Below are 111,205 nucleotides of genomic sequence, written 5' to 3' on the forward strand. Positions count from 1 at the left end.
ACAGATCCGATGACGAGCATTCTGGTATTGAACGGCCCCAACCTCAACCTGCTTGGCACCCGGCAGCCGGACATCTATGGCTCGGTCACCCTGGCGATGGTCGAGCAGGCTTGCGCCGATCATGCTCAGACACTCGGCGTCTCGGTCAGCTGCGTCCAGTCGAACCATGAAGGGGCGTTGATTGATGCTATTCATGCGGCCAAGGGCCAGCATCACGGGATCATCCTGAACGCCGGCGCCTATACGCACACGTCAATTGCCCTTATGGATGCCTTGATTTCCGTAGAGATTCCGGCCGTTGAAGTGCATCTCTCCAATATTCATGCACGCGAGCCGTTCCGGCACACCTCCTATATCGCCAAGGCGGCGCTGGGGCAGATTTGCGGTTTTGGCGCGCAGGGGTACCTGTTGGGGCTGGATGCTTTGAAGGCGCATCTGGATGTGGCCGCAACAGCATGAAAGTAAAGGAATACCTGAACTTCATTTGCGGCGCTCAAAGTCTGGAAGAGCTGTGGCACGGGCACGTCCGGCAAATGTCCAGGTTCGGGTTCGACCGGCTGATCTACGGTTACACCCGTTACAAAACGGAAACGTCGCTGGGGGATCCGGATGATTTTGTTATCCTGTCCAATCACGACAGCGAGTATCTGAACGGGTTTCTGCATAAGGGGCTGTATTTCCATGCGCCGATGCTTCGCTGGGCCTTGGAGAACGAAGGCGCCGGCAGCTGGCGTATTGTGCAGGACATGATTGCCGGCGGAACACTTGGGCCCGAAGCCCAGCGAGTGCATGAGTTCAATCAGAAACTCGATATGAATGCCGGTTATACCGTCAGTTTCTACTCTGCTTCTCCCCGCTACAAAGGCGCGATATCGCTGGCAGCAAAACCAGGCATGTCTCAGGATGCGGTGGATGCGCTGTGGCAGAAATCGGGTGATGACATCGTGCTGATGAATAATGTCGCCCATCTGAAGATCCTCACCCTGCCCTATACTGCGCCAAACCGAAGCCTTACCAAACGGCAGCGGGAGGTTTTACAATGGGTTGGAGATGGCAAAACCACGCAGGACATTGCACTTTTGATGGAGCTTACACCCGCGACGATTGAAAAACACCTGCGTCTTGCCAGGGAATCTCTTTCGGTCGAGACAACCGCCCAGGCTGTTTTGAAGGCCGCGCTGCACAATCAGATGTATATCATGGATGCCTAGGCCGCTGCTTGGCTGCGGATGACCAGGCCGTGCCGCCGCTGTTGCCGCGGCAATTGCAGACGTCGACCGGCCTTCTCAGACCGCTTGCAAGCGACGGAAACTTAATCGGTTTTCCGGACCGTGCCGGTCTGAACTAAGCCGTAAGAAGTATGGAATTCTATACTACCTTTATAGGTTGATTTTCTGCATGTTGCCCCTGTTCCGTGAGTGGTGGCTTTAGCCAAGGAACTAATGGGTAACGACCCTTGTGATTTCAAGGCTCTCCTACCTGGTCAGGAATAGACGCGTATTGTTCCGCGTCTATTCCGGATACAGAGGGGCCTCGCCCATCCCCATCAGTGGGGTCCCTCACAATCCCTTCCTCCGATATCAGCTGCCGGGCAGCGTATTCCGTATGCGGACGATGCGCACAAAAAAACCGGCAGGGATGTCCCTGCCGGTTCCTGAATTCAAGCGTGAGGGCTGATCAGCCCAAATCAGCCCTGTGCGGCTTTGGCGACTTCAGCTGCAAAGTCTTCTTTTTCGACTTCGATGCCTTCGCCGACTTCAACGCGGGCAAAACCGGTGATGGTTGCGCCTGCTTCCTTGGCTGCGGCTTCAACGGTCAGGTCCGGGTTCACGACGAACTGCTGGTTCAGCAGGGTCGATTCCGCGACGAATTTCTTCATCCGGCCAACGATCATCTTTTCAATCACCTGCTCCGGCTTGCCGGATTCGCGGGCGATGTCCATCTGAACCTGCTTTTCTTTCTCAACCACAGAGGCGTCCATATCGGCTTCGGACAGCGCGGCGGGGTTGGCAGCTGCAATGTGCATTGCAATCTGTTTGCCGATCGCTGCGTCGCCACCGTTCATGGCAACCAGAACGCCGATTTTGCCCATGCCTGCAGTGGCGGCATTGTGCACGTAGGACACAACGGTTTCGCCTTCCAGCGCGGCCATACGGCGGACCGACATGTTTTCGCCGATGGTGGCGATCTTGTCGGTGATGGTGTCAGCAACGGTTTTGCCGCCCATGTCAGCCGCTTTCAGCGCTTCCACGTCCGAAACACCCAGCGCAGCCTTGGCGATGCCGCCGACCATTGCCTGGAATTCAGCGTTCTTGCCAACAAAGTCGGTTTCCGAGTTCACTTCGACAGCAACGCCTTTGTTGCCTTCGACGATCACGGCGACCAGGCCCTCTGCGGCGGTACGGCCGGATTTCTTGGCAGCCTTGGCCAGGCCTTTGGTGCGCAGCCAGTCAACCGCGGCTTCCATGTCGCCGTTGTTTTCGACCAGGGCTTTCTTCGCGTCCATCATGCCTGCGCCGGTGGATTCGCGCAGTTCTTTCACCATAGCAGCAGTGATTGCCATCTTAGGCTCTCCTCAATTCAAAAACAGATTTGGGGCAGGTGATACCCTGCCCCGCATGTCAGTTCCGTGACGGGACGGATCAGGCGTCAGCAGCAGCGGCTTCTTCAGCCACGGCTTCTTCGGCCGGCGCTTCTTCCAGCGCGCCCAGGTCAACGCCTGCAGCACCCAGCTGAGCGGACATGCCGTCAAGTGCCGCGCGGGCAACCAGATCGCAGTACAGCGAGATGGCGCGCGATGCGTCGTCGTTGCCGGGGATGATGAAGTCCACGCCATCGGGGGAGCAGTTGGTGTCGACAATAGCCACAACCGGGATGCCCAGTTTCTTGGCTTCGGCGATGGCCAGCGCTTCTTTTTTGACGTCGATGACGAACAGCAGGTCCGGCACGCCGCCCATGTCACGGATACCGCCCAGAGACGCTTCGAGCTTCTCCTGGTCGCGTTCCATGCCCAGACGCTCTTTCTTGGTCAGGCCTTCGGCGCCGCCCGCCATTTTCTCGTCGATTTCCTTCAGGCGGTTGATCGACTGGGAAACGGTTTTCCAGTTGGTCAGGGTGCCGCCGAGCCAGCGGTGGTTCATGAAGTACTGAGCCGACTTTTCAGCCGCTTCGGCGATCGGGCCGGCTGCCTGGCGCTTGGTGCCGACGAACAGGACGCGGCCGCCCTTGGCAACGGTGTCACGGACAACCTGCAGCGCCTGGTCCAGCATCGGAACAGTCTGGGTCAGGTCCATGATGTGGATGCCGTTGCGCGAACCGTAAATGAACGGTGCCATACGCGGGTTCCAGCGCTGAGTCTGGTGGCCGAAGTGAACGCCAGCTTCAAGCAGCTGACGCATGGTGAACTCAGGAAGAGCCATGCTATTATATCCTTTCCGGTTTCTATCCTCGGCGGGGGTTATCTAGAGCGGATGCTCCAACCGGCGGTCCGTCAGGGATGTCTCCCCTGATCAGGCCAAACCCCGCCTGCGGGTTCGTAGGCGCGCTCATAGAGCAGAAATTGTCAGCTGACAATAGCGGATCAGGAGGAAACCGGTTTCCGCCTCATTTTTCAGCCATCCAAGGCCCGCCGGTGGCCGTCTTCTACCAGTTTCCCGGCGGTGGCGGCCAGGGCTTTGCGGTCCGGGAAGGCGGCAACCTTCAACGGCTGATGGTAAATCAGCTCCACCTGGCCTTGCCGCCGGGCTGCCAGGATCTTGAGAAGATGCGGCCCGAAATCCATATCTCCCCACCAGGCATAAAACCGTGCCGGGGCGCCATTGGGCGCGCGGTAGCGGACCGAGACAGGCTGGATATACGCATCCTCACGCAAATGATCCGAAAAGAACGCAGCAAAGAGCGTTGTTTTAAAGGGCAAAACCCGCAATCCATCGGTTGAGGTGCCTTCGGGGAAAAACAACAGCTTGTGGCCGGCCAGCAGGCGCTGTTCAAACACGTCTGCCTGCTCCCTGGCCTTCTTGGGATTGCGTTCGATGAAAACCGTACCCGTAGCCCGCGCAAGCCAGCCGATACCCGGCCATTTGGCAACCTCCGCCTTGGAGACAAAATAGATCCGCTTTCGCGCATTCAGGGCAAAAATGTCCAGCCAGGAGGCGTGATTGGCCACCACGGCCCCTTTTTGACGCATCAGCGTTCCGCGGGTTTTGAAGCTGATCCCGAGAATGCGAAAGGCATTGCGGCAGACAAACTGCGTGATGAAAGGCGTGACCGGCCGCTGCAGCGCGAATATCGGCCGTTCGATCAGCCGCAGGGCCAGCAAAATCAACAGCCCGCCAAACACCAGCACCGCCAGCGGCAGCCCGCGCAGCAGCACCAGCAGCCAGCCGAAGACACCGATCCGGACCGGATCCGGCGCCTCTTCACTTTGCCAGCTGACGCTCATTCCCGCCCCTTGCCTCCGGCATAAATCCTGCGCTGACGGTCGTTCATTTGCGCGGTGTCCAGGATCAGGCACACGTCGGTGGTGTTGAAAGCCTGATCGATATAGGCGCCGTCGCCGACGTATCCGCCCAGCCGCAGATACGCTTTGATCAGCGCAGGGGTTTCCACCATCGCACGTTTGCGGTTGAGATCACCTGCGGCTACCAAGTTCATGGATTGAAACATTTTTGATCGCACGCGAAGTTCGGGCGGCGCCATATGGTTGTGGTGCAGCATCGCCAAAGGATTGGCCAGCGCTGCAGGATCAGTGCCGTGAAAACTTGCGACCCCGAAAAGAACCTCGATACCGTGGGTCTCCACATAGTTCGCCAGCCCGGACCAAAGGTGAAACATTGCCATGCCGCCGCGGTAATCCGCATGCAGGCACGAGCGTCCCAGCTCCAGCAGCCGGCGGCCGGAAGTCTTCAGCACGGTCAGATCATATTCGTCTTCGGAATAGAACTGACCGGCTTTTGCGGCCTGATCATCGCGCAACAGCCGGTAGACACCGGCCACCCTGCCCTTGGCGACATCGATCACCAGCATGTGATCAAAGAACGGATCGAACCTGTCCCGCTCCAGCCCCGCATCATGGTCCACCAGCGCGCCGCCGCCGCCAAGCTCCCGCACAAAAACGTCATACCGCAGGGCCTGTGCGGCGCGCAGCTCTGCGTCTGTTTCTGCTATTTTGACGGAAAATTCCGGGGGGCGGTCTTGCATTTGGTCACCTTTGTGTCGATCAGGCTTGAGCGCATCCCTCTATTAAGGCAAAGAACGCGCAGCTTTTAAGGCGAATTAGATGGGGTTCGTTAACTCTTCATAAACCGTTATGGATCAAAGACGGTAATAAGGGAGACGCGCGCTCCGTCAATCACAAGCTTGCCTTGGTCGGGGAAATTCACGGTGATCTTGCCGCCCGCGTTCGACTGCACCTGTCCGACACCCCATTCAGGGTGATCCGGGTGCCGGACGAACATGCCGGGGGCTAAAATTGCGTTGAGGTCATTCATTGGCGGGTGGCCCAGTTCGGAGGAAATATAAGTTATGGGTGTAGATAACGCCAATCTGGCTGCTTTGGTAGGGTCCCGGATCTGCCATGATTTGATCAGCCCCGTCGGTGCCATCAACAACGGATTAGAGCTGCTTGAAATGGCTGGCAGCATGTCCGGCCCCGAGCTTGAACTGATCTCTGACAGTGTGGCCAATGCCAACGCCCGCATCCGTTTTTTCCGTATTGCCTTTGGCGCTGCCGGCGACCAGCAGATGGGCCGGGCCGAGGTGGTCTCGGTGCTGGAGGACATCAGCAAGGGCGGGCGCATCAAATACCAATGGTCGCCGCTGGAGGGCTGCACCCGCAGCGAGGCGCGTCTGGCCCTGCTGGCGGCGCTGTGCCTGGAGTCCGCCCTGCCCTATGGCGGAACGGTCAAGATTTTCTGTGCCGACGAAAAATGGACGGTGATGGGCGAAGGCCGCAAGCTGAGCGTGGATGACGAGCTGTGGGCGCGGATCAGCGGCGGCAATTCGACTGCCGAGATCACGCCCGCGCTGGTGCAATTTGCGCTGCTGCCCGAAGCCGCCAGGGAAGCAGAGCGCACCGTCCGGCTCGAACAGAACCTGGAAAAGATCACGCTGCAGTTCTGATCCGCACTATGATTTACAAGGAAACGCCGGGAAACTCTCCCGGCGTTTTGCATTTGTTACTGTTCAGGCCCGGGTAGCACCGTCACCGCGGACCAGGTACTTGAAGCTGGTCAGCTGGGTGGCGCCGACGGGACCGCGCGCATGCATTTTACCGGTGGCAATGCCGATTTCCGCGCCCATGCCAAATTCTCCGCCGTCGGCAAACTGGGTGGAGGCATTGTGCATCAGGATGGCGCTGTCAAGTTCAGCAAAGAATTTCTGAACTGCGGCTTCATCCTCAGTGATGATGCAATCGGTGTGCTGGGAATGATGGGTGCGGATATGCTGGATTGCTTCGTCGATGCCGGCGACCTGTTTGGCAGCAATGATGGAATCCAGATACTCCTTGCCCCAATCCTCGGCTGTGGCCGCCGCCATGCCCTCCGGCCCCGGCAGGCCCGCTTCGGCGCGGATTTCCACACCGGCAGCAGACAGGCTGTCCAGCACCGCCTTGCCCAGGGTCGGCGCGATGTCCTGATGCACCAGCAGGCATTCCGCAGCGCCGCAGATCCCGGTGCGCCGGGTCTTGGCGTTCAGCACCACGTCCAGCGCTTTTTGCGGGTCGGCGGCTTTGTCGAGGTAGATGTGCACGATGCCCTCGAGATGGGCAAAGACCGGCACCCGCGCCTCGCGCTGGACCAGCCCCACCAGACCCTTGCCGCCGCGGGGCACGATGACGTCGACATAGTCTGTCATGGTCAGCAGCTGCTGCACCGCGGCCCGGTCGCGGGTCGGCACCAGCTGCACGGCGTCTTCCGGCAGACCGGCGGATTTCAGGCCTTCGGCCAGGCAGGCATGGATCGCCTGGCTGGAGTGAAAACTCTCCGAGCCGCCGCGCAGAATGACGGCATTGCCAGACTTCAGGCACAGCGCGCCGGCATCCGCAGTCACATTCGGGCGGCTTTCATAGATCACGCCGATCACCCCCAGCGGAGTGCGGACGCGCTGGATATTCAAGCCTGTGGGCTGTTCCCACTCTTCCATGACCTCGCCAACCGGATCGCGCTGTTCTGCCACCGCGCGCAGGCCGTCAACGATGCCCTGGATGCGGGGTTCGTCCAGCATCAGCCGGTCCATCATCGCGTCGGACAGGCCTTTGTTCCGGCCGAACTCCAGGTCCTTGGCGTTCTCCGCGATGATCTCTGCCCGGCGGCTCCAAACCGCCTCGGCAGCGCCGATCAAGGCCGCATGTTTGCGCTCAGCACTGGCTGTCGCCAGGATTTGCGCCGCTTGCTTTGCACGTTTGCCAAGCTCCGCCATCACGGCGGGGATGTTTTCATTGTCTTTCATGTGTCTCGCGCCCTTGCCGGTCCCTGTTTGGCACATCGGGTGCCTGCCGGCTGGAATAAACTATCAGATGATCTGCTCAAAGCGCCATATCATCGCGGTGGATCAGCGCGGCGCGGCCGGGATAGCCCAGCGTCGCCTCGATCTCCTGCGATTGACGCCCCTGGATGGCACGGGCCTCGTCCGCTGTATAGCGTGACAGCCCCTGCCCCAGTTTACGCCCGTCTGGGCTAAGGATGGCCAGCGGATCGCCGCGGCCAAAGTCACCCTCCACATGACGGACGCCTGCGGGCAGCAGGCTTTTCCCGGACATCAGCGCGCGTGCAGCACCTTCATCGATTGTGAGAACACCGCGCGTTTTCATCGCGCTGATCCAGCGCTTGCGTGCGGCCTGCGGATCGCCTTGTCCGGTGAACCAGGTGCAAGGCGCGCCATCTTCCAGTGTTTTCAAAGGGTTCAAAGGTGAACCTTCAGTGATCGCCATGGCGCAGCCAGCCGCGGTCGCCATCTTGGCGGCCAGCAATTTGGTGATCATTCCGCCCTTCGACAGACCTGAGACGCCATCACCGGCCATCGCCTCGATCTCAGGTGTGATCTCGTCAATCCGGTCATAACGTTTGGCATCTGGGTCCAGCGCGGGATTGGCACTGTAGAACCCGTCAACATCGGACAGCAGGATCAAGGCGTCAGCGCCAACCGTCACGGCCACTTGGGCAGCCAGCCGGTCATTGTCGCCATAGCGGATCTCGTCCGTGGCGATGGTGTCGTTCTCGTTGACGATCGGCACCGCGCCCATCCCCAGAAGCGTTTCCAGGGTGGCGCGCGAATTCAGGTAGCGGCGGCGGTTTTCGCTGTCTTCCAGTGTCACCAGCACCTGCGCGGTGGTGATCCGGTGCGGCGCAAGGGCTTCTTCATAAGCGCGGGCCAGACGGATCTGGCCAACCGCCGCCGCGGCCTGCGATTGTTCCAGCGGCAGGTCCGCGCGCGGCAGGCCCAGAACGCCCCGGCCCAGAGCGATGGAGCCGGAAGAGACCAGCACCACATCGGTGCCGCCGGCCTTCAGCCAAGCAACGTCATTGGCCAGGGAATGCAGCCAGCCTGCGCGCAGCTCGCCCGTGCTGCGGTCCACCAGCAGCGCCGAGCCGATCTTGACGACAATCCGTTTTGCCGACTTCAGGGCTGCCAAGGCGCTTCCTCCTCGGCGGGTTTCATGCGGACGCGGTCATCGTCGATTTCTGCCCGTACCGCGCGGAGCACCTCGTTCAGCCCTTCGCGGCTGACGCCTGACATCATCATGACCGGACCGCCTGCTGCGGCCTCCAATGCGGCGCGTTTTTCGTCGCGTTCCTCCGGGTCGATCGCATCCACCTTGTTCAGCGCGGTGATCCGGGTTTTGGTGGCCAGAACACCGCCATAAGCTTCAAGCTCACCGATGATGGTCTTGTAGTCCTCGACCACGGTGTCGGAGGTGCCGTCCACCAGATGCAGCAGCACTGCACAGCGCTCCACATGGCCCAGGAAGCGGTCGCCGATCCCCTTGCCTTCATGGGCGCCTTCGATCAGGCCGGGGATGTCAGCCACCACAAATTCGGTGTTGTCGATGCCAACCACGCCCAGGTTCGGGTGCAGCGTGGTAAAGGGGTAATCCGCGATCTTGGGGCGCGCGTTGGAGGTCGCCGACAGGAAGGTGGACTTGCCCGCGTTGGGCAGGCCGAGCAGGCCTGCGTCGGCAATCAGCTTGAGGCGCAGCCAGATGGTGCGCTCCACGCCTTCCTGACCTGGGTTTGCCCGGCGCGGCGCCTGGTTGGTTGCTGACTTGAAATGCAGGTTGCCAAAGCCGCCGTTGCCGCCCTTGGCCAGCAAAACACGCTCGCCGACCACGGTCAGATCCGCCAGAACGGTTTCCTGATCCTCATCCATGATCTCTGTCCCCACGGGGACACGCAGAATAATGTCGTCGCCATCCTTGCCGGTACGCTGGCGGCCCATGCCGGACTGGCCGTTTTTGGCGAAGAAATGCTGCTGATAGCGGAAATCAATCAGCGTATTCAGCCCGTCGGTCACCTCGGCCCAGACCGAACCGCCCTTGCCGCCATCGCCCCCGTCCGGCCCGCCGTATTCGATATACTTTTCGCGGCGGAAGCTGACACAGCCGTTCCCGCCGGCGCCCGAGCGGATATAGACCTTTGTCAGATCGAGGAATTTCATGACAGCTCCTTAATGCGGCGGGATCGCGTGCCCGCCCGCGCAGTACAAGTGTCCCGCCAGAGCCCCAAGGTTTTGGCGGGAATGTTTCGTTTGCCTTACCGCAAAGCGCGCGCCGCGCCAATCACAGTTTTCGGCTGTAAGTCCAGGTTGGGACGGAGGCATCGCGGGCCACCGAATAGCTTTCGGCGTCACCGAGATAATCAAAGCCACAATGAATCAATACCCGCGCAGACGCCGGGTTGTCCTGAAACACCGAGGCAAACATCGCTGCGTTGCTTTGCGGATTTGCATCCACCAAGGCCTTCACCGCAGCAGAGGCAAGTCCGGTATTCCAAAACGGCGGCGCCGTCCAATAGGACACTTCTGACTGGTTGCGGTCCATCCGCTTGAGGCCGATCACGCCTTTCAACTCGGCGTCGCCTTCGGCAGTGCCATCGATCACCCAGACATCCTCGTCGCGTTCTTCGGCCATGGCACGGGCCACAAAAGCCCCGGCGGCGCCGGGCGGCAGCGGATGGGGCACCGAACGGGTCATGCGGGCAACGCGCGCATCGCTGACGTAGTGTTCAATCAGGCCGGCATCGGATTTTCGCAAGGGCCGCAGAATAAAGCGGTCCGTTTCGATTACCTGCTGGCACACAATCTGTTCCAAGTTCATGGATGTGCTCCTCCTCTGCCAAAGTTTTTCTGGCTGTAACTGCCTTTGTTGTTACGGCGGCCAGCCTCAGATGTGCATGCCCTGCCCCGGCGGCAAGGCATTGGCTGTTCAAATTGCGCAAAATTTCCTGTTGGCCGGGCGTGAGCGCCACTGTGATTTTCAACAGAAACCACGCCCTTGGTCAGTCTTGGAAAAATCATTTTCACTCGCATCCGGAAAACAGAAAAGGGGACCGGCCTTATAGCCGGTCCCCCTAAAGATTTCTTTACCCTTCGGGTCGGCTTACTCAGCGGCCTCCGCCACTGGGAGAACCGATACAAAGGTGCGGTTTTTCAGGCCCTTGCGGAAGGTGACTGCACCTTCGGCGGTGGCAAACAGAGTGTGATCCTTGCCAATGCCTACGTTTTCGCCCGGCCAGAACTTGGTGCCGCGCTGACGCACGATGATGTTGCCTGCGATGGCTGCCTGGCCACCGAAGAGTTTCACGCCAAGACGGCGGCCCGCGGAGTCGCGGCCGTTACGTGAGGAACCGCCAGCTTTTTTATGTGCCATTCTCTCTCTCCTTAGCCTTTAGCCAGCTCTTTGGCCTGTTCAACCCACTCGGGTTTCACTTTGACCGCTTCGATAGCAGCAATACCGTCTTCGGACAAGGCTGCGATCTGGGCAAAGCTGGTCAGGCCGGCTTCGTTCAGCTTCTTGGCGGCGGCAGGGCCAACACCGGTCAGCTGAGTCAGGTCGTCCGAACCGGCGGCTTCAGCGGCAGGTGCAGCTTTGGCAGCGGCTTTCGGAGCAGCCTTAGTTGCGCCCGATGCCAGGATCTCGGTGATCCGGACCAGGGTCAGCTTCTGACGGTGGCCTTTGGTGCGCTTGGAGGAGTGCTTCCGGCGGCGCTTGACGAAGTTGATCAGCTTTTCGCCTTTGATCTGGTCGATCACTTCCGCCTTGACGGCAGCGCCGTCGACCAGCGGAGCACCCACAACAGGCGCGTCGCCGCCCAGCATCAGGATTTCGTCGAACTGGATGGTGTCGCCAGCGTCTGCAGCAAGTTTTTCAACGCGGAGAATGTCGCCCGCCTGAACCTTGTACTGCTTGCCGCCGGTCTTGAGGACCGCAAACATGTGCGTCTTTCCTTTTCTACCCGCGTCCTACGGCCCCCTTGCGGGCGTTTTCGGCAAATGCCGCCTCGAACAGCGCGCCCGTGTCATGGGCGTATTACAAATAAACCCCGGCGCACGGATTCCGGGCCGGGATGCGGGCTTATGGTTCGGAACTCCAAAGGTGTCAACTGTTTTCCGCAACCTGCGCCATCAGCCTGTGCAGGTTCAGATATCCTGACCGGGTGTCAGCTCTGCCATCCGGTGCGCAAGTTCTTCAAAACGGTTGGCGGTGATCTCATACTGCACAGCGTTCAGCAGCTCATAAACCCGCTGCATCGGCGCCTCTTCCAGGGCCATGACATAGGCCTCGACCTCGGCATCGCTGAATTCCTGATAGGTATAGGCCGAGGCCGCAAGGCTGGAAGCCTGCAGGCTAAGGCGCAGCTCGCCTTCCTGCGCCTTCATCAGGGCGCGCAAGCCATCGGCGTCCAGCTCCAGCTTGATCACCCCGGCAGCCGCGGCGGCCATAAGGAAGCGGAACTGGATCTGCTGCAGCGCCTTCACGCCGGCGCCAGCGGCATCAATTGCGGTTCCCATCCGCTGGTACATTGCGACCCGTGTGCTGCCGGCTTTGACCAGGTCTGAAACGATGCGGTTGCCCGCCAATTGCTTCACCGCGTCATCTTCGACCTTATGCGAGGCGTTTTCCGCCCGCACCAGGCGCTGCCCCAGATCGCTGGCATAAAAAGCTGCCGCATGATCCAGGGTTTCGTCGTCCAGCGTGCTTTCGAGGATCTCCAGCGCCAGGCCGCGCATTGCAGCGGTATCAAAAACATCTTCGGACAGTTCGGTCCATTGGCTGCCAAAGGCGCCTGCATCCAGCCCCAGCATGTCCGGTGCGCTGGAGGCAGACAAGGCAATGCTGTCGAGCGCGACGTCAAAACCGGTCACTTCCAGAAACGCCTCAACCCGGTCCCGGTCTGCGGCCAGGCCGGTCTGCGGCATTCCCGCTACGGCGAAACACAGCAGGATCAGGAAACGCAAGAGCACAGCGGGGGTTTTGAGGGTCATCTGCATAAAGCAAATTTAGGCAAAAACCTTTGGCTGGCAACGGCAGACCGGCTTTTTTTATCAAAGCCGCATTTCCCGCTTGCGCGCACCCGGAATCAACCTTAAACGCTGCCCCACCAGACCCCCGCGGAGAGGTGCCGGAGTGGTCGAACGGGGCGGTCTCGAAAACCGTTGAGCCTTCACGGGTTCCCAGGGTTCGAATCCCTGTCTCTCCGCCATTATTTACCTTGATCACGACTGCTCCCGAACGGCGGCGCGACGTGCCTTGTGCAGCGCTCTGCGGCGGCTCACAATTCTATACACATTCCGTCAAACCACAGATGAAGCTGGTTCTAGACAGAACCAAAGAGTTTTTCTCTTTTTCCAAGCATCCTGCGTTTCCCAACCCGCATTTTCCAAATATGCCGGTTTGGCCCAATGCGGAAAAGCAGCCTGATCCATTGGCATATCCGCTTTGGCAACGCTGGTTAAACTACGCGCCTGTTGACGTCAGTCCAATCCTTCTTAGCGCGTTGACCTCTGCCAATTTGGCCTTGAGTCCTTTTATGATCGTCGATTGCGAAAACGCCGAAAATTCCTTCACCGGCTGTACGTCCATGCCTTACGCCGATGACAGCAAGGGACCGGTTCAGAGGCTTTCTTCAACATCCAATAGCGTTAACGCAGTCCGGCGGTGGCCTTCTGCATGGCGGTGATCAGGGCATCCCGTTTGGCTGAAAGCTCGGCCGGGGTTTGACCCTGTGCTTCGTCCTGCACGCCCGTGATCAGGGTTTGCGCCACGTCTTCATTCAGGTGCACCTGCCCCAGATCATCCCACCAGCCGTTGAACGTTTCGGCGAAGTGATCGCAGAATGCTGCCAGGCCGCCCTCTCCGGCGCCAAGATTGAACAGCATGGTTGGCCCCATCGCCGCCCATCTCAGGCCCGGTCCGGCCCACATTGCCTTGTCGACGTCTTCAACCGAGGCAACGCCCTGCATCACCAGGCTGATCGCCTCGCGCCAGACTGCGGCTTGCAGGCGGTTGGCAACATGACCAGCGATTTCCTTGTTAACGCGGATGGTTGTTTTGCCGGTGCTTTCATAGAAACGCTCAGCGGCCTCCACGATCCCATCTGCAGTCCTGTCGTTGCCCATCACCTCGACCAAGGGGATAAGGTGCGGCGGGTTGAAAGGGTGGCCCAGGATTATCCGTGACGGGTCTTTCCAGCCGCTTTGCATCTGTCCCAAGGTCAGGCCAGAGGCCGAGCTGGCAAGTATTGCATCCTTGTCCATTTCCCGTTCGATCTCGCCAAACAGGGCGTGTTTAACAGGCAGCCGTTCCGGAACACTTTCCTGAATGAACGCAGCACCCCGGACGGCTTCCGGTGCAGAGGCGTGGAAGGTGACCGCATCGGGATCGCCGTTTGCCGTCAATCCCAGTTCAGCCATCGCCGGCCAGGCCGTCTCGATGTAGCCGCGCACCTGTTTTTCTGCGGTTGGGGCGGGATCATATACGGCCACGGACCGTCCTGATGCCAGAAACAACGCGGTCCAGCTGGCGCCGATAACGCCGCCGCCAAGAGACGCAGTATGTGCAAATTCCATCAGAACAATCCCGGATTAAGTGGTGACGCAGCAGTCATGCCGCCGTCGACAGTGAAACATTCGCCGGTCACATAGGCAGACTGGTCCGACGCCAGCCAGGCAACCATGTTGGCAATGTCGGCTGGCTCCCCGAGCCGCCCAGCCGGATGACGCGCCAGCGCATCGGTCATGGCCTTTTCCGGATCCGTTGCCAAGGCAAAGGCATCCCCGGCCATTTCCGTCATGATCCAGCCGGGGCGGATAGCATTGCAGCGCACCTTTGGTCCGTGGTCAACGGCGATTGAACGGGTCAGCCCATGCACAAAAGCCTTGGACGCATTGTAAAGAGCCATGGACGGGTCCGCGGCCATGCCCGAGATCGAGCCGATATTGATGATGTTGCCGCCATGTACCGCCATATCCAACAGGGCCGCACGGCACATGTTGAACACGCCTTTGCAATTGACGTTCATCACCAGGTTCCAATCGTCGTCGTCGCTGTCGGCCACGGTCTTTTCGACCTGAACACCTGCACTGTTGACCAGCAGATTGACCCGCCCGAAAGCATCGTTTGCAGCTTTGATAAGGCGGGCAGCGTCGCCGGTCAGCGAGACGTCAGCCTGCACCCAGACCACAGATTCGGGCAAATCGTCCGGGCGCGGGCCGCGCCCGCAGGTCACCACATTGGCGCCGTCCGCTATCAAGCGTTCGACGATGGCCCGGCCTATGCCGCGGCTGCCGCCGGTGACGATTGCAGTTTCCTGTTTTGCCATGGTCTATCTCCTCAGTGTCTCATCTGCTGAACCTGCGCGGACAGGCCGCCATCCAGAACCCAGAGCTGACCGCTGGCATAGCGCGCCTCGTCCGAGGCCAGCCAGTTGACCAGATTTGCAATGTCATCCGGTGTGCCATAGGTGCGCATCGGATGCACGTCGCGCACCGCCTGTTGCAGGGTTTCGATATTGCCGCCGCCGCCGCCGGACCCTTCGCCGGCAAAGAAACTTTGGAGCATTGGCGTGTCGATATAGCCGGGACAGATCGCATTGACACGGATGCCCTCGGGCCCGTGGTCGCAGGCCATTGCCCGGGTCAGCGCGTGCACCGCCCCTTTAGTGGCGCAATAGGCCGCCAGACCGGGATCGGCGATGAACCCGTCATAGCTGCCAAAATTGATGATGCTGGCGCTGGTGCCGGATTTGGCTGCTTGGCGCATCAAGGGCAGTGCATGTTTGGAGGTCAGGAATGTGCCCGTGCAGTTCACCGCGAAACTTTGGTTCCATTCCTCAAGCGAGGTTTCCTCAATGGTTTTTTCGATCTCGATGCCAGCGGCATTGACCAGAATGTCCAGCTTGCCGCACGCGGTCCGGACTTGTGCCATCGCGGCCTGCACAGCAGCTTCATCTGCTACGTTCATCTGTACAAAACGGCTGCCGTCCTCGTCATGTTCTGCCAAAGAGCCCTGCGGACTGAGGTCGGCCGCGTAAACCACAGCGCCCTCGCGCAGGAACCGCGCCACAATGGCGCGGCCAATGCCGCCGCGCCCGCCCGTGACCAGCGCAATTTTTCCTTCAAGCTTCATCTCTGCCATCCTTTGAAACCGGGGGAAACCGATAGCGTCCTGCTGCCACGGTCCAATCCATGTGGTTGCGAACATATTGCTGGCCGGCATCGGAAGGCGGGTTGTAATCCCAGGTCTCACCTGCCCCCGCCGCCATCGCAGCATGCAGCGCGCGGCGGGATTTCTGTGCAGCAATGACATCGCGGCGCAGTTCCTCGCCGTTCCAGCGCTCTGCTACCTCGGCAGCGAAGGCCTTTGCCTGTCCGGCATAGGCTGGATCACGGGCGCGATTCACCTTTTCCAACGGGTCTTTTTCCAGATCAAAGAGCTGCGCCGGATCAAAGTCGCAGTGGATGTATTTCAAGGCCCCGCGCCGGATCATGAACACCGGACAGGGTGTCATTTCGGCGCAATATTCACCAATCGCTTCATCCAGAGGATCGGCTTTTCCTTTGGCCAGCGGCATCAGGCTGCGCCCGTCAACAGGCTCTCCGAAGGTTGCACTGCCACCACCGCCAATTTCGACCAGCGTTGGCAGGATATCCACCAGAGAACAGGCGTTTGATGCTGTGCCGTGCGCCACATCCGGGCCGGCCATGATCAAGGGAACCCGAGCGGAATGCTCAAAGAAGTTCATCTTGTACCACAGGCCGCGCTCGCCCAGCATGTCGCCGTGATCCGCGGTGACGATTACGATCGTGTTGTCCAGTTCACCAATGTCTTTCAGCGTTTTGACGATCTCACCGATCTTGCTGTCGAAGTAGCTGACATTGGCCAAATAGGCGCGCCGTGCCCGGCGGACCTCCTCGTCGCTAAGCGGCACATGGCTGGCCTCGATCCCGTCCATAACCCGGCGCGAGAACGGATCCTGCTCCTCGGCGGGCAGAACAAACCCGGGCATCTCAATATCTTCGCCGGAATAGAGATCCCACCATTCCGGCTTGGCGACATAGGGGTCATGGGGGTGGATAAAGCTGGCCACCATCGCAAAAGGTGCCTCGCGTCCCTGGGCGCGGTCCCTGCCCCGGTCTATCAGCCAGCGCCGCGCTGCAAATCCCACCTCATCGTCATAGTCGGTCTGTAAAGTGGCAATCGCAACACCGCTTTCCTTTACGGTCTGCATATTGTGGTACCATTTGTCGATCCGCTCATCATGGGCTTCCCAATCGGGGGTCCAGGCAAAATCTGAGGGGTAAATATCAGTGGTGACACGGTCCTCGAAACCATGTTTCTGATCCGGACCGACAAAGTGCATCTTGCCCGACAGGCAGGTAAGGTAGCCCAGCCCTCTGAGGTAGTGCGCAAATGTCGGTACTGAGGCGCGGAACTCTGAAGCATTGTCATAGGCGGCGATGCGGCTGATCAGCTGACCCGACATGAAAGCAAACCGCGAAGGCGCGCAAAGCGGCGAGTTGCAATAGGCCGCGTCAAACCGCATCCCTCGGGCTGCCAGCGCATCCAGATGCGGTGTCTTGGCAACGGCATGACCATAGGCGCCGCAATACTGCGGCGCCAATTGATCTGCCATGATGATGACGATGTTTGGACGTCCGGACACTTTACCCTCCCTGTTCAGCAGATAATTTGTGATCACCGCCCCCGTGGCGGCGGTTCAAATACCATCGGCTTGGCCTTGGCACAGGCCGCAGGGAAACAGGGTGCGCTCATCCGGCGGCCCGCTTGTAGGCATCCAGAACCAGACCATGAAAGTGATGGACTGCGTGTTCCGACATGCCCGATCCATCCGGGTCATTCACAATCCGTCCACTGTCAAACGCCGGTGTGTTCATGCCCTTTTGAACGCTCTCAACAATGTTGATATCTTCGACCTGCAGCACCTCGTCGAGATAGCGGATGGTTTCCAGCTCGGCCTCGTTCGGGGTCTTTTCTTCGAGGAAGAAATCATAGGTTTCCAGCGTCCGGTCCGGTCCAGCCGGGATGATGTTCAGAATGATCATCGAGGACCGGCCCGGATAGCGCATGATGCAGGTATTGGGCCAAAGCCACCAAACCGCATGGGTTTTCACCGTCGCGTTGGAGACATCATAGGCGCTGTTGGGCGTGTTGCCCGCATCGGCCATGTGACTGGAATAGATACCATGGGTTGTCACCTTGTAGGTGTCCATGTCGACCAGATCGCAAAAGTCCTTATGCGCTGTCGGGCAATGATAGCATTCCAGAAAATTGTCGACCACGTTTTTCCAGTTGGACTTAATGTCATAGGTCAGCCGATGGGCAAAAGTGAGATCGGCAATATCCGGTGCCCAGTGCTGGATTTCCGTTTCCAGATCGCCCGACATTTTCGGCAGGGATTGCGCCTGAGCGTCCAGATTCACATAGATAAAGCCGCAGAACTCTTCGACTTGGACCTCGTCGAGGCAGATTTCCTTGGGGTCAAAGCCCTCAAGGTTTTCGGTATGGGGCGCGCGGATCAGATTGCCGTCCAGCTTGTAGACCCAGGCGTGATAGGGGCACATGATCCGGCTCGTGATACCTTCGCCGCTTAGCAATTCATGGGCGCGGTGTTTGCAGACGTTGTAAAAGGCGCGCAAAACACCGTCTCTGTCACGCACCACGGCGATGGGCTGCCCGGCGATTTCGATCGTGGTGTAGCTGCCTGGCTCGCGGAGCTTTTCCACATGGCAGACCCATTGCCAGGTCCTGGAAATGATTTCCCTCAGGTCCACCTGATGCCAGGCCGGATCCGTATAGGCCTCTGCCCGCAAGGACCGCGAAGCGGAGGCATTCTCGCTGTAACCGTTGGCGATCTCAGTAAACTGTTTTTTTGACGGCAGTTCAGTCATGGCAAACCTTCTCCTCTGGCGTTCCCGCTGTGAACCGGGTGACTCGAGCTGGAAAAAGGATCGCTGTTCAGAACCGTCTTTTCTGTGCGCAATTGGCCGTCAAACAGACCCTTTTCGCCAAAAGGCGTTTAATCTGTCTTCCGATGCATCGGCCAGGCGCGAAACTCAAATGGCACACGTCCCTCGATCCGGTCACTGCGCGGTGCCAGACCAAATCTTTCGCGGTACGCCCGGCTGAAATGCACTTGGCTGGAGAATCCTGAGGCCACCGCCACCTCAGCCAGCGGAATCCGGGTTTGGGTCACCAGGCCCCGTGCCCTGTCCAGCCGGATGTCCCGGTAATACAACGTCGGCGTCTTCTTAACATAGGCAGTGAACTGCCGGTTCAGGTGCCGCTGTGAAATCTCAACCGCCTCACAGATCTCGGGGATCGTCAGAGGCACCTCGAGGTTTTGTTCCATGATCGCTATCGCCCGCTTGACCACGCTGGGCGCCATCTGACCGATCGGCTCGGCCAACCCAGGATTCTGCAGCGCCCCAAACGGCCGAACGCTTTGCAGAAACACATATCTTGCTGCAGCGTTTGCCACCGTATCTCCGTGTGTGCCCTGAATAATGTGCAGTGCAAAATCCGCAACTGCAACGCCCCCGCAACAGGTGATGCGGTTGCCGTCAAAGACAAACAGCTCTTCGCTGACTTCAACATCCGGGAACAGCTCGATCATTGCGTCGATATGTTCGTAGTGAACAGTGGCCTTGCGGCCCTTTAGCAATCCGGCCTCACCAAGAATGAAGGCGCCTGTATCCAGTCCGCCCAATGTGCAGCCCTGCCGCGCCCACCGCCAAAGCGCGGCGTGCAACGGTATTGTGTTATGTGCTTCCGGGGCCCAGCTGGAGGAGACGATAACGATATCTGCGTTTGTGTCCTGAACAGCTGACAAGGCAACTGTATCGATGCTCAGCCCATTGCTGGCGATACATGGTCCGCCACGTTGGGACACGATCTGCCACTGAAACCTGACGCTCCCCTCAAGATAGTTCGCCGCGCGGAATGGATCGAGAAATCCAACTGTTGCAGCCAAATTGAAGTTCGGCGTGATCAGCAAAAGGATCTTGACGGGGTTGTCTGATACCAGCTCCATTTGGCCATTTTCGTAAAGTAACCGTCCGCTGGGTGCAAGTACTCCAAGAACACAACAGACCCGGATCACGCCAGAGAAATGAAGTGCGCCGTGCAAGTTGCTGATAAAATGAAAAAGGCCGGGCATTTCTGCCCGGCCTCTTGGTTAGTCTGCCTGCACGGATCAGGCGCGGCGGCGGCGGCCGCCTGCGCGGCCGCCACGGCCACGGCCTTCTTCGCCTTCTTTGGCAGGCTCTTTGTTGAACTTGATCCACTCGCCGCCATGCGGGTCGTTGTTGGTCAGGAAGTTGGCAGCGCGGATGGCCTCCATTTCCTTACCGGCGCGCGGCTTGGTGGAGCCGAGACCGAACATTTGAACGAAAGCTTCGTCTTCCATGCCCTCGGGCAGGATGATGCCGGCGGCTTCAACTTCGGCTTTCTTCTCGGCGATTTTCTTCTGCGTGATGGGCAGCGCCACCGGGTTCATAATCGCCGAGGTCATGCCAGCGCCCATTGCCATCGGCAGGAAAGCGTTGTTGATGCCGTGACGGTTCGGCAGGCCAAAGGAGATGTTGGAGGCGCCGCAGGTGGTGTTCACGCCCAGCTCTTCGCGCAGACGGCGGACCAGCGCAAACACCTGCAGACCGGCAGTCGCCATTGCACCAACAGGCATCACCAGCGGGTCAACCACGATGTCGTGGGCAGGAATGCCGAAATCGGCGGCGCGTTCAACGATCTTCTTGGCGACGGCGAAACGCACATCGGGGTCTTCCGAGATGCCGGTGTCGTCATTGGAGATCGCCACAACCGGAACATTGTACTTTTTGACCAGCGGCAGGATCTGCTCCAGGCGTTCTTCTTCGCCGGTGACCGAGTTCAGCAGCGGACGGCCTTCGCAGATTTCCAGGCCGGCTTCGAGCGCGCCCGGCACCGAAGAGTCGATGCACAGCGGCACGTCGACCAGCCCCTGCACCAGCTCGACGATTTTCTTCATCAGCGGCGGCTCGGTTTCGTTCGGGTTCGGGTTCGAATTGTAAACCACGCCCGCATTAATATCGAGCACAGTTGCACCGGCCAGAACCTGAGCAACAGCGTCTTTTTCAACGGTGGAGAAATCGCCGGCTTCCAGCTCCGCGGCCAGTTTCTTGCGGCCGGTCGGGTTGATGCGTTCACCGATGACGCAGAACGGCTCGTCAAAGCCCAGGACCGCGGTTTTTGTTTTTGATTCTACGACTGTACGGGTCATTTTTGATCCTTAGGGTCTTAGGAGTTAACCGGCTTTGCGGAATCGCCGCCGTTGTTGATCGCCCAGGTGGCATTGGTCTTGATGCCGCCCAGCGGGAAGAAGTGAACCTTCTCAATTGCGAAATCGGGGTTGGCTGCTTTATGTGCTGCCAGACCCGCCAGAACTTCGCCCGGCTCATGCGGCAGCAGCAGCTTGGAGACGTCCTTGGCGCGTTTCTGCAGCACTTTGAGTGACGGGCCGACACCGCAGGCGATTGCGAACTTGATCATGGTCTGCAGTTTGGCCGGGCCGGCGATGCCGATATGAACCGGCAGGTTCATGCCGCGTTCGCTCAGCTCGTTCACCCAGTCGATCACCGGCTGTGCTTCGAAACAGAACTGGGTTGCCAGCGCCATATCAGCGTCGGTGCGCTTGGAGAATTCCTGTTTCCAATCGAGCGCCGCATAGGTGTTGGCACGGCCGCCTTTGGGGTCGATGTCCAGGTTCGGCTCAGGATGGCCCGCAACGTGCAGATTGGTAAAGCCCGCATCGTCGAACAGCCCGGTTTCCAGCAGCTGCATCGAGCTATCGAAATCGCCATGCGGCTTGGCAACGCCGCCGGCCAGGATCAGGCCCTGCTTCACACCGGCTTCGCCCTGGTAACGGTTGATCCAGTCGCCCAGGGTGGCCTTGTCCTTGATGATACGCGCCGGGAAGTGCGGCATCACGTCATAGCCTTCGCCTGCAATGCGCTTGGCGGTGTCGACCATGTCCTCAATCGGGGTGCCTTCGATGTGCGCGACATAGACACGGGTTCCGGCGGGCAGCAGGTCGCGGAAATCTTCGACCTTGGCCGCAGTACGCGGCATCACCTCGATGGAATAGCCTTTCAGGAAAGCTTCCATTTCGGGGGTGGCAGTCTGGCCAGCACCAGAATCGCGTTTCTTAAAGTTCAGCAAAGCCATCACGGCCTCCCATAGTGGTGTCAGGCTCACGCCCATCCGTCATTTGCAATCAGGGTCTTCAGACGGTCCTGATCGTATTCTGTTTCCAGGCGGGTTGCCTCGGCTTCGGCAACATCGGCCGCTTCGCCTTCGGCGGCATAAGGCGCGGCCTTGCGCCATTCGGCAAGATAGGCATCCGCATCCTTGGCGTTCACCTTCATAGCCGCGCGGTCGATGGCCTGCTCGAACCGTTCTTCGAGCTGCCGTTTGGCGCCGCGGCGGCCTTTGCCAACGATGACCTGCGCAGGGATATCGCGCCAGTATACGATCGTAACGTCGGGCATGCCTAATTTCCTCCTAGCCTGGATAGACCACGTTCTAGAGCGGCGGCCGCCCGCACGTTGGTCGATTTTCGACAACACGATGGGATAGAGCGACGTTTTGCTGCCGGGACACTAGCTTTGTGCACTTTCGAATGCCACAGGGGGTTCATGCCAAAATTTTCATGTGGATTATGAGATTTCCTCGAAGCAGCGGAAATCGCGCCACTTCTGCTGTCAGGCGCTTGCGCCGCTGCACCGGCGCACCTATTGTCATTGTTAACACGATAATCGGAGGGCGTGAATCATGGCGCCCAGGCGCTCGAAAGGTGCGGGCGCGTTTCCCAAAGCGGTCGAAACCCCTGCACCGGCCCGTCCCGATCCTGATGCGCTTTATGCGGCGCTGGATTTGGGAACAAATAGCTGCCGCATGCTGATCGCCCAGCCCAAGGGCAGCGGCATCCATGTGGTCGACAGTTTCTCCAAGTCGGTGCAGCTCGGCGCCGGGCTGGAGCGGACCGGACGGCTGTCGCGGTCCTCAATGGCGCGCACCATTCAGGCGCTGCGGATCTGCCAGCAAAAGCTAAAGCGGAACAGGGTCAGGCGGATGCGGCTGGTGGCAACCGAGGCCTGCCGCCGGGCAAAGAATGCCCGCGATTTCATCCGCCAGGTGAAACGGGAAACCGGCCTGACACTTGAAATCATCCAGCCGGAAGAAGAGGCGCGGCTGGCGGTGATTTCCTGCGCACCGCTGGTCTCCACCAAAACGGATCAGCTGCTGGTGGTCGATATCGGCGGCGGCTCGACCGAACTGGTGTGGATCGACATCTCTTCGGTGCCGCGGCGCGACCGCCCGTCCGCGATCATGCGGCTGCACAACGGGTTCCATACCTCCGAAAGCCCGTTTCCCGCAGCCAAGGTGGTGGATTGGATTTCAGTGCCTCTTGGGGTTGCCACATTACGGGATCAGTTCAACGATGTGGAAGATGACGCCGCCCGCTTTGCGCTGATGAGCTGGTTCTTTGAGGAAAACCTGGCAGATTTTGCGCCTTATAAGGATGAGCAGACCCGGACCGGTTTTCAGATTGTCGGCACCTCGGGCACTGTCACAACGGTTGCGGCGTCGCATTTGGGGCTGAAACGGTATGACCGGACCAAAGTGGACGGGCTAAGGATGACCAGCGATCAGATTGACAAGGTGATCCGGGGTTATCTAGAACTCGGGCCTCTGGGCCGCCGCCGCGATCCCCGCATCGGCGAGGACCGGCAGGCCCTGATCATGTCCGGTTCCGCGATCCTGCAGGCTCTGCTGCGCTGCTGGCCGACCGACCGGCTGTCGGTTGCGGACCGCGGCCTGCGCGAGGGGCTGCTTTACGCACAGATGAGCGCGGATGGCGTTCTGGAGGACGGCCCCTACTAGGCGGGGCCGGAAAAATTGGATTTTTCCGGGCCGGAATTTTTGAAAAATTCCGCACCCCGATGCAAATGGTGACGATGATGGCAAAGACGCCGACAGGTAAGAACACATCCGGACGCGGTCAGCGCGATCTGAAGGTCAAGGTGAAATCCGCGCGCGGGCGCAAGCTCAGCTCGACGCTTTGGCTGCAGCGGCAATTGAATGACCCGTATGTCAAGCGGGCCCAGGCCGAAGGCTATCGCGGACGTGCAGCCTATAAGATCATGGAACTGGACGACAAATACCGCTTTCTGGTGCCCGGTGCGCGGATTGTCGATCTGGGCTGTGCGCCTGGCGGCTGGGCGCAGGTTGCGGTGAAACGCATCAATGCTCTGGGCGAGAAACAGGGCAAGGCTGTTGGCCGTATCATCGGCGTGGACTTGCAGGAAGTTGAATCGCTGGCCGGCGCCGAGTTTCATCAGCTCGACTTCATGGACGACGGGGCTGACGACAAGGTCAAGGAATGGCTTGGCGGCAAGGCTGACGTGGTGATGTCGGATATGGCGGCGGCCAGTTCCGGCCATAAGCAGACAGATCACATGCGGATCATCTCATTGTGTGAAACCGCTGCCTTTTTTGCCTTTGACGTTCTGGAGGAAGGCGGCACCTTTGTGGCCAAGGTTCTGGCCGGCGGTGCCGAAGGAGAACTGCAGAAGCTGTTGAAGCAGAAGTTCACCAAAGTGACAAACATGAAGCCGCCCTCATCAAGGTCGGACAGCTCTGAGAAATTTGTGGTGGCAACCGGGTTCCGGGGCTGAGGCCCCGTCAGACCCGGCGGCTGTGCGGTGCGGTCAGCGACCGGGTCGCCAGATCGCGCAGCAGGATGGCCTCATCTCCCTCGCCGTCAGTCAGCCGGGACACCCGAAGCTTGCGGCTGACATGGCTGGCCATTTCACGCTGGCGCATCAGCTCAAACAGGCGCATGTGACGCAGTTTGTTTTGCAATTTTGTCATGATGGCCCCTTCTGGATCCGCTTCTTCCTGAAGATCTAAAAGGAGATTGGGCCGCAAGGCGGGCCCAAATGGGGCAGGACTGCCTTATTGTTGAAGAAACGGAAACAGTTGCCGAAAGTCCCCAGCTTTCATGACCGGCCCATCCCGTTGGCAATCTCGATCAGCGCACCGTTGAATTCGGCCCCCAGGATCAGGATAGCCGAATTCAGATAGAGGAAGATCATTGCCGCCATGGCGCCGGCAAGTCCTGCGTATGTGGCCGAGTATTGCGCAAAAGATCCGACGTAAAACGCAAAGCCGCTGCCGCAGGCCAGCCACAGCAGAAGGGTCAGAATTGCGCCCGGCAGGATCCGCCGCAAGCGGTGCACGCGGCCCGGCAGCAGAACATGAAACGCCAGCACCGCGCCAGTGGGAAGAGCCAGCGCCAGAACGCCCCTCAGGCCCTTCTCCCAGCCTTTCGGAACACTGTCGAAGGGCAGCAATTGGGCGATGTGCCTGACATAGAGCGGCAGTATCACTTCAAATACGGTAACGGCCAGAATACCAGCCCCGCCCAGAACGACCAGCCCGATGCACAGCGCTCTCGACCGCCAAAACGGTCTTGTATCTGTATCATGATAAGCCTGCACCATGGCGGTGCGGACGGCATCGACGCCATTTGATGCAAAATAAAGCGCAAACAGACCGCCCAGGGTGACAAGCTGGGTATTTGATGTCTGCAGTACCGCTTTCAGCTCGGTCAGGATCGGCCGTGCCACCGCGTCCGGCCAAACGCTGAACACTTGTTCGGTCAGGGTTTCCATGGCGACGTCCTGCGACAGCAAGCCGGCGACTGTTCCCGCCAGCGCCACCGTAAACAGAACAAACGGAAACAGCGCCAGCATCATCGACATGGCGATATGGCTGCTCATCACCCAGCCGTTTTTCCGGTTGAAACGGCGGGTGGCGTCCAGCAGGGCTGCAGGCCAGCAGCGTAATGGCGGAAGGATCGGCATAGGCGCAAGGTTCCACAACCATTGGGAAATTGCCAGCGGCAAAGATCAAACGCCTTGATTTCCGCTCGCCGCTGCCCAGCCTAGTGTAGCAGGCACCGCCATTCAGTACTAATTTGAAATCAAAGCGCTATCTTAGGACTTTCAAATGTTTTGGATCGTTGTCAGCACCGCGGCGGTTGCCGCAACCTGGACGGCTGCGGGGCTTGCTGCCCTCAGCGCGGCCCGAACGGCGCGCACGCCGCAAGGGGCGATCGGCTGGGCGGTCTTCCTGCTGGCTGCCCCGATCGCCGCCCTGCCCGCCTACATGGTTTTTGGCCACCACCGGTTCAAAGGATACTGGACGGCACGCCGCGCCGCGGAACAGGCTGTTGCTGCCATGCGGAACTATACCAGCGCCCAATCCGAGGAGGCACGTAAGCTGCCGGTAAACACCGCGCCTTTTGAAGCCATTGCAGGCCTGAACGTCTGCCACGGGAACGGGTTGGAATTGTTGATCGACGGCGAAAATACCTTTAGCATAATCTTCGAAGAGATTGATAAAGCGCAGGAATATATTCTTGTGCAATACTACATTCTGCGTGCGGACACAGTGGGCAGGCAACTTCAGAAAAAGCTGATAGAAGCCGCAGAACGCGGCGTGACGGTTTGGTTCATGACAGACAGCATCGGCAGCCGGAAGCTGCCCGGCAGCTTTTTCCGCGCGCTGGAGGAGGCAGGGGTCAACATGATTGATCCGGCGGTGCAGAGGCGGCCTTGGCACCGGCTTCGCATCAATTTCCGGAACCACCGGAAAACCGTCATTGTGGACGGCCGGACAGGCTTTACCGGCGGTCTGAATGCTGGCGAGGAATACCTGGGGCTGGACCCTGTTATGGGGCCATGGCGGGATACGCATGTTCGCCTCTCCGGTCCGGTTGTTCAGCAGTTGCAGCTCTCCTTTGCCGAGGATTGGCACTGGCGCACGCAAGAGCCGATCCTGGACCTGTTGAACTGGGACGCTGAACGGTCACCGCAAAACCGGCCCGGCCTGATCGTCTCGACAGGGCCCGGCGATACCATTGGCAACGGATCCATGCTGTATTTCTCGGCAATCACCGCGGCACAGGAAAAAGTTTGGCTGGCTTCCCCGTATCTGGTCCCGGATCAGGAGGTGCTTGCTGCCTTGAAACATGCCGCGTTGCGCGGGCTGGATGTCCGGATCCTTTTGCCGGATTCCATTGACCACCACCTGCCTTGGCTTGCGAGTTTTGCATTTTTTGATGAGCTGCGGGAGGCAGGCGTTCGTATCCTGCGCTACCGGGGCGGCTTTATGCATCAGAAATGTTTTGTTATCGACGAAAGGATTTCGGGTGTAGGCACGGTAAACCTGGACTACCGGTCATTCCGGCTGAACTTTGAAACCATGGCCTTGTTTTTTGACCCGCGCTCAGCGCGTGAAATCACCGAAATGCTGGCCAGGGATTTCCAGCGTTCTACCGAGCTTACACAGCCGCTGGACCGGCAGGCATTGCGCATTCGCTTGCTGGCTCCCGTCGTGCGCTTGCTGGCGCCTGTGCTTTAATTCTTTGCGCTATCTGCTTCTCCGTTCAGGGAGAACAGCCGCCCCATTGCGCTGACCAGAAAGGCCGTGCTGATCCCAAAGCCGAATAACCCGGTGACTGCGGCAAAGGCGGCAAATATCCGCAACGCCGGACCCAGAACGACATCGCCGTAACCAAGCGTGGTATAGGTCGCTAGAGAAAAATAGACAGATGTGTTCCAGTCGCCGATCGCGCCGACGAGGACAAAGGCAGCGGACCAAATCCAGATCTGAGCCGTATGGCTGCCCAGAATTATGAAAATCGCCACCACCAGCATAATGCCGATTTGCCAAGGCCTGAAAGGTTTGGGAAAGCCCGCCGACAGTTTGTTCAACACTGCGGAACACAAAACCAGAACAGAAATTTCGAGGATCAAGCAGACACTCAGATAGACCGAGCCCAACAGCAACTGGTTCCATAGCGTCATATTGGCTCTCCCGTCGGTGTGAAGCTGTTTCGGGGCAATTCGGCACCTTAGAAATGTACTCCGCAACGCTTAACCATAAGAATGCCGGATGGGCCAGTCTTTGTGCCGCACTGGACATCTTCCTGGCAGAGGTATTGAGTGCCGTTGCAGGCATTGAAGACCAAAGCGCAGGAGGGTGCCGCGGAATGGTTTTGAAGATCCGCAATGTTACCAAAACCTATCCGGGACAGACGCCCGAAACCGCTGTCTTGCGCGGGGTGTCTTTGGATTTGGCGGCTGGCAGCAGCCTGGCGCTGACGGGTGACAGCGGATCCGGAAAGAGCACATTGCTGCATTTAGCCGGGGCATTGGATCGTTTTGACAGCGGCGAAATTGAAATTGCGGGCACCCCGCTTTCAAACCTCGGAGACCGGCAGCGCGCGGCGTTAAGGCGGCGGGATGTTTCACTGGTATTTCAACAGTTTAATCTGATCCCTTCACTCAGTATTTGGCAAAATATCTCGTTGCATGCGCGGTTGGGCAAGCGGTGGGACGCGGACTGGGGGCAAGCGCTGGCGGGCCGTCTTGGCCTGACCGGCTTGCTTGATCGCTATCCAGAGCAGCTCTCTGGCGGGCAGCAACAGCGGGTTGCTATTGGCCGTGCTCTGGCCTTGCGCCCAAAATTGCTGCTGGCGGATGAGCCGACCGGTAATCTGGATGAGACCGCCAGTGCAGCGGTGATGGACCTGATGCTGGAGCTGGTGCGGGAAAGTGGCGCGGCCCTGTTTCTGGTCACGCATTCCGCCGCCATTGCCAGGATGCTGGACCAGCGCCTGCATTTGCAGCTTGGCCAAACCGCATGATCCGCACCGCGCTGAGCGCCCTCCTGTCGCACTGGTGCCGGCATCCTCTGCAATTGGTGACGCTCATGGCCGGGCTGGCCCTGGCAACGGGGTTATGGTCCGCAGTTCAGGCGATCAACGGTGAGGCCCGCGCCAGCTACGCCCGCGCCGCGGAACAGCTAGGCACAACAGTTGCGGACCGGCTGGCGCCGGAAGACGGCTCAATCCCGCTGCAGCAATACGCAAGCCTGCGCCGGTCGGGCTGGCAACTGACGCCTGTTCTGGAAGGAACTGTCAGATTCAAGCGGCAAAGCTTTGATATCATGGGTATTGATCTGCTGAGCCATCCTCTGGTTCCGGCCCTGGCTGAGGCGGCAGAGCAGGACAGCACACCTGCATTGGATGCGCTGCTGCCGCCGGGCCGGTTCTTTGCACACCCGGAAACTGCGCAGATGCTTTCTGCCGCGCAAAGTAAGCACCCGGTCACCCAAACGGACAGATTGCCGCGCGGGGTGCTGATCGCCGACATCAGTTTGGCCAGCCGCCTGCTGCGCCAGCCGGACAGTCTCAGCTACCTGATCATTCTGCCGGATCAAATTTCCGGCCTGCCGCCCCTGCAGCAACTTGCCCCCGGCCTGACCCGCATTTCCGCTCGGAATGCGGCGGCAGATACGGCGCGGCTTACTGACAGTTTCCACCTCAACCTGACAGCCTTTGGTTTGTTGTCCTTTGCTGTCGGGCTGTTCATTGTTCAAGGGACCATTGGCCTCAGCCTGGAGCAGCGCCGCGGCATGATCCGGACCCTGCGCGGTCTGGGTGTTCCGATGCGGGTTCTGGTTGCCCTGTTCGCAGTGGAGCTTGCGGTTGTTGCGCTGATTTCCGGTATTGCGGGGCTGGCCGGTGGTTATCTGGTCGCGGCTGCCTTGCTGCCGGATGTTCAGGCCACACTGTCCGGTCTCTACGGCGCCTCGGTGGATGGCGCCCTCAGCTTACGTCTTGAGTGGGTATTGTCCGGGCTGGCAATGTCCTGCGGCGGCACGTTCCTGGCCGGCGCGCAGGCGCTTTACGCCTTATGGCGGATGCCCCTGCTGGCTGCACCTGCAACCCAGGCCCGCGGACAACAGGCAAGCAAGTCGCACCTGGCAGCGGCGATCGCAGGTGCCCTCTGTTTGCTCGCAGGGATTTCGGTAATGTCAATTTTTCAAGGACTTATTGCAGGTTTTGTCTTTCTGTCCGGGCTTATGCTGGGGGCTGCACTGATGCTGCCGCTGCTGATCTCCACCGGTCTGCGGATCGGGGCGCGGCTATGCACACGTCCATTTGCCGAATGGCTTTGGGCCGACACTCGGGCGCAATTGCCGGGGATGACGCTTGCCCTGATGGCGCTGCTGCTGGCGTTGGCGACGAATATTGGTGTCGGAACAATGGTTTCCAGCTTCAGGCTCACCTTTACTGGTTGGCTGGACCAACGCCTGCCGGCTGAAGTTTATGTGACCACGACAAGCGATGAACAAGGAGCGAAGCTGACGCTGTGGCTGGAAGATCGGGGCATTACCGTGCTTCCGATCCGGCGCAGTGACATCCGCTACAAGGGGGCACCGCTGCGGATATACGGCGTTGCAGATGATGAGACCTACCGGCAAAATTGGCCGCTGCTGGAGGCGCTGCCGAACGTCTGGGACCGTGTCGCCGCTGGAGAGGCCCTGCTGGTCAATGAACAATTTGCCCGCCGTCATGACCTTAGCCCCGGGCGTTCCTTGGCATTGGCCCCGGATTGGGAGCTGACAATTGCTGGGATTTATTCCGACTATGGCAATCCGAATGGCCAGGTGATCACCTCCCTTGCCGCTTTGCTGGACCGCGCACCGGATATTCCCAACCGGCAGTTCGGGCTGCGGCTGCCTGCAGAAAATGTGCCTGAATTGGTCAATTCCATTCGTGAAGCGTTTGAAATACCATGGGAAAACATCGTTGATCAGGCGGGCATCAAGGCCCGCTCTCTGGGCGTCTTTGACCGGACCTTTACAGTGACCTCAGCGCTGAACCTGCTGACGCTGGGAGTGGCCGGGTTTGCCATGCTTACCAGCCTTCTTACCCTATGGAGCCAGCGTTTGCCGCAGCTTGCCCCGGTTTGGGCGATGGGTCTCAGCCGCCGCCAGCTGGCCGGTGCCGAAATCCTGCGCAGCCTGCTGCTGGCCGCGATCACCGCGGTTCTGGCCCTGCCGCTGGGGCTTGTTCTGGCCTGGGCGCTGCTGGCCGTCATCAATGTTGAAGCGTTTGGCTGGAAGCTGCCGATGCATCTGTTTCCAGGCGACTGGCTGCGGCTTATCCTGCTGGCCCTGCTGGCTGCGGTGGTGGCGGCTGCCCTGCCCGCCCGCCGTCTCAGCCGCCTGGATCCTGCGGAACTGCTCAAGGTGTTTGCCAATGAACGTTAGACCGTTATTCCCGATCCTCCTCGCAAGCTGGGCCACTGCAGCCCTGCCGCAGGGTTATGCCGGTCTTGGTACTGAGGCCGAAGGGTTTGCGGTGCCGGAGCTTGGCCGCCAGCTGTCTTTTCCTCAGGACCACGGCGCCCATCCGGATTTCCGCATTGAGTGGTGGTACTTAACAGCCAACCTGACAGATGCCGGCGGCAGAGATTACGGCATCCAGTGGACGTTGTTCCGCTCCGCTCTGGCACCGGGAGAGGCTGAGGGCTGGCAAAGCCCCCAAATCTGGATGGCCCATGCTGCAGTGACATCGCCGGACCAGCACCTGTTTGCCGAACGCATTGCCCGCGGAGGTGTAGGTCAGGCTGGGGTATCGGCTGATCCTTTCGACGCCTGGATCGGGGATTGGCAGATGCGCTCCACGGGAGAGTCATTTGAAAAGATGGAGATAGCGGCCTCAGGCCAAGAGTTTTCCTATGATTTGCGGCTCACCGCTGAAGGTCCGCTGGTGCTGCATGGAGAGGAAGGGTATTCTGTGAAATCCGACAGCGGGCAGGCGAGCTATTATTACTCTCAACCGTTTTATCAGGTTTCCGGAACGCTTGAGCTGCCTGGCGGTCCGGTTGACGTCACAGGTCATGGCTGGCTGGACCGCGAATGGTCAAGCCAGCCATTGGCGGAGGATCAAAGCGGCTGGGACTGGTTCTCGCTCAGCTTTGACAGCGGCGACAAGCTGATGGGGTTTGTGCTGCGTGGCGACAGCGGTGATTTCACGTCGGGCACCTGGATTACGGCGGAAGGCGTGGCAGAACCACTGGCCCCGGGCGCCTTCCGCGCAGAAGCGGGTGCTGAAAGCGATGTGCAAGGACGAAAGATCCCGACCAGCTGGAAAGCAACCCTGCCAGACAAAGGCGTTTCCGTTGAGGTGCAGGCACTTAACCCGCAAAGCTGGATGGGAACCTCGTTTTCTTACTGGGAGGGGCCGGTGACCGTCACGGGCAGCCATAGCGGCAAAGGCTACCTTGAGATGACCGGCTACGAATAAGGGCGCCCGCAGGCGCCCTTAGTTTCTTCAGCGAACCACAAAGACCGAACAGTCCGAATGCCGGATCACCCGGGCCGCATTGGGCCCGAGCAAATAGTCCTTGAGATCCGGCTTATGCGCGCCGATCACGATCAGCCCGCTGCCTGCGGTCTCGGCCACTTTCAGGATCTCCTGATACGCTTTGCCCGTGGCCACCAGATGGCGCACCTTTGCATTGCCATCCTTTCCCAGCACCTTGGTGCAAAGATCGCGCAGCCGCTGGGTGGTGTCCTTGACCGCTTTTTGGTGGTGGTGCTCCTCAAAGAAGCCCGACACCCAGCTTTCGCCAAAATCCGGCAGCACATTAACGACATCCAGCTGGGCACCGTCCAGATCCGCCAGCCGGGCGGCCTGGGTCAGAACTTTTTCGTCGGACGCCGGATCACTCAGTTCCAGGGCGCATAGAACAGGTTTGTTCATGCCGGGACTCCTTTTTGTTCACGCGCACGGCCGCGCTGCATCAATGCGACCAGCGCCACCAGCAGCAGTGCCGGGATAAAGATCAGCTCTTTGGGCAACTGGCTGGCCGGTGCTTGAATTGTTGCAATCTGCACCGGTGCATCGGCGTAGAAATCAAAGCTTTCCAAATTGGGCGCAGCCGGGGTGCCGAACATCGGCTCGTCCAGCTTGACCGCGCCGTCTTCCTCCAGCAGCAGCAGTCCATAGGCGTCAACCGCCTGCTGGCCGCCACTGCCATCAGCGGTCAGGATCATGGTGGTGCTTTTGATCTTAGACGTATCGAAATCAGGGCCTTCGACCGTGATCCGGAACTCCGCCCCCGCTTCGGCCTCATCCAGGGCCTGAACCAGCTGGGACGGCGGCACCTGTTCAAAGGGCGGCATCACCCGGTCCATGAAGAAGTCGGGCCGGAACAGCGCAAAGGCTGCAAAGATCAGCAGGACGCTTTCATAGATCCGGCTGCGGCTGACGAAATACCCCATGGTTCCGGCTGTGAAGACCAGGATGGCGATGGTCGCTGATATGGCGACAAGGATGCCTTGTATCCAGTTCACATCAATCAGCAAGAGATCGGTGTTGAAGATGAACACAAACGGCAGCGCCACGGTCCGCAAGCTGTAGAAGAAGGCGGTGAACCCCGTGCGGATCGCATCACCGCCCGACACCGCTGCGGCGGCGAAGCTGGCGAGCCCCACAGGCGGCGTCACATCGGCCATGATCCCGAAGTAGAACACAAACAGATGCACCGCGATCAGCGGCACAATCAGGCCGGACTGGGCGCCCAGTTCCACCACCACACCGGCCATCAGCGAGCTGACAACGATGTAGTTGGCGGTGGTCGGCAGCCCCATGCCCAGAACCAGCGACAGGATACCAACCATCACCAGCATCAGGATCAGATTGCCACCCGAGACAAACTCCACCAGTTCGGACATCACCTGCCCGACTCCGGTCAGCGTCACGGTGCCCACGATCACACCTGCAGTCGCTGTGGCCAGCGCGATGCCGATCATGTTGCGTGCGCCATCGATCAGACCGTTCCACAGGTCATGGACGCCTTCCATAAAGGAATTGGCCATATTGCTTTGACCGCGGAAGATCGCCTTGAGCGGTTTTTGCGTCAGCAGGATCATAAATAGCAGTGCAGTTGCCCAGAAGGCCGACAGCCCCGGGGATTTCTGCTCAATCATCAGGAAGTAGACCAGCACGATGATCGGCAGCAGGTAATGCAGGCCTGCCTTATAGATCTCGCCCACAACCGGCAGTTCGACCTCTTTGGCGTTGGGGTCATCCGGCACCAGGTCGTCCACGCCGGCAGCCAGCCACAACAGGGCGACATAAGCTGCGAACACCAGCGCCGACAGGGTCAGTCCGGAGGCGCCCGGCATGGTTGAGGTGATCCATTTGACCGGGTACTGCACGCCATAGCAGAGGGCTGCAAAACCGGCAAAGAACAGCGCCATGCCGCCAATTGTGCGACCCATGGAGACAACCCGGTTGCCCAGCGTCGGCATGTTCCGCTTCACTGCTTCCAGATGCACAATATAGACCAGCGCGATGTAGGAAATCGCGGCGGGCAGGAAGGCATGGGTGATCACCTCAACATAGGAGATGCCCACGTATTCCACCATCAGAAAGGCCGCAGCGCCCATCACCGGCGGCATGATCTGACCGTTCACGGAGGATGCAACCTCAACTGACCCCGCCTGCTCTGAGGTGAATCCCACACGCTTCATGAGCGGGATAGTGAAGGTGCCGGTTGTCACCACATTGGCGATGGATGAACCGGAGATCAGGCCGGTTGCGGCAGAGCCCACCACCGCGGCCTTGGCCGGGCCGCCGCGCAGGTGGCCAAGGGCGCCAAAGGCCATCTTGATGAAATAATTGCCGGCACCCGCCTTATCCAACAGCGCACCGAACAGCACGAAGAGAAAGACAAACTTGGTAGAGACGCCGAGAGCAATCCCGAACACGCCCTCGGAAGTGATCCACATATGGCTCATCGCCTTTTTCAGGCTGGCGCCCTTCCAGCGGATAACCTCAGGCACCCATTCAGAGGAGCCGAAGAACACATAGGCCAGGAAGATGGTCGCGATGATCGCCATCGCCGGGCCCAGGGCACGGCGGGCGGCTTCGAACAGCAAGATCAGACCTGCCAGCGCAAACCATTTATCCATATCATCGGCAAGCCCACCAGAGTCGACGATTTTCTGATAGAAAATATAGCCGTACATGGCAATTACGGTGCCAGCCAGCGCGAAAATCCAGTCCTGAATGGGAATGTAATTCCGCGGGCTTGACTTCAATGCGGGATAGGCGGCGTAGGCCAGAAAAATAGCAAAGGCCAAATGGATTTGCCGGGAATTGTTCACCACGCTGCCGGGCAGCAGCAGGTTGGAAACGGGTGAAGCCAGAATGACTTGGAACACCGACCAGATTACTGCGACAATAGCCAGGAACAGCCCCACACTTCCTACCGGATTGCGGGCGCCTGCGTCTGAGGACGCGACAAGTTCCTGAAGCTCTTCTTCGCTGAGCGGCCGATTTCCCTGTGCATCGGATGCCATGGATAATCTCCCCTGTGGCCGCCGTTTTTCCGGGGCCTGAAATTTAAAGCCTGGGCAGCGGCCTCAGGCAAAACGGGGCGCCAAATGCGCCCCGTTCCTTATGTTGGGTGGATTACTCGATCCAGCCTTTTTCTTTGTAGTACTTGGCCGCACCGGGATGCAGCGGTGCCGACAGACCGTCTGCAATCATCTCTTCCGGTTTCAGGTTGGCGAAGGCCGGGTGCAGCTTCTGGAAGGCTTCGAAGTTCTCAAACACCGAGCTGACAACCGCATAAACCGCATCGTCGGACACATCCGCCGCGGTCACGAAGGTTGCGCCCACACCAAAGGTGTTGGTGTCCGCATCCGACCCGCGGTACATGCCGCCGGGGATGGTCGCGGTCCGATAGAAGGAGTTGTCGCCAACCAGTTTCTCAACCGCTTCGCCGTCCACGGTGACCAGCACCGAGTCACAGGCGGTGGAGGCTTCCTGGATCGACCCCGACGGGTGGCCAACAGTATAGATCATTGCGTCAATCTGGTTGTCGCACAGTGCTGCCGACTGTTCAGCCGCCTTCAGCTCGGTTGCCAGGGCGAAATCTTCCATGCCCCAGCCCTTCGCTTCCATCAGCACTTCCATGGTGCCGCGCTGGCCGGAGCCCGGGTTGCCGATGTTGACGCGCTTGCCCTTGAGATCGTCAAAGGTTGAAATGCCGGAATCTGCGCGGGCCACAACGGTGAAAGGTTCCGGGTGCACTGAGAATACGGCGCGCAGACCTTCGAACGGGCCTGCTTCCTCGAATTTGGAGGTGCCATTGTAAGCGTGGTACTGCCAGTCAGACTGGGCCACGCCGAACTGCAGCTCGCCTTCGCGGATGGTGTTGATGTTGTAGACCGAACCGCCGGTGGATTCGACGGCGCATTTGAAGCCGTGCTCCTTGCGGCCCTTGTTCACCAGACGGCAGATGGCGCCGCCGGTCGGGTAATAAACACCGGTCACGCCGCCGGTGCCGATGGTGATGTATTCCTGAGCAAATGCTGCGGGTGCCGCAAAGGACGCCGCCACCAATGCACCGATAGCCAGCTGGGTGTGTTTCATGATCAAGTCTCTCCCACTTGTCTTATGATTTGCAGCCTGGCGCGAAGGGCAGTGAAACCGTGTTTACGGTACCTGCACGGCCACAGAATTCGGCGCGCCAGACCGGGCATGTGCGGATTATTATGCACGTGCAGAAGGGTTTCACCGGCCCCCCGCCAAGTCAAGGGTGCTATCTATTGACGCACCCTTCAAACCGTCATTTTTCTCCTAAATGACGAAGGTTAGATAATTTTCCCCGCCAGATTCCGGGTGTATTCCGCCACCTGTACACAAAGTTTTTGCTTGCAAGGAAAGTGAACCGCACAGCGATTCTTCCTGCGGGCAGCCGTGCCTCTGTGCCGCGCAACCTTGGCATCCATTCCAGGCGGATTTTTGCAGATTTGCGACAGTTTGAAAAACACCCTGGTGACAAATCATCCGGATGACGCTAATACGCACCACATAAAAATTGATCCGCGGTACTAAAAATTAACAAAGCAGACAGCATTAACGGGGAGCTAGCGGCAATGCTGCTGAGCCAAGTGATTACTGACAACCCGTCTTTGACGGATTTCTGGGCCTTGGAACGATGCGTTTCCGCTGAAGCCAGAAAGATACCCAGCGAGGCAAATGCGCCTTTGACCTGCGACGTGGAGCCCGAGTTCCGCTGCACGCCGCGGAAATGGGACCTGATCCTGTCGGCGGCCCATGATCGCGGCCTGCGAGCACGCCGCGCCTGATGACCGGCTGATCGCTGCCAGCCCTGCCGGACCTGCGGTTCTGATGGAAGAGAAAACCCCGCCAGTTGTCCTGGCGGGGTTGGCTGTTTTACTCTGCCGGCTGGGCTGCCGGTGTGCGTTTGATGCGTTCCCGCATCCCTTGCATCATGGCATACAGCACCGGCACCACTATAACGCCCACCACGGTCGCCGCCAGCATCCCGCCAAAGACGGCAATACCGATGGCACGCTGGCTGGCTGCCCCGGCTCCTGACGCAACCATCAATGGCACCACCCCCAGGAGAAAGGACAGCGCGGTCATCATCACCGCACGGAAACGCTGTTTGGCGGCCTCCTGCGCGGCATCACGGATCGAGAGCCCCGCGGCGCGCTGCTCCATCGCAAACTCGACAATCAAAATGGCGTTTTTCGACGCCAGGCCGATCAGCATGATCATCCCGATCTGCGTGTAAAGGTTGATGTCATTGCCGGCAATTGCCACCGCCGCCACCGCCCCGAACAGGGCCACGATCACCGACAGCAGGATCGCCACCGGCATTGTCCAGCTTTCGTATTGCGCGACCAGGAACAGATAGCCGAACAGAACCGCCATCGCCAGGATCACAGTGACCAGCCCCGCCGAGTCCAGCTGCTGCTGCGCCGTGCCCGTCCATTCAAAGGCATAACCCGGCGGCAGCGCCGTGGCGGCTTCCTCTTGCATCACCCGGATGGCATCGCCGGTGGACAGACCCTCAGCCGGCACAGCAGTGACAGTGGCCGAGCGGAAGATATTGTGCCGCTTCAGCAGCACCGGCCCCAAAACGTTTTCCACATCAATCAGGGTAGACAGCGGGACCATTTCACCGGACTGGGTCCGCACATACAGGCCGCCGATATCCTCGATCTTGTCGCGGTAGGTGCCCTCGGCCTGCAGCATCACCTTGTAAACGCGCCCGAACAGGTTGAAGTCGTTGACGTAATAGGACCCCAGATGCGCCTGCATGGTCTGGAAGACTTCGGAAATCGGCACATTCAGCGTCTTGGCTTTCTCGCGGTCCAGATCGACAAACACCTGCGGCACGTTGGCCCGGAAGGTTGTGTAGGACTGCGCGATTTCCGGACGCTGGTTGGCGGAATAGACCAGCGAGCCGACCGATTGCGCCAGATCCTGCGGGGTGCCGCCGGCCGTCTGCTGGATGGCCATTTCCACGCCTGCGGACATGCCCAGGCCCGAAATCGGCGGCGGGTTGAAGGCAACGATACTGGCAGCGGCTTCCCCGTTGGCAATGCCGTAGATCTGGCCGAGGATGGCATTGGGATGCAGCGCCTCGGTTTGCCGTTCATCCCAGGGGTGAAGGGAGGCGATGATCATGGCACCATTGGCCCCCGCCCCGTTCAGAAGGCTGAAACCATTCACCAGAACCGTGCCTTGAACACCGGGGATCTGCCGGATCTGCTCATCGATCCGTCCGGTTACTGTCTCCGTCCGCCCCAGCGCCGCTGCGTCAGGCAGTTGGACATCCACAAACAGATAGCCGTTGTCTTCAGCCGGCAGGAAGCCTTTCGAAGTGGCAGTGAAAATGCTGCCGGTGCCAAAGGCAACGGCCGCGATGATGGCAAGCCCGATCACTGGCAATCGCAGCAGCCGGGTGACGATGCTCAGATAGCCGCTGCGGACGCCGCCGATCATGTTCTCGAACAGTGCCAGCAAGCCTTTTGGCGGGCCGGAGCGCGCCTTGAGCACAATGGCACAAAGGGCCGGCGACAGCGTCAGCGCGTTGACCGAAGAGATCACAACCGCAACCGAAATGGTCACCGCAAACTGCGAGTACAGCTTGCCAGTGATCCCGGGCATGAAAGTCACCGGCACAAACACCGCCAGCAGCACCAAGGTTGTGGCAATCACCGGACCGGTGATCTGCCCCATCGCTTTGCGGGTGGCCTCAGCCGGGGGCAGCCCCTCCTCTGCGATGATCCGTTCGACGTTTTCCACCACCACGATGGCGTCATCCACCACGATGCCGATCGCCAGCACCAGTGCAAACAGCGAAATGGTGTTGAGCGACATGCCAAGCACCAGCAGGAAGGCAAATGTCCCGATAAGGGACACCGGGATGGCCACCGCCGGGATAATAGTCGCCCGGAAAGAGCCGAGGAAGATGAACACCACCGAGATCACCAGCGCAAAGGTCATCATTAGGGTGGAAATCACGTCATTCAGCGATTGTTCGACAAAATCCGTGGTGTTGAACGGCACGGAATAGGCAACATCGTCCGGGAAATCCCCCGACAGCCGGTCCATCTCTGCCAGCACAGCCTCGGACACCGCCAGCGCATTGGCGCCGGGAGACTGGTAGACAGCCAGGATGGTTGCCGGCACGCCGTCAAAATAGCCCGAGGAACTGTAATTGGAAGCCCCCAGTTCAACCTTGGCAATATCTCTGAGCCGGACAGTGCTGCCGCCGTCACCGGTGCGGATGACGATGTCCTCAAACTCGCTGACCTCGGTCAGACGGCCTTTGGACTTGATGGTGTATTGAAACACCTGATCGCCCGGAACCGGCGGTGCGCCCACCTGCCCGGCGGAGACTTCGATGTTCTGCTCGCGCACCGCGTTGATCACGTCACCGGGTGAAATCCCGAGGCCGGCCATCTTGTTCGGATCCAGCCAGACCCGCATGGCGTATTCGAAATTGGTCAGGATGTCTGCCTTACCCACCCCTTCGACGCGGGCCAGGGCATCCTTGATGTTGATAGCGGCATAGTTGGACAGAAACACGTTGTCATACGAGCTGTTGGGCGATGTCAGGGCCGCAACCAGCAGCATGTTGGAGGAGCTTTTCTGCGTCACCACACCGTTTGCCGTGACCTCGGACGGCAGTGCCGCTGTCGCCTGCGCCACCCGGTTCTGCACGTTGACGGATGCAATATCGGCATCAGTGCCAACTTCAAAGGTCACAGAGAGAGAGTAACTGCCGTCGTCAGCTGATGTGGAGGACATGTAGAGCATCCCGTCCACCCCGTTGACCTGCGCCTCGATCGGCGCGGCGACGCTTTTTTCAACGGTTTCGGCATTGGCACCGGGATAGCTGGCGGTGACGTTCACCACCGGCGGGGTGATTTCCGGGAACTGCGCCACCGGCAGCGCGAAATAGCCGATCACCCCCATGACCGTCAGCACCAGCGAGATAACAATCGCGAACTTCGGCCGCGAGATGAAAATAGAGGAAAACATCGCTTATTCTCCTGCCTGGGCGGCCAGCACCGGGTCCACTTCCACGCCCGGGCGGATTTTCTGCAGGCCTTCGACCACAACGGTTTCCCCATTTGTCAGCCCGTCCAGCACGATGATGCCAGTGCCCTGCACATCGCCAGTGACGATATAGCGCTGGGCCACCTGGTTCTGATCATCCACCACCAGAACAAACGGCCCCTGCTGATCGCGCTGGATCGCGGCCTGGCTGATGATGATCCGGTCGACCGCCTCCTGCGACTGCAAGCCAACGGTCAGAAAGGCGCCATCCAGAATCAGCCGGTGGTCGTTTTGAAACTGCGCCCGCACGGTCACAGCGCCGGTGGCCGGATCAACCCGGTTGCCGGCAAAGGCGATCCGTCCTTTTTCCTCCAGCTCGGCGCCATTGGGCAGGACGACAAACACTTCCGGTGCGGTATCGGTATCGGACCGTTCAATACCCTCGGCCTGCAGCTCCTGCAAAATTTCGACGAACTGCTTTTCGTTCAAAGAAAAGGAAACATAAACAGGTGCTTCGCGCACGATATTGACAAGAGCAGCACCGCTGGGGTTGACCACATCCCCGATGCTGACCTCGACACGCCCGACCCGGCCGGAAAAGGGTGCGTGAATCTCGGTATAGCTCAGGTCCAGTTCGGCCTGCTTGATGGCGGCCGCAGCGGCGCGGACCTGGGCCTCTGCCACCAATTCATTGGCGCGGGAGGTGTCCCGGTCGGCCTCGGGCACCGAGCCGCGTTCGAACAGCTCCTGCTTGCGGGCCAGATCCAGCGAGGCGAGCTCCAAATTGGCCTCCGCCTGGGCCAGTTCGGCGCGGCGGCTTTCCAGAACGGCCTCATAAGCGCTGCGTTCGATGCGGAACAGCACGTCGCCCTTTTCCACCTCAGCGCCATCTTTGACCAGCACCTCTTCGAGGTAGCCATTGACCCGGGCCATGATGTTGGCCTTGTCGATCGCTTCACCGCGGCCGATGAAGGTTGAGGTGTCCTTGATCGGCTTAACCACTGCCTGCGACACCGAAACCTTTGGCGCAGCACCCTGCTGTGCAAACGCCGCATCCGCACTGGCCAAGCCTACCGCTGCAATTGCTGCAAGCCCGGTCCAGCCGGTCAGGCCCCTGTTCCAGAAACTCTTCATCCTTGAGCCTTTCAATTTGACAGAAATAATCCGAGCGGCCGGTTTTCCGGTGCGCACTCTCGTTTTCAAAACATAACCCTATTGAATACTGCGCGGGCTGCTCTCTGCAAGCAACACACGTTCCGGCAGCCCAATTCAGTTGCGAAAACCCGCGATTTGCCTGCGGCCTTCCGCAACGAAACCTTGCGCGCAACGCGCAATTCAGGGAAACCGGAAATCAGCCTGCCGGCCAATCCGGCACCGGCAGCTGCGCCGCTACGAAAAAGAGGGAACTCCGATGAAAGTGAATGGCACCCATTACCGCTCCCTTTGGTGGGATCACGATCACGACGCGCTGCAGATCATTGACCAGCGCTGGCTGCCGCATGACTTCCGCGTCCAGCAGCTGAACACGCTGCAGGAATTCGCCGATGCAATTGTTGAGATGCGGGTGCGCGGCGCACCGCTGATCGGTGCGACGGCAGCCTATGGCATGGCCCTGGCGATGCGGCTGGATTCGTCGGATGCGGCGATGGATCAGGCCTGGAGCTTTCTCAACGCCACCCGCCCGACCGCCATCAACCTGCGCTGGGCGCTGGACCGCTGCCGCAACCACCTGCGGCCGCTGGCGGCAGGGGAACGCGCTTCAGCCGCGCTGGCACTGGCGCATGAGATCGCGGACGAAGATGTCGGGATCAACCGCAGCATTGGTGAGCACGGGCTGGAGCTGATCAAGCAAGTCGCCGCGAAAAAGCCTGCGGGCGAGCCGGTCCGCCTGCTGACCCATTGCAACGCCGGCTGGATCGCCACCGTCGATTGGGGCACCGCCACCAGCCCGATGTACCAGGCGCATGACGCAGGCATCCCGATCCATGTCTGGGTCGATGAGACCCGACCGCGTAATCAGGGCGCCCTGACCTCCTGGGAGCTGGGCAGCCACGGTATCAGCCACAGCTATATCACCGACAATGCCGGCGGCCACCTGATGCAGCATGGCCAGGTGGATCTGGTGATCACCGGCACCGATCGCACCACCCGCCGCGGCGATGTCTGCAACAAGATCGGCACCTATCTGAAGGCGCTGGCAGCCAAAGACAACGGCGTGCCTTTCTACGTCGCCCTGCCCTCGCCGACTATCGACTGGACCGTTTCGGACGGAGTTGCCGAAATTCCGATCGAAGAACGCAGCGAACGTGAAATCACCCATGTTCAAGGCAAGACCGAAGATGGCACTATCGGAGTGGTTCAAGTCACCCCGGATGGCACACCCGGCGGCAACCCGGCCTTTGACGTGACCCCGAACCGGCTGGTCACCGGCCTGATCACCGAACGCGGGATCTGCGAAGCCTCCGAAGACGGCCTGGCCAGGCTGTTTCCGGAAATGGCCGCCGCCAGATCCGCTTGAGACCGGAGGATTTTGCGTGAAGCCTCCTCATCAGGACAGCCGCGGCCTGCGGCAGGCAGTGATCGACGCCTGCCTGGAGATGAATGCCATGGGTATCAATCAGGGCACTTCCGGCAATATCTCGGTGCGTGCAGGAGATATGATGCTGATCACGCCCTCCGGTGTGCCCTATGAAAAGATGACGCCCAAGGATCTGGTGCGGATACCATTGGACGGCAGCCAGTTACCGGACGGCCAGTTGAAACCTTCCACGGAATGGCCTTTTCATCTTGCCATCCTGCAGGCTAAGCCCGCGGTTAACGCAGTGGTTCACGCGCATCCTGTCTATTGCAGCGCCTTGGCTATGAACCGTCAGGCAATCCCGGCCTGCCACTATATGGTCGCGGCCTTTGGCGGTTCAGATGTGCCGGTGGCAGAATATGCGCTGTTCGGCAGTCAGGAGCTGTCGGATAACATCACCCGCAGTTTGCAAAACCGCAGCGCCTGCCTGATGGCAAATCATGGCGCTGCGGCCACCGGTGAAAGCCTGTCGCGCGCACTCTGGCGCATGGGAGAATTGGAAGTGTTAGCAAAAGGTTATGCGACGAGCCTCACAATGGGTAAGCCGCACATCCTGTCGGAAGATGAAATGCAGGAAGTTACCGCCGCCTTCGCGGACTATGGCCTGAAGGACAGCCGCTAGCTTGCATCAATGCAAAGACAGACCAGTAGGTGACTGCGAAATCCGCCTATGCAAACTGGACATTCGAAAGAACAAAGGCCTGCAGCAAGAACGCGCTGCAGGCCTTTGTTTCTATTGGTACCCAAGGCCGGACTCGAACCGGCACGCTGTCACCAGCGGGGGATTTTGAATCCCCTGCGTCTACCATTCCGCCACTTGGGCCACGTCCTGTTCCTAGCCAAGCCAGACGCCGAGGTCCAGAGGCAAAACGGAACTTTGCCGCCAAAAATCGAGCCCCGGTAAATTCACCGGCGGCAAAGGTTGACGGAACGCTGCGCGCATGCCACCTCATCTTGCAAAACCCGTTGAGGATGCAGGGCGCAAAATGCTGAAACCGCTATACAACCGGACGATGGCCTTGGCTGACCATCCCAAGGCGCTTTGGTGTTTGGCCGCTGTCGCCTTTGTCGAAAGCTCCGTGTTCCCGATCCCGCCGGATGTGCTGATGATCCCGATGATCCTGGCCCGTCCGTCCCGCGCCTGGCTGGTTGCGCTGGTGGCCTTGGCGGCCTCGGTCGCGGGCGGCGTGCTTGGCTATGCAATCGGTGCGTTCTTTTACGAAGGCATCGGCCAGCCGGTGCTGGAGGCGATGGGCAAAGGCGATGCCATGGCAGAATTCAACACCCGCTTTAACGATTTTGGCTTTTGGGCTGTGCTTGGCGCCGGCATCACACCGTTCCCCTATAAAGTGATAACCATTATGTCGGGCTGGACCGGAATGCCGATCGGTACTTTCATTGCCACTTCTATCCTTGCACGTGCATTGCGTTTTTTCATCGTCGCTGGGCTGCTCTGGAAATTCGGATCCCCAATCCGTGACTTTATTGAACGCCGCCTGGGCCTGGTTTTTACGGCCTTCATGGTTGTTCTGTTTGGCGGCTTCCTGCTGGTAAGGTTCATCTGACTATGCACCGATTTCTGATCTTCGTCGCGGCGGGCGGCTCGGCTGCGCTGCTGTTAGGGGCGCTGGGGTTCCAGTACATTGGCGAAATGCCGCCCTGTAAACTCTGCTATTGGCAGCGCTATCCGCATGCCGCCGCCGCTGGGATCGGCGTTTTGGCGCTGATCATTCCGGGCGCGCTGCTGCCTTATCTGGGGGCGCTGGCGGCCCTGACCACAGCAGGGATAGGCGCCTTTCACACCGGGGTTGAACGAGGCTGGTGGGAAGGTCCGTCCACCTGCACGTCCGGTCCGATTGGCGGATTGTCTCCCGATCAACTAATGGACCAGATCATGGCCGCACCGCTGGTGCAATGCGATCAGGTGCCTTGGGAACTGCTGTCACTGTCCATGGCCAGCTGGAATGCCATTGCGTCCTTTGGTCTGGCACTGCTTTGGGTCGCAGCCGCCAACCATACCCGCAAGCAGGGTTAACCTTATGGAAAGTTGAGGTGCGGCAGCTAACCCATTGATTACGCCGCAGCCCCTCCAGACATCAGCTGTCCTTTTTAGTGGCCAGCAGCAGATTTGTTTCGCTGCTCACAATCCCTTCAAAGGTGCGGATCTTGGCCAAAGCCGTGTCCAGCGTTTCCAGGGTCTCGGTGCCAAGCTCCACTATCAGGTCCCAGCGCCCGTTGGTGGTGTGAATGGCCCGCACCTCTGGAAGGCCCTGCAGCTGCCGGGTGATCCGGCTGGTGCCGCGGCCTTCGATCCCGATCAGCATCAGCCCGCGGACCGGATCGCGCAGCACGTCCTCCTTCAGCACCACAGTAAATCCCAGGATGTCGCCCCGCGCCTGCAACCGCTCGATCCGGGCCCGCACTGTGGTGCGTGACAGGCTCAGCTCCAGCGCCAGATCCGACAGAGACGCCCGTGCGTTGTGCCGCAGGGCCGACACCAGCCGCTCATCCGTTTTGTCCATTGCTCACCTCAAATCGATCAATCACTGCCCTTTATGGACAAAATGCGTGCTGGAATCCATCGCATATCGGAGGTTTCTAGTATGAAATCAGATTTTTTGAGAGGCCAAAACGGTGACTTCGCAACATTGCATCCTTATTGGCGCGCCGGTGGACAGTGGAAAACGCCGGGCCGGCTGCCTGATGGGCCCCGACGCTTACCGGACTGCCGGGCTTGCCCCCGCGCTGGAAAGTCTTGGGCATACAGTTGAGGACCTCGGAAACCTGGATCCCGAACCCCATGCACCCGATGGCTACGATGGCTACGATGGCAACGATGGACTGGTTTTTGCCCGCAATGAAACAATCGGCTGGACCGCACGTTTGGCCCAGGCTGCTGAAGACGCTCTTGAGAGCGGCCTCCCCGTTTTCCTGGGCGGCGATCACTCGCTCTCGCTTGGCTCGGTCGCAGGAGCTGCGAATTATGCTGCCAAGGCAGGCAGGCCATTGTTTGTTCTGTGGCTGGACGCGCATACCGATTTCCACACACCGGAAACATCTGACAGCGGCAACCTGCATGGAACGCCGGTTGGATATTTCACTGGCCGCAATGGGTTCGAGGGCTTTCCTGAGGTCTCCAACCCGGTCCCGCAGGAGAATGTCTGCATGATTGGCCTGCGGTCTGTCGACACCCAGGAACGGCTTGCCCTGGAAGGCAGCTCCATCCGCACCCATGACATGCGCCACATCGATGAGAATGGCATTGCGGGTCCGCTGAACCGCTTCCTGGAGCACGTCGCCCAGGCCAACGGTATGCTGCATGTCTCGCTGGACGTGGACTTTTTGGACCCGTCCGTCGCCCCGGCAGTTGGCACAACTGTTCCCGGCGGCGCCACGGTGCGCGAGGCACATCTGGTTTGTGAAATCCTGCATGACTCCGGGCTGATGACCTCCTTGGATCTGGTGGAATTGAACCCGTTTCTGGATGAGCGCGGCCGCACAGCGCATTTGATGGTGGACCTCTGCGCCTCGGCCCTGGGCCGCCGCGTCTTTGACCGCCCGACACGGAGCTATCAGTGAACAGCCTGCAAGCCCCCTCTGCCGTGGTCATGATCCGGCCGCATCATTTCCGTTCAAACCCGGAAACACAGGGCGACAACGCCTTCCAAACGCTGGCAGATACCTCAACCAAAACCACCTCGGCCCAGGCACTGGCGGAGTTCGACGGCGCGGTGGAAACTCTGCGCGGCGCAGGTGTCGCTGTTCACGTGTTTGATGACACCACAACCGAGACCCCGGACAGTGTATTTCCGAACAACTGGTTTTCCACCCATGCCGGCGGGCATATCGCAATTTACCCAATGTTCGCGGGCAACCGGCGCAAGGAACGGCGCTGGGACGTGATCGAACTGCTGAAGCGGGAGTATCGGGTACAGGATGTGATCGATTATTCCGGACTGGAACAGGACGAGCTGTCTCTGGAAGGCACCGGCGCCATGGTGCTCGACCATATCGGGCGCATTGCTTACACGGTAAAATCCAACCGCGCGGACCCTGTGCTGCTGGAACGGTTTTGCACCCATTTCAACTTTGAACCCATGGTGTTCGAAGCCAAAGATGAAGCTGGCCGCGACGTTTATCACACCAATGTATTGATGGGGATCGGCACCGAATACGCGTTGATCTGCCTCGATATGATCGTTGATCCTGCGCGCCGTTCCGAAGTTGCCGCGCGGCTGGAAGAGACCGGCCGCCGTGTGATTGATCTGACCCAGGATCAGATCGTCAATTTCGCTGGAAACGCGCTGGAACTCACTGGCAAGAAACGTATTCTTGCCCTTTCTGCCAAGGCACTGGACGCCTTGCGTCCGGACCAGGTTACAGAAATTGAAAGGAGCGCAGAGCCGCTCCCCCTGACCATTCCGACCATCGAAACCGCAGGCGGGTCGGTGCGCTGCATGCTGGCAGGCATTCACCTCAGCCCCCGTGAAAGGATTTCCGCATGACACAGCCTTCGGAAAAAGCACTGGTGCCATTTGTCAGCGTCGACAATATGATGCGCCTCGTTCATCACATCGGCATCGAGCAGATTTTGCGCGATCTGGCAGGTTATGTGGAAGACGATTTCAAACGCTGGGAGCTGTTCGACAAGACCCCGCGCGTTGCCAGCCATTCGGATGTCGGCGTGATCGAGCTGATGCCGACCTCTGACGGCGAGGCCTATGGCTTCAAATATGTGAACGGCCATCCCAAGAACACATCCGAAGGCTTGCAGACTGTTACCGCCTTTGGCCTGCTGGCAGATGTCTACACCGGCTATCCGGTGCTGCTGACCGAGATGACCATGCTGACCGCTCTGCGCACCGCGGCGACGTCAGCAATGGCTGCCAAGTATCTGGCACCAAAAGGGTCAACCACGATGGCAATGATCGGAAACGGAGCCCAGTCGGAATTCCAGACACTGGCGATGAAAGCGATCATCGGCCTGAAATCTGTGCGTCTTTATGACAAAGACGCGGCTGCGACTGCAAAATGCGCCCGGAACCTTGAAGGTCTCGGGGTTGAGGTTGTGTCCTGTAAAACGCCGGAAGAGGCGATTGAAGGTGCCCAGATCCTTACAACTTGCACAGCGGACAAGCTAAACGCCACCATCCTGACCGACAACATGGTCGGCAGCGGCGTGCACATCAACGCAATCGGCGGTGACTGCCCAGGCAAGACGGAATTGGCAGCCGGCATCCTCAGCCGCTCTGACGTCTTTGTCGAATACCCGCCGCAAACCCGGATCGAAGGCGAAATCCAGCAAATGCCGGAAGACTTTGCCGTCACCGAACTGTGGGAAGTGATTTCAGGCCAGAAACAGGGCCGCACCGGTGACAGGCAAATCACGCTGTTCGACAGCGTCGGCTTTGCCATTGAGGATTTTTCTGCTCTCCGTTACATCCGCGACCGCATCAAAGGCACGGACTATTTCATCGATCTGGACATGCTCGCAGATCCGGACGATCCGCGCGATCTGTTTGGTATGCTTCAGCGCGCAAAAAGCTGATCCCATGCAAAGGCGGCCCGCTCAACTGAGGCCGCCGGCACCTCCGGCCTTTCCGTTTGACCGCCGCTTTCCGCGGCTCGTGCTGGCAGCGCTCCAGGGGATCTGAGCGTCTGTCCCCGCCAGGGACAAGCACACAGGCGGAGAGGCCGGAAACCTTATACTGCCGTCCCTTAAAGAGCTTTCTTCAAGAGGATCTTTTCTCAGGCGTCCAGTTCAGTATCCCAATAGAGGAAATCCATCCAGCTATCATGCAGATGGTTGGGCGGGAATTTACGCCCGGTATTGCGCAGCTCTTCTGCGCCTGGACGGCGCGGCGGTTTGCGCAAGGACATGCCAGCCCGGTGCAAAGACTTGGACCCTTTCTTGAGATTGCAGGGGCTGCAAGCCGCCACCACGTTCTCCCAGCTTGTCACCCCGCCGGCCGCACGCGGCACCACATGGTCAAAGGTCAGGTCGCCCTTGCTGCCGCAGTACTGGCAGTGGAATTCATCCCTCAAAAACAAATTAAAGCGCGTGAAGGCCACGCGCTTTTGAGGTTTCACATAATCTTTCAGCACCACCACTGACGGTATTCGGATCTCGGTACTGGGACTGTGCACCACTTCATCATACTCAGCCACAATCGCCACGCGGTCGAGCCAGGCCGCCTTGACCGCGTCCTGCCAGGACCACAAGGACAACGGGTAATAGGATAATGGCCGGTAGTCTGCATTCAGCACCAGCGCCGGGTGCTGTTTCAGCGCCCCTGGAGATCTGACAAACTCTGCTCTGAAATCGCCATCCATTGTGAACGTCTTCCTCGCCCTGATCTTCCGTTTTCCGGAACCAGAGCGGGGAACCCGCCCCAGCTTTCATTTGACTATATCTCGTGGTTAGCGCCTGACAAGCCCTGATGATCCACAATATCTCGGGATCAGGCTAAGCTGATTCTATGACAATGCGGTGAAAGTTATCCACAGGCCTGCCTGGCGTTCGCTCTTGCCCTGCCTGATTGGCCCGCCTATTGCCGTGCCATGACCCGTCTGATCCGCTTCAACAAACCTTATGATGTGCTGCCCCAGTTTACCGACCGCGGCAGCCAGGGCAGCCCCCGTGCGACGCTGAGCAATTTCATTGACTGCCCCGGTGTTTATGCTGCAGGCCGTCTTGACCGGGACAGCGAAGGGCTGATGCTGCTGACAGACAACGGCCGGCTGCAGTCCTGGATCACTGACCCGAAACATAAGATGGACAAAACCTATTGGGTCCAGATCGAGGGTGCACCTGACGCTGATGCTCTTAAGTTGCTTTCAGCAGGGATTGAACTCAAAGACGGAATGACTCTGCCAGCCAAAGTCCGGCTGATGGATGAGCCGCCGGGCCTTTGGGCCCGCACACCGCCTGTCCGGATGCGCAAGACCGTCCCCGACAGCTGGTTAGAACTGACAATCCGCGAGGGCCGCAACCGGCAGGTAAGGCGGATGACAGCTGCGGCCGGACACCCGACGCTGCGCCTGATCCGCTATAGCATCGGCGCTTGGACACTGGACGGGCTGGCCCAGGGTGCGTGGGACGATCTTGAAGCCCCAAGGGTCCCAGGACCGCCCAAACCCTCGCAAAAACCGCCCCGCAGGCCCAAGTCATCTGCGAACCGGAACCCGGTAAGTGACAGGCCGCGGCGGCGCTGATATTCTGTCAGCATGCCACCGCAAGCCCCTGCCCCCAAAGCCATTCTGGAAACAGCGCTCTATGTCGATGATCTGGACGCGGCGGAAGAATTCTACGGCCGGATCCTGGGGCTTGAGCGGATTCAACGGATCGGTGACAGGCACGTCTTCTTTCGCTGCGGAACTTCGGTATTGCTGATTTTCAACGCTCAGGAAACCATAAAGCCGCCTGGCAATCCGCGTTTGCCAGTGCCGCCGCATGGCAGCAGCGGCCCGGGGCACATATGCTTTGCCCAGCCGCGGGCAGACCTGCTTTTGATGCGCGGCCGTCTGGTGGCATCAGGGGTTGAAATAGAGGCTGAGTTCGACTGGCCCAGCGGAGCACGCTCCCTCTACTTCCGCGACCCCGCAGGAAACTCGATTGAAATCGCCGAGCCGCAGCTCTGGACTTTCTGAACTGGCGGCAGCGCGCCGGAAAATTTAAATTTTCCGGACAAAATTCTTGCCAGGAATTTTACGGGTCCGCAGGGGCCGACCCGGGGCGCCTCATCTTTGATGGGGCAGCACCAGGGCGGGAATCCTTTGATCCGGCCCTACAATCCCAGCTTATCGCGCATAAAGGCCAAGGCTACGCTTAAGCCATCCGGTGCGATGCCATGGCCTGTGCCCTTTTGAATATGGGCAAAGACATCCTGGAAACCGGCCTCCTGCAAAGCTTCCGCCGCTTCCGGCAAGGATTGCACCGGCACCACGTCGTCCTGATCTCCGTGCACCAGCAGGATCGGCATCTTGGATACGGCTTCGTCCTTGAGCAGCTCAGGCGCCAGCAGACGGCCGGAAAAGGCAACAATGCCAGCCACCGCGTCTTCGCGCCGCGGCGCTATTTGCAGGCTCATCATTGTGCCCTGGCTGAACCCGAACAGCACCACCTGTTCCGGCAGCACGTCCTCGTCCACCATCAGCGCATTCAGGAAGGCATTCAGATCTTCTTCGGCCGCTTGCATGCCGCGCATGCTCTCCTCTTCCGAGGAGCCGTCGATCCAGGGGATCGGAAACCACTGATACCCCATCGGGGCGCCGGCACAGGCCTCAGGCGCGTCAGGCGCGACAAACAGCGTATCCGGCAAATGTTCAGCCAAAGGGTCCGCCAGACCCAGCAGATCGGCGCCATTGGCGCCATAGCCATGCAGGAACACCACAATCGAGCGGATATCGCCGGAGACCGGTTCTTTGCGGCCGGCATTCAGTACACGAGTCATCGGATCCCTTCCCTGTCCTTCGCCACCCGGTAATAGGCCCAGAGAATGCGCGCCGCAACCGATCGCCAGGGCGACCAGTCTTCGGCCATTTGCCGCATCTCGCGGTCCTTTGGGCGGGCCGGCAGTTCGAACAGCACCCGTGCGGCCTCCTGCAGGGCCAGATCACCGTGGGCAAAGACATCGGCCCGGCCCAGCGAAAACATTGCATAAATCTCAGCCGTCCAAACACCGACCCCCGCGACCTCGACCAGACGTGCAATCACTTCCGCGTCCGGAACATCCCGCAACGCTTTGAAATCAATGCGTGCCTCTGCCAGCGCGCGGGCATAGCGGATCTTCTGGCGGCTGAGGCCCGCTGCGCGCAAATCCTCATCCGTGGCCCAAAGGATCTTACGCGGTCCGGTAAGCTTGGCTGCCTTCATCCGCACCCAGATCGCCCTAGCAGAGGCCACACTCACCTGCTGGCTCACAATTGCGCTCAACAGTTCGGCAAACCCGTCCGGCCTACGGCGCAGCGGCAATGGGCCGGTCAATTTCAACGCATCGGCAAACCGGCTGTCATGCGCCGCAAGCCATTCGGCGCCCTCACTCACGCAAGCGTCGCATTGGATAATCCGTCCCACCCCCGGCAGGAATGCCTGTCCATCTGACGCCACGTTACCTCCTGATTGGCGGTGGTTGAAAGAAACCGTGATCGCAGGGCCTGACCCGCTGGCTTGCTCCTGCACATATTCACAGCTACGCATCCCACATGACTATGAGCATGACCACCCCCAGCGACGCGGTCGCCAAGAAAAACGTTGCCATCCTGGTGCTGGCCCAGGCGATCCTCGGCGCCCAGATGCCGATGATTTTCATCGTGGGCGGCCTGGCCGGACAGTCACTGGCCTCGAACCCCTGTTTTGCAACGCTGCCGATTTCGCTGATTGTCGGTGGCTCGATGCTGGCGGCCACACCCATCTCGGCCATTATGCAGCGCTGGGGCAGGAAGGCCGGATTTTTTACCGGCGCGGCCTTTGGATCTGTTGGCGGTCTGGTCGGCGCTTACGGGCTGTACCTTGGTTCCTTTCCCATCTTTCTGCTCGGCAGCCTGCTGACCGGCGTTTACATGAGCGCACACGGATTCTACCGTTTTGCTGCCGCTGATACGGCGTCCGAGGCGTACCGCCCCAAGGCGATTTCCTATGTCATGGCCGGTGGCCTTGCCGCCGCTGTCATTGGGCCGCAGATTGTGAAGTTAACCAGCCAAGCCTTTGTTATTCCCTTTCTCGGAACCTATCTTGCGGTGATCGCAGTCAACGTCTTAGGGGCTGCACTGTTCCTGTTTCTGGACATTCCGAAGCCGCCCGCACCCAGTGAAGACAGCCCCAGGGGCCGCAGCCGCCTGGAGCTGCTGAAGACCCCGGTGATTGCGGTTGCCGTGATTTGCGCCATGGTGTCATACGCCTTGATGAACCTGGTGATGACTTCCACACCGCTGGCGGTGGTGGGCTGCGGCTTTACCGAAGGCAATGCCGCCGACGTGGTCACCTCTCACGTTCTGGCGATGTATGTGCCGTCCTTCTTTACCGGCCACCTGATCGCCCGCTTCGGTGTGGAAAAGATCGTGGCGGCAGGCCTTGTGATCCTTGCCGGTGCCGGTGCTGTTGCCCTGCAAGGTGTCGAAATCGAAAACTTCTTCATCGCACTGGTGCTTTTGGGAGTGGGCTGGAATTTTGGTTTTATCGGCGCCACCACGATGCTGGCCGGCGCCCATGAAAGCTATGAGCGCGGCCGGATGCAGGGGCTGAACGACCTTTTGGTTTTTGGCGGGGTCACCATGGCATCGCTGGCATCGGGCGGGCTGATGAACTGCTCGGGCGGCAACCCGGCCGACGGCTGGAGCGCCGTGAACATGGCGATGGCGCCCTTCCTGGTGCTGGCCGGCGGCGCGCTGATGTGGCTGGTGATGCGCCCTAAAGAAGCCTGACGTCCCATCGTAGAATCCTGACTTCCCCTCGCAATACAAAGAAAGGCGCCCAATCAGGCGCCTTTTTCTTTGATTTCTATCTACCAGCGGCCAAAGACCGCACGCCTCATCAGGCCCGTTCTTCGCCGGAATTCGCTTTGCCCCAATGCGCCCTGCGCCACCCGCTCCGGCTGTTGCTCCGCCTGTTTCAGAATGGCCTCTGCCTGCCAGCCCGCCAGCAACGCCCGCCCTGCCGGTTTCGAAACCGCGCTGCGGTCTGAACGGGCTTTATTCAGCTGCTGCAACCCTTTGCGCGCCAAAGCTTGCACACCTTCCAAAGTGCCATCCAGCAGCGGGATCCGCTTTTGCGCTTCCAGTTCCGGAATGGCGCGCAACCAATTGGCAATACCCGCGCCATAGGCAAAACCCCTTACCACGGCTTCATCCGCCTGGCCTAGTGACGCTGCCGCCATCCACATCAGCGAACCGCTGGTGCGATCAATGTAGCTATCAAATTCAGCTTCATCAGCAAAGGGATCCTTGTATATATCCCAACGCCGCGCCTCAGCCATGCCGTCGATGCAGGCAGCCAGTTCCGGCTTCAGCAGCCGTCCCAATGGCGTGGCCGCATAGTGGCGGCGGACAGCCCCCCCCTCGGCAATCTCGGTGCCTGCATCGCGCCACCATTGCACCCGCATTTCAGCAATCATACTCTCCTGGCTGGCCCAGGGTGCCCGGGCCAGTTCAATATTGAAGGCATAGAGCGCAAACAGCAACGGCCGCGCCTGAACCGGCGCAGCCATCGTGGCCAAAAACCGGTCCGGGTCGCTTTTCTGGACCAGCTCGGCGCAGGCCTTCAGATCAGCATCAAACGTCATCCGCCTGCCCGGCCCCGCCGTCATGGATCAGCTTCCAGCGGATCGCGTCAAGCAGAGCTTCAAACGACGCATCGATTATGTTCGGGCTGACGCCAACCGTGGACCACCGATGTCCCTGGCTGTCTTCGCTGTCGATAATAACCCGTGTCACCGCCTCGGTGCCGCCTTGAGTGATGCGCACCTTAAAATCGACCAGCCGCATATCTTCCAGCTGTGCAGAATAGCGCCCCAGGTCCTTGCTCAATGCCCGTGCCAGTGCGTTGACCGGACCACGGTCGCTGCCGGTGTCATCAAGGGATTCACTGACAGACAGCCGCTTTTCGCCATCGACCTTAACCACCACAACGGCCTCTGACAGGCTGACCATCCGGTTGTATTTGTTCTTGCGCCGCTCGACGGTGACCTTGTAACGCTTGACCTCAAAGAACTCAGGCAATTGCCCCAGCTCCTTGCGCGCCAGCAGCTCAAACGACGCCTGTGCAGTGTCATAAGAGTAGCCTTCCGCCTCACGCGCCTTGATCCGTTCCAGAATCCTCGCCAGCGCCGGATTGCCTGTGTCCACACTCAGCCCCGCATCGGTCAAACGCTTGCGCAGGTTCGACTGCCCGGCCTGGTTCGACATCGGTATAACCCGTGCGTTGCCAACCTTGCCCGGCTCAATGTGTTCATAAGTCGAAGGATCCTTGAGGATCGCGCTGGCGTGCAGCCCCGCCTTATGGGCAAAGGCCGAGGCTCCCACATAAGCCGCCTGCCGCATCGGAACCCGGTTCAGGATATCGTCCAGCATCCGGCTGATCCGGGTCAGGCCTTCAAGGGCATTGTGGCTGACACCAGTTTCAAACTGACTGGCATAGGGTTCTTTCAACAACAGGGTCGGGATCAGCGCGGTCAGATTGGCATTACCGCAGCGTTCACCCAAGCCATTCAGCGTGCCTTGGATCTGCCGCGCTCCGGCTTCCACCGCCGCAAGCGAGCAAGCGACGGAATTTTCCGTGTCATTATGGGTATGTATGCCCAGTTTCTCACCTGGAATTCCGGCGGCAATAACCTCTGAGACGATTTGTTTCACTTCGGATGGAAGCGCGCCGCCATTGGTGTCGCACAGCACCACCCAGCGCGTGCCGGCCTCCAGCGCAGCCCGGCAAGCATCCAGGGCATAACCGGGGTTATCCTTGTAACCGTCAAAGAAATGCTCGGCATCAAACAACGCCTCGCGCCCCTGCGCCACGATATGGGCGACCGAGGCACGGATGTTTTCCAGGTTCTCTTCCTGCGTGATCCCCAGGGCATGGGTCACATGGTAGTCATGGCTCTTGCCCACCAGACACACCGCTGGCGTGCCGGCATTCATCACCGCCGCCAGAACATCGTCGTTTTCCGCTGACCGCCCTGTCCGCTTGGTCATTCCAAACGCAGTCATTGTGGCGCGTGTATCAGGCGCCTCGTTGAAAAACGCGCTGTCGGTCGGGTTTGCGCCTGGCCATCCGCCTTCGATGTAGTCGATGCCCAGGCCGTCAAGCGCCTGGGCGATCTGCTTTTTTTCTGCGGTGGAGAATTGTACCCCCTGAGTCTGCTGCCCGTCCCGCAATGTGGTGTCGTAGAGATAGAGGCGTTCTTTTGCCATCACAGCCCCTCCAGCTTGGCCGGGTCAAAACCGGCACCTGGCACCAGTTCGACACCTGCTTTGCTCATTCTTACTTCCAAACCCGCTCCAACAAAGGCCGTCTTCAGTCGGTCAACCTCAGAAAAGTTCTTCGTTTCCATAGCCTTCTGACGCGCTTTGAACAGAGTTTCTTCATAGCCGGAGAGATCCGCTGACGGTCCGGCAGCCCACGCCCCCATCTCTGCTGTCAGCAGCCCCAGCAAATTGGCAGAGGCCAGCAGGCCGGCTGCGTCACCGGAGGCCGCCAGTTTGTGCAGCTCTGCAATGACACCAGCGGTATTAAGGTCATCCGCCAATGCCGCCATGACCGCGGCAGCAGCGCTGGACGCGGGTTCGATGCCCGCGGTCAGCGCCCGCCACTTGCGCAGCGTCGCTTCGGCCTCTTTGGCCTTCTTGTCGGTCCAGTCCATCGGCTTACGGTAATGGGTCTGCAGGAACACCAGCCGGATCACCTCGCCCGGATAGCCCTTGTCCAGAAGGTCGCGCACGGTAAAGAAGTTGCCCAGGCTCTTGGACATTTTCTTGCCCTCGACCTGCAGCATCTCGTTGTGCAGCCAGTACCGCGCAAAACTATCGTCGCCGTTGGCGCAGCAGCTTTGCGCAATTTCATTCTCGTGGTGCGGGAACATCAGGTCATTGCCGCCGCCGTGAATGTCGAAGGTCTCGCCCAGCAGTTCATACGACATTGCCGAGCATTCAATGTGCCAGCCCGGCCGGCCGCGGCCCCAGGGGCTGTCCCAGCCCGGCAGATCGTCAGTGGAGGGTTTCCACAGCACAAAATCCATCGGGTTTTTCTTGTAGGGCGCCACCTCGACCCGGGCGCCCGCGATCATGTCGTCCACCGACCGGCCCGACAGTTTGCCATACGACTCTTTCCAGCTGTCGACAGCAAACAGCACATGGCCTTCAGCTGCATAGGCGTGGCCCTTGGCGATCAAATCCTCGATCATCGCCACCATCTGCGGAATATACTGGGTCGCACGCGGCATGTGGTTGGGCTCCAGCGCGCCCAACTCCCCCATATCATCCAGAAACCACTGCGTGGTCTCGGCTGTGATATCCCCGATCTGGCGTCCGCTTTCGGCAGCGCGTGCGTTGATTTTGTCATCCACGTCGGTGAAGTTTCGGGCGTAAGTTACGCGATTCGCGCCATAAACCTCGCGCAACAGACGATAGAGCACATCAAATACCACCACTGGGCGCGCATTGCCCAGATGCGCCCGGTCATAGACCGTGGGGCCGCAAACATACATCTGCACATTGCTGGCGTCGATCGGCTCAAAGACCTCTTTCTTGCGGGTCTTCGTATTCTGCAGCTTGATCTCTATGTCCATGGTTCCCATGCCCGGTTCCTTTTCCATGCCCAGCCTGAAACGGCCGGCATCACCCGTTGCGCGCAGCGCGGGCTTAGCAACTTGTCAGAGAAATGAAAACGACAGAAACCAGCCCGCTGATATGTCAGCAGGTAATGCAGCAGATAATGGTGGTGCATTTTTGGTTCATGCAGGCTGCTTAGCACGGGACATTCAGCCCGCCAAGTCTTTTGCCGCAAACTGCAACGGCCGCCCGGTCCGTCTTGGGTCCGGACCGGGCGGCCAAGGGCGTGGCGGAACAGGAGTGCCGCGCCCGTAACTTTGGCAAGCTTAGAACTTGAAGGACGCGCGCAGCGATACCGATGTGGCATCCGCCCCCACGCCCGAGTTGCCGAACTGGTCGAACTCATGCTCCAGCACTTCGCCGCCGATTTGCCACTGGTCGGTCACCTGGTAGGCAATGCCGACACCATAGAATTCGCCGGTTTCGCTGCCCAGCGAGCTGTCAGCTTCGGCCACGCCGCCGGTCACATATGCCAATACGTTGCCGAAGTCATAGCCGGCCTTCACCTTGGCACGGGCAACCGAGTCAACAGTCGCACCGCCGCCCAGATCCAGGTCGGTTGCATCATATTCCAGTTCGCCGCCCAGTACGAAACGGCCGAAATCATGGTTGTAGCCGCCGTGGATACCATAAGCGGTATCGTCACCAGAGGCGCCGTTGCTGGCGTCCGCATCCAGCTGGCCGACCTGGCCACCCAGGTAGAAACCGGTCCAGTCGCCGCCATCGTTGGCCACCGGAACAGGCGCCGGAGCCGGAGCGGGTTCAATTACCGGGTCACTTACATTGCCGGCAAAGGCCGCACTGCCCATTACGGCGGCGATGGCTGTCATAGCTACGAAACGAGTCATTCAGACTTCTCCTTTTGCAGTCCGGCGCAAGCTGTGCGCCGTTGAACGCTACAAAAGGGTTCTGCACAGGAACTTCCAGTGCTGTGGGGATCACGCCCGCTGAACTGGCAGTGACTGGCCGAAAGTCTCCGGAAACGTGCGCCTTTCCGCCGGAATCCGATGGCAGGAAATTGCCAAGCCATTGAAAACCGGTCTCCCCGGTCCTAGAGGCAGCAGCGCTGTTGGTTGTAGAACATGCCGGGTCAGAACCGGAACGCGGCACTTACCGACAAGGTCTCCCCGCGCGGGCTGGCAGTGCCGTCCCTTGGTCCGGCTTCGTGGTGCAGAAATTCTCCGGTCACTTGCAGCGCGCGGTTCAGCGAAACCCGCATGCCCAGGCCGATCAGCGGTCCTTGCCGCGATCCGCTGGATGTTTCCGCCTGCACCCCGCCCAAGGTGATGAACCCGGTTGCCGGGCCAAAGTCATAGCCAGCGTGCAACCGCAGCTGACGGGTCTCTTCCGCTTGCACCGCTTGGGTCAAAAGGCCTGACTGCTCCATCGTGACGGTGCCGGACAGGATCATTCCACCCAGCTGCCGGCCATACGCAAACTGAAAGGACCGTGCCGCGCCTCCTCCGCCTCCAGCTTCGGCAGAAGCCTTGCCTGACGGTCCAGGCAGCATTGTGCGCCATTCTTCCGCGGCAGATGTCTGAGCAATCAGAGCCGCCGCCGCGCATACTGCGGCTAGGGAGCATCTGTGTCTGGCCTTTTTAACCATCGGCATGTGGCTGTGCCTTTTTTGAAATGCGCTGCTTCAGCGCTCCATCCCCAGGGTACCCAGTATAGCCATTAATGCTTAACATTTGGTTCCCGAAGCCACCTTGCCAACAACAGAACACTCCGTGAAGCGTTAAAACTAAAGATTACAGCATTAAAAATAGTGACATTTTAGGAAAAAGCTTGCGTCTTCTCAGACTTCACGGCGCCCTCTGCTCAAATGAAAAACATGTCGTTTTTTTCACCGGGGTCGCTATTGTGCTAGAAACGACGCAAAAGCGTGCCAAGTTGCAGGGAACTGAACAGGAGTCCGCATGCAGGGTGAACGCTGCCATGTCAGCCTTATTTGCCGCACCATAGGTGCGGCCCGGGGCCGTGCGGCAAGGGGCAGGCCGCAGTGAGTTGACGTTTCAACACTTCAACTCACCTTTCCTGAAAGGCTCACAGAATGAACGATCAAGCCTCCCCGTCCCGCGCTGCCCGTAGCGGCGGGCGCAACGCGCGGCGCGCGGCCCGCGCTGCTGCACTGCCGGAACATTTGCGCCCGGTCCGCCCCGGCATGGAATCCACTGCGCTGAAGTTGCTCAGCCAGGCAGACATGGAAAAAATCCATGAGGCGGCCCTGACCGCGCTGGAAGAAATCGGTCTCGCCGACGCGCCGCAAAGCGGCATCGATTACCTGACTTCTGCCGGCTGCGTGCTGGGCGATGACGGCCGCATCAGGTTCCCGCGCGCGCTGGTCGAAGACACCATCGCCAAGGCAAACCGCTCCGTCACCCTTTTCAGCCGTGACGGACAGACCGACCTGCAGCTGTCCGGTGGTCGGGTTCACTACGGCACCGCCGGCGCCGCGGTGAGCGTTGTAGACGTGCACGGCAAGGAATACCGCGATTCAACTGTGCAGGATCTGCACGACGCCGCACGCATCTGTGATCAGCTGGACAACATCCACTTTGTCCAACGTCCGATGGTATGCCGCGACATTCCCGACAACCTTGAGATGGACCTGAATTCCATCTACGCGACCACCGCAGGCACAACCAAACATGTCGGCGTCTCATTTTGCGAACCGGACTTCGTGAAGCCGGGATTGGAACTGCTGCACATGATTGCGGGCGGCGAAGACAAGTGGCGCGAGCGGCCTTTTGTATCAAACTCGAACTGCTTTGTGGTGCCTCCCATGAAGTTTGCGACCGAATCCTGTGAAGTGATGGAGGAATGTATCAAAGGCGGCATGCCGGTGCTGCTGCTGTCGGCAGGCATGGCCGGGGCAACCGCCCCTTCGTCCATCGCCGGAGCCATCACCCAGGCGGTTGCAGAATGTCTCGCCGGCCTGGTTTATGTTAACGCTGTAAGCCCTGGCGCACCCGCTATTTTCGGCACTTGGCCCTTTGGTCTTGATCTGCGTACCGGCGCGATGTCCGTGGGATCCGGCGAACAGGCGTTGCTGACTGCAGGCTGTGCTCAGATGCATAAATTTTACAACCTGCCGGGCGGCGCCGCGGCTGGTGCATCGGATTCCAAACTGCCGGATATGCAGGCCGGCTGGGAGCAGATGTGCTCTGCGGTTATGGCAGGGCTTTCCGGCCTCAACATGGCCTATGAAGCTGCCGGAATGCACGCGTCACTGCTGGGGTTCTGCCTTGAGTCGCTGATCTTGGACAACGATCTGCTCGGCCAGGCACAGAGATGCGTTCGCGGCATTGAAGTGAACGATGAAACCCTCGCTCTGGACCAGATGCGTGCCACTTGCATGGGCGGGCCGGGCCATTATCTGGGTACCGATCAAACCCTCAGCCGGATGCAGATCGATTATGTTTATCCGGATCTGGGCGACCGGACGTCTCCCAAGGAATGGGTGGAACTTGAAAAACCTGATCTGATTCAAAAGGCTGTCGCCAAGAAGGAGAAGATCCTGTCCCAGCGCGCATCCGCACGGTTTGATGCCGCAACCGACATGGCAATCCGAAAGGCATTCAACATCCATCTTCCGGCTTAACCGAACATTCCAGATGCGCTGACACGGGCCGGAGTTTTCCGGCCCGTTTTTTTTGGGTTGGTACAGAAGCATAGCATCTGGTTCAGGAACTTTGGGCATATTCCTGCCCCTCAGCTAACCCAGCCTGTAAGTCAAGAAAATTTTCACAAAAGGCTTCCGTCACACCTGATGAGATGATAACCTTTTATTAACACGCGATATTTTGCAGGATCTCTCCCCTAAAACGGCGTTCAACCTTCAAAAACACCCCTACGTTTGAGCAAAATGAATTTGCGAAACTGCAAGGGCGACCGCTTTTAGTCCCGCGTTTTGCGGGTTCATTTTGCAAAACTGCAAGGTAGATAGGGTTTCAATCTCGTTTGCGCGTGGTTGCATTTCTGCAAAGTGGGGGTATGGGATCACCTGATAATCCCTATAGAACGCCGGTACGATTTCGTAGAATTAACCATCAGATGAACTTCTGTCGAAATTCTTTAAGGTTCCGGCACCCAGACCGCCCGCTCAATTAGCTCTTTCGGATCCAAAACTTCTGGCGTATTTCGCACTCCACCCCTGCCAGCCTTTGCGGAACTCGCTGAGCGCAGCAGTGTTGCGAAAATGCATTTCAAAAATGCATAAATGCAGCGCGGGGGTAATGCCCCGCGCTGCTTGGCATGCTTAGAAAAACGCCTGCAATCCGGTCTGAGCGCGGCCCAGGATCAGGGCATGCACATCGTGGGTGCCCTCATAGGTGTTCACCGTCTCCAGATTGACCATGTGGCGAATGACATTGAACTCCAGGCTGATGCCATTGCCGCCGTGCATATCCCGCGCCATACGGGCGATATCCAGCGCCTTGCCGCAGTTATTGCGTTTGATGATCGAGATCATTTCCGGAGCAGCGTTGGCTGCGTCCATCAAACGGCCAACCTGCAATGACGCCTGCAAACCCAAAGTGATTTCCGTCTGCATATTTGCCAGTTTCAGCTGAAACAACTGAGTATTGGCAAGGGGACGCCCGAACTGGGTGCGATCCAATCCATATTGCCGGGCAGCATGCCAGCAAGCCTCGGCCGCGCCCATTGCGCCCCAGCTGATGCCATAACGCGCGCGGTTCAAACAGCCGAACGGCCCTTTGAGCCCCTGAACATGCGGCAAGAGCGCATCCTCGCCGACTTCAACACCGTCCATCACGATCTCACCGGTGACTGACGCCCGCAGGCTCGCCTTGTTTTCAATTTTTGGCGCGCTAAGACCCTTAAGGCCCTTGTCCAGAACAAAGCCACGGATCTTGCCCCCATGGGCCTCGGACTTGGCCCAGACCACAAAGACATCTGCAATCGGCGCGTTGGAGATCCACATCTTGGAGCCCGTAAGCCTGTACCCGCCCTCGGTTCTTTCAGCGCGGGTTTTCATGGCGGCAGGGTCGGAACCGGCATCCGGCTCGGTCAGGCCAAAGCACCCTATCCATTCGCCGGTGGCAAGCTTTGGCAGGTATTTCCGGCGCTGTTCCTCGCTTCCGTAAGCATAAATCGGATACATCACCAGCGAACTTTGCACCGACATCATTGAGCGGTAACCGCTGTCGACGCGCTCCACCTCGCGGGCAACCAGACCATAGGACACATAGCCGCCGCCCAAGCCTCCGTACTCTTCCGGGATGGTCGTGCCTAACAGGCCCATCTCGCCCATCTCGCGAAAGATCTCTGGGTCAGTTTCCTCGTTTTCATAAGCGCTTAGTACACGAGGTTGAAGTTTTTCCTGGGCATAAGCTCGGGCCGAGGCGGTGATCATCCGTTCGTCTTCGGTCAGCTGGCCCTCCAACCGCAACGGGTCTTCCCAATTGAAACGGCCCAGATCCGGGGCATCCTTGGCGCGCAGGGCGGGTTTGTCTGTCATCTTGTCACCTCAGTGGTTCGCGATTTGCCCAAACCCTAACGGGAGGTGAACGGAAAAAACAGCGAGACTTTCGCAGACAACCATGCCAAACACTCATACATGTCGGTGCCCAGAAAATTCCTGCCTTCGATCTCCTCGCTGCGCGCCCTGGAGGCACTGGACCGCCTTGGCAGCGCTTCCGCGGCTGCAGATGAATTGGCGTTGACACAAGGGGCTGTCAGCCGCCAGTTGCAGACGCTTGAAAAGCAATTGGGCATGGAGCTGGTGCAACGTGACCAGAAACGGCTGGCCTTGACCACAGAGGCGCAGGACTACGCCGCAGAAATCCGGCAAGCCCTGAACCAGATCGTTCAATCCACCCTGCGCCTGCAGGCTGCGCCGCTGGCCGGGTCACTGAATCTGGCCATTCTTCCGGCCTTCGGAATGCGTTGGCTGATGCCGCGGCTGCCGGAATTTGCCCGGCTGCACCCGGATGTGACCATCAATATGGCCACCCGGCTGGAGCCATTCAACTTTGCCACAGAACCATTTGATGCGGCGATACATTTCGGAGATGCATCCTGGCCTGGAACGCAGTCGCTTCTGCTGAAGCATGAACAATTGCTGCCAGTCTGTGCGCCTGAACTTCTCGACGGCCGAACGGTTACTGAACCCAAGGACATTCTAAAGCTGCCACTGCTTCATATCCAAACCCGCACAACCGCCTGGCATGATTGGTTTGGACAGCACGGGATCGTGGCCGGCGAAGAGCTGAGCGGCACGACATATGATCAATTCGCAACCATCACTCAGGCTGCGCTACATGGTTTGGGCATCGCCTTAATGCCAGATTACCTGGTGGAGCAGGATCTGGCGACCGGGCGCCTTCTGGCGTTGCATCCGGAACCGGTGGAGACCGAAGGCGCCTATTATCTGGTCTGGCCCGAGCGGAAAACAAACGCGCCTGCGTTACAAAAATTCCGCGGCTGGCTGGCCGGGAAAGCACAACCCGAGGACCCGCTGCCCCGGTGATGGCGTGCGGTGTACAGGAGGGTGCCATGCGCGCATCCCCTGTACACTCCTTGACGCCGGATCAGCCGAGGGCGTAGCCCGCGCCGCGCACAGTGCGCACCGGATCACTGCCGCCAAACTGGGTCAGCGCCTTGCGCAACCGGCCAATGTGGACATCAACCGTTCGGGTGTCGACATAGATGTCGCGGCCCCAGACCCGGTCCAGCAGCTGCTCACGGCTCCAGACCCGGCCCGGCTTTTCCATGAAGGTGGAGAGCAGGCGGAATTCGGTCGGTCCCAGTTTCAGCGGATGTTCGGCGCGGCTGACCTTGTGGGTTTCGGCATCCAGCACAATGTCATCATATTCCAACCGCACCCCGACAGTAGAGGGCCGCACCCGGCGCAGCTGGGTGCGCACCCGCGCCATCAGCTCAACCACCGAATAGGGTTTCACCACATAGTCATCAGCGCCGGTTTCCAGGCCGCGGACCTTATCCACTTCCTCGGACCGGGCGGAGAGCATGATAACCGGGATGTTGCGGGTTTCCGCGCGGGTCTTGAGCCGGCGGCACACTTCGATGCCGCTGAGGTTGGGCATCATCCAGTCAAGGATGATGATATCGGGCATGTCCTCGTCGACCACCAGCATCGCTTCTTCGCCGTGTTCCGCGCGCAAAACGCGAAAGCCGTCGGCCTCAAGGTTATAGGCCAGCACTTCCCGCTGGGCCATTTCGTCTTCAACAACAAGAACAGTGGGCTGTTCGGCAGCCATCGGTCAGATCTCCTGGGGCGTGGTAGACGTGGTGTCGGCTTTTTTGCGGTCATCTTCCGGCTTTTCACCGGTCACCAGATAGATCACCTGTTCGGCAATCGAGGTCACGTGATCACCCATGCGTTCGGTGTTTTTTGCGATGAAATGCAAGTGCATGCAGGCCGAAATGTTGCGCGGATCTTCCATCATATGGGTCAGGAATTCGCGGAACAGGGCATTGTACATCTGGTCAACATCCCGGTCGCGTTCAATCACGTCGCGGGCCAGCTCCACATCGCGCTGAATGTAGGAATCCAGTGCGTCCTTCAGCATCCGCTCGACCTCGCGCGCCATCCGGCGCAGGGCGGCGGCGCCTTCGCTGGTGTTCGGGCCCTGGGCCAGGACCGTTGTGCGTTTGGCCATGTTTTTTGCATAGTCGCCAATGCGTTCCAGGTTGCCGGCGATCTTCATCACCGACAGCACCAGACGCAGATCCGAGGCTGCGGGTGCGCGCAGGGCGATCAGACGGGCGGTCTCCTCATTGATCAGCTCTTCCAGCCCATCAATGGCCTTGTCGCCCTGACGGACGGTCAGTGCCAGTTCCTCGTCACGGGTTTCCAGGGCGCGGGCGGCTTCGCGGATGGCGTCCTCGACCAGGCCGCCCATTTTCATGATCCGCGCCTGAATCGCCTCCAGATCGCGGTCGAAAGCCGATGCAATATGCTGTTCTACCATGTTGATTTTCCTTGAAATCAGCCGATCCGGCCGGTGATGTAGCTTTCGGTGCGCGGATCTTCGGGGTTGGTGAAGATCTGGCCGGTGGGACCGAATTCCACCAGGTTGCCGAGGTGGAAGAATGCGGTTTTCTGGCTGACCCGTGCGGCCTGCTGCATTGAGTGGGTGACGATCACCACCGAATAGCGGCTGCGCAGCTCGTCGATCAGCTCCTCGACCTGGGCGGTGGCGATGGGATCCAGTGCAGAACAGGGTTCGTCCATCAGCAGCACTTCTGGTTCGGTGGCGACGGCGCGGGCGATGCACAGACGCTGCTGCTGACCGCCCGAAAGCCCGGTGCCGGGCGCGTCCAGGCGGTCTTTCACCTCATCCCAGATCGCACCGCGGCGCAGGGATTTCTCAACAATCTCATCCAGTTCCGCCTTGTTCCTCGCCAACCCATGGATGCGCGGACCATAGGCCACGTTGTCATAGATCGACTTGGGGAACGGGTTCGGCTTTTGAAACACCATGCCAACCTTGGCGCGCAGCTGCACCGGATCGACACGGCGGTCATAAATGTCCTCGCCGTCCAGCAGGATGTCTCCCTTCACGCGGCAGATGTCGATGGTGTCATTCATCCGGTTGAGGCAGCGCAAAAACGTCGACTTGCCGCAGCCCGAGGGGCCGATAAAGGCGGTGACGGTCTTGTCTTCGATCTCGACATTCACGTCTTTGATCGCGTGGGAGTCGCCATAGTGGACGTTGACGTCCTTGGCGGCGATTTTGATGTTTTGTGTGTCCACGGTGTTATCCATCAAGGTCATGTCGTTCATTGCACTATGCCTCCTTACCAGCGGCGTTCAAAGCGGCGGCGCAGGATCACGGCGAATGTGTTCATGGTCACCAGGAAGATGAGAAGGATGATGATGCCGCCCCAGGCGCGTTCATAAAAGGCCGGGTCGGCGCGTTTGGCCCATTCGTAGATCTGCGCGGGCATCGCTGAGTTCGGCGCCAGCAGGCCGTCGGCCAGGGTTTCCGGCGCGTTGGAGGCGATAAAGCCGACCATGCCGATGAGCAACAGCGGCGCGGTTTCACCCAGTGCCTGCGCCAGTCCGATAATGGTGCCGGTCAGGATGCCGGGCGCGGCCAGCGGCAGCACGTGGTGGAACACCGCCTGCATTTTCGACGCCCCGACACCCAGCGCAGCATCACGGATCGACGGCGGCACCGATTTCAGCGAGGCGCGGGTGGAGATGATGATGGTCGGCAGGGTCATCAGGGTCAGCACCAGGCCGCCCACCAGCGGCGCCGAGGTCGGCAGGTGCATGTAGTTGATGAATACGGCGAGGCCGAGAATGCCGAACACGATGGAGGGCACCGCGGCAAGGTTCGAGATGTTCACCTCGATCATGTCGGTGAGCCAGTTCTGCGGTGCAAACTCCTCAAGATAGATCGAGGCGGCGACGCCGATCGGCAGCGCCAGCGCCAGAACCACCAGCATCATGAACAGTGAGCCGACCATGGCGACCCCGATCCCGGCCGCCTCGGGGCGGGCGTCAGAGGCATCTGCACCGGTGATGAAATCGAGGTTAAAGGTCTTCTCCAGCACCCCGGCAGCAGCCAATGCGTCAACAAGATCAAGCTGTTCGGCTGAGATGTTCTTGTCGTTGACGATGCTGTCGCGGGTGACGCGGCCCTTCAGGTAACCGTCGACGCGGCCTGAGGCGAGGAAGCGGAACTCCACCGTCTGGCCGATCTGATCCGGGTTGGCAATCACATAGTCACGCAACTGGGCGGCGACGTCCTTGGACAGGATGCCGGCCAGCTGTTTGGATTTGAGGCTGGTTTCAATGCCCAGGTCCGCCACCGCGGCTTCCATCGCGCCTTTGATGATCGGCGCATAGCCGAAAGTGGTGACCTTCTTGATGTCGGCCAGATCTCGATTGCCCTTCTTGTCGAGCTTGGCTTCCAGAAGTTCCACATTCAGAGTCACAAAGGTCTGCTGGAACGCGCCGGTGCCTTTGCCGACGATGGTGGTCACCAGGATCACCAGCATCAGCAGGCCGGCAGCAATGGCAGCGATGCCATAGGCCTTGAACCGGGTTTCTGCTGCGTTGCGTTTTTTTGTATGCGAGGTCTGCTGCAGCAGCGAGCCGCCGTGTTTGCGCGGCTCGCCGCCTGCGGGGGATTGGCTGAGGTCGGTCATCAGTCGTACTGCTCCCGGTATTTGCGCACGATATAGAGCGCCAGGACGTTCAGGCCGAGGGTCAGGACAAACAGGGTCAGGCCCAGGGCAAAGGCTACCAGCGTTTCAGGGCTGGCAAAGTCGGTGTCGCCGGTCAGCTGGCTGACGATGCGGGTGGTGATGGTGGTCATAGACTCCAGCGGGTTGGCGGAGAACTTGGCAATCGCCCCTGCCCCCATCACGACGATCATGGTCTCGCCGATGGCGCGCGAGGCGGCCAGCAGCACAGCGCCGACAATGCCCGGCAGGGCTGCCGGCATCACCACCTGGCGCACTGTTTCCGATTTGGTGGCGCCCAGGCCCAGCGAGCCGTCGCGCATTGCCTGCGGCACCGCGTTGATGATGTCGTCCGACAGCGAGGAGACAAAAGGTATCAGCATGATGCCCATCACCAGACCGGCAGTCAGCACCGAGGTGGCGCCGGCCATCCACTCGACCCCCAGGAGGCCGCCTTTGCCAAAGAGGTCCGCCAATGCGGGCCCAACGGTCAGCAGCGCAAACAGGCCGTAAACGATGGTCGGGATACCGGCGAGGATCTCCAGCAGCGGCTTAGCAAAGGCACGCACCGCACCGCTGGCGTATTCCGACAGGTAGATGGCAGCAAACAGGCCAACCGGCACCGCCACCAAAAGAGCGATGAAGGAGATGTAGAGCGTGCCCCACAACAGCGGCAGGATTGACAGCTCGCTATCGCCGCGGAAGTTGGGCGCCCAGGTGGTGCCGAAGAAGAAGTCCGTCCAGCTGTGCAGGCCAAAGAAGTTTTTGGTTTCAAACAGCATCGACAAAACAATGCCGATGGTGGTGAGGATCGCCAGCGAGGCGGCCAGAATCAGCAGCGCCAGCACCGCGCGTTCCACCACGTTGCGGGCGCGGAAATCCTTGTGGGTGCGGCTGTAGGCCCAGGCAAAACCGCCAAGCGCCAGCAGCGCGACAACCGCTGTCATGGCTGCCCGGCCGGTGTGCGACAGGTTGCGGTAGGACTGGGCGGCCGTCAGAATCTCGGGGCGCACGTCGTCGCCGAGGGCCACACCCACCTCGCCCATCAGGGCGCGGACGTCCTGGTCTGCGCCGGCGGCGCTGCGGGCCTCGCGGGCTGTCAGAAGCCCCTGCTCCACCGCCAGGTCCAGCCCCTCGGCGACGCGGCGCACGTCGCTCATCACCAGGCCCAGGGTAGAGTTTTCCGGGACCGCTTCAGCCGGGATCATGCCGGAGACGCGGGTCTCGATGAACATCGGCTGCGCCAGAAGCCAGATGGCCAACGCCGCGATGGCCGGAACAAAGGCGGCCATCGCAACATGGCAGCCGTAATAGGACGGCAGCGAATGCAGGTCCTTCACATCACCGTTTGCTGTGGCAATTGCGCGGCGGCGGCCGCCGTAATAGCCAGCGGCAGACAGTGCGAGCAAGAGGGCAACAAGCCAGAAAGTGGGCATGAAAAGCTCCGGTTTGGCAGTGGCGTATCAGCTGCGGCAGCCCTGCCGCGGAAAGAAAGCGCCGGGGCGGATGGCTCCGCCCCGGCAAGGATCAGATCACACGCAGGGCAGCTTAGGAGCTGCCGCCCATCACGGCCTCGCTGGAAACCGATTCCTGGGTGTCCGCCAGTTCCGGGTCAGCGACCAGACCGTATTCGGCCAGCGGACCATCTTCGCCGGCAACTTCGTCCGCGACGAAGAACTCAGCGTATTCTTTCAGGCCGGGGATCACGCCGATGTGGGCTTTCTTCACGTAGAAGAACAGCGGGCGGGAGACCGGGTATTCGCCGGTTGCGATGCTTTCGGTCGAAGGCACGATACCGGACATGGTGGCAACCTGCAGCTTGTCGGTGTTGTTCTCATAGAACGCCAGGCCAAAGACGCCGATGCCGTCCTTGTTGCTCTCGATGCGGGCCAGGGTCTCGGTGTAGTCGCCGTCAATGTCGACCGATTTGCCGTCGGTGCGGAGAGCGATACAGGCCTTCTCGGCCGCTTTTTTCTTGGCCTTGTCAGTGTCGCCGCTCGCGTGGGCCAGCAGGTGCTCAAACGCTCCGGTGGCTTCGCAGCCGGCCAGGATCACCTTGTCTTCAAAGACTTCGCGGGTGCCGTGTTTGGTGCCCGGAACAAAGGCCTGGATGTCGACAGCCGGGAAGCTGGCATTCACGTCGGCCCAGGTCTGGTTCGGGTTATCGACCAGTTCGCCATCAACCATTACCTTGTCGGACAGCGCCAGGAACCAGTCGGTCGGGGTGTATTCGAAAGAGTTCGCGTTGATGTCAGAGGCAAAAACGATGCCGTCATAACCGATGCGGACTTCGATGATGTCGGTCACGCCGTTTTCGGCGCAGGCGGCGATTTCCTTGTCCTTGATCTTGCGCGAGGCGTTGGCAACGTCGATGGTGTTTTCGCCGACACCTTCGCAGAACCGCTTGAGGCCGGCGGAGGAGCCGCCGGATTCAACAACCGGGGTCGGGAAATCAAAGTTCTCGCCAAAGGCTTCTGCCACGATGGAGGCGTAGGGCAGAACGGTGGACGAACCGGCAACCTGCACCTGGTCGCGCGCGGCGGCTGCGGTGGCGGATACGGCGGCAATTGCCAGGGTGGAAGCGGTCAGTTTCACAAAGGACATTTGTGTCTCCAAGAGTTTCAAAGGTCGATCACCCCGTCGATGATCTTGGGGCCTCTCGTAGAAGCCGCTGATGAGCCTTTTGTGACGGCTGTGTAACAACTGCATGACAAACCCGGTATTGGCGGCAAAAAAAGTGACATGAAAGAAGCAAGCCGCCGCCGGGGCGTCCGGCGGCGGCTTGCATGGCCTAGCAGCATTTCAAATAGATGGCCTACTTGGGCAGGATCACCGTAAAAACGGACCCTTGCCCCAGATCGCTTTCGACCCGAAGCCGCCCGCGGTGGCGGTTGATGATGTGTTTCACAATCGCCAGCCCCAGCCCGGTGCCGCCCATTTCGCGCGAGCGGTGGCTGTCGGCGCGGTAAAACCGCTCGGTCAGACGCGGCAAATGGATAGGATCAATTCCAGGCCCGTTGTCAATCACCTGGACACGGGCTGCGGACGCGCGCACCGACGGGTCCCGGTCTGTGAAGCTAAGCTCGACGCGGACCTGATCGCCTCCGTATTTGACCGCGTTTTCAACCAGATTGGTAAAGACCTGCTGCAGCTGATCCGGATCGCCAGTGACTGTCACACTGTCCTTCGGCGCCTTCAGATCCATCGACACGCCGCGTGCCTCGGCAACCGGAGCGAGGGTTTTCAGTGTAGAGGCCAGATGGGCAGCCAGATCAACGCTCTGTTTGGGGCGAACACGTTCTTCGCTTTCGACCCGGTTCAGCGACAGGAGGTCCCCGACCAGACGATTCATCCGGCTGGCCTCGCCCTCCATGATCGTCAGGAACCGGTCGCGGGCGGCGGCGTCATCCTTGGCTGGGCCGCGCAGGGTTTCGATAAAGCCGATCAGGGCCGTCAGCGGCGTGCGCAGCTCGTGGCTGACATTGGCGACGAAATCGCGGCGCATCTGGCTGGCCTGTTCGCGTTCGGTAATGTCGTCAAAACAGGCCAGCACCGCGCCGCCGCTAACCGCGCCGATGCCCGGCACATAGCGAAGGGTGACGGTAAAGGTGGTGTCCTGGGCGCCGTCGTTGGACAAGTGGCGGGCGGTGCGGTTATCGCGGTCCCGCAGACAGCCCTCGATCGCAGTGGCGACGCTGGGCTGGCGCAGGATGGTGGCGAAATGGCGCCCCGTGACTCCCTGCCCCAGCAACGAGGCAGCGGCACTGTTCACGGCTATGAAACGTTCAGTCTGGTCCACCAGAACCGCAGGCAGCGGAATGGCTGCCAGAAATCCCTCTATCAGCTCAGTCGTCATCGGATCTCCGCACAAATGTGTCCGGCCTGCTTAGCGGCGCTGTGTAAAGGCGATGTGGCGACGCCGCATAACCAACGCAAAAAGCAGCCGCCGCCGGCCGGCTTACAGCGGCTTCAGCTCCGCCCGGAAACGGCGCATGTTGTCCTGATAGAGCTGCGCGCTTTGGGTGAGCTTTTCGGCCAGGGCGGCGTCCACCTCGCGCACCACTTTGCCGGGACTGCCCATCACCAGCGAGTTATCGGGGATTTCCTTGTTCTCGGTGATCAGCGCGCCGGCGCCGATCAGGCAGTTCTTGCCGATCTTTGCGCCATTCAGGATGGTGGCGCCCATACCAACCAGGGTGTTTTCGCCAATGGTGCAGCCATGCAGCATCGCCTTGTGGCCGATGGTGCAGTTCTTGCCGATGGTCAGCGGATAGCCCGCATCAATGTGCATCACCACGTCTTCCTGCACATTGGTGCCTTCGCAGATGCGGATTTCCTCGTGGTCGGCGCGGATGGTGACGCCGAACCAGACCGAGGCGCCCGCCTCCATCACAACCTTGCCGATCAGGTTGGCATCCGGGGCGACCCAGGTGTCTTCGTGGATCTGGGGCTGGTGACCGCCGAGCGCAAACAAGGTCATGACTGTTCCTCAAATTGAGTTTGCAGATTGCGGACGTGATCCTGCAGCCGGGGCTGCTGGATGCGGCGCATCCGCTCGGCCTCGACGATGGTTTTCAGCCGCGCCTCAGTTTCGTCCAGGTCATCGTTGACCAGAACGTAATCATAGTAGCCCCAGTGGCTGATCTCGTCCCAGCTTTTCTGCATCCGCTTGGCGATCACGTCGTCGCTGTCCTGGGCCCGGGTTTCCAAGCGGCGGCGCAGTTCCGGAATTGAGGGCGGAAGGATGAAGATCGACAGCGCATGCTTGCCCAGGTCGGAATTGCGGATCTGGATTTCACCCTGCCAGTCAACGTCGAACAGCACGTCCTGGCCGGCCTCGATGGTGTCCTTTACCGGGCCCGCGGGCGAGCCGTAGAAGTTTCCGAAGACGTGGGCGTGCTCCAGCATCCCGCCCTCGGCCACTTTCTGGCGGAACTCGTCCTCGGACATGAAGAAGTATTCGCGGCCGTGCTCCTCGCCCGGGCGCGGGGCGCGGGTGGTGGCGGAAACCGAGAATTTGAGGCCTGGATCCCAGGCCATCAGGCGGCGGGCCAAGGTGGATTTGCCGGCGCCCGAAGGCGACGAGAGGATGATCAAAAGGCCGCGGCGGTCCGCCATCTGGGCACTCCTTTTTTATTCTATGTTCTGCACCTGCTCGCGCATTTGGTCGATCACGGTTTTCATCTCAAGCCCGACTGCCGTCAAGCCGGCATGCTGAGCCTTGGAGCAAAGTGTGTTGGCCTCGCGGTTGAACTCCTGCATCAGAAAGTCGAGCTTGCGGCCAACCGCGCCGCCCTTGGCCAGAAGGTCGCGGGCGGCGGTGACATGGGCGCCGAGACGGTCGAGTTCCTCTGTCACATCCGCTTTGACCGCAATCAGGGCCAGCTCCTGGGCCACACGGTCCGGATCCGCGCCATCGGCATTGTCCATGACGCGCGTCAGATTGGACTTGAGCGTCTCCGCCATTTTCAATTTGCGCTCTTCGGCACGCTCCGCGGCCTGCGCGGTCAGTTCGGCCACTTGTTCCAGCTGGCTGTTAAGAATTTGGGCAAGCGCCGCGCCCTCGGCTTCGCGCATTTGCACGAATTCCGCCACAAGGGTTTCCAGTTCCTTGCTGAGTGCAGCGACCAGCGGCGCCGGGTCGTCATCGCCTGCAGACTGTTCCAGCACCCCCTTGAACATGAGAACTTCGGCAGCCGAGGCCGGCCGGATGTCCACGCGGTTCTGCTTTGCAATGGATTGTGTCTCAGCCAGCGACTTGATCACCGATTGCAGAATGGCGGTGTTGATCTGCATCTGCCCGGCGCCGTCTTCGCTGCGCGAAATGCGCAACGTTAGCGAGACATTGCCCCGCGCCAGCGCTTTGGCAAGTGTCGAACGGATATGATTTTCAAGGCCTTCCAGCCAATCCGGCACCCGGAGCCGAAGATCCAGCCCCTTGGCATTGACCGATCGAAGCTCCCAGCTCCAGCTGTGATGATCAGAGCTGCCCTGCGCCGAGGCAAAGGCGGTCATGCTGCGGATGGTCATGGGGCAGGCCCTCTTATCGCCGGTGATTGATCAGCTCTACTGTCTCGAAAGTATAGGGTGCAAGCCCAATCGCATAACCGCGGCGCGCCTATCGCGTTAACCATTGCTTAAAGAAGTAGTCCAAATTTGAATTAGATTGTGTCATCTTAACTTCAGGGTAACCAAGCCGGCCCTAAGAGTTAACGCAGCCACCGGTTGCCGCGACCAAAGGGAAGGCCGGGGTTGAAGGGGATGAAGAGATGATTTTTGGCAGCCGCAGCGGAACCGAAGTGCCGACAGGTCAAGACAAGGTTGTTTCCATGAATCGCTTCCGCAAGGGCGGCTCACAATCGCCGCTGCGCCAAGCGGAAGCCTATTGGACCGCGCTGCGGCGCGGTGACGATGTGCCCAGCCGCTCGCAGATTGATCCGCGCGGGCTGGAGAACATCCTGAGCAATACATTCATTCTGGAACGGATCGCGCCCGGCATTGCCCGCTTCCGCCTTGCCGGAACGCTGGTGAATGAAATGGCGGGTATGGAAGTGCGCGGCATGCCGGTGACGGCGTTCTTTACCACCGAAGCCCGCAAACAGCTAAGCTCTGCCATGGAGCACATGTTCGAAACACCCGCCATTGTTGAGCTGGAGCTGCAAATCGAAGCGCCGCGCCAGCGCACGCCGCGCGACGCCCGCATGCTGCTGCTGCCTTTGCGCAGCGATCTGGGCGATATCAGCCGGGTTCTGGGGGTTCTGGTCGCGGATGAGGGGGCGGCCGCCACCTCGCAGCGTTTCTCGATCTCGTCGATCGAAATGCGCGCGGTCGGCAAAGCCCCTGGCGCTGCCGGGTTCAAAGCCAAGCCACGGGTTTCATCAGCAGACGAAGGCCGGAAGACAAACCAGCCTAACCCGGGTTTTGCAGAAACCCAGGCGCGGTTCAAACCTGAACGTTCTATTCTGGACGAGGCCAAGGCGCTGCTGGAACGCAGTCGTGCAGGCAAGCTTGGGGAACCGGCAGACACAGCTGCGATGGCAGCGGACACGACCGATGATAAGCGGAAGGGGGCTTCGCATCTGCGTCTCGTGGTCAGCCGCGACTGACATGCGTGCGCCGCGATACGATCCCGGCGCAGCAGTATTTAATTCAAGTCCAAGGTCATAGCACTTGAAGTGACTGCGCCCCGCGGGAGAATCCCGGGGCGCCTTTTTACGTGGGCAAAAATTTGAAAGCCCCGCGCCTTGGCAGCGCGCGGCCTGTCCAGGTTCTCAGCCAGCCTGGCGGCTGCTTTGGGAGGTCCGCAGGGCAGACAGTTCCTCGGCCACCAGGAAGGCCAGTTCCAGCGACTGGCTGGCATTGAGACGCGGATCGCAGGCGGTATGGTAGCGGTCGCTCAGATCTTCATCTGTCACCGCGCGGACGCCGCCAGTGCATTCGGTCACGTCCTGGCCGGTCATTTCGAAATGCACACCGCCCGGGATAGTGCCTTCGGCCTTGTGGACGCCGAAGAAGTCACGCACTTCGCGCAGAACACTGTCGAAGGGACGGGTTTTGTAACCGGTGGAGGATTTGATGGTGTTGCCATGCATCGGGTCGCAGACCCAGGTGACATTGGCGCCCTCTTCCTTGACCGCTTTGACCAAGCGCGGCAGATGTTCGCCGGCCTTGCCTGCGCCGAAACGGGCAATCAGCGTCAGCTTGCCCTCTTCGTTGTCCGGGTTCAGGCGCGACATCAGCACCTTCAGATCCTCGGCAGTGGTGGTCGGGCCGCATTTCAGCCCAATCGGGTTCAGCACGCCGCGGCAGAATTCCACATGGGCGCCGTCTGGCTGACGGGTGCGGTCGCCGATCCAGATCATGTGGCCGGAACCGGCCAGCCATTTGCCGGAAGTCGAATCAAGCCGGGTCAGCGCTTCTTCGTATTCCAGCAGCAGCCCTTCGTGGCTGGTGTAGAAATCCACGGTCGAGAATTCATGGGTGGTTTCGGCGGTTATGCCGGCAGCAGCCATGAAATCAATGGTGTCCTGAATACGATTGGCGATCTCGCTGTATTTCTGAACTTCCTGCTCATCCGTAAAGCCCAGGGTCCAGGAGTGCACCCGGCTCATGTCTGCAAACCCGCCAGTGGAGAATGCGCGCAGCAGGTTCAGCGTAGCGGCCGCCTGGGTATAGGCCTGCAGCATCTTCTGCGGATTCGGAATGCGCGCAGCAGAGGTGAAATCCAGCTCATTGATGATGTCGCCGCGGTAGCTGGGCAGCTCAACGCCATCAATGGTTTCGGTCGGGGCGCTGCGCGGCTTTGCGAATTGGCCGGCCATGCGGCCCACTTTCACCACCGGCACCTTGGCGCCATAGGTCAGTACCATCGCCATCTGCAGCATTACCATGAAAGTGTCGCGGATCGCATCAGCACTGAACTGGTCAAAGCTTTCAGCGCAATCGCCGCCCTGCAGCAGAAACGCTTCGCCTCGCCCTGCAGCGCCAAGATGCTGTTTGAGACGGCGCGCCTCGCCGGCAAAGACCAGCGGAGGGAATTTGGAGAGCTGAGCCTCTACAGCATTCAGCGCTGCCGCATCGGTATAGTCCGGCATCTGAACCCGCGGCTTGTTGCGCCAGTCCGTTTTTTGCCATTCGCTCATGACTTTATCTCCGCATCAGAGGTCTTTAGATTATGTTGTGTGCTCTATACAAAATCCGCACCGGGGTGGCCAGTTTAGAATTGCGCCCACTTGACCCCGGGTCCAAGCTGTGAGCACGGTTTCCCGACCTGCCGCGGAGCGTGCTGCCGCGGCCCGAATTGTTTCTTGAAGGACGCTCGCCATGCAGACGCCACGCAAGCCTGCTGATTCTGGAGTTGACGCCGGCCAGCCAAAGCGGTTCGTTTTTGTGCTTCTCGATAAGTTCACGATGCTTTCCTATGCATCGGCTGTCGAATGCCTGCGGATCGCCAACCGGATGTATGGGGATAACACCTATTCCTGGACACTGATCGGTGAAGGCGGCGAAACGGTGACCTGCTCGGCCGGCACCACGTTCAATCTGGACGGCGATCTGAACGACCTGCACCGCGATGATGTGGTCATGCTGTGCTCCGGCATTGATGTGCAGGAATCCACCACCAAAAAGCTCTTGGCCTGGCTGCGCCGTGAAGCCCGCAAGGGGCTGACCATCGGCGGGCTGTGCACCGCCTCTTACACATTGGCCAAGGCCGGGCTTCTGGACGGCAAACGGGCGACCATTCACTGGGAAAACGCCGACAGCTTTGCCGAGGAGTTCGACGAGGTTGACCTGACCAAATCGGTCTTTGTGATTGATGGCAACCGGCTGTCCACCGCGGGCGGCACCTCGTCCATCGATCTGATGCTCAAGCTGATTGCCAATGACCATGGCGAAGAGCTGGCCAATGCGGTGGCGGATCAGCTGATCTATTCTTCCATCCGAACCGACCAGGATACCCAGCGGCTGTCGATCCCGACCCGCATCGGGGTGCGCCATCCGAAGCTGTCAATGGTAATCCAGATGATGGAAGCCAATATCGAAGAACCGATCAGCCCGTCGGTTCTGGCGCAGGATGTCGGCATGTCCACCCGCCAGCTGGAGCGCCTGTTCCGCCGGTATTTGAACCGGTCGCCCAAGCGCTATTACATGGAAATCCGGCTGCAGAAGGCGCGCAACCTGCTGATGCAGACGGATATGAGCGTGATCAATGTGGCGCTGGCCTGCGGCTTTGCCTCACCCTCGCATTTCTCCAAGTGCTACCGGGCGCATTACGACACCACCCCCTACCGCGAACGCGGCAGCAAGGCGGCGACGTATAAAGTGTGACCCGCAGGGCTGGCCTGCCGGTCAGCGGGATAGCCTGTACACTGCGCCCTCGCTTTCCGACGCAAACCAAATACTGCCGTCGGGCGCCTCCTGCACGTCACGGATGCGCCCGATTTCACCGCTGCGCAGCTGTTCCGCTTCTTTGAGCGGCGTTCCCGAGAGACGGGAAATGTAGTCGGATTTCAGCGAGCCCACGAAGATATCTCCGCGCCACTGCGGCCACATCCGGCCGGAATAAATCATCATGCCGGACGGCGCGATGGAGGGATCCCAATACCATTCCGGCTGCTCCATTCCGGGCTTTGCTGTGCCCTCGCCGATTTTGCCCCCCGAGTAATGGCGACCGTAGGAAATCACCGGCCAGCCGTAATTGGCGCCTTTGCGGATCCGGTTCACCTCATCGCCGCCTTTGGCCCCGTGTTCAGCGACCCAGAGGTTGCCTTGCAGATCCAGCGACATTCCCTGCGGGTTGCGGTGCCCGTAGGACCAGATTTCCGGCTGAGCGCCTTTAGTCTTTGCGAAAGGATTACCGGCGGGCACCGAACCGTCGCGGTTGATCCGCACCACCGACCCCTGGTGCAGCCGCAGGTTCTGGGCACTGGGCCGGTCGCCGCGTTCGCCCAGCGAAATGAACAGGCTGCCGTCTCGCGCCTCGACCACGCGGGCGCCGAAATGCCGCCCGCCCAATGCGCCGGGCGCGGCTTCGAACAGGATCCGGACGTCTGTCAGCCGGGTGTTGTCCGGGCTGAGCCGCCCGGACGCTAAGGCCGTCCCAGCACCCCGGCCCTGGCGCCTGGAAAAGGTCAGGAAAATTTCGCGGCTGCGGCCAAAGTCCCGTGGCACCATTACGTCGAGCAGGCCGCCCTGCCCCTCAGCCGCAACCGCCGGTGCCCCCTTGACGGCTTGCTTGCGGCCTTCCAGCACATGAAACAGCCGTCCATCACGCTCGGTTACCAGCAGCCCGCCACCGGGCAGGAAATCAAACGCCCATGGCACGTCAAAACCTTCCGCCTGCCGGGTCACGCTGAGGTCCCCCTGCGTTGATGAGAGCTTTTCTGCCTGCCCTGGCGTGGAAAACGTCAGCAGGGCAACGGCAACCGTCAGGAAGCTGGAAAACTTGGTCATTGAGGTCTTTTCCTTCTGTCGTTTCCCCTGTAAATCCACGCCCGCGCTGCATCCGGGGATCATATGGAGGTGCAGCATAAACCAAGCGGCCCGGGGAAAACTGTTCCGGTTCAATAGGACTTTTCTTTTTGAACCGGCTTGCCTAGGGTCCGATGTGAACATTTTTGTTCCAACAATGGGAGTTTTCAAATGAAGAAACTGCTGATGGCCACCGCGGCCGCTGCGCTGACGGCTGGCACCGCGTATGCCGGCGGCCACGCCAAGGAAGTGAAGCTCGGGATTCTGTTCGGATTCACAGGTCCGATTGAATCGCTGACACCGGCAATGGCCAGCGGCGCGGAACTGGCGATGGAAGAAGTCACCAAGTCCGGCAAGCTGCTGGACAGCGCGACCGTCAGTTCAGTTCGTGCTGACAATGGCTGTGTCGACAACGGTCTGGCTGTGGCCAACGCCGAAAAAATCATTTCCGAAGGCGTCAACGGCATTGTCGGCGGCGACTGTTCCGGCGTGACCGGCGCGGTTCTGCAGAACGTGGCCATTCCGAACGGCATGGTGATGATTTCTCCGTCCGCCAGCTCGCCCGGGCTGAGCACAATGGAAGACAACGGCCTGTTCTTCCGCACCACGCCTTCGGACGCGCGCCAGGGGGAAATCATGGCGGACGTGCTGAACGAGCGCGGCGTCTCGTCGATCGCACTGACCTACACCAACAACGACTACGGCAAAGGTCTTGCGGATTCGATCCAATCCGCCTTCGAAGCCTCCGGCGGCGAAGTCACCATCGTTGCGGCCCACGAAGACGGCAAAGGCGACTATTCGGCTGAAGTCGGCGCGCTGGCCTCGGCTGGCGGCGACGTGCTGGTTGTTGCCGGTTATCTGGACCAGGGCGGTCTGGGCATCATCCAAGGCTCGCTGGACAGCGGCGCGTTTGATATGTTCGGCCTGCCCGACGGTATGATCGGAGATTCCCTGCCGCAGAATGTCGGCCCGGACCTGGACGGCTCTTTCGGCCAGATCGCAGGATCGGACAGCGAAGGCTCCAAGGTCTTTGCTGAAATGGCAAAGGAAGCGGGTTTTGACGGCACATCGGCCTATGCACCGGAATCCTATGATGCTGCAGCACTTTTCCTGCTGGCGATGCAGGCTGCCAATTCGACCAAACCGGCGGACTACATGGGCAAAATCCTGGATGTGGCCAATGGACCGGGCGAGCCGATCAATCCCGGCGAGCTGGGCAAGGCGCTTGAAATCCTCGCTGCCGGCGGTGAGATCGACTATCAGGGCGCAACCGGCGTTGAGCTGATCGGCCCGGGTGAAAGCGCGGGTTCTTACCGCGAAGTCGAAGTCAAAGGCGGCAAGATCGAAACCGTCAAGTTCCGCTGATAAGAGACTGAAAAGACAGAGCGAAAGATCAGCCCGGGTTCCGCCCGGGCTGTTCCAAATTTAAAAACGCCGCAAAATCGCGGCAGGGGATGAAATGACATGATCGTCGTCGAGGATTTGCATAAGCACTTCGGCGGGTTCCATGCGGTTGACGGCGCTTCGCTGGAAATCGCTAAGGGGTCCATAACCGGTTTGATCGGCCCGAATGGTGCCGGCAAGACCACTTTGTTTAATGTAATCGCGGGTGTTTTGCCGCCGACCTCCGGCCGTGTCACCATGGACGGTGAGGATATCACCGGCCTGCCCCCGCATGAGTTGTTCCACAAGGGGCTGCTGCGCACCTTCCAGATTGCGCATGAGTTCTCATCCATGACGTGCCGGGAAAACCTGATGATGGTGCCGGGCGCGCAGTCGGGCGAAACCCTGTGGAACACCTGGTTCGGCCGCAAGCGGATTGCTGACGAGGAACGCGCGCTGCGGGCCAAGGCCGATGAGGTGCTGGAGTTCCTCACGATCAGCCATATTGCCGATCTGAAGGCGGGCCAGGTCTCCGGCGGCCAGAAGAAGCTGCTGGAGCTGGGCCGCACAATGATGGTGGACGCCAAGATCGTCTTTCTGGATGAGGTCGGCGCCGGCGTGAACCGCACGCTGCTTTATACCATTGCCGATGCCATCAAGCGCCTGAACGAGGAGCGCGGCTATACCTTTGTGGTGATCGAGCACGACATGGAGTTTATCGGCCGCCTGTGCGACCCGGTGATCTGCATGGCCGAAGGCAAGAAACTGGCCGAAGGCACCTTGGGCGAGATCAAGGCGAATGAGCAGGTGATCGAGGCCTATCTGGGCACCGGCCTGAAAAACAAAGACAAGCTGGAAAATACGTGATGGGCAGCACTGCAGGTTTCAGGGGCTCTGCCCCCGCCGCTGCGCGGCTCCCCCGGGATATTTTCAGCCAGAAGAACAAGGGAGGCTTTTGATGTCTGAACCCTTTTTGATCGGCGATTGCATGACAGGCGGATACGGCAAGGGGCCGGATATCCTGCATGACTGCACCATCGCTGTGAACCCCGGCGAAATCGCCGTGATCGTGGGCCCCAACGGGGCCGGGAAATCCACCGCCATGAAGGCGGTATTCGGGATGCTGAACGTGCATTCAGGGACTGTGCGGCTGGGCGGCGAGGACATCACCGCGCTGTCGCCGCAGGACCGGGTTGTGAAAGGCATGGGCTTTGTGCCGCAGACCAGCAACATCTTCACCTCGATGACGGTGGAGGAGAACCTGGAGATGGGCGCCTTTATCCGCACCGATGATTTTTCAGGGACAATTGAGCAGATCTATAACCTGTTCCCGATCTTGCGGGACAAACGCAACCAGCCGGCCGGTGAGCTGTCCGGCGGCCAGCGCCAGCAGGTGGCCGTGGGCCGCGCGCTGATGACCAAGCCCAAAGTACTGATGCTGGATGAACCCACGGCGGGTGTGTCCCCCATCGTGATGGATGAGCTGTTCGACAGGATCATCGAGGTTGCCCGCACGGGGCTGCCGGTCCTGATGGTGGAGCAGAACGCCAAGCAAGCGCTTGAGATCGCGGACAAAGGTTATGTTCTGGTGCAGGGGCGCAATGCCTATACCGGCACCGGCCAGGAGCTGCTGGCGGATCCCGAAGTGCGCAAGTCGTTCTTGGGAGGGTGAGGCATGAAAGCTACAGAATTTGGGCTTTCGTTGACACTTGCTCTTTCTCTTCCAGCTTCTCTAAACGCGGGAGTGGAAGCAATAGTTTGCCGCATCGCCGAAACTTGCACCATCGGAAACGGTTGTTCGAAGTCGAATGAGAGTTTTGAGTTCATCTTGATTGATGGAAGCCGTGGAGCGGTTCGGTTCAACGATAAGTTCGTCGATACCAAGCACGTTGGCCAAACTGCCTTTAGATGGCAGCAACACGGCCAAGAAAACTATCTTCGTTTCATTGATGACACTCAATTTCTACTGTCCCGCTTTTCGACGTCTGAAACGTTGCGCGCGAAAAGTATGACTGACGAAGAACAAGTGGAAGCTGAGTTCCAGAAACTTTCGGGCAATCACTCAGAGACGCTGGCAAACGCTTCTCTAGATTATGGGAGCTGTAACTAATGGACCTCCTAAACGCCCTTGTGGCGCTTACCAATTTTGTTGTCGTTCCCGGCCTCGCCTATGGCAGCCAACTGGCGCTTGGCGCGCTGGGAGTGACGCTGATCTACGGGATCCTGCGGTTCTCGAACTTTGCCCATGGCGACACCATGGCGTTTGGCGCGATGGTGACGATCCTGGTCACCTGGGCGTTCCAGTCGGTCGGGATCAGCTTTGGCGTCTTGCCGACGGCACTGCTGGCTCTGCCCTTTGGTATTCTGGGCACCATCGGCCTCGCGCTGCTGACGGACCGCACGGTTTACCGGTTCTACCGCGAGCAAAAGGCGAAACCCGTGATCTTTGTCATGGTCTCGCTGGGTGTGATGTTCATGATGAATGGCATCGTGCGCTTCATCATCGGCCCCGGCGACCAGCGGTTTGCTGATGGCGAGCGATTCATCATCAAGGCGCGCGCCTTCAAGCAGATGACCGGCCTGAATGAGGGCCTGGCGATCAAGACCACCCAAGGCATCACCGTGGTCACTGCGATCATCGTGGTGGCGGCGCTGTTCTGGTTCCTGAACAAGACCCGCACCGGCAAATCCATGCGGGCCTATTCCGACAACGAGGATCTGGCGCTGCTGTCGGGCATCAATCCGGAGCGCGTGGTGATGTACACCTGGATGATTGTGGCGGCACTGGCGACCATTGCAGGCGTTCTCTATGGCCTCGACAAGTCGTTCAAACCCTTCACCTATTTCCAGCTGCTGCTGCCGATCTTTGCCTCGGCCATCGTTGGCGGCCTTGGCAATCCGCTGGGCGCCATCGCGGGCGGGTTCATCATTGCGTTTTCCGAAGTGACGATCACCTATGCCTGGAAGAAGGTGCTGACCTACGGGCTGCCCGACAGCCTGGCCCCCGACGGGCTGGTTCAGCTTCTTAGCACCGACTACAAGTTCGCGGTTTCCTTTGCGATCCTGATTGTCGTCCTCCTGTTCAAGCCAACCGGCCTCTTCAAAGGGAAAGCGGTATGAGCGACACCATGAAACATACCCTTCTTTTCGTCTTTGTCGGCGTGATGATCCTGGCTGAAGGCATGACCGATTTCCTGTTCTTTTCCGGCTCCTGGAACTCGGCGCTGGTGATCCTGAACATGGGGCTGATTTCGGCCATCATGGCGATCGGGGTGAACATTCAGTGGGGCTTTGCCGGGCTGTTCAACGTCGGCATCATGGGCTTTACCGCGCTTGGCGGGCTGGCTGTGGTGCTGACCTCAACCCCGGTGATCCCCGCAGCTTGGACGTCGGGCGGCGTCAGCATTGTGATGGCACTGGTCATGGGTGCCATGACCGTGGTTGCCGGTGTGATGATCAGCAAATTCATGGCCCCCGGCAAACTGCGTGCGTTGGTGCTGGCTGGTATGATGATCGCGGGTTTCTTTGTCTACCGTGCGATCTTTGATCCGGCGGTTGGTGCGGTTGAGGCGATCAACCCGGCACTGCAGGGCAACATCGGCGGCCTGGGTCTGCCGGTGCTGCTGGCCTGGCCCGCTGGCGGGCTGCTGGCTGCGGGTGCTGCCTGGCTGATCGGCAAGACCGCTTTGGGCCTGCGGTCGGACTATCTGGCGATTGCCACGCTGGGCATCGCCGAGATCATCATTGCTGTGCTCAAGAACGAGGACTGGCTGTCGCGCGGTGTGAAGAACGTGGTCGGCCTGCCCCGTCCGCTGCCCTACGAAGTGGATCTGCAGAACGATCCGGGCTTTGTCGAGAGTGCTGCCGGATTTGGTCTCGACCCGGTTCTTGCCTCAACCATTTACGTCAAAGCAGGATATGCGCTGATGTTCACCGCAGTTCTGCTGGCGCTATTGTGGATGGCGCAGATGGCATTGAAAAGCCCCTGGGGCCGGATGATGCGCGCCATTCGCGACAACGAGACCGCGGCCGAGGCAATGGGCAAAAACGTGACCCGCCGCCATCTGCAGATCTTCGTGCTGGGATCCGCAATCTGCGGCATTGCCGGCGCGATGATGACCACACTGGACAGCCAGCTGACACCGGGCACCTACAACCCGCTGCGTTTCACCTTCCTGATCTGGGTGATGGTGATCGTCGGCGGTTCCGGCAACAACTTCGGAGCAGTTCTGGGCGGCATGCTGATCTGGTTTTTCTGGATCAAAGTGGAGCCGATGGGCATCCTGCTGATGGAGTTTGTCACCTCCGGCATGGCCGAGGGCAGCGCGCTTAAGACCCACCTGTTGGAAAGCGCCTCGCACATGCGGCTGTTCACGATGGGCTTGATACTGCTGCTTGTTCTCAGGTTCAGTCCGCGCGGGCTGATCCCTGAAAAATAAAACAGCGCCGCCCTGGATGTTCCGGGCGGCGCTTTTGGCTTCTTTCTGGTGAAAAATACTCCCGCCGGAGGCATGGGTTTGGCGCAAAGCCAAACCCGTTTCTCTTTGCTCAGCGCCCTTTGAACAGGCTGCCGAGAATGCCGCGGACAATCCGGCGCCCGGTCGTGCCCTTCAGCTCCTTGATCACCGCTTCAGACATTGCCGAGGTGAAGGTGTCTTTTTTCCGGAAAGCTTTTGCAGAAGACCGGCTGACCCTTGAACCGGAATACCGGCGGGCGGCGTTGAATTCCCGCGCCATCGGCTGGGGGGCCTCTTCTGCTGCAACCTCGGAAGTTTCTGCTTCCTGCGCTGCCGCCTCCGCGCGCTGTGCCAGAATTTCATATGCAGACTGCCGGTCCAGCGGATTGTCGTATTTCCCCGCCATGTCCGAAGCTTCCAGCATGGCCGCCCGCTCCTGCACTGTAACCGGTCCGAGCTGGGTACTTGGAGGGCGGATCAGCGTGCGTTCGACCACGCCCGGCACGCCTTTTTTCTGCAGCATAGAGGTGACAGCTTCCCCGACTCCAACTTCGCGAATAGCCTCCCCGGTGGAAAAACGCGGGTTCTCGCGGTAGGTTTCCGCCGCCAGTTTCAGATTCCTGCGGTCCCTGGCGGTAAAAGCCCGCAGCGCGTGCTGAATGCGATTGCCAAGCTGGCCGAGAATATCCTCCGGCACATCAGCCGGATTCTGGGTGATGAAGTAGATCCCAACTCCTTTGGACCGGATCAACCGCGCCACTTGTTCAACTTTGTCGACCAGAGCCTTCGGCGCATCCTCAAACAAGAGATGCGCCTCATCGAAAAAGAACACCAGACGCGGTTTCTCGGGGTCGCCCACCTCGGGCAGCTCTTCGAACAGCTCGCTCAGCAGCCACAGCAAAAAAGTTGAATAGAGCCCCGGCGCCGCCATCAGCTTGTCCGCGGCCAGAATGTTGATCATGCCCTTACCAGCCGCGTCACAGCGCATCAGGTCGCTCAGCGCCAGCGCCGGCTCCCCGAACAAGCCGGCACCGCCCTGGTTTTCCAGCACCAGCAGGCGCCGCTGGATAGCACCGATCGACGCCGGGGACACGTTGCCGTACCGCAGTGACAGCTGCGCCCGGTTTTCGCCGATCCAGACCAACAGCGATTGCAGATCCTTCAAGTCCAGCAGGGGCAAGGCGTCTTCATCTGCCAACCTGAACGCGATGTTCAAAATGCCTTCCTGCGCTTCGCTCAGCTCCAATAACCGGGACAGCAGCAGCGGGCCCATTTCCGCAACGGTTGTGCGCACAGGGTGGCCCTGCTCGCCATAAAGATCCCAAAAAGCGACCGGGCAGGCATGGTAGCAGTAATCGGCAAACCCGATCTTCTCCGCGCGCGAGGTGAAGGCGTCATGCAGTTTGTGGCTTGGTGATCCAGGCTTTGCCAAGCCGGACAGATCCCCCTTCACATCAGCAAGGATCACCGGCACGCCGGCATTGGAAAACCCTTCAGCCAGGATTTGCAGAGTGACTGTCTTGCCTGTGCCGGTTGCCCCGGCGATCAGCCCATGCCGGTTGGCGTATTTCAGAGCAAGCCCCTGCGGCGCGCCATAACCTTCGCCGCCTCCGCCCAGAAAGATACTGTCTGCCATGCCTGTCCCCTGCCTGTCTTTTTCCCTGTGGATAACAATACAACGTTAACTTTTCAGTGCGATAGTCAATCTTGCCCGCCCCTGCAAATGCGGTTGCCGTGGCGGACATTTCCTCCCTGTCAGACTGGCCGTGCCTTGTGCACGGCCTTCTTTTTTTGGCGGGACTGCCTGCTAAACAGGCAAAAACCGCGGCGTTTCAGACATCCAGGGTTCCATTCTCCCTAAATTGAAGCCTGCGCGACTTTTTTTGAACTTGCATGTTGACCGATGGCCAGCCCTTTCGTAACGTCCTACGCAATAACTAAGTCGGCCAGTCCGACGGGGAGACACAACACGAAAAAGGGAGCCGTATGGTTCCCTTTTTTGTTCCGATACAGTGACTTCCAGGCTTGAAACATTTTGCGCGGATTTCCCCGCAGATCATTTGTTATTGGCCTGACACCACCCGGCCGGCGTGGTAAACGCAAAACCAGCGTCTTTAGAAAAATGAGGCATTCATGTTGAAGTCCCTGACCCCGATCACGCTTGCCGCAGTGCTGGCCATGTCCGCCCCGCTGGCGGCACAGGAAACAGCCGCGGAAGAGACTGCGGGGGCGGAATCCGCTGAGCAGACAGAACAAACAGAATCAACTGCAGATCAGCTGTTGGACCTGGGCGAACCGGTCAGCGATGGCCCCCGGGCTGGCGACCGTTACTCCAAGGAAACGCACGGCGATTGGGATTTGGCCTGCATCAAAACTGACAGCGGCACCGATCCCTGCTCGCTGTTGCAGGTGCTGGCAGGCCCGCAAGGCAACCCGATCGCCGAAGTATCGCTGTTCCGGATTGATCAGCAAGGCGGCCAGGCCGTTGCCGGGGCCACAGTCATCGTGCCGTTGGAAACGCTGCTGCCTGCCGCGCTGACGATATCAATCGATGGCGCCCCGGCCAAACGCTACAACTATTCTTTTTGCAACCAACTGGGCTGTGTGGCGCAAATCGGCCTGACACAGGGCGACATCGACGCCTTCCGGAAAGGCAAGGAAGCCGTTCTGTCGCTGCGTCCGGCGCCCGCGCCGGATCAGGTGGTGCAGATGAAACTGTCGCTGAACGGTTTCACCGCCGGCTTTGACGTCGTGGACGTGGTCAAGCAATAAGCCCGCTGGCTTTGAAAACTGAAAACGCCGCGCGCCTTCGGGCCGCGGCGTTTTGCGTTACGGGGATCAAACCTTGCGCAGGGCCAGCACCGCGTTCAGCCCGCCAAATGCAAAGGCGTTGGACAAGACCACATCGACTTCTGCCTCGCGGGACTCGTTCGGCACCACATCCAGCGCGCATTCCGGATCGGGGTCTTCATAGCCGATGGTCGGGGCAATCACCCCGTCGCGCAATGCCATGATGCAAGCCAAAAGCTCCACCGCACCGGTGCCGCCAATCAGATGGCCATGCATGGATTTGGTGGAGGAGATCATCAGGCTGTCCGCATGGGGGCCGAATACATCCGCAACGGCAGCGCATTCGGTCTTGTCATTGGCAGCAGTGCCAGTGCCATGAGCGTTGATATAACCCACCTCAGACGCGTTGATACGGGCATTCTGCAATGCGCCCGAAATGGCGCGGGCGGCGCCCTGTTTGCTGGGCATCACGATGTCGGCTGCGTCCGATGACATGGCAAAGCCGATGACTTCGCACAGAACTTCAGCACCCCGCGCCCTGGCGTGCTCATACTCTTCGAACACAAAGATGCCTGCGCCCTCGCCCTGCACCATACCATTGCGGTTGGCGCTGAACGGACGGCAGGCGTCTTTGGACATCACCCGCAGCCCTTCCCAGGCCTTGACCCCACCAAAGCACAGCATGGATTCAGAGCCGCCGGTGATCATCACCGGGCTCATGCCCGAGCGCACCATCTGAAAAGCCTGCGCCATCGCATGGTTGGAGGACGCGCAGGCCGTGGACACGGTGAAACTGGGACCCTTGAGGTTGAACTGCATCGACACATGGCCGGCCGCCGCATTGTTCATCAGCTTGGGCACCACAAAGGGGTGCACCCGGTTCTTGCCGTCCTCGTAGACGCTGCGATAGTTCTCATCCAGCGTTTGCATGCCGCCGCCGGAATTGCCCAGAACCACGCCGGCCTTGGCAGACAGATCGCCATGGAACTCCAGGCCTGACTGTTCGATCGCCTCTTTGGCCGCAGTCAAGGTGAACTGGGTGAACCGGTCATAGAGGCTCATCTGCTGGCGGTTGAACCGCCCTTCTGCCTCAAACCCGCGGACCTGGCCGCCGATCTTAATCGCCAGCCGGTCCACATCGCGAAACTCCAGCTCTCCAATGCCGCAGCGGCCTTCGCGCATGGCCTCCAGTGTGGCGGGCACGGAGTGTCCCAGGGCATTTATGGTTCCAGCCCCGGTGATGACGACGCGCTTCATGGGCTATCTTACGCTTTTTCTAAAATCAGCTTGTCGATGCCTTCGACGATAGCCGCAACATTGGAAATGTTAAAATCACTGTTTTCGGGTTCATTGGCATTGAAGGGGATCGAAATATCAAACTCCTCCTCAATGGCGAATATGCTTTCAACCAGGCCCAGGCTGTCGATGCCCAGATCCTCCAACGTGCTGTCGAGGGTCACATCCGACGGCTCAAGAACCGCCTGTTCAGCAATAATTGCAATGACCTTGTCCTGCGTGCTCATGTGGAGATCCCCGACGTTGTGGCTGAGGCAGATGTAGTAATTCGGCCGTTACTTGAAAACAGCCTTTTTTAACAATTCGATGTCACGCATCAAACGCGGCAGGCGGCGTTGTGCTTTATACATCTCAGTATGGGTCTCCATCTTGACGCTGGGATAGCCCATGATCACCCGGCCCGCAGGCACATTCGACAGGATCTTGGTGCCGCCGCCGGCGATCACCCCGTCGCCGATGAAAATATTGTCGACCACGCCGCATTGGCCGCCCAGCACCACGTTGTTGCCGACATCGACAGAGCCGGAAATGCCGGTCTGGCCGCACAGCAGGCAATCATTCCCGACCCGGGTGTTGTGGCCCACATGCACCTGATTGTCGAGCTTGCTGCCATTGCCGATCACCGTGTCGCGGATGGTGCCGTTGTCCAAGGTGCAATTGGAGCCGATTTCCACGTCATCGCCAATGGTGACGGCCCCGAGAGAGTGGATGCGGATCCAGGCCTGTGCCTTGGCCCCGCCCTGATCGCCCATGGTCTTGCGGGCGTTTTCAGCACCGGAAACTTCGGGTGTGACATAGGAAAAACCGTCGCCGCCGACGCGTGCGCCAGGCTGGGCGCGGAAACGGGCGCCGATGGTTGCCCGGGCGCCGATCGAGACCATTTCGCGCACCTGTGCGTCCTCGCCGATCACCGCATCTGTTCCGATGTAACAATGCGGACCGATGACCGAGCGGGCGCCGATTTTGGCTCCGGCGCCAATGACGGCCAGCGGGCCAACCGACACGTCCTCACCCAGCTCAGCAGTAGGATCGATCACTGCAGAAGGGTGAATACCGGCAGCAAACCCCTGGCCGCGGTCCAGCATTGCTGTGACGCCGGACATTGTCATTCGCGGACGCGGGGCAAAGATAGCAGCCTTCAAGCCGAACGACTGCCAGTCCGCCCCGTCCCACAGCACGGCTGCCTGCGCGTTGCCTGCCTGCAGACCCTCCGCGTATTTCGGCGCCATGGCCATGGCGATCTGGCCCGCTTCGGCATCCTGCGGCTCTGCCGCGCCTGCAATTTGCAGATCCAAGTCGCCCTGGGCTTCGGTTCCCAGGGACTCAGCGATCTGGCGGATTGTGAACATGGCAGGCCCTTTCAGAATAATCCTGTGTGGGCCTGCTATTTACCCTTGAACGCCGGGCAGCACCACCCCCGCACGTTCCAGCGCCGCCCAGACCTTGGCGTCGCGGCCATAAACATCGCGGCGGAATTCCGCGCGGCCTTTGCCCGACACAACCGCAGTCCGGTAGATGATATGCACCGGCACTTTTTGCTCCAGCGGCACCTTGGTTTCCTTGCCGCTGCTCAGGATGCGGTGAAAGAATTCCTTCGGGTTTTCATTTTGCTTGGCCAGCAACGCATAGGCAAATTCAAACGGCTGTGCCAGCCGGATACAGCCGTGCGAAAAAGCGCGCACTTCGCGGGCAAACAGGCTCTTTTGCGGGGTGTCGTGCAGATAGATGTTGTATTTGTTCGGGAACATGAACTTGACCAGCCCCAGCGCGTTACGGCTGCTGGGCGGCTGCCGCATGGAGAACGGAAAGTTCCGCGCAGTATACTGTGAGAAATCAGCGGATCCCCGGTTCACCACCCGGCCGCGCCGATCGGTGATTTGGATATGGCCGACCGCGTTAGGGTTGCTCTGCAGCTTGGGCAGATACTCCTTGGTGATGATCGAGCGCGGCACATACCAGCTCGGGTTGATCACCATATGCTCCATCTCGTCGGAGAATTCCGGACTGCGGCGGTCATGCGTGTTTTTGCCGATTACAGAACGGGTTTCAAAGGTCACATCACCATTATCAACGATTTTGGCTGTGAAATCAGTCTGGTTGACCAGAATGTGCCGCTCACCCCGGTCCGGTGTCAGCCAGCGCTCACGCTCCATCGCGATGATTATGGACTTCAAACGGTTGGAAACAGGCTTGTTTACCTCGGAGATTGTACCGGCACCAGCCACGCCGTCGGTTTCCAATCCATGATCGGATTGGAAGCTTTGCACAGCCTTTTCCAGCGCGGTGTCGTAGCTGCGTGAAGCGCTCCGCTGCAAATAGCCCATCGCCATCAGACGGTTCCGCAGGGTAATGACAGCCGGGCCCTGGTCACCAGGCTCCAATTTCTTGGCGTTGACACCTGGCCCCCAGCCACCGCCCGCCAGGATCTGCTCCAGCCGCAGCTTTTCACGCATCAGCGCGCGGTATTGCGGCGATGCCGGCACCAGGCTGCGCATATATGCATGAGGCTGCTCATCCTGGATGCCTGCCAGAAAACTGGCCCCGTCTACAGTATGTTTCTTGCGGACCATGCCATCGTCGATCCGCGATGGCACCAGAAGACCGGTCTGCAGATCGGTCGCGTAATCCACCAGGGCCTGGCTCAGCGCGGCCTCGATGGTGCCGATGTCGCGCGTGGTGCGCACCTCACGCATCTGCTGCATCAGCGCGCTGACTTCTGCCGAACGGTCCGGCAGACCATGGGCACGGGTTTCATTCAAAGCCGTCAGCAGCGCATTGCGGCGCTGGCGCGAGGCCTCATCCGAACCGGTCCAAATCGCCTGATAACCGTTTTCCCGGTAAAATTTGGCCACGGCGTCGCTGCCGAAGGCAGCTTCCGCCACCGCCTGGCGGAAAGCCGCCGAAATTTCAGCCTGCGCTGAACTGGAAACAGTCCCCGCGGTCAGGCCGCCCAAGGCCAAGGCAAACAGCCCTGCTTTAATCCCCGGCAAAAAGTTTCCTGCGGATGCGCGCGTCATAATATCCGGTCCTTGAGCCGATTTTTTCTAATCTTAGCGGTGCCTATCTGAAATTCTGGTAAATGCCAGCCGGTGTTGTCCATTCACAATCGCGAAAAGTTAACATTGATGCACCGATGCCGCGTCTAAGAAGCCCAGTTGCAACAGTCGCGGGGAAAAGTTCCCTGGCCCTCCCCTTTTGCGCAAGAAATTGCCGAAAAACGGGCTATCCGTTACAGTGCGGCAAAGAAATGTTGGAACCAGATTCAGGCTGTGTCATACAAGCCGCACGTTAACTAAGACAGTTGGCGAGCCCGTAACATCGGGCGATTAGGCAGGACTAGAAGCGTACGGGACGGCGCAGTGAAAATGGCGAAAACCACGGGCACGGGGATCTCCCGGCGTTCTCTTTTGGGTGTATTTGCTGCAACCGCAGTGGCAGCAGCCCCGACCTTCTCCAATGCAGCAGGTTTCTTGCGTGGCGGCGGTGATATCCGCCGGATCCGCATGTATTCGGGCCGCACTGGCGAACGGCTGGACATGGTCTACTGGATTGACGGACAGTACATCAAAGACGCGGTCAGGGAAGTCAATCACTTCATGCGCGATTGGCGCACTGATCAGGTCAAGGACATGGACCTGCGCACCATAGATATCATGGCCGCCTCGCACAATCTTCTGGATGTGAACGAGCCCTATATGCTGCTGTCAGGCTACCGCAGCCCGAAAACCAACGCAATGCTGCGCAGCCGCTCGCGCGGGGTGGCAAAGAACTCCCTGCATATGCGCGGCCAGGCTGCCGATCTGCGGCTGGCATCACGGTCGGTGTCGCAAATGGCCAAGGCCGCCGAGGCCTGCCACGCCGGCGGTGTCGGTAAGTACCAGCGTTCGAACTTCGTGCATATGGATTGCGGTGTTGTCCGCACTTGGCGCGGCTGACCACCGGCTCTTTGCAATAATGCAAGCCTGCACACTCTAGTGCGGGCTTTTTAGTTTTCAGGACACAGGCCAGCCCGGAGCGTCCCCAGCTATGGCCATGAATTTGTAAACAGCCGGTTTTTCCCGTTGCAGAGGCTGCAAAGCACGGTTATACCCCGCTTTAACGACGCACCTGTAGCTCAGCTGGATAGAGCGCTGCCCTCCGAAGGCAGAGGCCAGAGGTTCGAATCCTCTCAGGTGCGCCAAAGTTCCCTGGAAATTGAATCGCCACTGTCTATCCAGGCTACCAGCACTCGTTGCGAATGCTGTGCTGGAATGTTCATCATCCAAGCCTCCAGCGCCTTACTCCTGAAAATCGCTAACTGCGCTGGATAGCTCAGCCGCCGCCGCGTAATAAGCGAGGCTGCGAAGATAGTCCGGAGCCTCCTCGCCAAACGCTTTCAACACCTCCTCAGCCGGTTGCATGAAATCCCCGGCAAGTTCCGGCGGAGCTGAAAGAAACTTGTTGGCCCAAGCTTCATCGTCCAGCTCACCTCCAAAGAGCGTTCGGATTTCTTGAACGATCTCCGCAAATACCCCCGGTTCAGGTGTGTTCAGTGCCGCGTTGACCAATCTTCTGAGCTCTGTGCCGCGCTGGCCTTGCAGGGAGTAATGCACCGCGGCAACTTGGCGCTTGTTCAGATGCAGCGGTAGATATCCCAAGGCGAGGTGTCCCTTTCCAGGCTTTGAAATCACGTTGAAATCGGCGCTTCGCCCATCAGCCGAAACCGTCACGGAATCTATAGGGAGAGCACTAATGCCCGCCGCGGCTTCAAGAACCGATAAAAGTTCGGACTTTTCAATGGAGCCAGAGACCCCTGCATTTAGAGAGATGCCCGCGACCAGCACTTCCCGGCCTCTGAAAACCCTTGAGATTATCGCCCGTCCACGGAAATCATACGCTAGGACGTCGGCATATGGGCTGCATTCCGGACTGGCTTCCGGATAATGCAATACGCTTTCTCCGGCAGAAGGATCCATTTGGGTCAAGCGTTCGACGTCGAATTTGGCGAGTTTTGACATCGCAAAACGCCCGCTTGCCTCGATTGTTATGAGTCCCCCTGGCCCTGCGCCGCCTGATCCTCCGACAAGCAGTTCAGCGCTCATTGTGCCCAAGAACCCTGCCTCCTTACTGTCATGGGGACCTTTTATTGAAAGTGCAGGAAAACATGTGTTTTTCTTATTGGTGCCGGCCCCTAGGATCCTTGTGCCTCTGTCAACATCAATCAGATCGCCCGGATAAATCGTATGAAGCTCTCTTGCAGGGAATGCCCCCAACGGCAGGAAGTAAAGCGCTTCTAACGCTCGGAACCGTGCTTGAACCTGCGTTACATCGGGAGAGGCATGCCCAATACCGGGTAAAAATGCTGCGGCAACCAGACCCACAGCCGCCGCATATTTTGTTACATGCATTAGAATATCCTCCGCTGTACCTATAACCGGCAAGAGAGAAACTATCGCGTTGCTCCGGACTTTCTACCGCCAGTCCGGGATTTCTCAAAAATGCCTACAGCCGTAGGCTGTGTTCCAATCCAGCGGCTTTGCTTCCCCAGCAAGCTGACAACAGCGCCTCAAGCGCCCTCAGATGCCCTGTTGTCTACACGGGTAAAATTTCACAGCTTTGCATCCCTACTGCCGGAGTGCCTGACTAAATGCCTCCAGCAGAGCTCTTTGCCGCGGCGATTTGCCAAGGCTCGGCGGCCAGGTCAGCCAATAGCCTTCAATTGTAGCCAGCTCCGGCGCAGGCGCGCATTCCAATTGCCCTGTTTGCAAGAGATTTGCAGCCAAAGCTTTGGATCCCAAAACAACACCCATCCCCAATCGGGCAGCCCGCAAGGCATGCGCCATGGAGTCTACAGACACTGGGCCGGCATCAGGTTCCGTTTCGCCCGTCACTCTGGCCCATTCCGCCCAGCCCGGCCGTTCTCCACGCAATTCTATGACCGGAAGCTGCCGCCACCCGGCCGCTTTTCCAGGTGCTGTCATTGGTTGCAGCACTTCATTTGCCAGCAAGATCCCGTCGCGCCCCTGCCAGCCTCCGCGTCCGTACCGGATGTGCAATGCCCCGTCGGCCGCCTCAAACTCCAGTCGTTTCGGGACGGTTTCCGTAACCAGGCGCAGATCCGGGTAAGCTTTCGAAAACAAACCCAACCGTGGCAACAACAGCATTTCCAGATGCGATGGCAAAGCCGCAACCCTCAGCTCCCGGGCACTTTGGCCAAATAGATTATCGGTGCCCTGTTCCAGAGCGAGCAGAGTGTCATGGACCAGCGGCAGGTAACTTTCACCATCCACAGTCAGTATCACACCGCGCGCCGAGCGAATAAAAAGCTGCCGCCCCAGCCAGGATTCCAGGTTTCGGATCCGCTGGCTGACCGCGGCCTGTGTTGCGCCGAATTCCTCCGCTGCAGCTGTGAAACTGCCAAGCCGGCCAGCCGCTTCAAACACCTTCAGCCAGTCGAGCGGCGGCAAGCCCTGTTTGGTTGCTTTCTTAGGCATTAGAAAACCTAACCCTCAAACCCCGGTTTTCGTCGTTCTCTTGATGGCTCAGCCTCGGTATTAGCGCAAGGGAGAACCAAGCCAACCGGAGAGATCCCATGCCCCGTTCCGTAACCGCTGACACATCCGGCAGTTATCTGACTCTGACTCTTGAAGACGGTCAACAGTGCCGTTTTCACGCGATCTGGCTGCGCGACAATGCGCTGGATCCAGAAACCCGCGCACCGGGCAACGGCCAGCGCCTGATCACCATTGGCGACATACCTGCAGACACCAGGATCAGCACCGCATTGGTGGAAAACGACGCCTTGACAGTGACCTTCTCGCCCGAAGGCAAGACCGTCACATTCCCCGGTGCCTGGTTGAAGTCACACGCCTATGATGTTGACAAAGCGTCTGATTTTGGCCGCGTTGCACCAGAAATTGTAACCTGGAACAGCAACCAGCCCGCCCCGGCGTTTGACTGGAACGATGTGCTGTCCGATCCTTTGGTCAAGCGTGATTGGCTGGACGCAATTGCGCGTCTTGGCTTTGCCAAGCTGGTTAACGGCCCCGTCAAGGAAGGCGCGCTGATCGACTGTGCGGAGATGTTCGGATTTGTGCGCGAAACCAACTACGGACGCTTCTTTGAAGTACGAACCGAGGTGAACCCGACCAACCTTGCATATACCGGCCTGGGCCTGCAGGCGCATACCGATAACCCCTACCGCGATCCGGTGCCAAGCTTGCAGATCCTGTATTGCCTGGAAAATTCGGCAGAAGGCGGCGACAGCATCGTGGTGGACGGATTCCGCGCGGCGGAACGGCTGCGCGAAGAAGACCCGGAAGGGTTTGCCCTGCTGGCCGGCTATCCGGCCCGGTTCGAATACAAAGGCTCCGATGGCGTGCATCTGCGCGCACGCCGCCCGATGATAGAACTCGCGCCTGATGGCGAGATGATCGGTATGCGCTTCAACAACCGATCCTCGGCGCCGTTCATGGACGTGCCCTTTGAGAAGATGGAAGCCTATTATGCCGCCTACCGGCGTCTGGGTGAGTTCATTGACGATCCCGACATGGGTGTTGCGTTCAAACTGGAGCCCGGCGAGAGCTTTATCGTCGATAACACCCGCGTGTTGCACGCCCGCCTTGGCTATTCCGGATCGGGCTCCCGCTGGCTGCAGGGGTGCTACGCCGACAAGGACGGGTTGCTGTCGACCCTGAACGTTCTGAACGCCCAGATGGAGGGCTGAATAATGAGCAAGCCGGATTTCAGCACGCTGACCCAGGACAACATTGTCGCCTTCATCGGTGATATCTTTGACCGCCGCGGCGATGAGGAGTACCTTGGTGAACCGGTCACCATGACCGAACATATGCTGCAAGGCGCCACCATAGCCGAAGCGAACAATCAGCCGGAAGAGATCATCGTGGGGGCGCTTCTCCACGATATCGGCCATTTCACCAGCGAGTTCGGGACATTCTCCATGGATGACACCGAAGACCGGTTTCATGAGGAGGCAGGCGCCGAGGTGCTGGAGCAGTTCTTCCCCTCGGTGATAACCGATTGCGTGCGCTATCACGTGGCAGCGAAACGCTATCTCTGCGCCACCAAGCCGGAATATTTCAACCGTTTGTCAGAGGCTTCCATCCATTCCCTGAACCTGCAGGGCGGACCGATGAATGCAGAAGAAGCGGCGGAGCTGGAGCTGAACCCGAATCTCAAGCAGATCATCGCAGTACGCTATCTGGATGAGGCTGGCAAACGCGCGGATATGGACACGCCCGATTACTGGCACTTTGCACCAATGGTGCAGCGGATGGTCGACAGGCATATGGGTGCTGGAGATTCTGCAAAGTGAGCGCGCCGGAGTACATCTTTGAGGCCAGCTCCAAACCCTCACTGCCGTGGCACGAGGTGCCGCTGATCCGGGCGACCGAGGAAAGCGTCGAGGGCTATGGCTGCCTGGTGGAGGATCCGGACGCCTTCGAGATCGAGATTGTCCAGTGGCCTGCCCAGGGCTGGCGCCCGATCGACGAGGGCACCGGGGATGAGGGTGGCTGGGTCGAGGGCACATTCCGCTGCGGCTGGCGCGGGGACGTACTGTATGGCGAAAATGAAGCGGTCAACGGCAATTATGTGCTGGGCTGGTCCGCTGATCCGCAAACGGCACAGACCGCCGAGCAGACCGCGCCGCGGGATCGGGTGCTGCTGTGGCACATGAACTATCACCCCGACGGCGGGCAGATGTTTTTTCCGCTGGAGAACAAACCCTTCATCGTGCCGACCGCTCTGCCGGGGGATGATCTGACGCCGGAGAAGGTCGTGGCCTTCTGGTGCGACGGGTCAAAAGGGCTCTATATCCATCCCAACATCTGGCACGAGGGAATTTTCCCGGTAGAGAACAACCAGCGCTTTCGCGACCGCCAGGGCAAGGTGCACGCGCGGGTCAGCTGCGATGTGGGCAAGGAGTTTGGGGTCTACCTGTCCTGCCCGTTGCGCGCGGATAAGATCCAAGGGTAAGACGCGGCCCTTAAACCACAAACGGCGCCTCGCAGGGCGCCGTTTTCGTCTGCTCTTCAGCCAGTGTCAGACAAACAATTCGTGTGCCAGCTCCAGCGCATCGATCAGCGTATCGACCTCTTCCTTAGTGTTATAGAGACCAAAAGAAGCACGGCATGTTGCGGACACGCCCAAATGATCCATCAGCGGCCCGGCGCAGTGATGGCCTGCACGCACCGCCACACCCTTTTTATCGAGGATAGTGGAGACGTCATGAGGATGTGCGGCGCCTTCCATTGTGAAGCTGAAAATAGCAGCCTTACCAACTGCTTGCCCTTGCACATTCACCCAGTTCAAGCCTGTCAGACGCTGCATTGCATAATCGCGCAACCCGCCTTCATGCTTGGCGATGTTCTCCATGCCGAGGTCCATCATGTAGTCCAGCGCAACGCCAAAGCCGATGGTCTGCACGATGCCCGGCGTGCCGGCTTCGAACTTCATTGGAGGATCATTGTAGATGATCTGATCCATGGAGACTTCCTTGATCATGTCGCCGCCGCCGATAAACGGGCGCATCTCGGCCATGCGTTCTGGCTTAATATAGATCGCACCGGAGCCGGAAGGACCATATAGCTTATGCCCGGTAATCGCGTAGAAGTCACAACCGATGTCCTGCACATCGACCGGCATATGAACAGCACCTTGCGAGCCATCCACCAGCACCGGCACCCCCTTGGCATGGGCGCCTTGGGTGATCGCCTTCACGTCCACAACGGTGCCCAGCACATTGGAGCATTGGGTAACCGCAACCAGTTTGGTCTTGGGAGTGATCGCGTCGATCACCTTCTGCGGGTCCAGGCTGCCGTCATCGGCCACATCCACCCACTTCAGCACCACGCCCTGGCGTTCCCGCAGGAAGTGCCAGGGGACAATATTGGCGTGGTGTTCCATCACCGACAAGATGATCTCATCCCCCGCCTCCAACCGCGGCATGGCCCAGCCATAGGCGACCAGATTGATGCCCTCGGTGGTGCCCGAATTCAGCACGATGGCGTTTTCATCACCGGCATTCAGGAAGTGGGAAATGATACCGCGAACAGCCTCGTATTTCTCGGTCGCGAGATTAGAAAGGAAATGCAAGCCACGGTGAACGTTGGAATATTCCTCGGCATAGGCGCGTGTTACCGCATCAATCACGACCTGCGGTTTCTGGGCCGACGCACCGTTGTCGAGATAAGTCAGCGGCTTGCCGTTCACCTCACGCGCAAGGATCGGAAAGTCGGCACGTATTTTTTCCACGTCATACATGTTCGGGAAGTCCCAGATTGGCTGGGCCGATCAGACCCACGATAAAGAGAAGGGCAAACACCAGGATCATGCTGGCCATCAAAACCACACCAAGCGACCGCCAGACAGAGCCGAACCTGTGCGCTGTATTGACGAAGTGCAAGAGGATAAAGAACACCATGATGTTCGCCGCAATATTCAGCAGGGCAGCCAGGGCCGGCAGCACCAGAAGCATTGCAACGACGGCGGCGTTGAGACCCGCCTGCAGCAATTGCAGCCAGGTCACCAGTGCAAGCAGCGCTGCCAGATTGCCTTGACCGCCCAGCCATCGGCCGGTGGTTGAAAGCATGGCGATGAAGCTGATCTGCAGCAGCAGAATAACCGCAAAGTAGGCGCCAGGCGCAAACCGCGGTATCAAAACCTCAGGCGGCAGCGGAAACAGCACTTGCTGCAATGTATAGACGCAAGTGTTCAGCACCACCGACAGCAGAAAGCCTGTCCACAACGCCTCGCGCGGCCAATCCTGTGCCAGAATCTGCTGCGCAGCATCTCGCGGCGATTTCACCGTCAGCAGGGCAAAGGCGGCCAGTGTGTTCATTGCTTTGCCCAATACCCTTGGATCATGCCGGACACCCAGAACCACAGGAAGACAGCACACCACAGTGCCCCCACCAGGTTCAAGGCGGGACCAGTCCCGATGAAGCCAGCGACAAGCCCGTTCAGCAGCATCAGCGGGCTGGCTGCCAGAAAGGCCCAGAACAGCGCCAGCCGGGCACAGTAGGCTTCACCCTGCCCGCCTGCCGCGCGGGCAATCCAATGCGCGGCCAGTGCCAGCACATAAAGAAGCAGCGGCGCGATGAAGACGATGCCCAGCAATGACCCGCCCAGCAGCATATTCAGCTCTTGACCGGACAGATGCGCCTCGCGCGCCAGTTTCGGCATCTGCGCAACAAAGGTCAGCACGCAGCCGCTGAGCAGGAAAATCAGCAGCCGGTCTTCGCGCACGCCCATGTCCAGAAGCCGCGCAAACACTTTGCGCGGCCCCCTGTAGGTTGCCGGGATATCCGTGGTGACGGACATCAGCGGCGCCGGGCCAGCCAGCCTTCGAGGCGGGAAATGATGTCGGCCGCGATCTCCGCGTCCTCAATCTCTTCCACCGCTTCTGCCAGAAAGGCCAGCGTCATCAGATCGGTTGCCTCGGCATGCGGCACACCGCGGGAGCGCAGGTAGAACAGGCCTTCCTCGTCGATCGCCCCGGAAGTGGAGCCATGCGAGCAAGCCACGTCGTCGGCGTAAATCTCCAGCTCAGGCTTGGCCAGGAACTGGCTGTCGCCGTCCAGCAGAAGAGACTGGGAAATCTGATACCCGTCAGTCTTTTGCGCCCCTTCCTTCACCAGAATCTTACCCTGGAACACGCCGGTGGCACCATTACGCAGCACCTTTTTGAACACCTGACGGCTTTCGCAGTTCACCGCGTCATGGGTGATGAACACGGTGTCGTCGTGATGGAAATCGCCATCGCCGACGCAAGCGCCCGCAATATGCGCAACCGCGTCATCGCCGGTCAGTTCGATCACCGCCTCGTTGCGAGTCAGCACGCCGTTCACGGTCAGAGTGAAGGACTTGAACACAGACTCGGTGCCAAGGCGGGTGAACAGATGCGTTGCCGCACGGCGCTCGTGATCCCGGCCCTGTGCCCGCACCAGATGCAGCTTGCCGCCGTCGGCAATGTCGATCTCCATGCACTTGTTAAAGCGCGAGGCCGCCGGGCCGTTTTCCAGGATTGTCACCTCGGCGCCACTTTCCACGCGAACCACATGATGCAGGATCGCGTCGGAATTTTCATCCGAGTGCACATAGGTGAAGTTGATCGGCTTGACGGCCTTACCGGTCACCCGGATCGCAACGCCATCGGTGGCAAAAGCCGTGTTCAAAGCCGCCAGCGGGCGTTCCACCGGGGTTTGTCCGCGAGCTTCAAGAACACCGTACAAGTCTTTGGCCCAATGGATATCCTTGCAGCAGATATCCTCGATCCGGTCGATGGCCACACCTTCCAGCGACAAATCATCCGAGGCTTCAGCGTCGAAAACACCATCGACAAAAACAATATTCAGCCGCTCAAAGGCGCTGAACATCGGCGTCTCTTCCGCGGCAAACACAGCCGCCTTGGCTGCCTCCGCCTGCACCAGCGTTTCGGGGCGGGTGTATTTCCAGTATTCATCCCGGCGGCTGGGCAGACCCATGGTCTGGACCCGCGACAACGCTGCCTGGCGGGCCGCCTTGAGGCAGCCGCTTTCAGGCAGCGTCAGCGCCGACAGCCGCGCCTCGGTTGCGCTTTGCTTGACTTCAGGCAGGGCCATTTACGCCTCCTCTGCCAGGATGCCGGCATAGCCATTGTTCTCGACTTCCAGCGCCAGCTCTGGGCCGCCGGTCTTGACGATGCGGCCGCCTGCCAGAATGTGCACCACGTCCGGTTTGATGTGGTCCAGCAGGCGCTGATAGTGGGTGATCACCAGGAAGCCGCGGCCCTCGTCACGCAGGGCGTTCACGCCTTCAGCCACCAGTTTCATCGCATCCACGTCGAGGCCGGAGTCGGTCTCGTCCAGGATGCACAGCTTCGGCTCCAGCATCGCCATCTGCAGGATTTCGTTGCGCTTTTTCTCACCGCCGGAGAAGCCGACGTTGACCGGGCGCTTCAGCATATCGGCGTCGATCTTGAGGGTCTTTGCCTTGGCGCGGATGATCTTCAGGAAGTCGGAGGCCGACAGCTCGTCTTCGCCGCGGGCTTTGCGCTGTGAGTTCACCGCGGTGCGCAGAAAGGTCATGTTGCCAACGCCGGGGATTTCCACCGGGTACTGGAATGCCAGGAACATACCGGCTGCTGCGCGCTCTTCCGGCTCCATCTCCAGGATGTCTTCGCCTTCCAGCGTGGCGGACCCGTCTGTGACCTCGTAACCGTCGCGGCCCGACAGCACATAAGACAGGGTGGATTTGCCCGAACCGTTCGGCCCCATGATGGCATGTACCTTGCCTGCTTCGACCTTCAGGTCGACGCCTTTCAGGATCTGCTTGTCTTCGTCTTCAAGTTTGACGTGCAGGTTTTTGATTTCGAGCATTTTTTCCTCGTCTCACATGTCTTGCGGGCATGCGGCCCGCGATATTCCCAGGCCCCAGCGGAGCCGTTACATTCTTAGCCCAGCACCACTGCGGTGCCGCTGGCCGAGACCATCAGCATGGACTGACCAACCACTTCATAATCCAGATCCACCCCGACGACGGCGTTGGCCCCCTTGTCCCGGGCGCGGTCTTCCAGCTCTGCCAGTGCGGTTTCGCGGGCATCCTGCAGTTTGCCTTCATAAGCGCCGGAGCGGCCGCCGACGATGTCGGTGATCGAGGCAAAAACATCGCGCACCACATTGGCGCCCATAATCGCCTCGCCTACCACGATGCCCTTGTATTCGGCGATCTGGTAGCCTTCGACGCTTGGTGTGGTTGTGATGATCATGCTCTTGCCTCCCTGCGGTGATGCCCAAGGGCCTGCCATCAGCCGACAGACCCTTCCAGCGAGATCGCCACCAGCTGTTGCGCTTCCATAGCGAACTCCATTGGCAGCGCCTGCAGCACGTCCTTGCAGAAGCCGTTGACCACCAGGGCCACCGCCTCTTCCTCATCCATACCGCGCTGGCGGCAGTAGAACAGCTGGTCGTCGTCCACTTTCGACGTCGTCGCCTCATGCTCAACGCGGGAGGAGTTGTTCTTGACCTCGATATAGGGAACCGTGTGGGCGCCGCATTTACCGCCGATCAGCAGCGAGTCGCACTGGGTGTAGTTGCGGCTGTCCTTGGCCTTGGGGTGCATCGACACCAGACCGCGGTAGGTGTTTTGCGCTTTACCGGCACTGATCCCCTTGGAAACGATGCGGCTCTTTGTGTTTTTGCCAAGGTGCACCATCTTGGTGCCGGTGTCGGCCTGCTGCATGTTGTTGGCGATAGCGATCGAGTAGAACTCGCCCTGGCTTTCATTGCCGCGCAGAATGCAGGACGGGTATTTCCAGGTCACGGCAGAGCCGGTTTCCACCTGGGTCCACATCACCTTGGCGCGGTCGCCCCGGCAATCGGCGCGTTTGGTGACAAAGTTGTAGATGCCGCCCTTGCCGTTCTCATCGCCCGGATACCAGTTCTGGACGGTGGAGTATTTCACCTCGGCGTCTTCTTCGATGATGATTTCAACCACTGCGGCGTGCAGCTGGGCAATGTCGCGGGCCGGTGCAGTGCAGCCTTCCAAGTAGCTGACATAGCTGCCTTTATCGGCAATGATCAGCGTGCGTTCAAACTGGCCGGTGTTTTCCGCATTGATGCGGAAATAGGTCGACAGCTCCATCGGGCAGCGCACGCCCGGCGGCACATAGACAAACGAGCCGTCCGAGAATACGGCCGAGTTCAGCGTGGCGTAGAAGTTGTCGGACACCGGAACCACCGAGCCGAGGTATTTTTTGACCAGCTCAGGATGCTCGCGGATGGCTTCGGAAATCGAGCAGAAGATGACGCCCGCTTCCTTCAGCTCTTTCTGGAATGTGGTGCCGACAGAAACGGAGTCGAAAACAGCGTCCACGGCAACCTTGCGGCCCTCGGCGGGCGCATTCTCTGCGCCCTCGACGCCGGCCAGAATCATCTGTTCTTTCAGCGGGATACCCAGCTTTTCATAGGTCGCCAGCAGTTTGGGGTCGACCTCGTCCAGCGACTTGGGCTTCACTTCCATCGACTTGGGACGGGCATAGTAATACTGGTCCTGGAAATCGATTTCCGGATAATCGACCATCGCCCAAGTCGGCTCTTCCTTGGTCAGCCAGCGCTCATAGGCTTCCAGACGCCAGTTCAGCATCCATTCCGGCTCTTCGTTCTTTTCCGAAATCAGCCGGACGATATCCGTGGTCAGCCCTTTGGGGGCGTATTCCATCTCGATATCGGTTTCCCAACCGTATTTGTAAGCACCGCCAACCTCGCGGACTGCGTCCACGGTTTCCTGGTCAACACCATCCTTGACTTGGGTCTGGTCCAAAGCGGCCATTTGTCTTCTCCTCACTCACGCCGCGCGGGCGCGATGTTTCTTTTCTTTTTGCAGCCACGCATCGGCAAAGCGCAGCACATCTTCTTCTGTTGTCTCCGGCCCCAGCGACACGCGGATTGCACCTTGCGCCGTGGCCTCGTCATATCCCATTGCGGTCAGCACCGCGCTGGAGCGCACCTTGCCGCTGGAACAGGCGCTGCCCGCGCTGATGGCAAATCCCGCCAGATCCATCTGCATGACCTGGGTTTCGCCCTTCCAGCCCGGCGTCGCAAAACACAAAGTGTTCGGCAGCCGCCTCTGATCCTTCCCGACAAAAATAGTATGGCTTGCGCCAGACACAAGCGCCTTTTCTAGAATATTTCTAAGTTCTGCAACCCTGTCCCAGACACCATTTGCCAGATCTTTTGCCGCTGCTTCAGCTGCAGCGCCGAAGCCCGCGATTCCAATGACATTTTCAGTGCCCGACCGGCGGCCCATCTCTTGCCCGCCGCCCCTGATCTGGGCAGGCAAATCAGTGCCGCGTTTGATCACAACTGCGCCGATCCCCTTGGGTCCGCCCAGTTTATGCGCAGATATCAGCGCCATTCGGGTGCCCAGCCAGTTGAACGCTACCGGCATTTTCCCAAAAGCCTGGGTCGCATCGGTCACCGCCAGCCCGTCCGGCAAGTGCTGCATTACGCCGGTTTCGGAATTGGCCAATTGCACTGTACAGGAAGCAGGATCCGTAACCGCGACTGTCCCATCGGCACTTACCTCAAGATCTTCCACCGTCCAGGCGCGCACTGCATCATGCTCCACCGGGGCGCCATGCAGCCCGCGGCCAGCCAATGCCAGCGATGCGCCCTCCGTGGATCCGGAGGTGAACACGATATCCGCACCGCCAGCCCCAAAAGCAGCCGCTACCTGCGCCCGCACTTTCTCGACCAAAGATTTGGCGGCCCGGCCTTCGGCATGCACCGACGACGGGTTGCCGCAGACATCCATAGCCGCAATCATTGCCGCCCGCGCCTCGGGGCGCAGGATGGCGGTGGCGTTATGGTCAAGATAAACGCGTGTCATAGAGTCATCTTTTTGCGGATCGCTGCCGCCTCATACGCTGCCTCGCAGCATTTCGCAAAGCTTTCCCGCGGAAATTGAGCGGTATCCGCGCTGTATCCGGAAAGACGGGGAAAGCGCATTCCCGGCACGTCAGTCATCCACCACAGCAAACAGATTAGGCACCGCCGGGCACGGCGCCAGATCGTTCTTGATGACGTCGGACAGGCGGGTCTGGTGCAGGAACACATAGACATGCGCGCTCAGCCCCTCCCACAGGCGGTTGGTCAGCGATTGCGCCCGGCTGCCGGACAGCGCGCCCGATGCACCTGCCCCCTTGTGCATCGCATCAACCGTTTCATCCACGGCAGATAGCACATCGACCACCCGGATCTCTGATGGCACCATCGCCAGCCGGTAACCGCCGCCAGGTCCGCGCACCGACTCGACCAGCCCTGCCCGGCGCAGCTTGACAAACAGCTGCTCCAGATACGGCAGCGAGATATCCTGCCGCTTGGAGATATCCCCCAGCGGCACCAAATTGCCCTGCGGCTGCAGCGCGATATCCGCCAGCGCGACCATTGCATAGCGCCCTTTGGTGGAAAGCTTCATAATTTACCCCTCGAAACCAGGGCGCGAGTGCGAAAACATTGACCTTCCCCGCGTCTGTGCGTATCTCAGCCTGACGGTGTATGGCGAGGCCAGCGCCCTTGATTAGAACTGTTCTAAGATGCCCGACGGAACCCGTCAAGTTTTCTGCCGGCAGTCGCGAGAACGAGAGTAGGATTTGAACCACCCATGCCCGAGGTCATCTTTCCCGGACCCGAAGGCCGCCTCGAAGGCCGCTATCACCCGCAAAAAGAAAAAGACGCCCCGATCGCCATTGTGCTGCACCCGCATCCGCAGTTCGGCGGCACTATGAACAACAAGGTGGTCTACAACCTCCACTATGCGTTCTACAACATGGGCTTCACCGTTCTGCGGTTCAATTTCCGCGGCGTCGGCCGCAGCCAGGGCGAATACGACCAGGGCGTGGGCGAGCTGTCGGATGCGGCCTCGGCGTTGGATTACCTGCAGTCGATGAACACCAATTCCAAGCATTGCTGGGTTGCGGGCTTCTCGTTCGGCGCCTGGATCGGCATGCAGCTGCTGATGCGCCGCCCGGAAATTACCGGCTTCATCTCGGTTGCGCCGCCGGCCAACATGTATGACTTCTCCTTCCTGGCGCCCTGCCCGTCCTCCGGCCTGATCATCAACGGCACGTCCGACCGGGTGGCCCCGCCTGCGGATACTGCCAATCTGGTTGGCAAGCTGCATGAGCAGAAGGGGATCACCATCACCCATAACGAGATCGAGGGTGCAGATCACTTCTTCCAGGAGCCGCATATGGACACGATGATCGGCGATGTGTCCGATTACGTGAAGCGCCGCCTAACGGAGAATAGCCGCTGATGGGCACGATCGAAACGCTGGCGCAGAAACTGGCGGTCGATACGATTAAGGTACAGGACGCCAGCGGCGAAGACCGGCTGTATGTGGAGGTGGGCCAGGTGCTTGGCGCCGCCTCCCAGTCGCTCGAAGAAGCGTTTCTGACCGAAATGCGCGTGCGGCTAGCCGAACGCAAGGCGCGTGAGTTTCTCAATCAGAAAGTCAGCGCAATTCAGGCGCAGCTTGAAGAAAAGGGCGAAGTATGAGCGCCCGGCTGGACGCGCAATTCGCCTTTTTGCTGGAAGCAGACAAGCTTCGCCGCATTGACCGCCAAAACCTGATCCTGGATTGCAGCCGCCGCGAAAACTCGGCTGAACACAGTTGGCATCTGGCACTGTATGCACTGGTTCTGGCGCCGTTTGCATCGCGGGACGTGGATATTTCCCGCGCTGTCCGGATGCTGCTGCTGCATGATCTGGTCGAGATCGACGCTGGAGATCACCCGATCACCGATGACGTCGATTGGGACGCTGTAGCACAGGCAGAAGAAGCCGCTGCCAAGCGCCTGTTCGGCCTTCTTCCCGCAGATCAGGGCACTGACTTGTTAGGCCTGTGGCAGGAATTCGAGGCCGCGGAAAGCCCCGATGCGCGTTTTGCTAAACGGGTGGACCATTGCCAGCCGATCTTTCAGACGCTCTATGGCACCAATCCTTTGGCCTGGCATGTCGATGTGGTCCGGCAAAACCTAAACGGCGGGCGCGCCGCGGCGCTGGAGCAGGATTTCCCCGAAGCCTATCACCATGCGCTGGCCCTGCTGGATGAGGGCACTGGCTTAGACTGCAGCCGCCTGACAGCCCGTCTGCCTTTCCTGAATGAAGCAGATAAACTGAAGCTGATCACCCGCGCGTCCAAGCTGGGGGATGGGTCACGCCACGAAAACTCAGCCGAGCACAGCTGGCACATCATGCTGTATGCTTGGGTTCTGGCAGAGCACAGCGCACATTCCGTCAATGTGGACCGGGTGCTGCAAATGCTGCTGCTGCACGATCTGGTTGAAATCGATGCAGGCGATGCGCCGATCCACGGTGTGATTGCCCCTGCAGCCCTCGCCGCGCTGGCCGCCAAGGAAGAAGCTGCTGCAGACCGTCTGTTTGGCATGCTGCCCCCGGACCAAGGCCTGCCTATGCGGGCCATTTGGGAGGAATTTGAGACCGCAGAAAGCCCGGACGCCGTATTTGCCAAGTCGATCGACCGGGTGCAGCCAGTGCTGCTTAACCTGCTGAACGGCGGCGGCAGCTGGGTCGACTATGATGTGAGCCTGCCGCAACTGGACGCCCGCGTCGGCGGCAAGGTCAGCCGCGGCACACCGGACGTCTGGACCTATGTCCGGGCAAAGATTGAACCTTGGTTCCGCGCGGACGGACGTCTGTAAACGCTGACTGCAGCTCCGGTTCGGGGCAGCGTTTCACTCCAGAAACGGCTGAAACGGCTGCGTTTCCGCGCCTTTGGAGGTCAGTGTCAGAAACTCCCCCGGTTGCAATTCACTCCATGCTTCACCTGTGTCTTCAAGCGGTTCCGAAACAACGGCCCATCCGTTCAGGCTGTGGCTCCAGCGGTAATAGACCGATGGTGCAATGCTGTCGGAGGAATAACGCGCGGCATAGAGGCTGTCTCCATCCGACATAGCCACGGACAGGCGCATGTGCGGCGTGCGGCCCCGGGCACGCGACAGGCTTTCCATGCAGCCCACCGCCCGCTCCAGCGCAGATTTTGGATCGGCATCCAGGTCTTCACGCAAGGCCAGCAGAAACAGCACCTCGCTGTCTGTGGCGCCTTTGCGATGTTCATACAGCTCATCCGGGATGCACATGTCAGCATGACGGCGGAATGTCTCGAACCCGCCGACCTGACCGTTGTGCATGAAGCTCCACTTGCCGGCCGAAAACGGGTGGCAATTGTTGCGGCTGGTAGCGGATCCGGTTGAGGCCCGCACATGCGCCAGGAAAAGACCGGATTGAACCTGGCTCACCAGCGCCCGCAGATTACAGTCCGACCAAGCCGGGTAGACATCCCGGTAAAGCCCCGGCTCGGTTCGCTGCCCGTACCAGGCAATGCCGAACCCGTCGCCATTGGTCGCAGTCTTGCATTCAACCGCCTTTTGGCTTTGCGCTATCAGCGAATGTTCAGGTACAGAGATAATGTCTTCTAAAAAGACTTTGGCACCGGTGTAGGCAGCCCAACGGCACATTTGTCGCTCCTCGTGTTCAAACGCTGATCAGAGTGCTTGTCTCATTATGATCTTGCTTTTCAGAATTTTCTCCTAGCGCAGCTTCTTATTTTGGTACAGCGTATCCGCGCACAGTCATCTGTTCATTGCTACGGCGGCCGAAAACGGGGCAAACAGTGACGCATTGGGACTTCCAGCACTGCATTGGATACGGTACCGGAATTAGGAACACAGCCCCGCCGCAGGCCGGGGCGGAACGCGCACATGGAGGCAGAGATGCCGGTTCACTATTTCTATCTGATCATCGCGGTTGCAGCGGAAACCATCGGCACCACGGCCCTGCAAGCCAGCCAGCAGTTCAGCAAACTGGGGCCGTCTCTGATCGTGCTGGTTGCCTATGCGTTTTCCTTCTACATGATGGGGCTGACGCTGAAATTCATGCCGGTTGGGATTGTCTATGCGATCTGGTCCGGGCTCGGCATCCTGCTGATTGCCGTGATCGCCTTCTTTGTCTTCGGCCAGAAACTGGATTTGCCAGCTGTGATCGGCATGGTGCTGATCATGTCGGGCATCGTCATCATCCACCTGTTTTCCAAGTCTTCCGCTCACTGATCCGCATTTGCGGCGCCTTTGGACGGTTTTCCTCTGGCCTTTGTACCGGGTTCGGGCTATGCGCGGCCCAACTTCCTTACAAAGGCGAACGTCATGGACTTGCGCAACATTGCGATCATTGCTCACGTTGACCACGGCAAAACCACCCTGGTCGACGAGTTGCTGAAACAATCCGGCGCCTTCCGCGAAAATCAGGCTGTGGCGGAACGCGCCATGGACAGCAACGATCTGGAGCGCGAGCGCGGCATCACCATTTTTGCCAAACCCACCTCGGTCGAGTGGAACGGCACCCGTATCAACATCGTCGACACCCCCGGCCACGCCGATTTCGGCGGCGAGGTGGAGCGGATCCTGTCGATGGTTGACGGTGTGGTGCTGCTGGTGGACGCCGCCGAAGGCCCGATGCCGCAGACCAAATTCGTGACTTCCAAGGCGCTGGCCCTGGGCCTGCGCCCGATTGTGGTTCTGAACAAGGTCGACAAACCGGACGCCGAGCCTGACCGCGCGCTGGACGAGTGTTTTGACCTGTTCGCCTCGCTGGACGCCAACGAAGACCAGCTGGACTTCCCGCATATGTATGCCTCTGGCCGTAACGGCTGGGCCGACGCAGAACTGGACGGTCCCCGCAAGGATCTGCACGCGCTGTTCAACCTGATCGTGAACCACGTGCCCGAGCCGAAACAGATCAAACGCCAGGACGAAGATTTCCGCATGCTGGCCACCACACTGGGCAGCGACCCCTTTGTGGGCCGCCTGCTGACCGGCCGCGTCGAATCCGGCAAGCTGAAGGTCGGCGCCACCGTGCAGGCCCTCACCCGTATCGGCCAGAAAATCGAGCAGTTCCGCGTCACACGCATCCAGGCTTTCCGCGGCCTGGCTCAGCAGGACATCGAAGAAGCCCAGGCTGGTGACATCGTCTCCCTCGCGGGTATGGCCAAGGCGACGGTGGCCGATACCATCTGCGCGCTGGCCGTGGATGATCCTCTGGACGCCCAGCCGATCGACCCGCCGACCATCACCGTGACCTTTGGCATCAACGACAGCCCGCTGGCGGGCCGAGATGGCAAAAAGGTCCAATCACGTGTCATCCGCGACCGTCTGATGAAAGAGGCGGAAAGCAACGTCGCCATCAAGATCGAGGACACCCCTGGCGGTGAGGCCTTTGAGGTTTCGGGCCGCGGTGAACTGCAGATGGGCGTTCTGATCGAAAACATGCGCCGCGAAGGGTTCGAGCTGTCGATCTCCCGCCCGCAGGTGATCATGAAGGAAGTCGACGGCAAGCGCATGGAGCCGGTCGAAGAAGCCACCATTGACGTGGATGACGAATACTCCGGTGCGGTGATCGAAAAACTGACCGGCACCCGCAAGGGTGAGTTGGTCGAGATGAAGCCCGCAGGCGCAGGCAAAACCCGCATCATCGCGCATGTGCCCTCGCGCGGGCTGATTGGCTATCATGGCGAATTCCTGACCGACACCCGCGGCACCGGCGTTCTGAACCGTGTGTTCCACGGCTGGACTGCGCACAAGGGCGCGATCCCGGGCCGCCGCGCCGGTGTGCTGATCTCGATGGAAAACGGCACTTCGGTTGCGTTTGCGCTGTGGAACCTGGAAGAACGCGGCAAGATGATGATCGGCGCCCAGGCCGACGTCTACACCGGCATGATCATCGGCGAGCACTCCCGCGAGAACGACCTGGAAGTGAACCCGCTGAAGGGCAAGAAGCTGACCAACGTGCGGGCCTCGGGCACCGATGACGCGGTGCGTCTGACAACTCCGGTGACGCTGTCGCTGGAAGAGTCGATTGCCTACATCAACGACGACGAGCTGGTCGAGGTGACGCCGAACTCCGTGCGCCTGCGCAAGCGCTACCTGGACCCGCATGAGCGTAAGCGGATGGCCAAGGCCAACGCCTGATAAACAAGAAACGGCGGCAGAAATCTCTGCCGCCGTTTTCTATTCCACTGAAGTCAGGGCTGTAACGCTGTCATCCAAAGCCACCCTGCCCGGCTGCACAACTTCGGCATACCAGCCGCCATGTCCGCGCATCGCGTTGTAACCGCCATGGCCCAGTGCCTCCTCCATCCGCGAACAGGGCGGACAGGGGCCGGTCACATGCAAAACAGAACTCCCGATTTGCAGTTTGGCTTTGCGCAAAGCTGCCAGGTTGATCCGGGAAACGACAAAGTTCCGGCGCAACAGTTCCGGCTGTAAATTGTCCAGCCCGGCGAGGGCCGCAATCACCGGCAGATGCTCGGCCTGGATCAGGGTTACGGCGCGTTTGCCCTGCTTGGCATGATCGCCGCAAAGCCCCGCCACCGCGACATCCGCAGCTTCCACTGTCAGAATTTCTTCCCGCCGCGCAGGGCGCAGACCAATCCACGCCACCCGGCCCTGGCCAGCGTGGCGTTTCAGCATTTCCGCAAAAGCGGTGATCATTATTCGGAGGTTTCCACCACCATCAGCTCGCGCTCGGACGCGCCGCGCGCATGGCTCAGCGCCTCCTGGTATTCCGGGCTGTGATAGCAATCGACGGCGGCGTCAACACTTGGGAATCTGGCCACCACATTGCGCGGACGCTCCTTGCCTTCCAGCTGCACAAAACGCCCGCCGCGCGCGACGAAGGTGCCGCCGTGCTTGGCGATGGCCGGCCCCGCCAGTTCGGCATATTTGCCATAGGCATCAGCGTCGGTGACGGTCACATGTGCAATCCAAAGTGCGGGCATCGGAGCCTCCCAAGTTATGATCTTTCCGGCAGATTAGGCGAATTGCCGGAAAGACCAAGTCTTTTTTGACCAAACGGTCA

111 protein-coding genes and 3 tRNA genes (1 of these 114 only partly in view) are annotated in these 111,205 nt (G+C 59.7%); 42 read left to right on the forward strand and 72 right to left on the reverse strand.

Translation table 11 applies throughout. The features are described 5' to 3' along the window. The first annotated feature begins 9 nt into the window (after window positions 1–9). Together aroQ and A2I95_RS00515 are read left to right on the forward strand one after the other, a co-directional pair. Entirely contained in the window at window positions 10–459 is a 450-nt protein-coding gene (gene aroQ / locus A2I95_RS00510; protein ID WP_291726631.1) for a type II 3-dehydroquinate dehydratase, read from the forward strand. Beyond that, window positions 456–1,211 (forward strand): LuxR family transcriptional regulator, encoded by a 756-nt coding sequence (locus A2I95_RS00515; protein ID WP_291726632.1) that lies wholly within the window; start codon window positions 456–458, stop codon window positions 1,209–1,211. Before aroQ ends, A2I95_RS00515 begins: the two co-directional genes overlap by 4 nt. 476 nt (window positions 1,212–1,687) lie before the next feature. Here the strand turns inward: A2I95_RS00515 and tsf are convergent, their stop codons facing one another. The 5 genes from tsf to A2I95_RS00540 all read right to left on the reverse strand — a co-directional run bounded on the left by tsf (window position 1,688) and on the right by A2I95_RS00540 (window position 5,489). Beyond that, on the reverse strand, window positions 1,688–2,563 hold the full coding sequence (gene tsf, locus A2I95_RS00520) for a translation elongation factor Ts (RefSeq protein WP_129370925.1): 876 nt from the start codon (window positions 2,561–2,563) through the stop codon (window positions 1,688–1,690). Window positions 2,564–2,642: 79 nt separating this feature from the next. Beyond that, window positions 2,643–3,419, reverse strand: a complete 777-nt coding sequence (gene rpsB, locus A2I95_RS00525) for a 30S ribosomal protein S2 (protein ID WP_259992121.1) — start codon at window positions 3,417–3,419, stop codon at window positions 2,643–2,645. Window positions 3,420–3,610: 191 nt separating this feature from the next. Next, the gene (locus tag A2I95_RS00530; RefSeq protein WP_291726633.1) at window positions 3,611–4,441 is read right to left on the reverse strand and encodes a 1-acyl-sn-glycerol-3-phosphate acyltransferase; all 831 of its coding nucleotides are present in this window, start codon (window positions 4,439–4,441) and stop codon (window positions 3,611–3,613) included. Next, entirely contained in the window at window positions 4,438–5,199 is a 762-nt protein-coding gene (locus A2I95_RS00535) for a GNAT family N-acyltransferase (protein WP_291726634.1), read from the reverse strand. The genes A2I95_RS00530 and A2I95_RS00535 overlap by 4 nt, the downstream gene beginning before the upstream one ends. Before the next feature lie 107 nt (window positions 5,200–5,306). Next, entirely contained in the window at window positions 5,307–5,489 is a 183-nt protein-coding gene (locus A2I95_RS00540; RefSeq protein WP_291726635.1) for a DUF3553 domain-containing protein, read from the reverse strand. Window positions 5,490–5,523: 34 nt separating this feature from the next. Here A2I95_RS00540 and A2I95_RS00545 point away from each other — a divergent pair, with 34 nt between their 5' ends. After that, window positions 5,524–6,120, forward strand: coding sequence for a histidine phosphotransferase family protein (locus tag A2I95_RS00545; RefSeq protein ID WP_291726636.1), 597 nt, complete (start codon window positions 5,524–5,526; stop codon window positions 6,118–6,120). Window positions 6,121–6,183: 63 nt separating this feature from the next. On the opposite strand, the gene A2I95_RS00550 is transcribed toward A2I95_RS00545, so the two are convergent. The 7 genes from A2I95_RS00550 to A2I95_RS00580 all read right to left on the reverse strand — a co-directional run bounded on the left by A2I95_RS00550 (window position 6,184) and on the right by A2I95_RS00580 (window position 12,486). Then, window positions 6,184–7,449 carry a glutamate-5-semialdehyde dehydrogenase gene (locus A2I95_RS00550; protein WP_291726637.1) on the reverse strand — a complete coding sequence of 422 codons (1,266 nt, stop codon included), beginning with the start codon at window positions 7,447–7,449 and terminating at the stop codon, window positions 6,184–6,186. Window positions 7,450–7,525: 76 nt separating this feature from the next. Then, a complete protein-coding gene (gene proB, locus A2I95_RS00555) occupies window positions 7,526–8,632 on the reverse strand; it encodes a glutamate 5-kinase (protein WP_291726638.1) in 1,107 nt (368 codons plus the stop codon). Beyond that, the gene (gene obgE, locus A2I95_RS00560; protein WP_291726639.1) at window positions 8,620–9,654 is read right to left on the reverse strand and encodes a GTPase ObgE; all 1,035 of its coding nucleotides are present in this window, start codon (window positions 9,652–9,654) and stop codon (window positions 8,620–8,622) included. Before obgE ends, proB begins: the two co-directional genes overlap by 13 nt. A 121-nt stretch (window positions 9,655–9,775) precedes the next feature. Continuing rightward, the gene (locus A2I95_RS00565; protein WP_291726640.1) at window positions 9,776–10,312 is read right to left on the reverse strand and encodes a GNAT family N-acetyltransferase; all 537 of its coding nucleotides are present in this window, start codon (window positions 10,310–10,312) and stop codon (window positions 9,776–9,778) included. 282 nt (window positions 10,313–10,594) lie between these two features. Next, complete coding sequence (rpmA, locus tag A2I95_RS00570; protein WP_027258993.1) at window positions 10,595–10,864, reverse strand: 50S ribosomal protein L27; 270 nt, start codon at window positions 10,862–10,864, stop codon at window positions 10,595–10,597. Window positions 10,865–10,875: 11 nt separating this feature from the next. Next, on the reverse strand, window positions 10,876–11,430 hold the full coding sequence (gene rplU, locus A2I95_RS00575) for a 50S ribosomal protein L21 (protein WP_291726641.1): 555 nt from the start codon (window positions 11,428–11,430) through the stop codon (window positions 10,876–10,878). Between the two features lie 204 nt (window positions 11,431–11,634). Beyond that, complete coding sequence (locus A2I95_RS00580; RefSeq protein ID WP_291726642.1) at window positions 11,635–12,486, reverse strand: DUF2059 domain-containing protein; 852 nt, start codon at window positions 12,484–12,486, stop codon at window positions 11,635–11,637. A gap of 122 nt (window positions 12,487–12,608) precedes the next feature. Between A2I95_RS00580 and A2I95_RS00585 the strand changes: the two genes are divergently transcribed. Continuing rightward, window positions 12,609–12,698 (forward strand) — tRNA-Ser (locus A2I95_RS00585). Window positions 12,699–13,137: 439 nt separating this feature from the next. Here A2I95_RS00585 and A2I95_RS00590 read toward each other — a convergent pair. From A2I95_RS00590 to A2I95_RS00630, 9 genes are all read right to left on the reverse strand, one after another. Continuing rightward, a complete protein-coding gene (locus A2I95_RS00590; RefSeq protein ID WP_291726643.1) occupies window positions 13,138–14,064 on the reverse strand; it encodes a 3-hydroxyacyl-CoA dehydrogenase NAD-binding domain-containing protein in 927 nt (308 codons plus the stop codon). Further along, the gene (locus A2I95_RS00595; protein ID WP_291726645.1) at window positions 14,064–14,816 is read right to left on the reverse strand and encodes an SDR family NAD(P)-dependent oxidoreductase; all 753 of its coding nucleotides are present in this window, start codon (window positions 14,814–14,816) and stop codon (window positions 14,064–14,066) included. Before A2I95_RS00595 ends, A2I95_RS00590 begins: the two co-directional genes overlap by 1 nt. Window positions 14,817–14,827: 11 nt before the next feature. Beyond that, on the reverse strand, window positions 14,828–15,622 hold the full coding sequence (locus tag A2I95_RS00600; RefSeq protein ID WP_291726648.1) for an SDR family oxidoreductase: 795 nt from the start codon (window positions 15,620–15,622) through the stop codon (window positions 14,828–14,830). After that, window positions 15,612–17,159: a choline-sulfatase gene (gene betC, locus A2I95_RS00605; RefSeq protein WP_291726650.1), complete on the reverse strand. Its 1,548-nt coding sequence runs from the start codon at window positions 17,157–17,159 to the stop codon at window positions 15,612–15,614. Before betC ends, A2I95_RS00600 begins: the two co-directional genes overlap by 11 nt. Before the next feature lie 106 nt (window positions 17,160–17,265). Continuing rightward, window positions 17,266–18,405, reverse strand: coding sequence for a ring-hydroxylating oxygenase subunit alpha (locus A2I95_RS00610; protein ID WP_291726653.1), 1,140 nt, complete (start codon window positions 18,403–18,405; stop codon window positions 17,266–17,268). 128 nt (window positions 18,406–18,533) lie between these two features. Continuing rightward, the gene (locus tag A2I95_RS00615; RefSeq protein ID WP_291726655.1) at window positions 18,534–19,673 is read right to left on the reverse strand and encodes a GlxA family transcriptional regulator; all 1,140 of its coding nucleotides are present in this window, start codon (window positions 19,671–19,673) and stop codon (window positions 18,534–18,536) included. 36 nt (window positions 19,674–19,709) lie between these two features. Continuing rightward, the gene (locus tag A2I95_RS00620) at window positions 19,710–20,771 is read right to left on the reverse strand and encodes a methyltetrahydrofolate cobalamin methyltransferase (RefSeq protein WP_291726657.1); all 1,062 of its coding nucleotides are present in this window, start codon (window positions 20,769–20,771) and stop codon (window positions 19,710–19,712) included. A 17-nt stretch (window positions 20,772–20,788) separates the two neighbouring features. Further along, window positions 20,789–21,715 (reverse strand): methylenetetrahydrofolate reductase, encoded by a 927-nt coding sequence (locus A2I95_RS00625; protein ID WP_291726659.1) that lies wholly within the window; start codon window positions 21,713–21,715, stop codon window positions 20,789–20,791. 26 nt (window positions 21,716–21,741) lie between these two features. Beyond that, window positions 21,742–22,038 carry a virulence factor gene (locus A2I95_RS00630; protein WP_027258981.1) on the reverse strand — a complete coding sequence of 99 codons (297 nt, stop codon included), beginning with the start codon at window positions 22,036–22,038 and terminating at the stop codon, window positions 21,742–21,744. A 283-nt stretch (window positions 22,039–22,321) separates the two neighbouring features. Here A2I95_RS00630 and A2I95_RS00635 point away from each other — a divergent pair, with 283 nt between their 5' ends. Continuing rightward, window positions 22,322–23,434, forward strand: a complete 1,113-nt coding sequence (locus tag A2I95_RS00635; RefSeq protein WP_291726663.1) for a Ppx/GppA phosphatase family protein — start codon at window positions 22,322–22,324, stop codon at window positions 23,432–23,434. A gap of 77 nt (window positions 23,435–23,511) precedes the next feature. Then, a complete protein-coding gene (locus A2I95_RS00640; RefSeq protein WP_291726963.1) occupies window positions 23,512–24,228 on the forward strand; it encodes an RlmE family RNA methyltransferase in 717 nt (238 codons plus the stop codon). A gap of 7 nt (window positions 24,229–24,235) precedes the next feature. Here A2I95_RS00640 and A2I95_RS00645 read toward each other — a convergent pair whose 3' ends face one another. Together A2I95_RS00645 and A2I95_RS00650 are read right to left on the reverse strand one after the other, a co-directional pair. Continuing rightward, window positions 24,236–24,424, reverse strand: coding sequence for a hypothetical protein (locus A2I95_RS00645; RefSeq protein WP_027258978.1), 189 nt, complete (start codon window positions 24,422–24,424; stop codon window positions 24,236–24,238). Window positions 24,425–24,552: 128 nt separating this feature from the next. After that, complete coding sequence (locus A2I95_RS00650; RefSeq protein ID WP_291726668.1) at window positions 24,553–25,419, reverse strand: YihY/virulence factor BrkB family protein; 867 nt, start codon at window positions 25,417–25,419, stop codon at window positions 24,553–24,555. A 145-nt stretch (window positions 25,420–25,564) separates the two neighbouring features. Between A2I95_RS00650 and cls the strand changes: the two genes are divergently transcribed. Then, a complete protein-coding gene (gene cls, locus A2I95_RS00655) occupies window positions 25,565–26,980 on the forward strand; it encodes a cardiolipin synthase (RefSeq protein ID WP_291726671.1) in 1,416 nt (471 codons plus the stop codon). Here cls and A2I95_RS00660 read toward each other — a convergent pair. Further along, window positions 26,977–27,426 (reverse strand): potassium channel family protein, encoded by a 450-nt coding sequence (locus A2I95_RS00660; RefSeq protein ID WP_291726674.1) that lies wholly within the window; start codon window positions 27,424–27,426, stop codon window positions 26,977–26,979. The genes cls and A2I95_RS00660 overlap by 4 nt on opposite strands. 185 nt (window positions 27,427–27,611) lie before the next feature. Here A2I95_RS00660 and A2I95_RS00665 point away from each other — a divergent pair, with 185 nt between their 5' ends. Genes A2I95_RS00665 through A2I95_RS00675 form a run of 3 tightly spaced genes read left to right on the forward strand, consistent with a single transcriptional unit; the run spans window position 27,612 to window position 31,721 of the window. Continuing rightward, on the forward strand, window positions 27,612–28,268 hold the full coding sequence (locus tag A2I95_RS00665; protein ID WP_291726676.1) for an ABC transporter ATP-binding protein: 657 nt from the start codon (window positions 27,612–27,614) through the stop codon (window positions 28,266–28,268). Further along, complete coding sequence (locus A2I95_RS00670; protein ID WP_291726678.1) at window positions 28,265–30,682, forward strand: FtsX-like permease family protein; 2,418 nt, start codon at window positions 28,265–28,267, stop codon at window positions 30,680–30,682. The genes A2I95_RS00665 and A2I95_RS00670 overlap by 4 nt, the downstream gene beginning before the upstream one ends. Beyond that, window positions 30,672–31,721: a lipocalin-like domain-containing protein gene (locus A2I95_RS00675; RefSeq protein WP_291726680.1), complete on the forward strand. Its 1,050-nt coding sequence runs from the start codon at window positions 30,672–30,674 to the stop codon at window positions 31,719–31,721. Before A2I95_RS00670 ends, A2I95_RS00675 begins: the two co-directional genes overlap by 11 nt. Before the next feature lie 27 nt (window positions 31,722–31,748). Here the strand turns inward: A2I95_RS00675 and A2I95_RS00680 are convergent, their stop codons facing one another. The 3 genes from A2I95_RS00680 to A2I95_RS00690 all read right to left on the reverse strand — a co-directional run bounded on the left by A2I95_RS00680 (window position 31,749) and on the right by A2I95_RS00690 (window position 35,864). Then, window positions 31,749–32,180, reverse strand: a complete 432-nt coding sequence (locus A2I95_RS00680; protein ID WP_027258971.1) for a universal stress protein — start codon at window positions 32,178–32,180, stop codon at window positions 31,749–31,751. Further along, window positions 32,177–34,786 (reverse strand): TRAP transporter permease, encoded by a 2,610-nt coding sequence (locus A2I95_RS00685; RefSeq protein WP_291726686.1) that lies wholly within the window; start codon window positions 34,784–34,786, stop codon window positions 32,177–32,179. The genes A2I95_RS00680 and A2I95_RS00685 overlap by 4 nt, the downstream gene beginning before the upstream one ends. 112 nt (window positions 34,787–34,898) lie before the next feature. Beyond that, window positions 34,899–35,864, reverse strand: a complete 966-nt coding sequence (locus tag A2I95_RS00690; protein ID WP_291726688.1) for a TAXI family TRAP transporter solute-binding subunit — start codon at window positions 35,862–35,864, stop codon at window positions 34,899–34,901. A gap of 506 nt (window positions 35,865–36,370) precedes the next feature. Here A2I95_RS00690 and A2I95_RS00695 point away from each other — a divergent pair. After that, complete coding sequence (locus A2I95_RS00695; protein ID WP_129370899.1) at window positions 36,371–36,583, forward strand: hypothetical protein; 213 nt, start codon at window positions 36,371–36,373, stop codon at window positions 36,581–36,583. Between the two features lie 88 nt (window positions 36,584–36,671). On the opposite strand, the gene A2I95_RS00700 is transcribed toward A2I95_RS00695, so the two are convergent. Beyond that, entirely contained in the window at window positions 36,672–39,797 is a 3,126-nt protein-coding gene (locus A2I95_RS00700; protein WP_291726691.1) for an efflux RND transporter permease subunit, read from the reverse strand. A gap of 3 nt (window positions 39,798–39,800) precedes the next feature. Continuing rightward, on the reverse strand, window positions 39,801–40,949 hold the full coding sequence (locus tag A2I95_RS00705) for an efflux RND transporter periplasmic adaptor subunit (RefSeq protein WP_291726694.1): 1,149 nt from the start codon (window positions 40,947–40,949) through the stop codon (window positions 39,801–39,803). 277 nt (window positions 40,950–41,226) lie between these two features. Between A2I95_RS00705 and mtnA the strand changes: the two genes are divergently transcribed. Both mtnA and A2I95_RS00715 read left to right on the forward strand, forming a co-directional pair. After that, on the forward strand, window positions 41,227–42,333 hold the full coding sequence (gene mtnA / locus A2I95_RS00710; protein ID WP_291726696.1) for an S-methyl-5-thioribose-1-phosphate isomerase: 1,107 nt from the start codon (window positions 41,227–41,229) through the stop codon (window positions 42,331–42,333). A gap of 16 nt (window positions 42,334–42,349) precedes the next feature. Beyond that, window positions 42,350–43,015: a class II aldolase/adducin family protein gene (locus A2I95_RS00715; RefSeq protein ID WP_291726698.1), complete on the forward strand. Its 666-nt coding sequence runs from the start codon at window positions 42,350–42,352 to the stop codon at window positions 43,013–43,015. A 115-nt stretch (window positions 43,016–43,130) separates the two neighbouring features. Here A2I95_RS00715 and A2I95_RS00720 read toward each other — a convergent pair. Next, window positions 43,131–43,216: transfer RNA gene (locus tag A2I95_RS00720), tRNA-Leu, on the reverse strand. Window positions 43,217–43,379: 163 nt separating this feature from the next. Between A2I95_RS00720 and A2I95_RS00725 the strand changes: the two genes are divergently transcribed. Further along, a complete protein-coding gene (locus tag A2I95_RS00725) occupies window positions 43,380–43,958 on the forward strand; it encodes a VTT domain-containing protein (RefSeq protein WP_027258963.1) in 579 nt (192 codons plus the stop codon). Window positions 43,959–43,960: 2 nt separating this feature from the next. Next, the gene (locus A2I95_RS00730; RefSeq protein WP_291726701.1) at window positions 43,961–44,428 is read left to right on the forward strand and encodes a disulfide bond formation protein B; all 468 of its coding nucleotides are present in this window, start codon (window positions 43,961–43,963) and stop codon (window positions 44,426–44,428) included. A gap of 61 nt (window positions 44,429–44,489) precedes the next feature. Here the strand turns inward: A2I95_RS00730 and A2I95_RS00735 are convergent, their stop codons facing one another. Continuing rightward, window positions 44,490–44,915 (reverse strand): Lrp/AsnC family transcriptional regulator, encoded by a 426-nt coding sequence (locus tag A2I95_RS00735; protein ID WP_291726703.1) that lies wholly within the window; start codon window positions 44,913–44,915, stop codon window positions 44,490–44,492. A gap of 112 nt (window positions 44,916–45,027) precedes the next feature. Between A2I95_RS00735 and rocF the strand changes: the two genes are divergently transcribed. From rocF to A2I95_RS00750, 3 genes are read left to right on the forward strand one after another with little or no spacing between them, the layout of a single operon-like run. Beyond that, window positions 45,028–45,972: an arginase gene (gene rocF / locus A2I95_RS00740; protein ID WP_291726704.1), complete on the forward strand. Its 945-nt coding sequence runs from the start codon at window positions 45,028–45,030 to the stop codon at window positions 45,970–45,972. Beyond that, window positions 45,969–46,898, forward strand: coding sequence for a citrulline utilization hydrolase CtlX (gene ctlX / locus A2I95_RS00745; protein ID WP_291726706.1), 930 nt, complete (start codon window positions 45,969–45,971; stop codon window positions 46,896–46,898). The genes rocF and ctlX overlap by 4 nt, the downstream gene beginning before the upstream one ends. Beyond that, window positions 46,895–47,941, forward strand: a complete 1,047-nt coding sequence (locus tag A2I95_RS00750; protein WP_291726709.1) for an ornithine cyclodeaminase — start codon at window positions 46,895–46,897, stop codon at window positions 47,939–47,941. The genes ctlX and A2I95_RS00750 overlap by 4 nt, the downstream gene beginning before the upstream one ends. Before the next feature lie 200 nt (window positions 47,942–48,141). Here the strand turns inward: A2I95_RS00750 and A2I95_RS00755 are convergent, their stop codons facing one another. Further along, window positions 48,142–48,726 (reverse strand): HNH endonuclease, encoded by a 585-nt coding sequence (locus A2I95_RS00755; protein WP_129370889.1) that lies wholly within the window; start codon window positions 48,724–48,726, stop codon window positions 48,142–48,144. Window positions 48,727–48,954: 228 nt separating this feature from the next. Between A2I95_RS00755 and A2I95_RS00760 the strand changes: the two genes are divergently transcribed. Both A2I95_RS00760 and A2I95_RS00765 read left to right on the forward strand, forming a co-directional pair. Continuing rightward, complete coding sequence (locus tag A2I95_RS00760; RefSeq protein ID WP_291726714.1) at window positions 48,955–49,608, forward strand: pseudouridine synthase; 654 nt, start codon at window positions 48,955–48,957, stop codon at window positions 49,606–49,608. Between the two features lie 12 nt (window positions 49,609–49,620). Continuing rightward, the gene (locus tag A2I95_RS00765; protein WP_291726716.1) at window positions 49,621–50,043 is read left to right on the forward strand and encodes a VOC family protein; all 423 of its coding nucleotides are present in this window, start codon (window positions 49,621–49,623) and stop codon (window positions 50,041–50,043) included. 137 nt (window positions 50,044–50,180) lie between these two features. Here the strand turns inward: A2I95_RS00765 and A2I95_RS00770 are convergent, their stop codons facing one another. Next, window positions 50,181–50,846 (reverse strand): alpha/beta fold hydrolase, encoded by a 666-nt coding sequence (locus A2I95_RS00770; RefSeq protein WP_027258954.1) that lies wholly within the window; start codon window positions 50,844–50,846, stop codon window positions 50,181–50,183. Next, window positions 50,843–51,502 carry a DNA-3-methyladenine glycosylase gene (locus tag A2I95_RS00775; protein ID WP_367150493.1) on the reverse strand — a complete coding sequence of 220 codons (660 nt, stop codon included), beginning with the start codon at window positions 51,500–51,502 and terminating at the stop codon, window positions 50,843–50,845. The genes A2I95_RS00770 and A2I95_RS00775 overlap by 4 nt, the downstream gene beginning before the upstream one ends. Window positions 51,503–51,597: 95 nt before the next feature. Here A2I95_RS00775 and A2I95_RS00780 point away from each other — a divergent pair, with 95 nt between their 5' ends. Continuing rightward, the gene (locus A2I95_RS00780; RefSeq protein WP_291726720.1) at window positions 51,598–52,815 is read left to right on the forward strand and encodes an MFS transporter; all 1,218 of its coding nucleotides are present in this window, start codon (window positions 51,598–51,600) and stop codon (window positions 52,813–52,815) included. An 80-nt stretch (window positions 52,816–52,895) separates the two neighbouring features. Here A2I95_RS00780 and A2I95_RS00785 read toward each other — a convergent pair whose 3' ends face one another. From A2I95_RS00785 to A2I95_RS00805, 5 genes are all read right to left on the reverse strand, one after another. Next, a complete protein-coding gene (locus tag A2I95_RS00785) occupies window positions 52,896–53,672 on the reverse strand; it encodes a squalene/phytoene synthase family protein (RefSeq protein ID WP_291726724.1) in 777 nt (258 codons plus the stop codon). Beyond that, window positions 53,662–55,296: a citramalate synthase gene (gene cimA, locus A2I95_RS00790; RefSeq protein ID WP_291726728.1), complete on the reverse strand. Its 1,635-nt coding sequence runs from the start codon at window positions 55,294–55,296 to the stop codon at window positions 53,662–53,664. The genes A2I95_RS00785 and cimA overlap by 11 nt, the downstream gene beginning before the upstream one ends. Beyond that, window positions 55,296–56,678, reverse strand: coding sequence for a cysteine--tRNA ligase (cysS, locus tag A2I95_RS00795; protein WP_291726730.1), 1,383 nt, complete (start codon window positions 56,676–56,678; stop codon window positions 55,296–55,298). Before cysS ends, cimA begins: the two co-directional genes overlap by 1 nt. Before the next feature lie 300 nt (window positions 56,679–56,978). Then, window positions 56,979–57,560 carry an outer membrane beta-barrel protein gene (locus tag A2I95_RS00800; protein ID WP_129370880.1) on the reverse strand — a complete coding sequence of 194 codons (582 nt, stop codon included), beginning with the start codon at window positions 57,558–57,560 and terminating at the stop codon, window positions 56,979–56,981. A gap of 242 nt (window positions 57,561–57,802) precedes the next feature. Beyond that, complete coding sequence (locus A2I95_RS00805; protein ID WP_291726735.1) at window positions 57,803–58,123, reverse strand: hypothetical protein; 321 nt, start codon at window positions 58,121–58,123, stop codon at window positions 57,803–57,805. Between the two features lie 642 nt (window positions 58,124–58,765). Here A2I95_RS00805 and A2I95_RS00810 point away from each other — a divergent pair. Beyond that, window positions 58,766–60,316, forward strand: coding sequence for a trimethylamine methyltransferase family protein (locus A2I95_RS00810; protein ID WP_291726737.1), 1,551 nt, complete (start codon window positions 58,766–58,768; stop codon window positions 60,314–60,316). Window positions 60,317–60,973: 657 nt separating this feature from the next. On the opposite strand, the gene A2I95_RS00815 is transcribed toward A2I95_RS00810, so the two are convergent. After that, entirely contained in the window at window positions 60,974–62,194 is a 1,221-nt protein-coding gene (locus A2I95_RS00815; RefSeq protein ID WP_291726740.1) for an acyl-CoA dehydrogenase, read from the reverse strand. Between the two features lie 99 nt (window positions 62,195–62,293). Between A2I95_RS00815 and A2I95_RS00820 the strand changes: the two genes are divergently transcribed. After that, window positions 62,294–63,205 carry a LysR family transcriptional regulator gene (locus A2I95_RS00820; protein ID WP_291726742.1) on the forward strand — a complete coding sequence of 304 codons (912 nt, stop codon included), beginning with the start codon at window positions 62,294–62,296 and terminating at the stop codon, window positions 63,203–63,205. A gap of 61 nt (window positions 63,206–63,266) precedes the next feature. On the opposite strand, the gene phoB is transcribed toward A2I95_RS00820, so the two are convergent. The 10 genes from phoB to A2I95_RS00870 form a co-directional block, all read right to left on the reverse strand. After that, on the reverse strand, window positions 63,267–63,956 hold the full coding sequence (gene phoB / locus A2I95_RS00825) for a phosphate regulon transcriptional regulator PhoB (RefSeq protein ID WP_027258943.1): 690 nt from the start codon (window positions 63,954–63,956) through the stop codon (window positions 63,267–63,269). A 3-nt stretch (window positions 63,957–63,959) separates the two neighbouring features. Continuing rightward, window positions 63,960–64,670: a phosphate signaling complex protein PhoU gene (gene phoU / locus A2I95_RS00830; RefSeq protein ID WP_291726745.1), complete on the reverse strand. Its 711-nt coding sequence runs from the start codon at window positions 64,668–64,670 to the stop codon at window positions 63,960–63,962. 17 nt (window positions 64,671–64,687) lie between these two features. Then, window positions 64,688–65,485, reverse strand: coding sequence for a phosphate ABC transporter ATP-binding protein PstB (pstB, locus tag A2I95_RS00835; RefSeq protein WP_291726747.1), 798 nt, complete (start codon window positions 65,483–65,485; stop codon window positions 64,688–64,690). Between the two features lie 14 nt (window positions 65,486–65,499). Then, on the reverse strand, window positions 65,500–66,858 hold the full coding sequence (gene pstA / locus A2I95_RS00840; protein ID WP_291726749.1) for a phosphate ABC transporter permease PstA: 1,359 nt from the start codon (window positions 66,856–66,858) through the stop codon (window positions 65,500–65,502). After that, complete coding sequence (gene pstC / locus A2I95_RS00845) at window positions 66,858–68,330, reverse strand: phosphate ABC transporter permease subunit PstC (protein ID WP_291726752.1); 1,473 nt, start codon at window positions 68,328–68,330, stop codon at window positions 66,858–66,860. The genes pstA and pstC overlap by 1 nt, the downstream gene beginning before the upstream one ends. Window positions 68,331–68,442: 112 nt before the next feature. Beyond that, entirely contained in the window at window positions 68,443–69,498 is a 1,056-nt protein-coding gene (locus A2I95_RS00850; RefSeq protein WP_291726755.1) for a substrate-binding domain-containing protein, read from the reverse strand. A gap of 211 nt (window positions 69,499–69,709) precedes the next feature. After that, window positions 69,710–70,750 carry an ATP-binding protein gene (locus A2I95_RS00855; RefSeq protein WP_291726758.1) on the reverse strand — a complete coding sequence of 347 codons (1,041 nt, stop codon included), beginning with the start codon at window positions 70,748–70,750 and terminating at the stop codon, window positions 69,710–69,712. Between the two features lie 102 nt (window positions 70,751–70,852). Further along, window positions 70,853–71,374, reverse strand: a complete 522-nt coding sequence (locus tag A2I95_RS00860) for a gamma carbonic anhydrase family protein (protein WP_291726761.1) — start codon at window positions 71,372–71,374, stop codon at window positions 70,853–70,855. Beyond that, window positions 71,371–72,012, reverse strand: a complete 642-nt coding sequence (gene gmk, locus A2I95_RS00865; RefSeq protein WP_291726764.1) for a guanylate kinase — start codon at window positions 72,010–72,012, stop codon at window positions 71,371–71,373. The genes A2I95_RS00860 and gmk overlap by 4 nt, the downstream gene beginning before the upstream one ends. A gap of 15 nt (window positions 72,013–72,027) precedes the next feature. Continuing rightward, window positions 72,028–72,924, reverse strand: a complete 897-nt coding sequence (locus tag A2I95_RS00870) for a YicC/YloC family endoribonuclease (RefSeq protein ID WP_291726766.1) — start codon at window positions 72,922–72,924, stop codon at window positions 72,028–72,030. Between the two features lie 239 nt (window positions 72,925–73,163). On the opposite strand from A2I95_RS00870, the gene A2I95_RS00875 reads away from it, so the two are divergent. Next, window positions 73,164–74,000: a PAS domain-containing protein gene (locus tag A2I95_RS00875; protein ID WP_291726768.1), complete on the forward strand. Its 837-nt coding sequence runs from the start codon at window positions 73,164–73,166 to the stop codon at window positions 73,998–74,000. Window positions 74,001–74,165: 165 nt separating this feature from the next. On the opposite strand, the gene A2I95_RS00880 is transcribed toward A2I95_RS00875, so the two are convergent. Continuing rightward, the gene (locus A2I95_RS00880) at window positions 74,166–75,536 is read right to left on the reverse strand and encodes a class II 3-deoxy-7-phosphoheptulonate synthase (protein ID WP_291726770.1); all 1,371 of its coding nucleotides are present in this window, start codon (window positions 75,534–75,536) and stop codon (window positions 74,166–74,168) included. Window positions 75,537–75,717: 181 nt separating this feature from the next. Here A2I95_RS00880 and A2I95_RS00885 point away from each other — a divergent pair, with 181 nt between their 5' ends. Continuing rightward, on the forward strand, window positions 75,718–76,722 hold the full coding sequence (locus A2I95_RS00885) for a GlxA family transcriptional regulator (RefSeq protein ID WP_291726772.1): 1,005 nt from the start codon (window positions 75,718–75,720) through the stop codon (window positions 76,720–76,722). Window positions 76,723–76,743: 21 nt separating this feature from the next. Here A2I95_RS00885 and A2I95_RS00890 read toward each other — a convergent pair whose 3' ends face one another. Further along, window positions 76,744–77,847 (reverse strand): PQQ-dependent sugar dehydrogenase, encoded by a 1,104-nt coding sequence (locus A2I95_RS00890; protein WP_291726774.1) that lies wholly within the window; start codon window positions 77,845–77,847, stop codon window positions 76,744–76,746. 189 nt (window positions 77,848–78,036) lie between these two features. On the opposite strand from A2I95_RS00890, the gene A2I95_RS00895 reads away from it, so the two are divergent. From A2I95_RS00895 to A2I95_RS00920, 6 genes are all read left to right on the forward strand, one after another. Beyond that, entirely contained in the window at window positions 78,037–79,230 is a 1,194-nt protein-coding gene (locus tag A2I95_RS00895; protein WP_291726776.1) for an ABC transporter substrate-binding protein, read from the forward strand. A gap of 99 nt (window positions 79,231–79,329) precedes the next feature. Next, window positions 79,330–80,115, forward strand: a complete 786-nt coding sequence (locus A2I95_RS00900; protein ID WP_291726779.1) for an ABC transporter ATP-binding protein — start codon at window positions 79,330–79,332, stop codon at window positions 80,113–80,115. 91 nt (window positions 80,116–80,206) lie between these two features. Then, entirely contained in the window at window positions 80,207–80,920 is a 714-nt protein-coding gene (locus A2I95_RS00905; protein ID WP_291726780.1) for an ABC transporter ATP-binding protein, read from the forward strand. A 3-nt stretch (window positions 80,921–80,923) separates the two neighbouring features. Continuing rightward, window positions 80,924–81,358 carry a hypothetical protein gene (locus A2I95_RS00910; protein ID WP_291726783.1) on the forward strand — a complete coding sequence of 145 codons (435 nt, stop codon included), beginning with the start codon at window positions 80,924–80,926 and terminating at the stop codon, window positions 81,356–81,358. Next, window positions 81,358–82,368: a branched-chain amino acid ABC transporter permease gene (locus tag A2I95_RS00915; RefSeq protein ID WP_291726786.1), complete on the forward strand. Its 1,011-nt coding sequence runs from the start codon at window positions 81,358–81,360 to the stop codon at window positions 82,366–82,368. Before A2I95_RS00910 ends, A2I95_RS00915 begins: the two co-directional genes overlap by 1 nt. Beyond that, on the forward strand, window positions 82,365–83,687 hold the full coding sequence (locus A2I95_RS00920) for a branched-chain amino acid ABC transporter permease (RefSeq protein ID WP_291726789.1): 1,323 nt from the start codon (window positions 82,365–82,367) through the stop codon (window positions 83,685–83,687). The genes A2I95_RS00915 and A2I95_RS00920 overlap by 4 nt, the downstream gene beginning before the upstream one ends. Window positions 83,688–83,796: 109 nt before the next feature. Here the strand turns inward: A2I95_RS00920 and A2I95_RS00925 are convergent, their stop codons facing one another. Continuing rightward, on the reverse strand, window positions 83,797–85,341 hold the full coding sequence (locus A2I95_RS00925) for a helicase HerA-like domain-containing protein (RefSeq protein WP_291726790.1): 1,545 nt from the start codon (window positions 85,339–85,341) through the stop codon (window positions 83,797–83,799). 497 nt (window positions 85,342–85,838) lie between these two features. Here A2I95_RS00925 and A2I95_RS00930 point away from each other — a divergent pair, with 497 nt between their 5' ends. After that, window positions 85,839–86,477 (forward strand): invasion associated locus B family protein, encoded by a 639-nt coding sequence (locus A2I95_RS00930; protein ID WP_129370854.1) that lies wholly within the window; start codon window positions 85,839–85,841, stop codon window positions 86,475–86,477. 66 nt (window positions 86,478–86,543) lie between these two features. On the opposite strand, the gene A2I95_RS00935 is transcribed toward A2I95_RS00930, so the two are convergent. From A2I95_RS00935 to A2I95_RS00950, 4 genes are read right to left on the reverse strand one after another with little or no spacing between them, the layout of a single operon-like run. Then, window positions 86,544–87,752 (reverse strand): beta-ketoacyl synthase, encoded by a 1,209-nt coding sequence (locus A2I95_RS00935; RefSeq protein ID WP_291726794.1) that lies wholly within the window; start codon window positions 87,750–87,752, stop codon window positions 86,544–86,546. Between the two features lie 8 nt (window positions 87,753–87,760). Then, window positions 87,761–88,018: an acyl carrier protein gene (locus tag A2I95_RS00940; protein ID WP_291726795.1), complete on the reverse strand. Its 258-nt coding sequence runs from the start codon at window positions 88,016–88,018 to the stop codon at window positions 87,761–87,763. 48 nt (window positions 88,019–88,066) lie between these two features. After that, window positions 88,067–89,140, reverse strand: a complete 1,074-nt coding sequence (gene lpxD / locus A2I95_RS00945) for a UDP-3-O-(3-hydroxymyristoyl)glucosamine N-acyltransferase (protein WP_291726797.1) — start codon at window positions 89,138–89,140, stop codon at window positions 88,067–88,069. A 39-nt stretch (window positions 89,141–89,179) separates the two neighbouring features. Further along, on the reverse strand, window positions 89,180–90,808 hold the full coding sequence (locus tag A2I95_RS00950; protein ID WP_291726799.1) for a L,D-transpeptidase family protein: 1,629 nt from the start codon (window positions 90,806–90,808) through the stop codon (window positions 89,180–89,182). Window positions 90,809–91,156: 348 nt separating this feature from the next. Between A2I95_RS00950 and A2I95_RS00955 the strand changes: the two genes are divergently transcribed. Both A2I95_RS00955 and A2I95_RS00960 read left to right on the forward strand, forming a co-directional pair. Continuing rightward, window positions 91,157–91,726 (forward strand): DUF882 domain-containing protein, encoded by a 570-nt coding sequence (locus tag A2I95_RS00955; protein ID WP_027258918.1) that lies wholly within the window; start codon window positions 91,157–91,159, stop codon window positions 91,724–91,726. 168 nt (window positions 91,727–91,894) lie between these two features. Then, window positions 91,895–91,971 (forward strand) — tRNA-Arg (locus A2I95_RS00960). A gap of 97 nt (window positions 91,972–92,068) precedes the next feature. Here the strand turns inward: A2I95_RS00960 and A2I95_RS00965 are convergent. Then, a complete protein-coding gene (locus A2I95_RS00965) occupies window positions 92,069–93,178 on the reverse strand; it encodes a hypothetical protein (protein ID WP_291726803.1) in 1,110 nt (369 codons plus the stop codon). Window positions 93,179–93,394: 216 nt separating this feature from the next. After that, the gene (locus A2I95_RS00970; protein ID WP_367150506.1) at window positions 93,395–94,237 is read right to left on the reverse strand and encodes a LysR family transcriptional regulator; all 843 of its coding nucleotides are present in this window, start codon (window positions 94,235–94,237) and stop codon (window positions 93,395–93,397) included. Window positions 94,238–94,362: 125 nt separating this feature from the next. Here A2I95_RS00970 and A2I95_RS00975 point away from each other — a divergent pair, with 125 nt between their 5' ends. From A2I95_RS00975 to A2I95_RS00985, 3 genes are read left to right on the forward strand one after another with little or no spacing between them, the layout of a single operon-like run. Beyond that, window positions 94,363–95,496 (forward strand): gamma-butyrobetaine dioxygenase, encoded by a 1,134-nt coding sequence (locus A2I95_RS00975; protein ID WP_291726805.1) that lies wholly within the window; start codon window positions 94,363–94,365, stop codon window positions 95,494–95,496. Between the two features lie 3 nt (window positions 95,497–95,499). Beyond that, on the forward strand, window positions 95,500–96,105 hold the full coding sequence (locus tag A2I95_RS00980) for an HD domain-containing protein (RefSeq protein ID WP_291726808.1): 606 nt from the start codon (window positions 95,500–95,502) through the stop codon (window positions 96,103–96,105). Further along, entirely contained in the window at window positions 96,102–96,767 is a 666-nt protein-coding gene (locus A2I95_RS00985) for an ureidoglycolate lyase (protein WP_291726809.1), read from the forward strand. The genes A2I95_RS00980 and A2I95_RS00985 overlap by 4 nt, the downstream gene beginning before the upstream one ends. A gap of 66 nt (window positions 96,768–96,833) precedes the next feature. Here the strand turns inward: A2I95_RS00985 and A2I95_RS00990 are convergent, their stop codons facing one another. From A2I95_RS00990 to A2I95_RS01030, 9 genes are all read right to left on the reverse strand, one after another. After that, window positions 96,834–98,054, reverse strand: coding sequence for a cysteine desulfurase (locus A2I95_RS00990; protein WP_291726812.1), 1,221 nt, complete (start codon window positions 98,052–98,054; stop codon window positions 96,834–96,836). After that, on the reverse strand, window positions 98,047–98,631 hold the full coding sequence (locus A2I95_RS00995; RefSeq protein ID WP_291726815.1) for a YIP1 family protein: 585 nt from the start codon (window positions 98,629–98,631) through the stop codon (window positions 98,047–98,049). The genes A2I95_RS00990 and A2I95_RS00995 overlap by 8 nt, the downstream gene beginning before the upstream one ends. Continuing rightward, window positions 98,628–99,113, reverse strand: coding sequence for a YIP1 family protein (locus tag A2I95_RS01000; RefSeq protein WP_291726818.1), 486 nt, complete (start codon window positions 99,111–99,113; stop codon window positions 98,628–98,630). Before A2I95_RS01000 ends, A2I95_RS00995 begins: the two co-directional genes overlap by 4 nt. Further along, window positions 99,113–100,393, reverse strand: coding sequence for a SufD family Fe-S cluster assembly protein (locus A2I95_RS01005; RefSeq protein WP_291726820.1), 1,281 nt, complete (start codon window positions 100,391–100,393; stop codon window positions 99,113–99,115). The genes A2I95_RS01000 and A2I95_RS01005 overlap by 1 nt, the downstream gene beginning before the upstream one ends. Further along, window positions 100,394–101,149, reverse strand: coding sequence for a Fe-S cluster assembly ATPase SufC (sufC, locus tag A2I95_RS01010; RefSeq protein WP_291726822.1), 756 nt, complete (start codon window positions 101,147–101,149; stop codon window positions 100,394–100,396). A 74-nt stretch (window positions 101,150–101,223) separates the two neighbouring features. Then, window positions 101,224–101,538 (reverse strand): heavy metal-binding domain-containing protein, encoded by a 315-nt coding sequence (locus A2I95_RS01015; RefSeq protein ID WP_291726825.1) that lies wholly within the window; start codon window positions 101,536–101,538, stop codon window positions 101,224–101,226. Between the two features lie 38 nt (window positions 101,539–101,576). Beyond that, complete coding sequence (gene sufB / locus A2I95_RS01020) at window positions 101,577–103,100, reverse strand: Fe-S cluster assembly protein SufB (protein WP_291726827.1); 1,524 nt, start codon at window positions 103,098–103,100, stop codon at window positions 101,577–101,579. A gap of 15 nt (window positions 103,101–103,115) precedes the next feature. After that, window positions 103,116–104,159: a cysteine desulfurase family protein gene (locus A2I95_RS01025; protein ID WP_291726830.1), complete on the reverse strand. Its 1,044-nt coding sequence runs from the start codon at window positions 104,157–104,159 to the stop codon at window positions 103,116–103,118. A gap of 129 nt (window positions 104,160–104,288) precedes the next feature. Then, a complete protein-coding gene (locus A2I95_RS01030) occupies window positions 104,289–104,747 on the reverse strand; it encodes an Rrf2 family transcriptional regulator (protein WP_291726832.1) in 459 nt (152 codons plus the stop codon). A 186-nt stretch (window positions 104,748–104,933) separates the two neighbouring features. Between A2I95_RS01030 and A2I95_RS01035 the strand changes: the two genes are divergently transcribed. From A2I95_RS01035 to A2I95_RS01045, 3 genes are read left to right on the forward strand one after another with little or no spacing between them, the layout of a single operon-like run. Next, entirely contained in the window at window positions 104,934–105,587 is a 654-nt protein-coding gene (locus tag A2I95_RS01035) for an alpha/beta hydrolase (protein WP_134829836.1), read from the forward strand. Next, window positions 105,587–105,829, forward strand: coding sequence for a hypothetical protein (locus A2I95_RS01040; protein ID WP_291726838.1), 243 nt, complete (start codon window positions 105,587–105,589; stop codon window positions 105,827–105,829). The genes A2I95_RS01035 and A2I95_RS01040 overlap by 1 nt, the downstream gene beginning before the upstream one ends. Then, window positions 105,826–106,995 (forward strand): HD family hydrolase, encoded by a 1,170-nt coding sequence (locus A2I95_RS01045; RefSeq protein WP_291726840.1) that lies wholly within the window; start codon window positions 105,826–105,828, stop codon window positions 106,993–106,995. The genes A2I95_RS01040 and A2I95_RS01045 overlap by 4 nt, the downstream gene beginning before the upstream one ends. 33 nt (window positions 106,996–107,028) lie before the next feature. Here the strand turns inward: A2I95_RS01045 and A2I95_RS01050 are convergent, their stop codons facing one another. Further along, the gene (locus tag A2I95_RS01050) at window positions 107,029–107,811 is read right to left on the reverse strand and encodes a class II glutamine amidotransferase (RefSeq protein WP_291726842.1); all 783 of its coding nucleotides are present in this window, start codon (window positions 107,809–107,811) and stop codon (window positions 107,029–107,031) included. Between the two features lie 255 nt (window positions 107,812–108,066). Here A2I95_RS01050 and A2I95_RS01055 point away from each other — a divergent pair, with 255 nt between their 5' ends. Both A2I95_RS01055 and typA read left to right on the forward strand, forming a co-directional pair. Then, window positions 108,067–108,402: an SMR family transporter gene (locus tag A2I95_RS01055; protein WP_291726844.1), complete on the forward strand. Its 336-nt coding sequence runs from the start codon at window positions 108,067–108,069 to the stop codon at window positions 108,400–108,402. A gap of 93 nt (window positions 108,403–108,495) precedes the next feature. After that, window positions 108,496–110,316, forward strand: coding sequence for a translational GTPase TypA (typA, locus tag A2I95_RS01060; RefSeq protein ID WP_291726846.1), 1,821 nt, complete (start codon window positions 108,496–108,498; stop codon window positions 110,314–110,316). Between the two features lie 39 nt (window positions 110,317–110,355). On the opposite strand, the gene A2I95_RS01065 is transcribed toward typA, so the two are convergent. The 3 genes from A2I95_RS01065 to alaS form a co-directional block, all read right to left on the reverse strand. Continuing rightward, on the reverse strand, window positions 110,356–110,838 hold the full coding sequence (locus tag A2I95_RS01065; RefSeq protein ID WP_291726847.1) for an MOSC domain-containing protein: 483 nt from the start codon (window positions 110,836–110,838) through the stop codon (window positions 110,356–110,358). Then, window positions 110,838–111,125, reverse strand: a complete 288-nt coding sequence (locus A2I95_RS01070; RefSeq protein ID WP_024089895.1) for a DUF1330 domain-containing protein — start codon at window positions 111,123–111,125, stop codon at window positions 110,838–110,840. The genes A2I95_RS01065 and A2I95_RS01070 overlap by 1 nt, the downstream gene beginning before the upstream one ends. Before the next feature lie 77 nt (window positions 111,126–111,202). Then, window positions 111,203–111,205, reverse strand: partial view of an alanine--tRNA ligase gene (gene alaS / locus A2I95_RS01075; protein WP_291726852.1) — the final stretch only. Its footprint extends 2,649 nt past the window's final position; the window shows 3 of its 2,652 coding nt (coding positions 2,650–2,652); its start codon lies beyond the right edge, outside the window; its stop codon occupies window positions 111,203–111,205.

The sequence above is a fragment of the Leisingera sp. F5 genome (assembly GCF_001593695.1).

What these genes read in the sequence shown, in the direction of transcription:
- aroQ (WP_291726631.1), top strand. Translation starts at nt 10, where the DNA reads ATGACGAGCATTCTGGTATTGAACGGCCCCAACCTCAACCTGCTTGGC.
- A2I95_RS00515 (WP_291726632.1), top strand. Translation starts at nt 456, where the DNA reads ATGAAAGTAAAGGAATACCTGAACTTCATTTGCGGCGCTCAAAGTCTG.
- tsf (WP_129370925.1), bottom strand. Translation starts at nt 2,563, where the DNA reads ATGGCAATCACTGCTGCTATGGTGAAAGAACTGCGCGAATCCACCGGC.
- rpsB (WP_259992121.1), bottom strand. Translation starts at nt 3,419, where the DNA reads ATGGCTCTTCCTGAGTTCACCATGCGTCAGCTGCTTGAAGCTGGCGTT.
- A2I95_RS00530 (WP_291726633.1), bottom strand. Translation starts at nt 4,441, where the DNA reads ATGAGCGTCAGCTGGCAAAGTGAAGAGGCGCCGGATCCGGTCCGGATC.
- A2I95_RS00535 (WP_291726634.1), bottom strand. Translation starts at nt 5,199, where the DNA reads ATGCAAGACCGCCCCCCGGAATTTTCCGTCAAAATAGCAGAAACAGAC.
- A2I95_RS00540 (WP_291726635.1), bottom strand. Translation starts at nt 5,489, where the DNA reads ATGAATGACCTCAACGCAATTTTAGCCCCCGGCATGTTCGTCCGGCAC.
- A2I95_RS00545 (WP_291726636.1), top strand. Translation starts at nt 5,524, where the DNA reads ATGGGTGTAGATAACGCCAATCTGGCTGCTTTGGTAGGGTCCCGGATC.
- A2I95_RS00550 (WP_291726637.1), bottom strand. Translation starts at nt 7,449, where the DNA reads ATGAAAGACAATGAAAACATCCCCGCCGTGATGGCGGAGCTTGGCAAA.
- obgE (WP_291726639.1), bottom strand. Translation starts at nt 9,654, where the DNA reads ATGAAATTCCTCGATCTGACAAAGGTCTATATCCGCTCGGGCGCCGGC.
- A2I95_RS00565 (WP_291726640.1), bottom strand. Translation starts at nt 10,312, where the DNA reads ATGAACTTGGAACAGATTGTGTGCCAGCAGGTAATCGAAACGGACCGC.
- rpmA (WP_027258993.1), bottom strand. Translation starts at nt 10,864, where the DNA reads ATGGCACATAAAAAAGCTGGCGGTTCCTCACGTAACGGCCGCGACTCC.
- rplU (WP_291726641.1), bottom strand. Translation starts at nt 11,430, where the DNA reads ATGTTTGCGGTCCTCAAGACCGGCGGCAAGCAGTACAAGGTTCAGGCG.
- A2I95_RS00580 (WP_291726642.1), bottom strand. Translation starts at nt 12,486, where the DNA reads ATGCAGATGACCCTCAAAACCCCCGCTGTGCTCTTGCGTTTCCTGATC.
- A2I95_RS00590 (WP_291726643.1), bottom strand. Translation starts at nt 14,064, where the DNA reads ATGGAATTTGCACATACTGCGTCTCTTGGCGGCGGCGTTATCGGCGCC.
- A2I95_RS00595 (WP_291726645.1), bottom strand. Translation starts at nt 14,816, where the DNA reads ATGGCAAAACAGGAAACTGCAATCGTCACCGGCGGCAGCCGCGGCATA.
- A2I95_RS00600 (WP_291726648.1), bottom strand. Translation starts at nt 15,622, where the DNA reads ATGAAGCTTGAAGGAAAAATTGCGCTGGTCACGGGCGGGCGCGGCGGC.
- A2I95_RS00610 (WP_291726653.1), bottom strand. Translation starts at nt 18,405, where the DNA reads ATGACTGAACTGCCGTCAAAAAAACAGTTTACTGAGATCGCCAACGGT.
- A2I95_RS00615 (WP_291726655.1), bottom strand. Translation starts at nt 19,673, where the DNA reads ATGCCCGGCCTTTTTCATTTTATCAGCAACTTGCACGGCGCACTTCAT.
- A2I95_RS00620 (WP_291726657.1), bottom strand. Translation starts at nt 20,771, where the DNA reads ATGACCCGTACAGTCGTAGAATCAAAAACAAAAACCGCGGTCCTGGGC.
- A2I95_RS00625 (WP_291726659.1), bottom strand. Translation starts at nt 21,715, where the DNA reads ATGGCTTTGCTGAACTTTAAGAAACGCGATTCTGGTGCTGGCCAGACT.
- A2I95_RS00630 (WP_027258981.1), bottom strand. Translation starts at nt 22,038, where the DNA reads ATGCCCGACGTTACGATCGTATACTGGCGCGATATCCCTGCGCAGGTC.
- A2I95_RS00635 (WP_291726663.1), top strand. Translation starts at nt 22,322, where the DNA reads ATGGCGCCCAGGCGCTCGAAAGGTGCGGGCGCGTTTCCCAAAGCGGTC.
- A2I95_RS00640 (WP_291726963.1), top strand. Translation starts at nt 23,512, where the DNA reads ATGGCAAAGACGCCGACAGGTAAGAACACATCCGGACGCGGTCAGCGC.
- A2I95_RS00645 (WP_027258978.1), bottom strand. Translation starts at nt 24,424, where the DNA reads ATGACAAAATTGCAAAACAAACTGCGTCACATGCGCCTGTTTGAGCTG.
- A2I95_RS00650 (WP_291726668.1), bottom strand. Translation starts at nt 25,419, where the DNA reads ATGCCGATCCTTCCGCCATTACGCTGCTGGCCTGCAGCCCTGCTGGAC.
- cls (WP_291726671.1), top strand. Translation starts at nt 25,565, where the DNA reads ATGTTTTGGATCGTTGTCAGCACCGCGGCGGTTGCCGCAACCTGGACG.
- A2I95_RS00660 (WP_291726674.1), bottom strand. Translation starts at nt 27,426, where the DNA reads ATGACGCTATGGAACCAGTTGCTGTTGGGCTCGGTCTATCTGAGTGTC.
- A2I95_RS00665 (WP_291726676.1), top strand. Translation starts at nt 27,612, where the DNA reads ATGGTTTTGAAGATCCGCAATGTTACCAAAACCTATCCGGGACAGACG.
- A2I95_RS00670 (WP_291726678.1), top strand. Translation starts at nt 28,265, where the DNA reads ATGATCCGCACCGCGCTGAGCGCCCTCCTGTCGCACTGGTGCCGGCAT.
- A2I95_RS00675 (WP_291726680.1), top strand. Translation starts at nt 30,672, where the DNA reads ATGAACGTTAGACCGTTATTCCCGATCCTCCTCGCAAGCTGGGCCACT.
- A2I95_RS00680 (WP_027258971.1), bottom strand. Translation starts at nt 32,180, where the DNA reads ATGAACAAACCTGTTCTATGCGCCCTGGAACTGAGTGATCCGGCGTCC.
- A2I95_RS00685 (WP_291726686.1), bottom strand. Translation starts at nt 34,786, where the DNA reads ATGGCATCCGATGCACAGGGAAATCGGCCGCTCAGCGAAGAAGAGCTT.
- A2I95_RS00690 (WP_291726688.1), bottom strand. Translation starts at nt 35,864, where the DNA reads ATGAAACACACCCAGCTGGCTATCGGTGCATTGGTGGCGGCGTCCTTT.
- A2I95_RS00695 (WP_129370899.1), top strand. Translation starts at nt 36,371, where the DNA reads ATGCTGCTGAGCCAAGTGATTACTGACAACCCGTCTTTGACGGATTTC.
- A2I95_RS00700 (WP_291726691.1), bottom strand. Translation starts at nt 39,797, where the DNA reads ATGTTTTCCTCTATTTTCATCTCGCGGCCGAAGTTCGCGATTGTTATC.
- A2I95_RS00705 (WP_291726694.1), bottom strand. Translation starts at nt 40,949, where the DNA reads ATGAAGAGTTTCTGGAACAGGGGCCTGACCGGCTGGACCGGGCTTGCA.
- mtnA (WP_291726696.1), top strand. Translation starts at nt 41,227, where the DNA reads ATGAAAGTGAATGGCACCCATTACCGCTCCCTTTGGTGGGATCACGAT.
- A2I95_RS00725 (WP_027258963.1), top strand. Translation starts at nt 43,380, where the DNA reads ATGCTGAAACCGCTATACAACCGGACGATGGCCTTGGCTGACCATCCC.
- A2I95_RS00730 (WP_291726701.1), top strand. Translation starts at nt 43,961, where the DNA reads ATGCACCGATTTCTGATCTTCGTCGCGGCGGGCGGCTCGGCTGCGCTG.
- A2I95_RS00735 (WP_291726703.1), bottom strand. Translation starts at nt 44,915, where the DNA reads ATGGACAAAACGGATGAGCGGCTGGTGTCGGCCCTGCGGCACAACGCA.
- A2I95_RS00750 (WP_291726709.1), top strand. Translation starts at nt 46,895, where the DNA reads ATGACACAGCCTTCGGAAAAAGCACTGGTGCCATTTGTCAGCGTCGAC.
- A2I95_RS00755 (WP_129370889.1), bottom strand. Translation starts at nt 48,726, where the DNA reads ATGGATGGCGATTTCAGAGCAGAGTTTGTCAGATCTCCAGGGGCGCTG.
- A2I95_RS00760 (WP_291726714.1), top strand. Translation starts at nt 48,955, where the DNA reads ATGACCCGTCTGATCCGCTTCAACAAACCTTATGATGTGCTGCCCCAG.
- A2I95_RS00765 (WP_291726716.1), top strand. Translation starts at nt 49,621, where the DNA reads ATGCCACCGCAAGCCCCTGCCCCCAAAGCCATTCTGGAAACAGCGCTC.
- A2I95_RS00770 (WP_027258954.1), bottom strand. Translation starts at nt 50,846, where the DNA reads ATGACTCGTGTACTGAATGCCGGCCGCAAAGAACCGGTCTCCGGCGAT.
- A2I95_RS00780 (WP_291726720.1), top strand. Translation starts at nt 51,598, where the DNA reads ATGACTATGAGCATGACCACCCCCAGCGACGCGGTCGCCAAGAAAAAC.
- A2I95_RS00785 (WP_291726724.1), bottom strand. Translation starts at nt 53,672, where the DNA reads ATGACGTTTGATGCTGATCTGAAGGCCTGCGCCGAGCTGGTCCAGAAA.
- cimA (WP_291726728.1), bottom strand. Translation starts at nt 55,296, where the DNA reads ATGGCAAAAGAACGCCTCTATCTCTACGACACCACATTGCGGGACGGG.
- cysS (WP_291726730.1), bottom strand. Translation starts at nt 56,678, where the DNA reads ATGGGAACCATGGACATAGAGATCAAGCTGCAGAATACGAAGACCCGC.
- A2I95_RS00800 (WP_129370880.1), bottom strand. Translation starts at nt 57,560, where the DNA reads ATGACTCGTTTCGTAGCTATGACAGCCATCGCCGCCGTAATGGGCAGT.
- A2I95_RS00805 (WP_291726735.1), bottom strand. Translation starts at nt 58,123, where the DNA reads ATGATCCTGTCCGGCACCGTCACGATGGAGCAGTCAGGCCTTTTGACC.
- A2I95_RS00810 (WP_291726737.1), top strand. Translation starts at nt 58,766, where the DNA reads ATGAACGATCAAGCCTCCCCGTCCCGCGCTGCCCGTAGCGGCGGGCGC.
- A2I95_RS00815 (WP_291726740.1), bottom strand. Translation starts at nt 62,194, where the DNA reads ATGACAGACAAACCCGCCCTGCGCGCCAAGGATGCCCCGGATCTGGGC.
- A2I95_RS00820 (WP_291726742.1), top strand. Translation starts at nt 62,294, where the DNA reads ATGTCGGTGCCCAGAAAATTCCTGCCTTCGATCTCCTCGCTGCGCGCC.
- phoB (WP_027258943.1), bottom strand. Translation starts at nt 63,956, where the DNA reads ATGGCTGCCGAACAGCCCACTGTTCTTGTTGTTGAAGACGAAATGGCC.
- phoU (WP_291726745.1), bottom strand. Translation starts at nt 64,670, where the DNA reads ATGGTAGAACAGCATATTGCATCGGCTTTCGACCGCGATCTGGAGGCG.
- pstB (WP_291726747.1), bottom strand. Translation starts at nt 65,485, where the DNA reads ATGAACGACATGACCTTGATGGATAACACCGTGGACACACAAAACATC.
- pstA (WP_291726749.1), bottom strand. Translation starts at nt 66,858, where the DNA reads ATGACCGACCTCAGCCAATCCCCCGCAGGCGGCGAGCCGCGCAAACAC.
- pstC (WP_291726752.1), bottom strand. Translation starts at nt 68,330, where the DNA reads ATGCCCACTTTCTGGCTTGTTGCCCTCTTGCTCGCACTGTCTGCCGCT.
- A2I95_RS00850 (WP_291726755.1), bottom strand. Translation starts at nt 69,498, where the DNA reads ATGTCCTTTGTGAAACTGACCGCTTCCACCCTGGCAATTGCCGCCGTA.
- A2I95_RS00855 (WP_291726758.1), bottom strand. Translation starts at nt 70,750, where the DNA reads ATGACGACTGAGCTGATAGAGGGATTTCTGGCAGCCATTCCGCTGCCT.
- A2I95_RS00860 (WP_291726761.1), bottom strand. Translation starts at nt 71,374, where the DNA reads ATGACCTTGTTTGCGCTCGGCGGTCACCAGCCCCAGATCCACGAAGAC.
- gmk (WP_291726764.1), bottom strand. Translation starts at nt 72,012, where the DNA reads ATGGCGGACCGCCGCGGCCTTTTGATCATCCTCTCGTCGCCTTCGGGC.
- A2I95_RS00870 (WP_291726766.1), bottom strand. Translation starts at nt 72,924, where the DNA reads ATGACCATCCGCAGCATGACCGCCTTTGCCTCGGCGCAGGGCAGCTCT.
- A2I95_RS00875 (WP_291726768.1), top strand. Translation starts at nt 73,164, where the DNA reads ATGATTTTTGGCAGCCGCAGCGGAACCGAAGTGCCGACAGGTCAAGAC.
- A2I95_RS00880 (WP_291726770.1), bottom strand. Translation starts at nt 75,536, where the DNA reads ATGAGCGAATGGCAAAAAACGGACTGGCGCAACAAGCCGCGGGTTCAG.
- A2I95_RS00885 (WP_291726772.1), top strand. Translation starts at nt 75,718, where the DNA reads ATGCAGACGCCACGCAAGCCTGCTGATTCTGGAGTTGACGCCGGCCAG.
- A2I95_RS00890 (WP_291726774.1), bottom strand. Translation starts at nt 77,847, where the DNA reads ATGACCAAGTTTTCCAGCTTCCTGACGGTTGCCGTTGCCCTGCTGACG.
- A2I95_RS00895 (WP_291726776.1), top strand. Translation starts at nt 78,037, where the DNA reads ATGAAGAAACTGCTGATGGCCACCGCGGCCGCTGCGCTGACGGCTGGC.
- A2I95_RS00900 (WP_291726779.1), top strand. Translation starts at nt 79,330, where the DNA reads ATGATCGTCGTCGAGGATTTGCATAAGCACTTCGGCGGGTTCCATGCG.
- A2I95_RS00905 (WP_291726780.1), top strand. Translation starts at nt 80,207, where the DNA reads ATGTCTGAACCCTTTTTGATCGGCGATTGCATGACAGGCGGATACGGC.
- A2I95_RS00910 (WP_291726783.1), top strand. Translation starts at nt 80,924, where the DNA reads ATGAAAGCTACAGAATTTGGGCTTTCGTTGACACTTGCTCTTTCTCTT.
- A2I95_RS00915 (WP_291726786.1), top strand. Translation starts at nt 81,358, where the DNA reads ATGGACCTCCTAAACGCCCTTGTGGCGCTTACCAATTTTGTTGTCGTT.
- A2I95_RS00920 (WP_291726789.1), top strand. Translation starts at nt 82,365, where the DNA reads ATGAGCGACACCATGAAACATACCCTTCTTTTCGTCTTTGTCGGCGTG.
- A2I95_RS00925 (WP_291726790.1), bottom strand. Translation starts at nt 85,341, where the DNA reads ATGGCAGACAGTATCTTTCTGGGCGGAGGCGGCGAAGGTTATGGCGCG.
- A2I95_RS00930 (WP_129370854.1), top strand. Translation starts at nt 85,839, where the DNA reads ATGTTGAAGTCCCTGACCCCGATCACGCTTGCCGCAGTGCTGGCCATG.
- A2I95_RS00935 (WP_291726794.1), bottom strand. Translation starts at nt 87,752, where the DNA reads ATGAAGCGCGTCGTCATCACCGGGGCTGGAACCATAAATGCCCTGGGA.
- A2I95_RS00940 (WP_291726795.1), bottom strand. Translation starts at nt 88,018, where the DNA reads ATGAGCACGCAGGACAAGGTCATTGCAATTATTGCTGAACAGGCGGTT.
- lpxD (WP_291726797.1), bottom strand. Translation starts at nt 89,140, where the DNA reads ATGTTCACAATCCGCCAGATCGCTGAGTCCCTGGGAACCGAAGCCCAG.
- A2I95_RS00950 (WP_291726799.1), bottom strand. Translation starts at nt 90,808, where the DNA reads ATGACGCGCGCATCCGCAGGAAACTTTTTGCCGGGGATTAAAGCAGGG.
- A2I95_RS00955 (WP_027258918.1), top strand. Translation starts at nt 91,157, where the DNA reads ATGGCGAAAACCACGGGCACGGGGATCTCCCGGCGTTCTCTTTTGGGT.
- A2I95_RS00965 (WP_291726803.1), bottom strand. Translation starts at nt 93,178, where the DNA reads ATGCATGTAACAAAATATGCGGCGGCTGTGGGTCTGGTTGCCGCAGCA.
- A2I95_RS00975 (WP_291726805.1), top strand. Translation starts at nt 94,363, where the DNA reads ATGCCCCGTTCCGTAACCGCTGACACATCCGGCAGTTATCTGACTCTG.
- A2I95_RS00980 (WP_291726808.1), top strand. Translation starts at nt 95,500, where the DNA reads ATGAGCAAGCCGGATTTCAGCACGCTGACCCAGGACAACATTGTCGCC.
- A2I95_RS00990 (WP_291726812.1), bottom strand. Translation starts at nt 98,054, where the DNA reads ATGTATGACGTGGAAAAAATACGTGCCGACTTTCCGATCCTTGCGCGT.
- A2I95_RS00995 (WP_291726815.1), bottom strand. Translation starts at nt 98,631, where the DNA reads ATGAACACACTGGCCGCCTTTGCCCTGCTGACGGTGAAATCGCCGCGA.
- A2I95_RS01000 (WP_291726818.1), bottom strand. Translation starts at nt 99,113, where the DNA reads ATGTCCGTCACCACGGATATCCCGGCAACCTACAGGGGGCCGCGCAAA.
- A2I95_RS01005 (WP_291726820.1), bottom strand. Translation starts at nt 100,393, where the DNA reads ATGGCCCTGCCTGAAGTCAAGCAAAGCGCAACCGAGGCGCGGCTGTCG.
- sufC (WP_291726822.1), bottom strand. Translation starts at nt 101,149, where the DNA reads ATGCTCGAAATCAAAAACCTGCACGTCAAACTTGAAGACGAAGACAAG.
- A2I95_RS01015 (WP_291726825.1), bottom strand. Translation starts at nt 101,538, where the DNA reads ATGATCATCACAACCACACCAAGCGTCGAAGGCTACCAGATCGCCGAA.
- sufB (WP_291726827.1), bottom strand. Translation starts at nt 103,100, where the DNA reads ATGGCCGCTTTGGACCAGACCCAAGTCAAGGATGGTGTTGACCAGGAA.
- A2I95_RS01025 (WP_291726830.1), bottom strand. Translation starts at nt 104,159, where the DNA reads ATGACACGCGTTTATCTTGACCATAACGCCACCGCCATCCTGCGCCCC.
- A2I95_RS01030 (WP_291726832.1), bottom strand. Translation starts at nt 104,747, where the DNA reads ATGAAGCTTTCCACCAAAGGGCGCTATGCAATGGTCGCGCTGGCGGAT.
- A2I95_RS01035 (WP_134829836.1), top strand. Translation starts at nt 104,934, where the DNA reads ATGCCCGAGGTCATCTTTCCCGGACCCGAAGGCCGCCTCGAAGGCCGC.
- A2I95_RS01040 (WP_291726838.1), top strand. Translation starts at nt 105,587, where the DNA reads ATGGGCACGATCGAAACGCTGGCGCAGAAACTGGCGGTCGATACGATT.
- A2I95_RS01045 (WP_291726840.1), top strand. Translation starts at nt 105,826, where the DNA reads ATGAGCGCCCGGCTGGACGCGCAATTCGCCTTTTTGCTGGAAGCAGAC.
- A2I95_RS01050 (WP_291726842.1), bottom strand. Translation starts at nt 107,811, where the DNA reads ATGTGCCGTTGGGCTGCCTACACCGGTGCCAAAGTCTTTTTAGAAGAC.
- A2I95_RS01055 (WP_291726844.1), top strand. Translation starts at nt 108,067, where the DNA reads ATGCCGGTTCACTATTTCTATCTGATCATCGCGGTTGCAGCGGAAACC.
- typA (WP_291726846.1), top strand. Translation starts at nt 108,496, where the DNA reads ATGGACTTGCGCAACATTGCGATCATTGCTCACGTTGACCACGGCAAA.
- A2I95_RS01065 (WP_291726847.1), bottom strand. Translation starts at nt 110,838, where the DNA reads ATGATCACCGCTTTTGCGGAAATGCTGAAACGCCACGCTGGCCAGGGC.
- A2I95_RS01070 (WP_024089895.1), bottom strand. Translation starts at nt 111,125, where the DNA reads ATGCCCGCACTTTGGATTGCACATGTGACCGTCACCGACGCTGATGCC.